Consider the following 114,379-nt stretch of genomic DNA (forward strand, 5'->3'; position numbering starts at 1 on the left):
CCCAGCCGCGCGCACGGTCGACGGCGGCGGCGCCGCGCATGCGTTCGAAGGCGTCGACGGCGGCCTCCAGCACGGTGGCCGAGCCGTCGGCCACGGCCGCTTCGATCAGGTCGAGGGCGGCGGGGTCGTCACCGTCGGCGAGATAGCGCAGGGCCGCGCAGCGGGCCGCGTCGGTGCCCTCCCGGGCGGCGCGGAGGATCTGGGGCCGGTCCTCGGGGCCGGCGACGGCGGCGAGGCACCGGGCGGCCGGGACATGGAGGGCGGTGCCGCGTTCGGCGCCCTGCTGGGCCCACTCGAACACCGCCTGCACGCTCCATCCGGGGCGTGGCCCGGTGGGGCGCAGCTGCCGCTCCCAGCGGGCGAAGCAGCCGGCCTCGCGGGCGGCACGCACGCGTGCGGCGATCGATGCGCGCGGGTCGTCGGCCCACAGCCGCCATGGCCGGGGTTCGAAGGCGTCGCGTACGGCCGCGGCCAGCGCGGCCTCGCCCTCGGCGTCGGTGGGGAAACGGGCGAGAACGGGGGCGGCGAGGGCGCGCAGCCCGGCGTCGTCGTCCCTGAGGGCCAGTTCGTCCAGGGCCCAGGCCCAGTTGGTGCCCGTGGCCGCGTACCCGCGCAGCAGGACCAGGGCGTCCCGTCTGCCGTAGGAGGCGAGGTGTCCGAGGACGGCGAGGGCGAGGCCGGTGCGTGACTCGTCGGTGTCGAGGGCGTCCTCGGGGCCGAAGAGGTGGGCCTCGATCTCGTCCAGTCCGCCGTTCAGGTCGAGGAAGAGCCGGGCGTAGTACAGGGAGCGGTTCTCCACCTGCCAGTCGTGGCGGGGATCGTGCAGCACACAGTGGTTCAGTGCCGCGAGCGCTTCGGCACGCGGGGCGGTGAGTGCGTGCAGCGTGCCGTCGCCGCGGCCCCGCTGCAGCAGGCCGAGCAGCGTACCGCTGGGCGCTATGACCGGATCGAACATGGGAAACAGCCTCACATCAAGCGTCGACGCAACCGGGGACCACGCACTACCTGGCCGCGCGACAACACGTCGGGGCGCCCGCCGTCCGCTGCTTGCTGTAGACCATCTTCCTCTGCCTCTCGTCGGTGGCCCGTGCGGGCCGCATCACGGTCCGCGTGGTGCGGCAACACCTGCCCAGCCGTCGCGTCCGTGAATCACGACGTCATGATGACCCGGTGTCCGCGCCGCCGCGACCGAAATTTCGGGCGGCCCCGTACCGCATCCCTCGTTGTCCCTCGTTTTCGTCCCGGTGTCCGGCCGGTCGTCGTCCCGGCGCCCGGCCGGAGGGGACGGGCGCCGGCTCCCGGCCCGGGAGTTCACTGCTCGCCGAACAGCTCCAGCAGCTCGGTCCTGCCGAACATCCGGGCCGTGTCGACGGCCGACGGCAGACCGGCAAACGGGTCGGCGCCGCCCTCCAGAAGGGCTCTGATCACTTCCTCCTCGCCCTTGAAGACCGCTCCGGCGAGGGGGGTCTGGCCCCGGTCGTTGACGCGGTCGGCGTCGGCGCCACGGGCCAGCAGCGCACGGACCGTGCCGGCATGGCCGTGGTAGGCGGCGAGCATCACCAGGGAGTCGCCGCGGTCGTTGGTGAGGTCGGCCGGGACACCCGCGTCGACATACGCCGCGAGCGCCTCGGTCTGCCCCTGCCGGGCCAGATCGAAGATCTTTGTCGCCAGCTCCACGACCTTGGGGTCGGGGGCTTCGCTCATCGGCCGGACCGCCTCTCGCTGCACACGTCGGTTACTGCGGGGAGCACCCGTACGGCGGCACGCACGGGCCAGGGCCGTACGGGTGAATCGCCAGCGTACTGGCTCGCACGGCACATGAGCCGGATGCTCCCGAGGCAAAGATCACCACAGAGGCCGTCGAGTGCAACAGTGCTGCTCGACCGGCTCATCCGCCTCCGCTGAGCGCATGAAACAACGAAAATTCCACCCGTTTGCACCTTTTGTCATATAGACACATGCTGTGATCCTGGAAGAACTCAGGGTGACTGTCCCCTCGACACCAGGAGTGACCTCACATGATCCTCTCCATCTCAGGCGTCGTTCTGTTCGGCATCATCGTCTTCGTGTTCTTCCGCAAGGACGGTCTGAAGCCCTCCCACGCGTGCGTATCGGCCCTGTTCGGCTTCTACCTGGCGAGCACGGCCATCGCCCCGAGCATCAAGGCCGGCGGCGAGAGCCTGGCGAGCCTGCTCGGCGGGGTGAGGTTCTGACGCCGCTCCCGCCCGTTCGCACTTCCAGGAGGCAGCAGTGGCCCGGCGCCCCCTCCCCCGCATTCTGAGCACAGGCAGTGCGCAGCTCGCCCGGAGCCGGGAGCTGGCCCGGACGGCGGCGGACAGCGCCGCCGACGTCCTCCACCCGCTGATCATCGTCACCCGTGGTCTGCGCCGGCTGGCCGGGGCCGCATGGCGCACCTGGTCGAAGACCCCGAAGGACCGGCGCGGACCCCTGCTGTTCCTGGCGGCCTCCGTGCTCCTGGTGGTGGTGACGGTGCCGTACGGTCCGCTGCTCGCCGCCGTCCTGCTGATGGCGGCGGCGGCCTGGCAGGGCCGCGACCGCACCCCGCGGCAGCCCGAGGAGCCCGACGCCTCCCGCGTCCAGCGCCTGGCCTCGCTGTACGAGGCCCTGGTCCCGTACTTCTCGGCGGCCAAGGACCCCGAGCCGCTCTACTCCCACGGCGGCGCGTGGGAGAAGGCCTTCCCCGCCTACGAGTTCGACGACTCCGGCCGCCTGCGTCACCTGGTGATCCGCTATCCCGCGTACTTCACCGACGGCGAGCCCGAGTCCCGCACGCGCATCGAGCACCTGCTGGCCGCCAAGGCCGGACGCGGTCGCGAGTACCTCTTCACCTGGGACGAGGAGAGCAACCAGCTGACGGTCACCGCGCTCGCACCGCTGCCCACCGGCATCGCCGCCCAGCGTTTCGTCACCGCCCCGGGCGAGACCGTGCTCGGCTTCACCGACCCCGGTGAGGTCCCGCGCACCCTTCCCCTCACCTGGGATGAGGAGAAGCACGACGTGCCGCCGGTCGTCTGGCGCACGGGCCCGCGCTCCACCGAGCCGCACCTGCTGGCCCTGGGGCAGCCCGGCAGCGGCACGTCGACCCTGCTGCGGTCCATCGCGCTGCAGGCCCTCCAGCACGGCGACGTGCTGATCGCCGACGGCGGCAGCACCGGCGAGTACGCCTGTCTGGTCGGCCGGGACGGGGTGCTCGCGGTCGAGTGCGGGCTGCCCGGGGTGCTGGCGAGCCTGGAGTGGGCGGCCACTGAGACCGAGCGCCGGCTGATCGCCGTGGGCCGTGCGCGGCAGGCGGGACAGCCGCCGCCGAAGGACACCAGGAGGCCGCTGTGGCTGCTGCTCGACCGGCCGGCCACGTTCACGCACCTGGCCGCCGCGGAGGGGCGCACGAACCCGCAGGATCTGCTGCAGGTGCCGCTGCGGCACGGGCGTGCGGTGGGGGTGACGGTCGTCGTGGCGGAGCAGTTCGACACCGCCGAGGCACTGAGCGATGCGGTGCGGCAGCACACACGCGCGCGCGTGGTGCTCGGGGCGGCGACGGCGGAGCAGATCGAGGAGGTGCTGGGGGCGCCGCCGCACACGACGCCGCCGGCGGTCGTGCCCCCCGGGCGGGGGTATGCGCGGCTGGGGACGAAGGCGGTGCACCGGTTGCAGGTACCCGCGACACCGGACCCCTACGACGACGCGGTGAGCGAGGCGTGGCGGCAGGCCGTGCTCGACCTGCTGCCGCCGAGGACGACGCCGGCCGACGGGCAGACCGTCCCGGAGAGCGCGGCTGCCGGCACCAGGACCTCCCTGGTCAAGCCTTCTTGAGTTCCTGAGCGGTCCCCGCGGCGGTGCGGCGGCTACGCCACGAATGTCCTCGGGGTCCCGTTGCCCGCCGGTGTCCCCGTCTCCACCAGGCGGGCCGCCGCTGCCAGGCGGGCGGCTGCCTCCTCCGCCACCGCCCCGCCGACCGTGAACGGCAGCCGGACATAGCCCTCGAAGGCACCGTCCACGCCGAAGCGGGGGCCGGAGGGGACACGGACGCCGACGCGTTCACCGGCCTCGGCGATGCGGGACCCGGAGAGGCCGCCGGTGCGCACCCACAGGGTGAGGCCGCCGTCGGGGACCTGGAACTCCCAGGTGGGCAGCTCCCGTCGGACCGCCGCGACCAGGGCGTCGCGGTTGCCGCGGGCCTGGCCGCGCCGCATCTCCACGGCCTTCTCCCAGCCGCCGGTGGTGAACAGCCAGTTCAGGGCCAGCTGTTCCAGCACCGGCGTGCCCAGGTCGGCATAGGCCCGGGCGGCGACCAGGCTGCGGATCACGTCGGGGGCGGCCCGCACCCAGCCGATGCGCAGCCCGGCCCAGAAGGCCTTGCTGGCCGAGCCGACGGTGATCACCGTGGAGCCCGCGGGGTCGAATCCGCACATCCGCCGCGGCATCTCCAGGTCCGGCTCCAGGCACAGCTCGCTCATCGTCTCGTCGACGACGAGCACCGTCCCCGCCGAGCGCGCCGCCTCCACCAGCCGGCGCCGCTGGTCCTCGTCGGCGAGCGCGCCGGTCGGGTTGTGGAAGTCGGCGACGACATAGGCGATCCGGGGCGCCGCCTCGCGCAGCACCTGGCGCCAGCGGTCCAGGTCCCATCCGGCCAGCCCCTCGGCCATGGCCACGGGCACCAGCCGGGCCCCCGCCTCCCGCATCAGCTGCAGGATGTTGGCGTAGGAGGGCGACTCCACGGCGATGCGCTCACCGCGGCCCCCGAAGAGATGGCAGATGGCGTCGATGGCGCCCATGGCACCCGTCGTCACCATGATCTGTTCCGGCATGGTGGGGATCCCGCGAGCGGTGTACCGCTCGGCGATCATCGACCGCAGCGCGGGCAGCCCGGCCGGGTAGTCGCCGTGCGTGTGGGCGTAGGGCGGCAGTTCCTCCAGCGCGCCCTGCACGGCCCGGGTGAGCCAGGGTTCCGGGGCCGGCAGAGCGGCGGTGCCCAGATCGATCATCGAGCCCAGCGCCTCCGGCGGCAGGGGCTCGAGTCCGCGCGCGGGCAGCGGGTTGCCGGCCGGCACCACGGTCCAGCTGCCCGCGCCGCGCCGGGACTCCAGGAAGCCCTCCGTGCGCAGGGCCTCGTAGGCGGCGGCGACCGTGGTGCGGCTGACGGCGAGGGCCAGGGCCAGCTCGCGCTCGGCGGGCAGCCGGGCGGCCACCGGGACACGGCCTTCGAGCACCAGCAGCCGGATGCCGTCGGCGAGCGCCCGGTAGACGGGCGGGCGGCGGCCGTCGGGACCCGCCGGGCGGGGCTGCTGGGACTTGAGCAGCCGGGCGAGCTGTGCGGCGCCCATCACCGAGGTCCACTGCGCCATCGAAACCAGTCCACCTTCCCCGTATTGGCCATGGAGGGGGTGTCTCCTCCCGCCACAAAGTGTCATGCAGCCAGGCCACTTCCACCACCAGGGGGGACATTGTGCCAACACGGACAACACAGATGAGACAGACCCGTCTCGGACGACGGCTGATCCAGCTCTACGCGGGACTCACGCTGTACGGCGTGAGCTCCGCGTTTCTCGTCCGGGCGGACCTGGGGCTGGAGCCCTGGAACGTGCTGCACCAGGGTCTGGCCGAGCTCACCGGCCTGACGATCGGCGTGGTGACGGTCGTCGTCGGCGCGGTGGTGCTGCTGCTGTGGGTCCCGCTGCGTCAGCGCCCCGGACTCGGCACGGTCTCCAATGTCGTCGTGGTGGGTCTCGCCATGGACGGCACCCTCGCCCTGCTGCCCGGCGTCCACTCCCTGACCGTACGCGTCCTTCTGCTCGTGGCGGGTGTCGTCCTCAACGGCATGGCCACCGGTCTCTACATCGCCGCCCGCTTCGGGCCCGGCCCGCGGGACGGGCTGATGACCGGGCTGCACCGGCGCACCGGCCGTTCGATCCGTCTGATGCGCACCGTCCTGGAGGTGACGGTCGTGGTCACCGGCTTCGCCCTCGGCGGGACGATCGGCGTCGGTACGGTCCTGTACGCGCTGGCCATCGGCCCGCTGGCCCAGCTGTTCCTGCGCCTGTTCGCCGTCCCGGCGGCACCCGCCGGCACCCCGGCCGATGCCGCGACACCACCCGAACGGGCGATACTGCATCCGTGACCACGCTCGTACGCCACCCGTACCTCGACCACCCGGGGCCCATCCCCTTCGCGCACCGCGGCGGGGCGGCCGGCGGTCTGGAGAACACCGTGGCGCAGTTCCGGCGCGCGGCCGGTCTCGGTTACCGCTACATGGAGACCGATGTCCACGCCACGGCGGACGGCCGGCTCGTCGCCTTCCACGACGCGACCCTGGACCGGGTGACCGACGGCACGGGCCGGATCGCGGACCTGCCGTGGCAGGACGTCCGGCAGGCGCGCGTGGCGGGCCTGGAGCCGGTGCCGCTGTTCGAGGAGCTGCTGGAGACCTTCCCCGAGGTCCGCTGGAACGTCGACGTCAAGGCGGAGTCCGCCCTGCTCCCCCTGCTGGACCTGATCGAGCGGGCGAACGCGTGGGAGCGCGTCTGTGTCGGCTCGTTCTCCGAGGCACGTGCGGCCAGGGCCCAGCGGCTGGCCGGGCCGCGCCTTGCGACGTCGTACGGCACGCGCGGGGTCCTGGGGCTGCGCCTGCGGTCCTGGGGCCTGCCGGCCGTGCTGCGCCGGTCCGCGGTGGCCGCGCAGGTGCCGGTCTCCCACTCGGGCATTCCGGTGGTCGATCCGCTGTTCGTCCGCGCCGCGCACGCGCGCGGGCTGCAGGTGCACGTGTGGACCGTCAACGACCCCGCGCAGATGCACCGGCTCCTGGACCTGGGGGTCGATGGCATCATGACCGATCACATCGGCACGCTGCGGAAGGTCATGGAGGACCGGGGCGTCTGGGTCTGAAGGCCCCGGCCGTCCCCGGCCCGTCGTCGCGGACCGGCACCAGCGGCACCACGGGGAAGCGAGGACACGGATGGGCGGCGACACCGTGCGGGCACGGCAGGCGGCCGGCGAGACGGCCGAGCGACGGCGCGAACAGCGCGGCTGGTACTTCTACGACTGGGCGTGCTCCGTCTACTCGACCAGCGTGCTCACCGTGTTCCTCGGCCCCTATCTCACCGCGGTCGCCGAGTCCGCGGCGGACGCGGACGGGTTCGTGCACCCGCTGGGGATCCCGGTGCGGGCCGGGTCGTTCTTCGCGTACTGCGTCTCGGCGTCCGTCGTCGTGGCGATCGTGCTGATGCCGCTCGCGGGCGCGGCGGCCGACCGCACCGGCCGCAGGAAACCGCTGCTGGCGACCGCCGCCTATGTGGGCGCCGGCGCCACCACGGGACTGTTCTTCCTGGACGGCCACCGCTATCTGCTGGGCGGTCTTCTGCTGGTCGTCGCCAATGCGGCGGTGGCCGTCTCGATGGTCCTCTACAACTCCTACCTTCCGCAGATCGCCCCGCCCGAGGAGCGCGACGCGGTGTCCTCGCGCGGCTGGGCCTTCGGCTACGCGGCCGGCGCCCTGGTCCTGCTGGCGAACCTGGCGCTGTTCACCGCCCACGACTCCTTCGGGGTCTCGGAGGCGATGGCCGTGCGCATCTGCCTGGCCTCGGCCGGTCTGTGGTGGGGGCTCTTCGCGCTCATACCGCTGAAGCGGCTGCGCGACCGCCGTGCGGCGGGAACCCCCGCGGCGCCGTCCGCGCACGGCTGGCGGCAGCTGGCGTCGACCGTGCGGGACATGCGGAGCAAACCGCTCACCCTGGCCTTTCTGCTCGCCTACCTCGTCTACAACGACGGCATCCAGACGGTGATCTCGCAGGCCTCGGTGTACGGCTCCCGGGAGCTCGGGCTGAGTCAGTCGACGCTCATCACGGCGGTGCTGATGGTGCAGGTGCTGGCGGTCGCGGGAGCGCTCGGCATGGGATGGCTGGCCCGGATCCACGGAACCAAGCGCACGATCCTGGGGTCACTGGCCGCGTGGACGGCGACGCTGGCGGCCGGGTACTTCCTGCCGGCCGGGGCGCCGGTGTGGTTCTTCGTCCTGGCCGCCGGGATCGGGCTGGTCCTCGGAGGCAGCCAGGCGCTGTCCCGGTCGCTGTTCTCGCATCTGATCCCGCCCGGCAAGGAGGCCGAGTACTTCTCGGCGTACGAGATGAGCGACCGCGGCATGAGCTGGCTGGGACCGCTGCTGTTCGGGCTCACCTATCAGCTGACCGGCAGCTACCGGGACGCGGTCCTCTCGCTGGTGGCGTTCTTCGTGATCGGGTTCGTGCTGCTGGCCCGGATCCCGATGCGGCGCGCGATCGCCGATGCGGGCAATCCGGTTCCTGGCCGGATTTAGCGCTCGAGGCGAAAAAGCGCTAGTGTGCGCATTTGGCTTGCCAGGCGTACCGTTACTGCGCGCCAGAGGATGCAAAACGCGGGGTGACATCTCCCGACAGATGTGACAAACCGGGCGTCGGTGGGTACTGCACTGGTTGACAAGGCTGCGGCTACGACGGCGACGCATGACCCGGAACGGGACCTCGGAACGGGAATCTTTACCGCCGACCGGACGTTGACCGGATGACGACGACAGCGACACCTGTCCTGTGGGCGACAAGCCCGGGAGGCACGATTCATGAGTGAGCGAGCTCTTCGCGGCACGCGCCTCGTGGTGACCAGCTACGAGACGGACCGCGGTATCGACCTGGCTCCGCGCCAGGCCGTGGAGTACGCATGCGAGAAGGGGCACCGTTTCGAGATGCCCTTCTCGGTCGAGGCGGAGATCCCGCCGGAGTGGGAGTGCAGGGTCTGCGGAGGCCAGGCACTCCTGGTGAACGGCGACGGTCCCGAGGAGAAGAAGGCCAAGCCTGCGCGCACGCACTGGGACATGCTGATGGAACGGCGCACCCGGGAGGAGCTCGAGGAGGTCCTCGAGGAGCGCCTGGCCGTTCTGCGCAGCGGTGCGATGAACATCGCCGTCCACCCGCGGGACAGCCGCAAGAGCGCGTAGTCCCCGCGAGGCCTGGGCCGCGTCACAGTGCACATGAGTGGTCGCGGGCACCGCACTCCGGCGTGCGGTGCCCGCGGTTTGGTGTGCCCGCGGCCCGGTCCTGCGGTGCCCGCGGGGCCGTTGTTCCCGGGGCCACGCCCCCGCCCCGGGTCCCGTTCGTCCTTGAGCGCCGGACGGGCCGCGTCATGCCCGGTCGTCCTTCCTCATCGGGCCTCATCGGGGCGGAGCGGCCGCTCTCACCGGGTCAGCCGCTCTCAGCGGGTCAGAGGGGGACGCTGCTCCTGCGAGCCGTCGTCCGTCGGCTCCTTCCTGATGACCTCGCCCTGGACCACCTTGCCGTCGGGGTGGTGGATGCGGACCTGCTGGAAGACGTCGCCCAGGGTGCCGGGAGCGGAGACGCGGAGCCTGCGCCCGGCGTAGCCGCTCACCGCCCGCTGGACCGGCGGGAGGAGCAGCAGAAGCCCCATCGCGTCCGAGACCAGGCCGGGGATCATCAGCAGCAGGCCGCCCAGCATCGTCAGGCCGTTGCTGCCACGGCCTGCGGAAGGGACACCGCCCCGCTGCAGGGCCTCGTTGAGGTCCTGGAAGGCGCGCCGTCCGGCCCGCTTGATCACCGCCGCGCCGAGGACGAGGCCGGCCACCAGCAGAAGCAGGACCGTGAACCCGTTCGTCGCGCCCGCGACCAGGGTCAGCAGCCAGATCTCCAGGACCAGCCACGCCGCGACGCCCAGGGGCAGATACCTGCGCAGCCGGGAGTGCCGGGGCCGGGAGGAGCGCGGAGGGGTCGGAGCGCCTGTTGTCATACCCCCAGTGTGCCTGGCGCCGGCTCAGTGCCGGATAAGCACTACCGCCGGCCCTTGCCCTTGCCGCCCTGTCCGGTGATCTTGGTCACACGCTCCTTCACACCCCACGCGGTGACCCGCCACAGCGCCTCCACGAGGATGTCACGGCTCATCTTGGAGTCGCCGTGCTCCCGCTCGACGAAGGTGATGGGGACCTCGACGACGTGGTAGCCCGCCTTGACGGCACGGCGGGCCAGGTCGACCTGGAAGCAGTAGCCCTGTGAGGCGACGTCGTCCAGCCCCAGGCCCTCGAGCGTCTCCCGGCGGAAGGCCCGGTAGCCGCCGGTGACGTCCCGCAGGGGCAGGTCGAGGGCGAGACGGGAGTACATGCTGCCGCCGCGGGAGATGAACTCGCGGGTTCGGGGCCAGTTCACCACGCGTCCGCCCGGCACCCAGCGGGAGCCCAGCACCAGATCGGCGCCCTTGAGCGCGGTCAGCAGCCGGGGCAGCTCCTCGGGCTGGTGGGAGCCGTCGGCGTCCATCTCGATCAGGACGCCGTAGTCGCGCTCCAGCCCCCAGCGGAAGCCCGCGAGGTAGGCGGCGCCCAGGCCCTCCTTGCCCTTGCGGTGCAGCACGTGCACATGGTCGTCCCCGGCCGCCAGTTCGTCGGCGAGCTTGCCGGTGCCGTCGGGGCTGTTGTCGTCGGCCACGAGGACGTGTGCCTCGGGAACGGCCTTGCGTACCCGGCCCACGATCGGCTTGATGTTCTCCGCCTCGTTGTAGGTCGGAATGATCACCAAGGCCGTGCCGAGCGGCCCGAGCCGCCTGTCCTGGGCCCCAGCCGCGAGGGTGCCGTCGCCGTGGTTCACTGCTGCCCTTTCATGTCCGTACGCGGAGGACCACCTTAGTGGGCCCGACCTGCGGGAGCGTGACACGACGCCCGTCCAGGGGTGTTGAGCGGGCGGCAACGGGGTAGAGATGACCGTTTTGAGCGTGTGGCGGCTCTTTGTCCGGCGGATGGGGGCCGGGTGCCCTTCGGGCCGACCTGGGACCCGCTGGCTGCGGATCGACCGAAGGCCGTTGTCTACTGAGCGCCCGGGCCCCACCCGGGTCACACCCGGATCACACCTTGCCGGCCGTCCGGACCGCTCCGCCGCCGCGGGCGCTGGGCCTGGCTCCCGGTGGCGGTGCCGCCGTGCGGCGCACCGCCCCTGACCCAGCGACGCCGTGACGCGGGTACGAAGGTCCCCCGGCCGGGCGTCCGGTGATGGACCCGGCAGAACCTACCCGTCCCCCGCCGTCGTCTGTCAACCGGACGGCCACCCCGGGCGAACGTTCCTCCGCGCCCGGCCGACGCCCAGGATGCTCAGGTCGCGCGACGGAACGGCGGCCGGTGACCGGCGATCCCGCACCGCCTCCGGAGATCACTCGCCCGGCCGTACGAACACGGTCCGTCCGCCCACCACGGTCCGCAGACAGACGGGCAGGTCACGGCCGGGGGTGAGGTCGGGCAGCCCGGGGGTGCCGGAGCGCGGGTCGGTCGACCAGCGCGCGACCCGGTCGTCGGGAGCCTGGACGACGAGGTCGCCGGCGCGCCACACCGCGTAGTCCGCGGGGGCACCCGGCACCAGGACTCCGGCGTCGTCCCGTCCGACCGCCCGCCAGCCGCCCCGGGTGTGCGCGGTGAACGCGGCGCGCACCGAGACGCGGTGCTCGGGGGTGCGGTGGAAGGCCGCCGCGCGGACCGTGCCCCACGGGTCCAGCGGGGTGACGGGGCTGTCGGAGCCGAAGGCGAGCGGGACGCCGGCGCGCAGCAGGGCCGCGAAGGGGTTCAGCGTCCGGGCCCGCCCGGCGCCCAGACGCCGGGCGTACATGCCGTCCTCGCCGCCCCACAGGGCGTCGAAGGCGGGCTGCACGGACGCGGTCAGGCCGAGTTCGGCGAAGGCGGCGATGGTCTCAGGCGTGAGCATCTCGGCGTGCTCGACACGGTGCCGGGCGGCGCGGATCCGGGCGAGGCCGACCTTCTCGGCGGCGGCGCGCGTGCCGTCGACGACGGCGGTGACGGCGGCGTCGCCGATGGCGTGGAAGCCCGCCTGGAGGCCCGCCTCGGTGCAGGCGACGACATGGGCGGCGACGGCGGCCGCGTCGAGGTGGGCGGTTCCGGTGTGGGGTGCGTCGGCGTACGGCGCGTGCAGGCAGGCGGTGTGCGAGCCGAGGGAGCCGTCGACGAAGAGGTCGCCGGCGGCGCCGAACGCTTTGAGCTCCCGCGCCTTGTCGACGTCCTCCTCCGCCCAGTAGCCGACGACCCGGGGGCCCGGTTCCTCGGCGGCGAGCGCCAGCAGGCCCGTGAAGTCCTCCTCGGAGGAGATGCGCGGACCGCCGCACTCGTGCACGGTCCCGATGCCCCGGGAGGCGGCGTGGGCGAGCGCGGCGCGCTGTGCCTCGGTGCGCTGGGCGGGGGTGATCGCGCCGAGCGCGGCGGCGCGGACGGCGTGGTGGGCCTCGCCGGTCAGCGGGCCGTCCACGGTGCCCAGGTCCTCGGGCACCAGGTCGAGCAGGGCCGTGGTGACGACGGCGGAGTGGACGTCGATCCGGCTCAGGTAGAGGGGACGGCCACCGGTGGCCTCGTCGAGCTCCGCGCGCGTGGGGGGACGGCCGCCGGGCCAGCGGGCCGCGTCCCAGCCGTGCCCGAGCAGCACGCGGTCGTCGGGGCGGGCGGCGGCGAAGTCCCGCACCCGGGCCAGTGCCGCCTCCAGGGAGGGGGCGTCGGACAGGTCCAGGCCGATGAGCGCAAGACCGGTCGCGGTGGTGTGCACATGGGCATCGGTGAACGCCGGGGTGACGAGTGCGCCGTCCAGGTCGATCACCTCGTCGACGCCGTCCGCGAACGCGTCCGCCGCGCCCTCCGAGCCGACCCACGCCACCTGTCCCCTCTCGACGACCATCGCGGTCGCGAACGGGTCGGCGGGGCTGTGGATCTGGCCCCGGCGAAGAAGAACGGTCCGGTCGTCAACACTGCGCTCACTCATGGGCACCAGTCTCCCGCCCCTTCGGGGCACCGCCGCACGCACCCCGGCGGACGGGGGACGGCGGGTGACGCCCGCGGGCGGGCACGGACCGAACGAACCGAACGGGCCGAACGGGCCGGACGCGGGTGCGGCCCGCAGTCCCGCCCGGCGGCGCTCAGATGCGAGGAGGCCGGGACTCGTACGGGGTCGACAGGACCACCGTCGTGCGGGTGGAGACGCCCGCCAGCGTGCGGACCCGTGCCAGGAGCTCCTCCAGTTCGTGGGGGGTGGCCACACGGACCTTGAGGATGTAGTTCTCGTCGCCGGCGACGCTGTGGCAGGCCTCGATCTCCGGGACGCAGGCCAGGCGGTCGGCGATGTCGTCGGGGGCGCTGGGGTCGAAGGGTTTGACCGAGATGAAGGCGGTCAGGGGCAGCCCCACGGCCTCGGGGTCGACGACCGCGGCGTATCCGCGGATGACGCCGCGCTGCTCCAGCCGCCGCACCCGCTGGTGCACGGCCGACGTGGACAGGCCCGTGGCCTTGCCCAGGTCGGTGTAGCTCATCCGCCCGTCCTTGACGAGCAGCTGCACGATCTGTCGGTCCAGCTCCTCCATGGCGCAAGAACCTACCGGCAGCCCGTTCCCCCGGACAGCTCAGCGCCCCCGTTCATGCGCCCGTTCGTGATGCCGCGGAGGTCTCTGCGGCGGGCATCTGCGGGCGGCATGTGACGAATGCCACACACCCTGGAGGCCTTCCGTGATGTTCTCGTGATTATCGCCAGGACCGGACGGGAAGTGCTTGCTGTGGTCGAGGCCGCAGCGCCTTCACCGCCCAGTTTTAGGGGGAGAATCCCATGCAGAGTGTCAAGCGCCCTGGTCGTTCCATGTCCAAGCGACGGCAGCCGACGGCCGGACTCCCGCCTCAGTGGAGGGAGTCCGACGCCGACGACGCCCTGGACGACGAGGAGCCCGATCCCTACGACACCTTCGAGATGTACCGGGTGATCTGCCCGGAGTGCGCGCAGCCCATCGCCCTGTTCCCGGACGAGGAGGTTCTGCCGGAGCACGCGCTGTGCGCCTCTCCGTGGGACCCGTTCGGGCTCACGGTCTGCTCCGGTACGGGCCGCCCGGCGTCCGAAGCCCGCCCCGCGGACGAGTCCTTCGCACCCCAGGAGCAGGACACCGCGCTGCTGTTGACGCTCCCTCAGGGGCTCGACTGGCGCACACAGCCCTTCTCGCACGTCGGCGGCCCGGGCTCACGCCCGATGCGCGTACCGGCGATGCGCCGTCACGCCGCCTGAGCGACGTCGCCGGTTCCCGCGGGGCCCGCTCCCGCGCCCCGCTCCGGCCCGCGTCCTAGTGCGGGCCCACCGCAGGGCTCCGGCCGGGCCGTCGTGGAGCCGGGTCCGTGTGCGGGTCCGGGGCGTCGTGACCCGGACCGGCCCGCACCGCCGCCGGCCCCGGACGCCCCTGAACTCACTCTCGATTCCCCACAGGGGTGACCTGTCCGCCGTGCAGTGCGTTGGTACGGGTATGACCACCACCCAGACGGCAGTCGCGCGTCGGCGCCGCGTGTTCGTACCACCGCCGCCCGTGGAATCGCTCCCGCCTGCTCCGGTGCAGGCCCAGGACCCGCCGATCTACCGCGAGCTGGTACGTGCCTGGGCCGACCGGGGCCGTACCCTCCCGGGACGTCATGACCCGGAGTGGGCGCGGCTGGTGGCGCCCCCGGCCGGCCTCGGGCTGTTCAGCGGGTCTCGGGTCCCGCGACGTGACGGGCGATGACCATCCGCTGGATCTGATTGGTGCCCTCGACGATCTGCAGGACCTTGGCCTCGCGCATGTAGCGCTCGACCGGGAAGTCCGCGGTGTAGCCGTACCCGCCGAGCATCTGGACGGCGTCGGTGGTCACCCTCATCGCCGTGTCCGTGCAGAACAGCTTGGCCATGGCCGCCTGCTTCGCGAACGGCCGGCCGGCGTCCCTCAGCCGCGCCGCCGCCAGGTACATCGCGCGGCCCGCCTCGATCTGTGTCGCCATGTCGGCGATCATGAAGCGCAGTCCCTGGAAGTCCGCTATCGGCCGTCCGAACTGCTTCCGCTCGGTGGCGTAGGCGACCGCCTCGTCCAGGGCGGCCTGGGCGAGCCCGATGGCGCAGGCCGCGATGCCGAGCCGGCCCGAGTCGAGCGCGGACAGGGCGATGGAGAAGCCCTGCCCCTCCTCCCCCAGACGCCGGCTGTCGGGGACCCGTACTCCGTCCAGGTGAATCTGGGCGGTGGGCGACCCCTTCAGGCCCATCTTCTTCTCCGGGGCCGCGGCGGTCAGGCCCTCGGCGTCACCGGGCACCAGGAAGGCCGTGACGCCGCGCGGGCCCTCCCCTCCGGTGCGGGCCATGACCGTGTAGAAGTCGGCGATCCCGCCGTGGGTGATCCAGGCCTTGGTCCCGGTGATCACCCAGTCGTCGCCGTCCCGGACCGCCTTGGTGCGCAGCGAGGCCGCGTCGGAGCCGGAGGCGGGCTCGGAGAGGGCGTACGCGCCGAGCAGGCCGCCGCCGAGCATGGCGGGCAGGTGCTCGACCTGCTGTTCCTTGGTGCCGTAGGTGGCGAGCCCGTACGAGGCGAGGGTGTGCACGCTCAGGCCCAGACCGACGGTGAGACGGGCCGCGGCCAGCTCCTCGACCACCTGGAGGTACACCTCGTAGGGCTGGTCGCCGCCGCCGTACTCGGAGTCGTAGGGCAGGCCGAGCAGTCCCGAGCGGGACAGCAGGGTGAAGATCTCGCGCGGGAAGCGTCCCGCTTCCTCCTCCTCGGCCGCCTTGGGGGCGATCTCGTTCTGTGCGATGTCACGGACGAGCGAGATCAGGTCCCGGGCCTCGTCCGTGGGCAGTTGCCGGTCCACCGGCTGCAGGGCGCGGTCGGGCATGGCGACGCTCTCCTCCCTTTTCGGGCACATCGGCGGACGTGCCCTTGGGTGAGGCCACTCCGCCGGGTCTTTCTCGGGCTCAGCCGCAAGGCCGGTGTCCGGGTCACGGAAGCTGCTGACCTGCGGCTGTGCGCTGTGAGTATGCCCGATCGCAAAGATCCCGTCACCGGTTAACGATTGCTCACTTCAAGAAATCTTCAGGGTGGCGGGCGGCCCGCCGCGCCCGGCGTTCATCCGTGAGAGCGTGCCGGGGCTCGGCGGTCTGCGCGGTAGAGCTCGATGGCCAGGGCGACGGCGGCGCGGGTGGCGGGGTGAGGGTCCTGCCTGCGCCAGATGAGGTGGACGGGGACGGGCTCCGCGTCGCGCAGGGGACGGTAGGTGATGCCGGAGGGGCGGTACTGGGCCGCGGTGGCCTCGGGGGTGACACCGACGCAGCGGCCGGAGGCGATGGCGGCGAGCCAGTCGTCGATGTCGTGGACGTACTCGGCGGCGGGCCGCTCGGTCTCGGGCCACAGGTTCAAGGTGGTGGTGCCGGTGCGGCGGTCGAGGGCGAGGGTGCGGGTGGCGACTTCGGCCAGGCGGATGCTGCGGCGGCGGGCCCAGGGGTCGTCGGAGGCGAGGGCCAGACAGCGGTCCTCGTGACCGACGAAGGCATGCGACCAGGGTGTGAGGTCGAGAGCGCCGCGGATGACCGCGAGGTCGCACAGCCCTTCGGCAAGCCCTCCGGTGGCGGAGTTGTGGCGAACGAGCCGGAGCTCGACGTCGGGGTGGTCGTGGCGCCAGCGGCGCTGGAACTCGGTGGTGTGACGCCCGAAGGCCGACCAGGCGTGACCGATGTGCAGGCGGCTGTGTCCGGAGGCGGCCTCGGCGACGAGTTCGTCCGCGCCGGCCAGCAGCAGACGGGCTCGGGCCAGGACCTGTGCACCCGCCTTGGTGAGCTCGACCGTGCGGCTGGTGCGGTGCAGCAGCCGCACCCCCAAGGTCTTCTCCAGGGCGAGCAGGGTGCGGGAGACCGTGGCCTGGGAGACGCCCAGCTCCAGGGCCGCGTCCGTGAAGCTGCCGGTGTCGACGATGGCGACCAGGCAGCGCAGATGCTTCAGCTCCAGCCCCGCATGGTTTCCTCCGCGCACATCCATACGTCCAGCGTATCGATGGTGGACTGGATGCATTTTGTGCATCGTGCGCGGCGGCGCACGGTGAGGAGATGAAGACCTCACAGGACCTCACCGTCGACGCGGAGGCGCCGGGCCGGGGCGGGAACCGCTCGACCGGCTCGCTCCCGGTACGGCGCGGCTTCGCCTTCCTCGCCTTTGCCGGAATCGCCTGGGGAACCACCGGCGCGGCCGTGGAAGTCATCTACCGGACCAGCGATCTGGGGCCCCTGGCCATCTCGTTCTGGCGCTTCCTGGCCGGAGCGGTGCTGCTGCTGCCCGCCCGGGCGCCGCGCCCGTCCCGCGGGGGACCCCGCGCGCCGCAGCCTGCCGGGCGACGTGTGCTGCTGGTGGGCACCGGAGTCGGGCTGGCCGTCTTCCAGACCGCCTACTTCGCCGCCGTGGAGGACACCGGCCTGGCGGTGGGCACCATCGTCACGCTCGGCGCCGCACCCGTGTTCACGGCCGTCGGCGGGCGCCTGTTCCTGGGCGAGCGCATCGGCCGCGCCGGAGTGCAGGCCGTCGCCGGCGCGCCGGCCGGACTGACCGTGCTCGTGCTGGGCAATCAGCCCGGCGTCGTCCATCCCGTGGGCGTGGCGATGGCGCTGCTGTCCGCCACCGGTTATGCCGTCTCCAACCTGTTGGGCCGATGGGCCGGACGGCACGGCACCGGCGAGGACGCCTTCACCCTCACCCTGTGGTCCTTCCTCATCGGCGCGGCCGTGATGCTGCCGCCGGCCTTTCACGAGGGCCTTCTTCCGCAAGGCGGAAACCTCACCGAGGCGGCGCTGCCGATGCTGTACATCGCCGTCGTCACCACGGCGCTCGCCTACCCGCTGTACTTCGCCGGCGTCGCCGTCCTCAGGGCCGCCACCGCCTCGGTGACGATGCTCCTCGAACCGGTCAGCGCTACCGGCCTGGCCGTGCTGTTCCTTGACGAACGGCTCACCGCGGCCACCGTCGTGGGCACGGTGATCCTGCTCGGGGCCATCACCGCCCTCGCCCTCGCCGAGTCCCGGCCGCAGGCCCGGCCCGGGATTTTGTGACGTGAGGTGACGCACGGCCCGTGGGGTACCGGTCCTCGCCGTCGCCGTCAGCGGACCTCCCGTATGCCGCAGCCTGCTCGTCCGTCGGAAACTCCACCGGCGCGAAGCGGACCGCAGCCGGCACCGACACCCGCCCAAGGGTCTTTCCACGCACCCCGGCGGGGCCTCCGGCCGCTGGGCTGCCCGACCATGATCGTCCTCAGCATCAACGGCCGTACCGATGTTCTCCGGGGCCGGGTCCGTCGGGAGCCGAGCCGGGGCACGGGGCGAGGGCACAGGTCCGCTCAGTCGTCACGGCGGGCGGGTGCGGGGGCCGGGTTGGGCCTGATCCAGCTCCTCGATGGCACGCAGGGTGCCGCCAAGGGTCTTCACCAGCAGTTCGCGCGGGTGCCGCGGGACAGCTCGGGCCGGTCGATCCGGTCCACGGTGGCGCCCTCGGCACCGCACACCCGGACGAGCGGGCCCGTACGGGCCGGCGAGGTGATCGCGGCACGGCCGCAGGCGCCCTGCGAGACGGCCGCGACAACGGTCTCGCGCCCACCGTCCCGGAGGGCGTGGTCCTCGGCGTCGAAGCCGCCGCCGCTGACGACGGCGCGGTGGGCGGCCTGGTCGTGCCGCACGTGGCGGAGGCGGCCGTCGAGGGTGCGGTGCGCCCGCTCCACGGCCGGGAGCTCCGGGCCGCTCGACGCCGAGTGTCCGTCTCAGTGAACGGGCCGCACAGCCACAACGAGCAGATGACCGAATTCCTTGACGTCCGTCATGTCGGCCGGATTGAACTGCTCGACCAGTTCCTCCCCGTAGTCGGCGGCCAGTTGCTGCGCGGACCTGCTGATCCGCGCGGACAGCTCGAGGAAAGTACGGCGCAGGGTGGGTTCACTGATGTCGGTCATCTCCTCGAACCACAGCCCGGCCCGGCGCAGCAGGGGCGGGTAGTCCTCCGCCTGGACCATCGTCATCATGAACTCGCGCAGATACCGCTCGACGGCGGGCCGCCCCGTGTCGGGGATCGGTGCGCGTTCGAAGAAATCGGTGAGCACCAGCCGGCCGCCCGGCCGCAGCACCCGGGCCACCTGACGCAGGACGTGGGCGCGGTCGGGCATGTGGATGATGGACTCCAGGGCGATGACGGCGTCGAAGGAGGCCTCGGCGAACGGCAGATCCATCGCATCGGCCCGTTCGAAGCGGACCCGGTCCGCCAGATCGTGCCCGGCGACCGCCGCCGTGGCCCGCTCGATCTGCTTGTGGCTGACGGAGATGCCGGTGACGTCCGCCCCGGTGCGGGCGGCGATCCGGAGGGCGGGCCGGCCCGTGCCGCAGCCGAGGTCCAGCACCCGGGAGCCGGGGCCGATGCGCAGGCGGTCCGTCAGCAGGTCGGTCAGCCGGTCGGTCGCCTCCTCCAGCGAGGCGGTGCTGTCCGGGGTGTCCCAGTATCCGAAGTGCAGGTTCTCGCCCAGTGTGGCGCTGCCGAGGTCGGTGTAGCGGTCGTAGAGCCGGCCGACCTCGTCGGGGACGGGAAGAGCGGGCGGAGCGGGCTGTTGTGCCATCGGACGCCTTTCCGGGGTGTGGGATGCCAAAGCTGTCGACGGGTTGCTGCGGTCTCAGGTGAGCCCGAGGTCCTGGTAGACGGCGTCGGCGATCCGCAGGATGCGTTCGCGGTGCCGCTCGTGCTCCACCTTGCCGTTGAGATGGACGGCCACGGTGAGACGGGCCTCCGGGTCGGCGAAGACGACGGCGGTCCACAGCCCGTCGTGGCCGAAGGAGCGCGGGGAGGCATGGCGCGAGAAGCTTGTGTACTCGGCTCCGAGCGAGCGGGACTCGAGACGGAGACCGAAGCCCCAGTCGGCGTTTCCGTACCGGTCCGTCAGCCCGGTGCGATGACGGGCGGTGAGGGCGGCCACGGTCGTCGGCGCCAGGACACGCCCGCCGGGGGCGGTCCCGTTGTCCAGCAGCATCTCGAACAGGCGGCCGAGGTCGCTGAGGGGACCTCGGGTGTTCACTCCGGGAACGCAGCGGGTGGTGGCGCCGCGCGTCGACCAGAAGTAGGTCGGTTGTGGTATGTCGCCCAGGTTGGACACATGGATGAGCGGGAGCCGGTCGCCGTACGCGGCGTAGTCCTGGGGGGTCAGGCACACCCGGGTGCGCTCCATGCCGCAGGGGCGCAGAATCTGCTGTTCGACGTAGGAGACGTAGTCGCGGCCGTCGATGGCGGGCAGCAGACGGGCCAGCACGAACCAGGCCCACCACTGGCTGTAGTTGATGCCCGGCCGGTCCTCGGGGGACTTGAGCGGGACCCGCATGCCGAAAGCGCGCCGCAGCCGTTCCGCGTCCGGGCCCGTCACCACTCCGTGCAGCGGGTCCAGGCCCGTGGGCACCGGTCCGGTGTGGCAGAGCAACTCCATCGAGGTGATGCGGGACTTGCCCCTGGTACCGAACTCGGGCAGGTAGTGGGCGACCGGACGGTAGGGGTCGAAGTCCCCGGCCTCCCACAGCTGGCCGAGCGCGACCGACAGCAGCGGTTTGGCGCAGCAGTACCACAGGGGTGCGGACTGCGCGGTCATGGCGACGCCGGGCCGGGCCAGGCCGAGGCCGACGTCGGCCAGGACCTTCCCGTCCCAGGAGGCGTAGAACTGCGCTCCCGGGGTGGATGTGCCCACCTCGCGGCGCAGCTCCCGCAGGGTGCCGGGCAAGGTGTCGGCGGCCCGGGCAAGGCTCTCACGGTCGCTCTGGCCGCACTCGGCCCGGGCCTGCGTCCCCTCGGTCCTCGGTTCCTCCCGCGGCACGTGCCCCGGGGGTACGGCGGTGGCGGCACGCAGAGCGGCGACATGGCCGCTGCGGTCGCGTTGCAGCGCCGCGTCGATGAAGAACAGCAGACTGAAGTTGCCGGTGATGGTGACATCACCGCTCTCCAGCAGTTCCGCGCGGGGCCGTGCGGCGCCGAGCAGAAGGGTGTACGCGGCGGTGTACGGGAGGGTGATCAGCAGTCCGGGCGGATCGCCGGCCGCCGGGGCGACCGCGAGCCGGCCGTGCTCGAGGTCGACACGCACGTCGACCGTGGCGTGGACTTCGGGGGGAGGGTCGGTGACCGTCAGGCGGAGGGCGACGGTGCTGCGCCGGCCGGGGTCGGGTGCGGGGTGCAGCCCGGCGGCCAGGGACAGCCAGGCATCCGACAGATAGCCGACGGTCGCGGTGGACGCCGGCACGCCTACACCTCCTCGGTGTCCGTGCCGTGGGCCGGCGCCGGCAGCCGCGGTGCGACTTCCTCGGCGACCCGGCGCAGGCTCTCGGTCTTCGGATAATCGCGGAACCACAGGACGAACTCCGTCACCCCGGCGGCGGCATAACGCTCGGCGCGTTCGAGGACCTGCTCGACGGTCCCGTACAGACTGCGCAGGGCCAGCAGGTCGGGGTGGTGGCTCCAGAACGCCACCACGTGCGGGGAGGCGAGCCACCGGTCCCGGCTCACCTGGTCGTCGAAGACCCGGCACTCGGCCAGCAGCGCATGCCGCGTTCCGGCGGGATCCAGGCCGAGTTTCTCCCGTCGCAGCCCGAACTCCGTCACGGCGCGCGCCACTTCATCGGGTTCTCCCTGCCACTGCACGGCGGCGCACTGGCGGACCGCTGCCTCCGGCAGCAGGCCTGGGGCGTCGGGGTGGGCCGCGTCCACCCGGACCACCAGGGGCAGCCGGGACTGGACCGGGACGGGCACCGCGTGGGCTCCCGCGAGCGTGAAGGCGGTGCCGTCGACGCTGGTGCGGATGCCGGACCACAGGGACCGCAGTGCCTCGATCGTCTCGGCGAGGGCGGGCCCGGTCCCGGTCCCGGGGCGGACCGTGCCCGCGGCGACGTGCTCCGGCAGGTGCGGGGCCATGGACAGTCCCAGGGTGAAGCGGCCGCCGGAGATGATGTCGACGCCTGCCGCCTGCTTGGCGAGCAGGAGGGCGTTGCGGTGCGGCGGAGCCGCGCTGAGCAGACCCAGTCCGATGTCCGGGACGGTCGCCGCGAGGGCGCCGAGCGCGGTCCAGCACTCGGTCACCGGCTGCAGTTCCCGGCGCGGCAGGGTGTCCGTGCGGTCCTCCAGCCACAGCGTGTCGTAACCGCAGGTGCGGGCCAGCGCCGCGGTGTCGGCCAGGGTCCGCCAGGCGGCTGCTCCGTCGAACCCGGCCAGTTCGAGGTTGGTGCCCTGCGGGGCAACGATGCTGAAGCGCAAACGTGGGGCCTTGGTGCTCATCGGACCACCCCGCCGGAGACGAGCGCCAGCAGATCGGTGGGACGCTCCAGGACGAAGTCGGGGCGCTCCGCGCGCAGGGGCTCCGGAGCGGTCTCCCCCCACAACGCCGCCGCGGTGGCCGTTCCGGCGGCCCGGCCGCTCTGGATGTCGATGACGGCGTCCCCCACCATCACGGCGTCCTCGGGCCCGGCGCCGAGCCGGCGCAACACCTCGTGGACGATGTCGGGCGCGGGCTTGGAGTGCGGGACCTCGTCGCTGCCGACGACCGTGTCCAGCAGCGGGAACAGGCCCACCGCCTCGAGGACGGTGCGCGCCCGGGCGCCGGACTTCCCGGTGGCGATGCCGGTGCGGATGTCGCACTCGCGCAGCCGTTTCAGCAGCAGGGGTACGTCCGGGTACACCTCGACCTCGGCGATGAGCCGGTGGCTGGCCTCGACGAAGGGCTGCTCCATCTGCGGGGGCAGGCCCATCAGACGCATGATGTCCGGGAAGTAACGCCCTTGGTGGGTGCAGTACTCCTCGAAGGGCGGCTCTCCCTCGCCCACGACTTCCCGGTAGGCGATGGCGAACGCCTGGCGCATGACCGCGAAGCTGTCGATGAGCACCCCGTCCAGGTCGAAGACCACTGTGCCGAACTCGCGCTGAGCCGTCATCTGCTCCCCGTTCCGTGATAGGCCTGACACAAGCGCCCCCTGTGCGCGGGGGGACCGGGTCGCCACGTCTCAGGTGCGGGCCACGACCTCGGCGAGTACCTCGGCGAGCCGGTCCACGGTGGCGGCGTCGGCGAGCAGCACCCGGTGGTGCAGCCACACGCAGTCGCCGCCGATCTCCTCGGCCACCGGGCAGCGCTTGGCGATCTCCTCGACGTCGCCGGAGTGCGGGCCCTGCCAGTAGCCGGCGGTGCGGTAGACCGGGGGGAAACCGACGAACGCCGGGATGCCGTGCGCGTTCAGTGCGTCCACCACGGCAGTGCGACGCCCGGGCGTCACCCCGGGGAGCCGCATCATGGCCATGTAGTGCGACTTCACGTCGCACCGGTCGTCCCGGCCCTGCGGCACCAGACCGGGAATCCGTGAGAGTGCCGCCGTCAGCTGGCGGGAGCGCTGCTCACGCACGGCGATCTGCGCTTCCAGACGTGTCAGTTGCGCCCGCAGGACGGCCGCCGAGAACTCGTTCATGCGGTAGTTGGAGCCCTGGGTGAGGTGGGCGTAGACCCGGTCGCCCGGCGGACGACCGCAGCCGTGCCGCAGATACGCCTGCCGGTGGCTCTCCTCGTCCGGCAGCAGCAGGGCGCCGCCCTCGCCGGCCGTCATCAGCTTGCCGTTCTGGAAGCTGAACGCCGCCATCCAGCCGAACTCGCCCAAGCGGCGGCCGTGCCAGCGGGCCGCGTGTGCGTGCGCCGCGTCCTGGAGCACGGTGACTCCGGTCGCCTCGGCGAGTTGTGCCAGCGCGTCGAGATCCGCGACCTGGCCCGCCATGTGCACCGGCATGACGACCTTGGTGCGCGGGGTGATGAGCCGTGCCGTGGCCTCGATGTCGAGGCAGTAGGTGTCGGGGCGGACGTCGGCCGGCACCGGGACCGCGCCGACCCGCTGGACGGCGAGCGAGGAGGATATGAACGTGAAGGCGGGCACGATGACCTCGTCGCCGGGGCCCACGCCGAGGACGGACAGCGCCAGCTCGAGGGCGTGGGTGCCGTTGGTGGTGGCGATGGCGTACGGAGCCCCGTGCACCTCGGCGAACTCGCTCTCGAAACTGTCCACTTCGCTGCCGCCATTGCGCCACCAGCCCTCCTGGTTCAGGGCACGCAGCAGCCCCTCGCGTTCCTCGGCACCGGCTTGCGGCCAGGCGGGGAACGTCAGGACGGGCTGGGCCGGATCGGATGACATGGGCGTGCCTCTCGTCGTCTCGGTCGGTGTGCGGCGCACGGTACGGCGACGACTCCCCGGCGGCGTCCGGTCCGGCGGTGGACAGTGGACATGGGTCCCGGGCCGGGGGCGAGCCGGTCGTTCACTGCGCCGAGGCGGAGCCTCTTGGGACGTTGTTCTGACGAAGAAGTCCGGGTCGGACCCGACCCGGTCGAGCTGCGCTGACGGAAACGGGCAGACGGTGGGGGCGATCGGGGTCGCCCGACGGTCCAAATCCTGCAAGCTCCACTGAACGGCGTCAACACCGAGGCGGAAAAGGCGAGTTTCCCGCGGTCCGCACGGTTGCCTTTCTGCCACCCCCATGGCCGCCGGATTCCGGACGGAAGACCGCTGCATGCCACACCTGGACCGGTGTTCTCCGCCGTCGTGCTCGTGCCGGAGAAATGGCCGGATGCGCACCTGAACCGAAATGCGAATCCCCCTATCGTGGTGCCCCGCCAGGAAAGCCGACGATGCCCCGGTCACATTCCCCTGCCGCCTGTTCACGGTTTCCCGCAGGTCGGCGACTGTTCTGGGCCGGTCGACAGTTCGCGCCGAGGGCGGTGCCCGCACGGACACCGCTGCCGCTTCCCCCTGCCCGCCGTCCCCCGCACTCCGCTCGTCCGGTTCGCGTTTCCTCCGAAAGGACGCTCCGCCGTGGAAGAGACAAAGGCTCGGTTACGCAAAGTGCTCGTGGACTCCCTGGAACTGTCCGTCGAGCCGTCCGACGTCCCCGACCACGGGCTCGTGCAAGCGCTGGGACTGGATTCGATCAACACGATCGAGTTCCTGATCTGGGTCGAAAGTGAATTCGACGTGGAGATCGCCGACGAGGATCTCTCGATCAAGCTGATCGACGACCTCGATCTGCTCGCCGCCTACGTCAAGGACCGTATGGACCGCAGCGGCACGCCCACCGCCTGACGAACGGAGAGACAGCAGAGATGGCTGAGCGCGCCCTGGTCATCGGGCTCGACGGAATGCCGCGCACCCTGCTGACCGAGCTCGCGGCGGAGGGAACCCTGCCCCGCATCGGAGAGCTGCTGGGCGAGGGCCACTGTGCCGAGCTGCGGGCTCCGGTGCCGGAGATCAGCTCCACTTCCTGGGCCAGCTTCCTCACCGGGACCAACCCGGGCCGGCACGGCATCTTCGGCTTCACCGATCTCGTGCCCGACGAGGGCTACCGGGTCCGTTTCTCGAATCTGCTGCAGCTGCGTCAGCCCCCGCTGTGGGCGCTGACCGCTGCCGCGGGCGGCCGCACGGTGTGTCTCAATGTGCCGGGCACCTATCCCGCGCCGGTCGCCGACTGCGTCGTGGTCTCCGGATTCGTGGCACCCCGGCTGGAGAAAGCGGTCACCCCTGCCCGGCTGCTTCCGGTGCTGCGCGGCTTCGGTTACGAGCTGGACGTCGAAGTCGGCGATGCGGCCAAGGATCCCGAGGGGTTCCTCGGCCGGGCGGTACGGGCGCTGCGGGCGCGCACCGACGCCATGGAGCACCTGCTCACCCGGGAGCCCTGGAACCTGGGGGTGGCGGTCATCACCGAGACCGACCGGGTGCACCACTTCCTGTGGCGGGCTGTGACCGACCCCGCCGACCCGCTGCACGGGGCCGTACGGGACTTCTACCGGCTGGTCGACTCCTGCGTCGGCCGGCTCGTCGACCTGTGCCGGGACGAGGACGAGCTGTTCCTCGTCAGCGACCACGGCTTCGGCCCCGTCGACCGGCAGTTCTACGTCAACTCCTGGCTGCGGGAGGCCGGTCATCTGGCACCGCTGAGCGTCGCGCCCGGCCTCGCGGACGGACTCGACGCCCGCACCAGGGCCTTCGCCCTCGACCCCGCGCGGATCTACCTGCACCGCAAGAGGCGGTTTCCGGGCGGCGGGCTCACCGACTCCGAGGCGGAGGAACTGGCCGAGGAGATCGCCGATGAACTGACCGCGCTGCGCTGCGACGGGGAGCGGGTCGGCACCGATGTGGACGGGCCCCCGCTGATCTCCGCGGTGTACCGGTCCAAGGAGCTGTACCACGGTCCGCTGGCCGGCCACGCACCGGATCTGCTGGCGCTGCCCGCACCGGGCGTGCAGCTGCGCGGCGGCTGGGAGGGCACGGCCCAGGTGCGCTCCGACGCACTGACCGGCACCCACACCCGCGAGAACGCGGTGTTCTACCGGCGTGGTGCCCGTGCCCCGCAGGCGGCCGTCGGTGTGCCGCAGAAGCCGTTCGACATGGTGGACGTGGCGCCGACCGTGCTCGCCTCGATCGGTATCCGTCCGCTGGGACTCGACGGCACGGTTGTCCTCGACGTCGACGAGGAGGAACGGAAATGAGCCATGTGCTGTTGCTCAACGGCCCCAACCTCGGCACGCTCGGCACCCGCCAACCGGAGATCTACGGCACGACCACGCTGGCCCGGATCGAGGCCGAGGTGGCCCATGAGATCTCCGTCCGCGGCTGGAAGCTGGTCGCCGAACAGCGCAACGGCGAAGGAGAGTTGATCGACCTGCTCCAGCAGCACGGCGACGCGGTCGGCGCCCTGGTCAACCCCGGGGCGCTCATGATCGCCGGCTGGGGCCTGCGGGATGCGCTGGCCGACTTCGCACCGCCCTGGATCGAGGTGCACCTGTCCAACGTCTGGGCGCGCGAGAGCTTCCGCCACATGTCCGTCACGGCCCCGCTCGCCGCGGGCGTGGTCATGGGCATGGGCGCACTCGGCTATCGCGTCGCCGCCCAGGCCCTCACCCGGCTCGTGCCCTCGGCGGACGCACCGGACTGATCCGCCGCGCCCCGCCCCGACGTCCGTCCCCCAGCGAGGGAGGAATCGATGCCCCAGCCCAGCAGGGTGGCCGTGATCGGACTCGACTCGGCGACGCCGCAGCTCGTGTTCGACCGGTTCGCCGAGGACATGCCCATCCTCAGTGCCTTGCGGCAGCGCTCGCTGTGGGGCCCGATGCGCAGTGTCGACCCGCCCATCACCATGCCCGCCTGGTCGTGCATGATGTCCGGCCGCACGCCGGGCGAACTCGGGGTGTACGGCTTCCGCGACCGCGCCGCCCACGACTACGGGCCGCTCGCCTTCGCCACCTCGCACAGCATCACGGCGCCCCGGATCTGGGACGAGATGACGGCCGCGGGCCGGGACAGCGTGGTGCTGGGCGTGCCCGGCACCTACCCGCCGACCCCGATCCGCGGCGCGATGGTCTCCTGTTTCCTGGCTCCCTCGACCCGCGCCGAGTACACCTCGCCGCCCGCGCTGCGTGACGAGCTGGAGAAGCTGACCGGCGGCTACATGCTCGACGTGGAGAACTTCCGCTCGCCCGAGCTGGAACGGGTCTCCCAGCAGATCTTCGACATGAGCGAACAGCGCTTCCGGGTGGCCCGGCACCTGGCCACCCGTCAGGACTGGGAGTTCCTGTCCTTCGTCGACATGGGCCCGGACCGGCTGCACCACGGCTTCTGGAAGTACTGCGACCCGGAGCACCCCCGCCATGAGCCGGGCAACCCCTACGAGAACATGTTCCGCGACTACTACCGTGCGCTGGACCGGCACATCGGCGACTTCCTGGAGTGCCTGCCGGAGAACACCTCCGTCCTGGTGGTCTCCGATCACGGGGCCCAGCCCATGGTCGGCGGGCTGTTCATCAACGAGTGGCTGCGGCGCATGGGGCTGCTCGTCCTGGCGAAGGAACCGGACGGGCCGACGCCGATGGCCAAGGCGCACGTCGACTGGAAACGGACCACGGCATGGGCGGAGGGCGGCTACTACGGCCGGATCTTCCTCAATGTGGAGGGCCGTGAGCCGGAAGGCGTGGTACCGGCACGGGAGTACGACGACACCCTGGACCACATCGCGAGAGCGCTGGAGCAGCTGCCCGACGACCAGGGCAATCCCATGGGCACCCGGGCCCTGCGCCCCCAGCAGCTCTATCCGGAGGTCAACGGCATCGCCCCCGACCTGCTGGTCTACGTGGGCAATCTGCGCTGGCGCGCGCTGGCCACCCTGGGCATGGGGAAGGGGCTGTACACCACCGAGAACGACACCGGTCCCGACCACGCCAACCACGGCGACACCGGGATCTTCGTCCTCCACTCCCCCGGCGTCGATCCGGGCCGGGTGGACGGTCTGTCGCTGTACGACGTGGCTCCCGCGCTGCGGGAGCTGCTGGGCCTGCCGGGAGGCGGACGGCTGCCCGGGTGAGGCGGAGGGAAGGGCCCGGGCCGCCCGTCAGGGTGACGGCCGGCCGACACGGGAGCCGGCCCGTCGCATCGTCCCTCCGGTGCGGGCCAGCAGGACGGCTCCGTACAGGGAGGCATCGGCGCCGTGGGCGGCGCGGCGGATCTCGGGAGGGGCGACACCGGTGCGGGTCAGCCGCCGGACCTCCGCGCGCATGCGACCGAGCAGGCCCGGTGTGCCGTGGCCGAAGCCGCCGCCTATGCGGACCTGGCGGCACTGGAGGAGTTCGCCGAGGTTGACGGCGGCGACCGCCAGCGCCGCCGCCGTCTGCCGCAGCGGGCCAGTGGCCCAGGGATGTCCCTCGGCGAGCCCGGTGCGAAAGGACGCCGCGTCCACAGGGGCGCCGCGCAGGGCGGCGGCCCGGGCAAGGGTCGCAGTGCCGGAGGCCACGGCCTGGAGGCAGCCGGCCCGCCCGCAGACGCAGGCGGCGCCACCCGGATCGATCACCATGTGCCCGATCTCGGCGGCGCCGCCGAACGGTCCGGTGTGCAGCCGCCCGCCGAGGACGATGCCGCCGCCCACTCCGGTGCCCAGCCCCAGATAGGCCAGGTCGGGCACGCCGGTGCGAGCGGCCTCCGCCAGGGCGGCCAGGTTTCCGTCGTCCTCGTGGAGCACGGGGACTCCCGGCAGCACCCGCCGCAGCAGCGCATCGAGGCGCAGCCCGGTCCAGCTCGGCCGGGAGGGCCAGGCGGTGATCCTGCCCTCCCGCACGGTGGCCGGCAGCGCGAGACCGGCCGCCCGTATCCCGGCGATCCCCCCGCAGCCGGCCTCGGCCGCGATCCGGGACACCGCCGAGGCGAGCGCGTCCAGATCGTCGTCGGCGCCGCCGTGCCGGGGCCAGGTGAACCTGAGCCGTACCGGAGGCGCGGAGCCGGACCGCTCCAGAAGCAGCGCGACCTTCGTGCCGCCGATGTCGATCCCGAGGTAGGACATCGCCCGGCTCCCACGGTGGCGGACGGTCAGCCGGCCAGCGGTGCGAACAGGTCGACCGCGGTGCCGTCGGGGTCGAGGACAACGGCGTAGCGCTGGCCCCAGACGGCGTCCCAGGGCGCGATGTGCCCGACGTAGCCCGCGTCGACCAGTTCGGCGTACTTCGCGTCGACAGCCTGCGCGTCGGGGAACTCGAAGGCGACCGCGAACCGGTGGCCGCCGGTGGGCGCCTTCCACTCGGGGTCGTAGCTGCGGACCGTCTCCACGGTGTCCCAGGCAAGCCGCACTCCGCCGGGCAGCACCGTCTCGACGTGCGGCTGCGTGTCGGCCTCGGCGGGGATGTCCAGCCCGAGGCGGCGGTAGAACGCCAGGGCCTTGGACATGTCGTCGACGACGATTCCGAAGAGGGACAGCTTGGGGGCAGGAACTGCCATGAGTGGTGCTCTTTCCTTTGCGCTTGGGTGTGCTCGGGTGAATCGGGTGGGCGCGGGCCGTCCCGGCGGTCAGCCGCGCTGAAGCCGCAGGCGCTCACGCACCGCCTTCGGCAGGCCGGACACCACACGGTCGTAGGAGTGCTCCACCATCTCCTTGATCTCGGGCGCCGGGACGGTGGAGTCGAGCAGGACCGTGTTCCAGTGCCGCTTGTTGACGTGGTAGCCGGGCCTCACCGCGGAGTACTGGTCGCGCAGGTGCAGCGCGAGGTCGGGCTCGCACTTCAGAGTGACCTGCGCGGGCCTTTCGTCCGTGGCGTCCTGAAGGATGGCGAACACCTTGCCCTCGACCTTGAACACCGTGGCGCCGGGGCCGAAGGCCTCGTCATCCGTGGCGCTCGGCAGCTCCAGGGCGAAGTCCGACAGTTCTTCAGGGGTCATGCCCGTCCTCTCGTCACGGAGCAGGTCGGTGGCGTACCGGGACACACGCGGCCGGCGGAGTCCGGCACTCCGGTGGCGTTCGCCAGCCTAGGTCTTCTCCGCGGCCATCGCGCCCAACGCGCCCGTGGTCCGGGCACGATGGCCGAAAAATGCCGATACGGCGCCGGGAGTGCCGCGATCCGCCCCTCGGGACGCCGCCGCACCCGGTGGCTCCGCTCAGCCGGCTCGTTCCGTCGGCAGTGACACCTGCGCCCAGATGCCGCCGTGGCTCACCACCTTGGTGAAGCGGTCGGTGAGCCGGTGGAAGAGGGCGCCGGGGGTCTCGTCGGGAGGGAAGGCGTCCGGGTCCAGTCCGCCCCACTGGTTCAGCGCCCGGACGAGGAGCGGGTCGACCGGCATCCAGACCCCGTCGACGCGGAACTCCGCCCAGCAGTGCGGGGTGGAGTACGGGGGGGCCACCAGCAGGCCGAAGGAGAACCGGCTCTCCAGACCACGCCGGCCGCCCTCGTGGACCAGCCAGGCCGCGGCGCCCCCGCAGTCCGACATGCGGGTGCGCCACATGAACTCCAGGTCCCAGCGCACCGCCTCGGGCAAGAGGAAGAACCCGATGTCCGCCACCTCCTGGAGCAGCTCCTTCAAAGCGGGTGGAAATCGGGGCCAGTCCCGGAGGGCGGGGGCCACCTGGAGGTCCCCGAGCCGGGCCTCTGCCGCGGGTCCCACGACCTGACGCCGCCGGCCGCCGAGCAGGACGCCGTAGCGGCAGGGGCCGGGGTGGCCCGGAGCCGGGCAGGAGGAGATCACCTGGACACGATGGCCCGGCGCCTGGTCGAGCGCGGTGCGCCAGGCCTTGGCCCACGCGCGCATGGACCGCCTCTGCACCGAGAGCCTGCCCAGGTGCAGGGCCGCGTTGCCGAGGTCGTAGGCGTCGTAGAGCCGTTCGTCGCCCGCGCCGACGTGCGGGACGCCGGCGGCGGTGAGTGCGGCCAGTAGCTCGGGGCGGATGCCGTGCACACGGCGGGCCTGCGCGGGCGTGACCGAAAAGCGCCGCTGCCGGTCGGGAACCTGGCGCAGGCGCCGCACCAGCTCCTCGACGCGCTCGGGTTCGGGGAGCTGCCGCCGGCGCGGCTCGCTGCTGACGGACGTCACCATGAGGCGCCCTCGGTCAGTCGATGTAGCCGAGGGCTTCGAGACGGCGGGCCACCTCGTCCTCCTCGTCGGGGCTGTAGGGAGCCGCGGGTGCCGGCGGCAGTCCGTGCCGCTCCAGCTCCCGCAGAAGGCGGTCCAGCGGATCGGGCTCGCCGGGCGGAACGACGATCGGCTCGGCGTCGCGCGGTCCGCCGGTCACCTCGACGACGAGGCCGGCGGCGTCCGGGCCGAGGGCGGCGCGCAGCGCGGCGGGCACCGCCGGGCCGGTCAGGACGGTCGCCCGGGCGCCGCGCTGCGCGACGACGTCGGTGAGGCGCCGGGCGAGCGCCCGGCAGGCGGCGGTGTCGCCGTCGGCGAATCCGATCAGGACACCGTCGCGTTCGGTCATGGAGGTCAAAGCTGGTCCCTGGGGTCAGGAGACGGCGACGCTCGGCTCGGCCGTCTCAAGGGGCTGGTACGGGGAGAACGCGGCCAGTCGCGGCATGACGCCTCGGGCGAACAGCTCCATGGAGCCGATCGCCTCGTCGCCGGTGATGTCACCGAAGACGAACTCGCCGAAGAGGGTGTTGAAATGCCCCTCGCGGGCGGCTTCGGCGAGGCGGTCGGCGACGGTGCGCGGAGAGCCGACGAAGATCAGGTTGTGGTCCATCAGAAAGCGGAAGTCGCGGCAGCCGGCAAGGATGTCGGCGGTGCTCAGGCCGCTCGCCGGGGCAGGCCGGTCGGTCGAGCGGCGCACCGCGCCGTAGCGCAGGGTCTCGACGAAGGTGCGGGTCGCCTGCCCGGCCGCCCGGGCCTCGGCCTCGGCATCCGTCTCGGCCACGTGCACCAGGCTCCAGTAGCCGATGTTCGGCACACCCGGTTGCCCCTCCTTGCGCCACCAGTCGACGTAGTGGCGGTAGACGACGCCCAGGGCCGCCCGCGGCACGATCATGGTCGAGCAGGTGTGGCCTCCAGTCCTCGCCAGGTAGCGCAGGGTCGCGCGGTCCGTGGTGGGGATCCACAGGGGCGGGTGGGGACTCTGCTCGGAGCCGAACGACAGGGTGACGTCGCGCAGTCGGTGCACCGGCCCGTCGAAGTCGAATGCGCCCTTGCTCGTGAACGCGGTGCGCAGCAGGTCGGCGCACTCCCGGGTGCGCTCCTTGCGGTCGGCGAAGTCGGCGCCGAAAGGCCTGAACGGCTGATCGCTGACTCCGGAGGCCAGCCCCACCTCGAGCCGGCCGCCGAGCAGCTGGTCGAGGGTGGCGGCCTGCTCCACGATGTGCAGCGGATGCTGCAGCGGCGGCACCCAGCCCATCGGACCCACCCGGATGCGCTCGGTGCGCAACGCCGCGCCGGTGCAGAACACCGTGGGCGAGGGCATCCAGCTCTCCTCGGGGGTGCAGTGGTGCTCGACGGAGAAGGCGTAGTCGAAGCCGAGCCGGTCCGCCGCCTCGAGCTCCTTCCACAGCTCCTCGTACCGCTGACGGACGGTGAGGTTCTCCCGTCCCCATACGTGGGTGAAGTACGCGAATCTCATGGGGCACTCCAGGTTTCCGGGGTCGCCGGGGAAGGGCCGGTGCGGCCGGCCGCCGCGTAGAGCCGTTCGATGCAGTGGGCGAGTACGCCGATCTCGGCGAGCGAGCCGCCGTCCGTCCCGGTCGTGGAGGGCGCGGGGCGGGTCAGCCGCCGGGCGAGGTCGTCGACGAGGCGTGCGTATTCGATGCCGACGGGCTCGTCGGGCAGCGGTACCACGGTGCGTTCGCCGCGTCGCAGCACGGTCAGCGAGGAGCGCGGGACGCGGTGCGGGCTGAAGCCGAAGGTGCCGCGCAGGACGGCGACGCCCTTGGTGCCCTCGACGGTGAGGGTGGTGCTGTCGACCGCCTGGTGCGAGGCCCAGCGCGCCTGGATGGAGACGGCCACGCCGGTGTCGGTGAGCAGGAACCCGCGCGCGGTGTCCTCCACGGGGTCGCCCGCCGTGTGGGCCGGAGTGCCGCGGTTCCGGCCGCGTGGGCTCCAGTCGGCGGTGGCATCGGCGTCCCCGATCCAGTCGCCGGAGACGGCCCCCAGAGCGTCCGTCACCCCGGGCCGGCCGAGCAGGTCGAGACCGACGTCCAGCAGATGCCAGCCGAGGTCGAGCAGGGCGCCGCCGCCGGCCAGCCGGCGGTCGGTGAACCAGCCGTCGCGCTGCGGGATCCCGGACGCCCGGGTCCAGTCGAGGCCGAGGGCGCGCAGGTCGCCGAGCGAGGGCAGCAGCGCCGCGAGCGCCTGGACGTCGGCGCGATGGCGGGCCGCGCTCCCGGCGTACACGCCCGCACCGCCCCGGGCGGCAGCGGCCAGGGCCCGGGCCTCGGCGGTGGTGCGGCAGACCGGTTTCTCCACGAACACCGGAACACCGCGGCCGAGCAGGGTGCGGGCGACGGGCACATGGAGGTGGTTGGGCAGGGCGACGACGGCGAAGTCCAGGGGCAGGCCGAGGAGGTCGTCCGGGTCGGTGCCGACGACGATGTCGCGTCCGGGCGGTACCAGGGCGCGGGCCACGGCCGGGTCGGCGTCCACGAGCGCCGTCACCTCGAACGCGGGGTGCGCCTCGAGCAGCGGCACCCAGACCGTGCGCGAAACCCAGCCCGCGCCGAGGACGGCCGTGCGCAGACGCGGCGCACCGGCCGCGCGCGGCCGGGAACGCCCGGCGTCCACGGCGGGGCCGGAGGGTGCGTGGGCCGTGCCGGACATCGAACCGGACATCAAAAGCGTGCACCGCCGTCCACGACGAGGGTGGCGCCGTTCACGTACGAGGCCGCCGGGGAGAGCAGGAACGAGACCGCCGCGGCGACCTCGTCCGGTTCACCGAGCCGCCCGGCGCCGATGAACCTCAGGACGAGGTCGCGCTCCTCGGGCGAGAAGTCCATGACCTCGGCCCGGATGGCGCCCGGTGCCACCACGTTGACCGTGATGCCGTGCTTTCCGACCTCGCCGGCGAGCGAGGCGGCCCACGGCTGCAGGGCACCCTTGGTCGCCGCGTACGCGCTGTGCCCGGGCAGGCCGCTGGTGCCGGCCCGGGAGCCGAAGAGGACGATACGGCCGTAGCGGGCGCGCATCATCGGCTTCAGACAGGCCTTGGCGAGGTTGACCGAGCCGGCCAGGTTGACGTCGAGCAGTCCGGCCAGGGTGCCGCTGTCGGTGGCCATGGCGAGGCGCCGGGTGCGCAGTCCGGCGGCGGCGACGAGGCCGTCGATCCGGCCGAACCGGTCGAGGGCGACCGAGACAAGCCGGGCCGGGCCGCCCGGCGCCGACAGGTCGGCCCGGACGGGCACGAGCGTGCCCCCGGCCTCCTCGACCTGGGCGGCGAGCTTGCCCACCCGGTCCTCGCCGCTGTGGTAGCCGGCCACCACGGCGGCGCCGAGCCCGGCAAGATGGCGGGCGCAAGCGCTGCCGATGGTCCCGGACGCTCCGGAGATCACGACGACTCGGCCGCGCTGTCCCATGGTTTCGGCGATACGGACGAGGGGATCGCCCATCAGTCGGCCTCCTTGGCTAGGACGAGATGGCAGGGGGAGCCTTCGAAGTGCAGATCGCGGACGAGGTCCGCGCCCGCATCGGCCAGGGCGGCGGTGAACGCCGCGAGGGTGGGCCAGCGGATGCCGCCGTGCGTGAGCCAGTCCAGCGCCAGTTCGGCACCCTCACCCGGCTCGCCGTCGGGGGTGCCGGAGGGCAGGAAGACGTCGTCGACCAGGAGCAGACCGCCGGGCTTCAGGGTCCGCAGCAGCGGCACGAGGCGGGCGCCGCCGGCGGGGTCGTGGACGCTGTTGGCGATGACGCAGACGTCGGCGTCGCCGTGCGGCAGCTCGGGCCCGGTCGTGACCCGGCCCTCGGCGACGGCCGCGCGCACCGCTTCGCACACCGGGCCCGCGAGCCGACCGGTCTGCCACAGGTGACCGGTGGCCGTGGGATCGGCGGTGAGCAGCCGCTCCAGGTAACGGCCGGGTCCGGCGCTGACCTCCACCAGGCGGGCGCCGGGGCGCGGCCGGACCAGCCGCAGCCCGACGGCGGTGCGGGCGCGGGCGGAGGGACCGCTCATGGCCCCCTGGTAGACACGTACCAACTCGGCGTCGTGCGGGCGCTGTTCGAACGGCCGGTGGTGCACCCCCGTCCGTGCCACGGCGGCCAGCGCCTCCCGGCTCACCAGATCGCGGGAGAGTCTTTTCTCCAGCTCCACGAAGGCGGCGAGTTCGCCGGCGGGAACCGCGGGGCCGTCGGGTTCGGGGGCGGTGGAGAGCAGGCCGAGGGCCGCAGCGGTGTCCAGCAGCAGCTCCAGCGCTCTCGAGTCGCAGCCGAGTTCGGTGCTGAGGTCGGCGAGTTCGGCGCCCCGGGCCAGGGCGTCCAGGGCACCGAGATCGTGGAGCGCGAAGAGCAGCTCGGACGCCTTGTAGGCACGGGCGGCCCGCAGTGCGCGCGGGGTGAAGCGGTAGCGGACGGGGGCGGCGGCCTTGCCGGTGGCGGTCCTCGGCAGGGCGGTGCGCAGCACGAAGGTGTCGGGAACCTTGTAGGGGGCGAGGTGCCGGGCCGCGTGGTCGCGCAGTTCCTCCTCGCCGGTCGTGTCGTCGGTCACGACGACCTCGGCGACCAGTCCGTCCTCGCCCTCGTGGGACCGGCGCCGGGCGGCGACCCGTACGTCCTGCACGCCGCTGTGGGCGCGCAGCACCGACTCGACCTCCAGCGGAGCCACCCAGCGGGCGCCGCGCCGGACGGCGGTGCCCTCGCGGCCGAGGATGCGCCAGTGGCCCTGCTCGGGCACGGCCAGGTCGCCGGTGTCGTGCCAGTCGGGCAGCACGTCGGTGCGGATCTGGAGGATTCCGGGACCGTCCGCTGTCACGGCACGGGTGGTGCGGTCCAGGAGACGGACGTCGACCCCGGGCAGGGGGGCACCCACGCACAGCGGCGGCAGCCCGGCCGGGCCGGAGAGGACCGCGCCGAGTTCGGTGGAACCGTAGTTGCGGGAGAGCCCCACGCCATAGGCCTCGCGGAACAGCGCGTCGAGCGGACCGTCGACCGGTCCCGCGCCCACCATGGCGATCCGCAGCCGGGGGGCCGGCGGGGCCGCTTCGGGTCCGGCGCGGCGGGCGCGCAGCCGCTGCCGGGTGGCCAGCAGCCGTGCGGTGGCGGGCACCAGGGCGACGACGGTGGCCCCGGCGGCGAGTGCGCGCATCGTCTCGCCGAGTCCGGTGGGCGGTACGGGCCTCAGGCCGGCCCCGGTGAGCAGCGCGCCGCACATCCAGCCGAGGGCGTATGCGTGCGCCAGCGGTACGGGCAGCAGCAGGACATCCTCTGCGGTGAGGCCGACGCCGTCGCGGTAGCGGCGGGCCTCGGACAGCCAGCTCGCCTCGGGGCGCCAGACCAGCTTGGGGGCGCCCGTGGAGCCCGAGGTGGGCAGCAGGTCGCCGGGGCCGTCGTCGGCAGGAGTGCCCGGGGTGCCGTCGAGCCGGGGCGGCCGGCCGGGCCCGTCGGCGGGCGACAGCACCCGGCCGCCGCCGGCCAGCTCCAGCAGTCTGCGGACCTCGGGGCCGGGGGTGTCGGGCGCCACGGGCAGCGGCCGGGCGCCCGCGGCGAGCAGGCCGAGGAAGTGCACCACCCAGCCGGGTCCGTTGGGCAGCCGGAGCGCCACCGCCTCGCCCTCGGCCCCCTGGGCCTTGAGGGCGTCGGCGATCCGCTGCGCCTCGGCCGGCAGTTCGGCCGCGGTGCACCCGGGCAGGATCTCGGTGTCCGGGGCGAGGCGCCCGACGGCGTCCAGGAGGGTGTCCGGAAGCGCCTTCGGGCCCCGCTCGCTGCCCTCAGTCATGGCGGCTCGCCAGGTAGTCGGCCTTGGCGCGCTCGATCATGCCTCGGATCCGGGGCGGGGCGTACGTGGGGGCGGCACACAGTTCGTCGAGGGTGATCTCGTCCTCGAAGTACATGGAGAGCGTGTCCCAGGGGGTGAAGCAGCCATGGCAGGCCCCCAGCCTCGGCCTGGGCGCCAGGAGGGCCTGGTAGAGGCCGCTGGAGCCGAGCCGGTCGAGCAGCTGCTCGGCCTCGTCCCCGAGGATGTTGCCCATGTCCGAGAACCAGATGTTGGGGCAGGGGGTGACGACGCCGTCGCTGAAGCTGGAGACGACCAGCCGGGGCAGATGGCACCGGAAGGTGCGCCTGCCCTCGCGGTAGAAGCTGAGCAGCCGGTCGAAGTAGGCGCGTGGCGGCAGGACCCGGCTGAACTCGTCGTAGCGCTCGGCGAGTTCCTCGACGTGGTGGATCTGGTCGCGGCGGACCGCGAACCTCTTGGCGTCGGGGCCGCGGACCGGGAAGGGGAAAAAGGTGGGCGCGGTGTCGAAGGAGGCGAGCCAGCCGGCGAAGTCGGACAGCTCGCCGACGCTGCGGTCGTTGAGGACGCCGTAGATCTCCACCGGCAGGCCGGATTCGAGGATCCGGCTGACGGCCCGGATCACCTTGGCGTGCAGCGACTCCGACTGCACGCGGTAGCTGTTGCCCGGATAGAGGTGGCTGTCCAGGGAGACCTGGAGGACGACGTTGCCCCAGGACCTCATGCGTGCGAGGTGTTCGTCGGTGACGAGCACGCCGTTGGTCTGGACGACGAGGACCTCGTACCGGGAGGACTGCTTCTGAAGGAAGTCCATGATGCCGCGGACCAGGAAGATCTCACCGCCGGTGACCTTCAGCAGCGGCAGGTCGAAGCGGTCGCCGAGCCGGTCGGCGACGGTGTCGAGGCGTCGGCCGAGGCCCGAGTCCGGGGAGTAGTCGTCGCGCCTGGGCGGGTCGAAGATGAGCTTGAGGGAGTGGCCCTCCTTGAGGTTGCTCTGCCCGGTCAGGCAGTAGGTGCAACTGAGGTTGCAGGAGTCCTCGTTGATGACCAGGTCGTTGCCGATCAGCGGCAGCGGGGCGAGGGGCGGCATCTGCGGGTCCTTTCACGGTCGTCCGACGGAGCACGTGCGCGCGGTCGTGCGCGGGGCCGGGCACCGGACCGGCGGACCGCTAGGGGCCGCCCGGCTCGGCGCCCAGCCAGTGACGGTCGGCGTACGGCGTCCCCGCCTGCGCTCCATGGGCGCGGGCCCGGGCCAGCAGGGCCCGGCGCAGCCCGTCCGCCCCTCCGAACAAGGCCTCGGCCTGGCTGGTGTAGCGCAGGGCGGCGGCCAGCCAGCGCTCGACCTCGGCGTCGGTGAGGGGCTGGCACCGGGCTGCGAGGCCGTTGTGGTCCCGGCTGCGCAGGAGGTAGGGGAAGTCCTCGTACCAGGCGGTGCCGGGCACGGCGAGGAGCTCCACGGCGGCCCGGGACACCACGTGGTCGACATGCCGGCCGGCGGCCAAGGGGCCGTGCACCCGGGTGCCGGGCGGGCACAGTGGACGCAGGGAGTCCCGGATCGCGCCAGGCAGATCGTCGTCGTCCGGGTGGCGCGCGGCGAAGACCCGGGGTGCCGAGCGGTAGCGGTACCGGCCGTTCGTGGTGCGCAGCGCGGCGTCGGTGAAGCCGAGCGAGACGTGCTCGACACCGAGTTCGCCGAGCGCGGCACGGTCCTCATGGCGCCGGACCGCGGGCCGGGCGACGTACCGCCAGGCGTCGGGGTCGTCGGGCGGGGGCGAGCCGGGGGCCGAAGGGTGGCGGCGCAGCAGGGGGCGGGCCTGCCGCCGGGTTCCGTACGGGCCGGCCGCGTCCGGTGCCTCCTCCGGACCGGAGCCGGATGCCGGCGCGGCCCCCGGCTCCGGTCCGTCGAAGACCGTGACCACCGTGACCGGGATCCCCCGCGCGACCCAGCGGGCGAGCCGGCCGCCGAGGGACCACACCGCGTCGTCCGGGTGCGGGGAGACCACCAGATGGGCGCGGGCCTCGCGCTGCGCGCTCATCGGGCGCCGGCCGGCCGGACCCCGGCCGCCTCGGCCCGGACGGCGGCCACATAGCGCTCCGGATCCCCGTCGGGGCCGAGCAGGGCGGTCAGGGCGCGTACTCCGGGCAGGGGATGCAGCATCGCGAATCGCTCCATGTTTCGTCCGTGCTGGTGCCAGCGGCCCGGCCGGGCGTGGCTGAGATGGATGCCGTACGCCTCGGGCACCAGGGCACGCCGCAGTCCCTCGGCGTGCAGCCGCACCCCGAACTCGATGTCCTCGCACCCCCAGTTGTGCCCGAACTCTTCGTCGAACCCGCCCACGGAACGCCAGATCTCGCGTTCGACGGCCGAGTTGGCGCCGACGAAGCCGAGCCAGGCGGCGACGTCCGGCAGGGTTCCCGCGTCCATCGCCTCGACGGCACGTTCCAGGGCGTTCGCCATCGTGCGGCGCAGGGGATCCCGGCCACGGGCGTCCGGAGCGGATCCGGTCAGTTCGGCGGCGGTCCGCTGGATCTCGGGCCAGGGTGCGTCCGCCAGTTCCGTCAGCAGCCTTTCTGCCGTGGGGAGTTCGCGCATCCGGCCGTGCAGGAACACCCCGGGCCGGGCGGCGTCGGCGTACGCCCGCAGGAAGTGAGGGCCGACGACGACATCGGCATCGAGGAAGACCAGCCAGGCGGCCTCGGTCGCGTCGGCACCGGTGTTGCGGACGGCCGCCCGCCCCCGTCCGGGACCGGGCACCACGCGCAGCGGCAGCCGGTCATGTGCCTCGGCGAAGACATCGGCGAGCGCCGCACGCCCCTCGGGCGCACTGTCGTCGACCACGATCACCTCATGGGCGGGTGCGTCGGTCTGGGCTGCGAGACAGGCGAGCGTCAGGCGCAGCCGCCGGTGGTCGCCCCGGGTGGGGACCACCACCGCCAGGGTGAGCGGAGCGGATGGCAGGGGCGGGGGCATGATCGGCCTTTCCGTCGGCAGGAAATCAGCGCCGTTCGGGAAAACCCGAAGCGCAGGAAATCAGGCGGGTGCGCTGCGGAGATCTGCGTCAACGACAGAGGAAGGCACGGGATGGCACCGGGCCGTCCGCGAAGAGCCCTCCCGGGAAGGCTCCATCGACGATGCCGGGGAAGTCAACCGGGCATGTGCACTTTCGGAAAGGCTGCCTGATCAAAAACGTGTACGGACGCCGGATAGATCATCTCGGGAGATTTGTTTTGGCCATAACGGCACGGAAGCCGATCCCTGTCCGGCACGTACAGAAGGGGCTGTTCATGCGCGCCGTCGGCCGCCCCGCACCGAACGGCGGAAGACGGGCTGAACGGCGCCCGATCCTTGGTTTTCGGTCAAGGTGTCCCGGACAAAGGGCTTTCGCAGAATGCCGGACTGCTTCAGTGTTACGGTCAGGCCCGTTCGCCGGCGACACCGCTGGAGGCAATCACGTGCCACCTTCGCCGCTCGCCCTCGTCATCGGAATCGACGGGGGTACATTCGATCTCATCGACCCCCTGGTGGGACGGGGGCTGCTCCCGAACATCGAAAGTCTCCTGACCGCCTCGGCCAGCAGCAGGACCACCTGCACCTGGCCGGCCCACACCGCTCCCGGCTGGTCCACCTTCGTCAGCGCGGCGGCCCCCGGCAACCACGGCATCTACCAGTTCTACGACACCCAGGACTCCGGCTACGGCGCCCGGATCACCCAGTCCGGCGACCTGGGGCGGTCCTCGGCATGGGACTGGCTCGCGGCACAGTCGTACACGCTCGGGCTCATCAACATCCCGATGTCACACCCGCCGGCCGACCTGCCCGGTTACCAGATCACCTGGCCCCTGGAGCGTACCCTGCGGCACTGCCGCCCCGACTCGCTGCTGCGCGAACTCGCCAGGGCCCGGGCGCACTTCCAGTCCGACCTCGCCACGATGTTCCGCGGGGACATGGGCTATCTGGACCAGGCCGAGCGCAATGTCGAGGCCCGGATCCGGTCCGTGCGGCATCTGATGACCACCCGTCCCACGGACGTCGTCATGGTCGTCCTGACCGAAGCCGACCGGGTCGGACACCACTACTGGCACTACGAGGACACGGGGCATCCCCGGCATGAGAACGCCCCGGCGGACAGCGGCTGGGAGCGGGCCCTCACCCGGATCCACCAGGCACTGGACACCGCGGTGGGCGAACTGCTGGCGCTGGTGGACGAGGACACCGTGGTGACGCTCGTCTCCGACCACGGTCTGGGCCGGGGCCGGTACGCGTTCGCCGTGCACCAGGTGCTCGAGGAAGCGGGCCTGCTCGCCACCGAGCCCGGCGAGGGGCCTGCCGAGGGCGCCGCGAGCTGGTTCGCCGACGGCGGACGACGGGTGGACTTCTCCCGGACGGCCGTCTACATGCCGGTCCCCGGCTCCTACGGCCTCAACCTCAATCTCAAGGCGCGGCAGCACCGGGGCACCGTCGCCCCCCGGGACCGGGACCGGGTCACCGCGGAGGTGGCCGCCCTGCTCGGCACACTGAAGGGACCCACGGGCGATCCGGTCTTCCAGGCGGTCCTGCCCCGGCAGGAGGCCTATCCGGGGGGCAACAGCGAGCGCGCGCCCGACCTGCTGCTGGTCCCGGCGGACGAGTCCGTGCTTCCGGTCACCTCGCTGACCGGCCCGCTGTGGACTCCCAGTGCCCAGAGCGGGCTCCACCGGCACGAGGGCATCTGGGCGCAGCGCTCACCGCGTGTCCGCCCCGGCCGGCTGCCCGGCACGATCCCGCTGACCGACGCGATGCCCACACTGCTGGCGGACCTCGGGGCCGCCTGGCCGCCGGACGTCGACGGCCGCCCGCGCACCGAGGTGTTCACCGAGGACGTGCCGGTTCCCGCAACGGACCGGTGCCTGGCCCCGCGGGGTACCCCGTCCGCGCCCGGCCCGGCGGACGCGACACAGGAGGCGAGCGAGGACGAGTACACCAGCAGCCGGCTGCGCGAGATGGGCTACCTGTGAGCGACCACCGACACGAAGGGATGCGCGACATGGAACCGGAGGAGACCAAGGCCCGGCTGCGCAAGGTGCTCGTCGACTCCCTCGAACTGTCCCTCGAGCCGTCCGAGGTCCCCGACAAAGGGCTCGTCCGGACGCTGGGACTGGATTCGATCAACACCATCGAGTTCCTGATCTGGGTGGAGAGCGAGTTCGGCGTGGAGATCGCCGACGAGGACCTCTCGATCAAGCTGATCGACGATCTCGACCTGCTCGCCGAGTACGTCAACAGCCGAGCGCAGAAGGGCGAGCCCGCCAACGAACCGGCCTGAGCGCCTGGGCCCCGCCTCCTGGGAGAGCCGATGATTCAGGACGTCACCCTCGAAACTCGCAGTCCCCGGCGGAAACCGGGAGAGTTCGAGCTCTCGCTGGATCCCCGCATCACCGATCCCGCCTCGTTCAAGGTCAGCTTCCTCATCCTGCTGGACGGCGATCTCGTGATGTCGCCGGAGCACCTCGGCGTCGCCTACATGGCCAGTGTGCTGCGGCACGTCGGCTTCACCGCCGAGATCCGGGAAGTGGAGCACGGCGACGAGCACCACGCGGCGGCCGTCGCCCATCTGCGGGAGTACCGGCCGGATCTGGTGTGCTTCACGCTGATGAGCCTGAATGTGACCAGTTGCGTCAGCCTGTGCCGTCGGCTGCGCGAGGCCCTGCCGGACACCCCGATCGTCTGCGGCGGCCCGGCCGGTACGTTCGCCGGCAAGGACGTGCTGCGCAACAACCCGTACGCGGACATCGTCGCCGTCGGCGAGGGCGAGCCCACGATTCTCGACCTCGCCCAGCGGCTCTGCCTCAAGGAGCCGCTGACCGACTGCCCCGGCATCTGCTACCGGGACGAGAAGGGCGACATCCACCAGAACCCGGCCCGGCCCCTCATCCACGACCTGGAGGTGCTGCCCTTCCCGGCCCGGGACCAGCTCAGCCAGCACGGCAACAAACTGGAGTACGTGCGGATCAGCACCAGCCGCGGCTGCGTCGCCAACTGCGCCTTCTGCTCGGCACCCCATCTGAAGAACCGGGTGCAGGCCGGCAAGGCGTGGCGCGGACGCGGGCCCGAGCAGATCGTCGAGGAGATCGCGCAGATCGTCGAGCGGCACAACTTCCGCACTTTCGACTTCGTGGACTCCACCTTCGAGGACCCCGACGGCGGCCGGGTCGGCAAGAAGCGGATCGCCGCCATCGCCCAGGGCATCCTCGACCGCGGGCTGGAGATCTACTACAACGTCTGCATGCGGGCCGAGAACTGGCACGACACTCCCGAGGACCACGCGCTGCTCGACCTGCTCACCGCCTCCGGCCTGGAGAAGGTGAACGTCGGCATCGAGGCGGGCACCGCCGAGGAACTCCGGCTGTGGGAGAAGCGCGCCACGGTCGAGGACAACATCACCATCATCCGGATGCTGCGCGAGCACGGCATCTACCTGGCGATGGGCTTCATCCCGTTCCATCCGTACGCAACCGTCGACACCCTGACGGCCAACGCCCGGTTCCTGCGCGACCACGCCGGGCACAACCTGCGCCGGATGACGGAACGGCTGGAGATCTACCCGGGTACGACGATCGTGCGCCGCCTGGAGGCCGACGACCTGCTCGACCACAGCTACTACGACAACCTCGACCCGTACGGCTACTCCTTCGCGGACGAGAGGGTCGGGCTGCTGGCCAAGCATTTCGCGCGGCTCTACAACAACGAGGACTACCACCAGCGCGGGGTCATCACCGAGCAGTCCGCGGTGTTCGAGTTCGAGACCTACAACGTGGTCCTGCAGACCTTCATCTCCCGGCTGCAGCGCCGCTTCCGCAAGCTGCCCGGCGTGGAGGAGGTGATGGAGGAGTTCAAGGAGCGGGTGCACGCCATCCGCCAGGAGATGGGACAGTTCAACTACGCCTTCTTCATGGCGAACCTCGAAGCGGTGCTGAACGACTCGCTGGACGCCGACAAGCAGGAGCGCCAGGTCGTGGAGGTCGAGCAGTACTTCCGCGCCCGGCTCGACCAACTGCGCTCGGAACAGCTGCGGGTGGGCAAGCGGCTCACCCGGCTCGGGGCCCGGGTGAACGAGATCAGCTCCACGCTGCCACCGGTGCGTCCGGGCGGCCTGCCGCGCACGTACACCGGCGAGGGCACCGGTGCCACGTGGTGAACGGGCCCGGGAGGGCGAGGTCGCGGTCTGCAGTCTGAGCAGCCGGGAGCTGGTGGAACCCCTCTCCGCGCTGCCGGGTGTGGCACTGGCCGGCACGCTGATGACGGCCAACCTCGGAATCGAGGAGCTGCTGCGCACCCTCGCGCGCCGGCCCGCGATCCGGGGGCTGGTCGTCTGCGGCCGGGACTCGCCGTGCTTCCTCCCCGGACAGAGCCTGCTGGCCCTCTTCCGGGACGGAGTCGATCCCGAGCGCCGCAGCATCATCGGGGCAGCGGGCTACATGCCCCTGCTCCGCTCCGTCCCGCTGCACGAGGTGGAGCGGCTGCGCGCCCGGGTGGAGGTCGTGGACGCCCGCGGGGAGTGCGATCCGCTGGTGGTCGGCGACATCGTGCAGAAGCTGCGGGCCCGCCTCTGCTCCGCCCCCCGGCCGGCTCCGGACGGCCGGACGACCGCGGAGGACGGCCCGTGCGCCCCGGCCCCGTGCTTTCGCCGGTTGCGGGCCGGCGGCAGGCGCGTGGGGCTCAGCCGGGTGCTGGACGGGTTCGTGGTGATCAGCCTGGACCGGCGGGCCCGGCGGATCGTCCTGCGGCACTACGACGACGACCTGACGCCTCGGCACGAGATGACCGGTGTCCGGGCGGAGTCCATGCTGCTGGGGCTGCTGCGTGCCGGGGTGATCACCGACCCGGCCCATGCCGGCTACCTCGGCGGCGAACTGACCAAGGCCGAGACCGCCCTGCGCCTCGGTCTCCCCTACGTCCAGGATGTGCCGCTGCGCGCACCGGGCCGTCCCGGGAACGCCGTGCTGCCGGTGCACGAGCGAGAGGAGCCCCAGCCGTGACCGACGCACCGCCCGCCCGACCGAGCATGGCGGAGTTCCTGACCGCCGTCGTGACGGGGCTCGGGCTGGAGGGTACGGAACTCGATCCGGACGTCCCCCTGGGCTCCCAGGTCTCCGCGGAGTCCGTCCGTATGATCGAACTGGCCATCCTCCTGGAGGAGGAACTCGGCCTGGACCTCCCGCCCGACCTGGATCTGCGCATGTGCAGCCCCCGGGAGCTGTACGGGGCCCTGACGGGCTGACGGCCGAAACACCCGGCCCGTAAGCAGCGCGGCCTCGCCGGGTGCCCATCACGCCCGGCGGAGCGCTCACGCCGGCCAGATGCGCAGTTCCTCCTTGACGAGCCGGGCCGTGACCGGCAGACCCCGCGCCGGGCTCCAGGCGTCCGGGCCGAGAAGGCGGACGGTGAAGCCGTCCGGGGACAGCCGCTGCCAGACACCCACGGCACCCGCGTCCGGGTCGGTCAGCAGCAGGGTGACCGGGCACGGGAGCAGGTCGCCCGAAGGAGCCGTCACGCCCTGGGGACCATGGGCCGGCCCCGGGCAGAACAGCACCCGGGCCGGTGGTGTCCCGGCCGCCTGCGCCGCCCGCACCGCCTGGACCACGGCGGCAGCAAAAGCGGCGCCCCCCGGACTTCCGTCCGCTGCGGCGAGCAGCGCCCAGGGCAGGTTCTCGGCCGTTTCGGACGGGGGCGGCAGCGGCTCGTGCACGAGGGCCGGCAGCGTCACGATCTCCGGCCGCAGTGCCTTCTGCACGGCCGGCGCAAGGACGCCGGCCGGATCCAGCACCACCAGCCGCAGCACCGGATCCGGGCCCGGGGCCTGGAGGAACCGGCCGACGTCCGTGGCCGCCGTGCTCATCACAGGCCGTCCGCGAGTCCGAGGGCGAAGTAGTTCTCGAAGCCCAGCAGCCGCCGCATCCGGGCGTCGCTGCGCTCGACGACCTCCGGCTTCAGCCCCATGAAGAAGTTCTGCTGCTGCCGGACGTAACCGCGGCAGTAGTAGTTCAGGATGCCGTGCCGGGGCCGGTCCGTGACGTTGGCGCCGGTCTGGTGCCACAGCCGTCCGTCGAAGATCATGACGCTGCCCGCCGGGGCGCAGACCGGGATCGTCTCCACGTCCCCTTCGCCGCGGTCGTAGTCCGGCTGCCGGCCGAGCAGATGACTGCCCGGGACCAGCCGGGTGGCGCCGTTGTCCTCGGTGAAGTCGTCCAGCATCCACATGCTGTTGGCCACGAGCGCGTACGGCGGCCAGGGCGGCCGCGCGAACGTCTGGTCCGCGTGGATGTTCATGGCGGCGCCGCCGGGACCCGCGATGTTCGCATGGGTGCTGGACAGCAGGAAGTTGAAGCCCAGCACCTCCTCCATCAGGTCCAGCACCAGGGGCACGCGAACGCTGCGCTCGAATTCCTCGCCCTTGTTGAGCAGACTGAACACCCGCTGGTTTCCGCCGTCGTAGAGAAATGCGCTGCCGTCTTCCCGTTCCTTTTTTACCACGTCGAGGAGGCGTTTCCTGAGCTGCTTGAACTCCCGCTCGGAAATCGGGCGTTCAAGAAGGCAGTAACCGTATTCCCGAAGATCCTCCACAGCCTTCCGCTTATTGCTTGTCAGGGTGGCAGACATGAAACCGAATTTATCAGGGGGGCGGGATGCACGGAAGACACGGAAACGGAGTTCAAGACAGCAGAACCTCGGCGAGCCGGTCCACCTGCGTGAGCCGTGCCGCAGTCGGATGAAAGATCACCTCGTCGAATCCGGCGGCGGCGAACCGGTCGACCTGTTCGCGGATGCCTTCCGGTGTGCGCGGAGTTTTCGCGACAAAGGACTCGGCCTCGTCCCCGAGCACCCCGAAGTACTGCCGGACGAATGCGGCGGCCTCCTCGGCCACGTCCTCGCCGAGCCAGAACCGGGAGAGCGCGACGAGCCGGGGCCGTCCGGCGCGGCCCGCGCGGTTCCAGGCGGCACGGACCTTCTCGGCCCAGGGTGCCACCCGCTCCGGCTCCAGACCGGGCGCGGTCCATCCGTCCGCCCAGCGCACCGTCCGCCGTACGGCGGCCCGGCTCACGCCGCCGACCAGCAGCGGCGGCACGGTGCCCGGCAGGTCGTCGGTGGCTCCCTTCGCCCGGAGCCGGGCCAGTTCGGTGAGCTGGGCGTCGAACACCGCGCCCCGGCTCGCGAAGTCCCGCCCGGCCGCCTGGAAGTCATCGGCGCGCACCCCGGGCCCGAGGCCGAGTGTGACCCGGTCCCCGGCGAGGGAGGCAACGGTGGCGGCCTCCTTGGCGAGAACCGCGGCAGTGGTCAGCGGGGCCACGAGAATGTTGGTGGACAGCGCGATGCGCGAGGTGACGGCGGCCGCCGCGGCCAGTACGGCGAGCGGCTCGTGGCCGGGGTAGCACAGCCGATGGGTCGCGGCGGCGGACGAGAAACCGCACTCCTCGGCCCGCACCGCCCATCGGATCTGAAGCGCCCCGGAGGCACCGGGGATCGTGTTGGGGAACGCGATGCCGATCTTCATGGGTTGCTCCGCGGACGGGACACGGCCGGCGGCCGGCCGGAATCGAGCAGGTGGTAGGGGGTCGGGGCAAGGCCGGGCGGCCCGTCGGTGCTGTCGACGACGACCTGACGGCGGCAGTAGGTGTCGAGTTCGTTGGTCACCCGGTCCCAGGCGGTCCCGGCCGGGCCGTTCCCTTCGGGGGGCAGGTCGAGATCGACCAGCCGGTAGTCGTTCACCCACACCCGTTCGGCGTGCAGGGCCTCGGCGACCGCGCGCGCGTGCCCGGCGTCCGCCGACCAGACACCGGCGCTCAGCCCGTATCTGGAGGCGTTGGCGACACGGACGGCGTCGGCGTCGTCCCGGGCCCGCAGGACGGACAGCACGGGACCGAAGATCTCTTCCTGGGCCACTGTGTCCCCGGGCGACACGTCCGCGAGCACCGTCGGCAGGAAGTAGGCGCCCGGGTCGAGTCCTTCGGGCAGTTCTCCGGGCTCGGGCATCCGGCCTCCGCACACCAGCCGGGCGCCCTCCGCGAGACCGCGCTCGGTGAAGTGCCGTGCGGTGCGAGCCTGGTTGCGGGAGACCAGCGGGCCCAGGTCGGTGTCCGGATCGAGCGGGTCGCCGAGGCGCAGGGCCCCGGCCCGTTCCCGGACCCGGTCGACGAACTCGTCGTACACGTCGGTGTGCACCACGGCCCGGGAACCGGCCATGCACACCTGCCCGTTGTGCAGGAAGATGCTCCAGGCCACGCCGGCGGCCGCCCGATCGAGGTCGGCGTCGGCGAGGACCACGTTGGGGGACTTGCCGCCGAGGTCCAGCCGGGTGCTCACCCCGGTGGCGGCGGCACCGCTGCGCACGCTCTCCCCCACGGCGTCCGAACCGGTGAACGCCACCAGGTCGACGCCGGGGGCCCGGACGAGGCTGTCCCCGGTGGTGCCGCCGGGTCCTGTGACGATGTTGACGACGCCGGGCGGCAGGCCGCACTCATGCATCAGCCGGACCAGTTCCAGGGCCGTGAGCGAGGTGAACGACGCCGGTTTGACCACGCAGGTGTTGCCCGCCGCGATGGCCGGGGCGATGCGCCAGGCCGCCAGCAGCAGCGGCAGGTTCCAGGGCACGATCGCGGCGACCACGCCGAGCGGCTGCCAGCGCACGTAGTGCGGCGACCGGTCCCCGGCGCCGGGCGGGCCGATCCGTGCGGGCAGCCGCTCGGCCCACCAGGCGCTCCAGGCGAACGCGGCGCGCGCTCCGGGGACATCGGCACCGAGGGCCTTGCGCAGGGTGGTGCCGTTGTCGCGGACCTCCAGCTCGGCGAGACGGCCGGACTCCGCGGAGAGCCGCTCGGCGACCCGGCGGAGCACCGCGGCGCGTTCACCGGGCGTCATGCGGGGCCAGGGCCCCTGGTCGAAGGCGCGGCGGGCCGCCGCCACCGCCGCCTCGACGTCCTTCGGGCCGCAGCGGGGCACGTCGGCGAGATGCCGGCGGGTGGCCGGCTCGAACGTGCGGAAGGTCGCACCGTCCTGGGCCGGGGCCGGAGCGCCGTCCACGTACCTCGGGAAGTGCTCTGCCATCTGCCTCCTCCTCGTCGGACCGGTCCCGCTCGTCCGGCGCGGTCAGGGTGCCGCCAGGTCGCAGCGCCGGCCCCGCCCGGCGACCGGTCCGCTCTCCAGCAGTTCGCCGGCGGTCATGTGCCGGACCGTCAGTACGCCGGGGCGCGTGCTGCGGGGCAGGGCGACCGCGGCACGGTAGGGAGCGGGTACACAGGCCAGGCTCCACACCCGCCACATCCGCCCGTCCGGGCTCCGCACGGCCGTCGGCCCCGGGTGCGCCGGCTGGACGGAGACCCGCATGCCCTCCCGCAGCCGGCCGCCCCAGGCCTTGACGCAGGCCTCCTTGCGCACCCACAGCCGGAAGAACAGGTCCCAGGCCTCGTGCCCGGACAGGGCCGCGACGGCGGCCGCCTCGTCGGCGGGGAAGTACCGGGCGGCGATCCGCGCGGCGGCGACCTTCCGTACCCGTTCGACGTCGGTGCCGACCGACCCGCCCCAGGTCACCGCCAGCAGGGTCAGGCCCGCCGTGTGCGAGAGGCTGAAGGCCAGGCCCGAGTCCCGTCCCGCGCCGGCCACCTCGGGCTTGCCGTTGTCCTGCCGGGTGAACCGCAGGGCCTTGGGGGCCTCACCGGTGAGAGCGCCCAGGCACCGGCGCAGCACGGCCCGGCTGAGGGCGAACGCGTCCTGGTCCGTCCGGGACTTGAGCCGGGCCATCCGCTCCCGGTCGGCCGCGGGCAGCAGCAGCCGCGCGGTGCGCACCACTCGGTCCGGGGCCCGGGTGGAGACGCACCACAGCAGCACGGGCACGGCCTGCGGGCTCATGACGCCGTGTCGAGCCGTACGGGCAGGGCCGCGACCCCGAGCGGCAGCAGCCGGGAGGTGTGCACCACCTCGTCGGGCGCCACGGCCAGCCCGATACGGGGGTGGGCCTCGAGCAACTTGCCGATCCCGGCGGCGTGCTGGACCAGGACCAGATCGGTGGCGGGGCATCGATGGGGTCCGGCGCCGAAGGCGAGCGTAGGCGTCTGCGGCCGTTCGATGTCGAGTTCGTCGGGCCGGTCGACCACGCGCGGGTCCCGGCAGGCGGCCGAGACCAGGGGCAGCACCGCGGCGCCGGCCGGGATGCGCACCCCGGAGAGTTCGACGTCCTCGGTGGCCATCCGCAGCAGGCCGTCGTTGCTGGAGGGGTAGAACCGCAGCAGCTCGGCCACGGCGCCCGGGATCAGCTCCGGCCGCCGCACCAGCCGGTCCCGGATGCCGGAATCGGCCAGCACACCGTACAGATGACGGGCGAGCAGGTCGCGCACCCCGATGAAGCCGGAGACGACCAGCCCGTGGAGCAGAAGGACCCGCTCCTCGTCGGTGAGTTTCCCGCCCCCGGCGTCCGGGGTGTCCAGCCCCAGCAGAACGCCGGCGACGTCGTCGCCGTCGCGCGCCCGGCGTTCCTCGAGCAGGCCCGTGAACGCCTTCTCCAGCCGGCTCCGGCAGGCCTCCTGCTCCGGCCCGCCGGCACCGCCGGACATCAGCAGGGTCTCGACGTCGCCGGTGATCTCCCGCCACCGGTCGCCGTCGAATCCCAGCAGCTCGCAGACGACCCGGCCGGCGAACGGTGCGGTGTAGGAGCCGACCAGGTCGACGGGCTCCGGGACGTCCCGCAGGGAAGCGGCCACCTGTGCGGCGACCTCCTCGATGCGGGGCCGCCACCGGGCCGTTCGTCCGGCGGAGAAGGCCGCGGCGACCGGGGCGCGGAAGACGGTGTGCCGGGGCGGGTCGAGGTCCACGATCCCGGTGCCCTGACCCCGCCCGAGGCCGGTGCCCGGCAGGGCGGCGGCCCTGGCCCGGCTGAACACCGGGTCGGTCAGGACGGTCCGTACGTCGGCGTCCCGGGTGATGAGCCAGACGACCCCGCCGTCGGCGAGCCGTGCCCGGGACACCGGCTCCTCGGCGAGCAGCCGTGCGTACTGGGGTGGAACGGTGCCGCCGGGGCCCGCGGAATAGGGAAACACCTCGCCCGCGGCGGCGCTCACCGGGCAGCCCCCAGCGGATAGGCGGGGGTGGCGCGCCGTACCGACGGCTCCACCGGCTCGAAGGGGAAGTCCTGGGCGAGCACCTGGTTGTCCAGCTGGTGCTCCACCACGATGGTGCCGGCGCCGTAGTCCTCCGAGATCTGCTCCACGTCCTCCGCCGTGACCAGCCCGTCCGGCCGGCCCAGCAGCCGGGCCACGCCCTGGGCGGGCGCGAGCAGTTCGAGGGCGAAGCCGCGAGCCAGGTGCTGACGGTGGGTGTGCGCGGCGACGATGAGGAAGTCGGGGTCGTTGTCGCAGATGAAGTGGCAGATGGCGCGGGCCTGGAGGAAGCGGCGGGGCCGCTCGGTGTAGCGCCGGCTGGAGACCAGCACCGGCCCCTGGGCGCCCTCGCGGCGGCCGAAGGCGACCAGTCCCCGGTCGACGTACGGCGTCTGCTCGGTGACGTAGGTGAGCAGCGCATCGGTCTCGAACCGCTCGGTGTCCGGCACCCCCGCCCAGGCGCGGACCCGGCGGGCGAGTTCGTAGCCGAGGTGCCAGGGGTTGTCGAGGCGGCCCGGGGCGAAGAAGGTCTCGCGGATGTCGGCGCACGCCTCACGGAGTTCGGCGATGGCGGGATCGGCCGGGCGGCCGGGCGGCGCCGTCCCCGCGACCTCACGGGCACGTTCGAGCCAGGCGAGCTGGTCCATGATGCGTTCGGGGCGCACCCCGTTGAGGAAGTCGAAGGCGAGCGGCTCGGGCAGCTCCCGCACCGCCCGCTGGATGGCGTCGGCGTAGGGTTCGGCCTCCGTGTAGGGGTCCAGACCGAGCCGGGCCGCGGCGCGGCAGAAGGCGGCCTCGTCCTCGCCGGTGGCGCGCAGCGCGGTCCACTCCTGCTGGAGCGGGGTGTCGTCGACGCCCCACTCGGCCAGACGGGCGACGACGGCATCCACGAAACCGCGCAGGGTCTCGGCGAGCGCGTCGGAACCGACGACGAGGTTGCCGCGGGCCAGATAACGGGGGCCGGGCCGGGGGTCGGGGCCGTCGTCCGGCATCCACACGATCCGGGTCTGCCGGCCCTCGGGCACGAACATCACGTCCGGCCAGCGGAATCCGTCGCAGGCGGCCCGCATGATGTGCCGCCGCGACCGCTGCCACCAGGAGCCGCGCTGGTCGCCGACGCCGTTCTTGTAGGCGAAGCGGAGCTGGGAGATCTGGGTGCCGGGGCGGGCATCGGCCGTCAGCGACCACCAGTTGAAGGCGATCCACTCGGCGAGCGGGTACAGCGAGCCGGTCGTGTACGGCCGTACCACGCCGGTGGCCGGGTCCTCCACGGTGGTCAGCGGGGTGCGGGTGCCGATGCTCATCTCCACATCGGCCCAGGTCACGGACCGCTCGTCGCGGACGTCCGTGGGCGGCTCCCGCCATTTCCAGACGAGCGAGAACTCGGGCAGTGCGCTCATGCGAGTCCCTCCGGCCATTCGCTCGGGTGCAGGGTGTAGCCGGTGTAGAGGCCGGGCTCCGCGCCGACCAGCCGGAACTCCTGGACGACGTCTCCGGTGCGGTACCAGGCGTACCGCGGGAAGCCGTGCTCCCAGGGGCCGCCCAGCGCTCCCTCGGTGAGCGCGGCGCACAGCAGCTCCTTCGGAGTGCGGCCGGCCGGCACCGCCGAGGGCAGGGTGTCGGCCGAGCTCGGCTCCCACGCCGTCCAGGCCGCCCGGCGGGCCAGCGCCTCCCGGTCGGCTCCGGCCGGGGGTTCGGTCACGGCCCGGCGCCGCTCGCGCCGCCGTTCGGGTGGTCGTGTGTCGCGCATGCGCTGACCTCCAGGGGAACTCCAAGGGGACGAAACGAGCAGGACGACAGGAAGCCGGCCGGAGACCTGTCGGAGGTTCAGACGGAGGTGCCCAGCGGGCGGCCCGGCCAGTCGGAGGGGACCGGGCGGCCGTGGAGGGCGGCGAGGGTGACCGGGATGTCGACCGGGGCGGCCGGGGTGTCGTCGGTGTGCGCGGGGACGAAGCCGGGGCCGAGCCCGGCCCAGTAGGACTCTCTGCGGTGCCAGCCGCTCTGCCAGGTCCGATGGACGTGACCGGCCCACTGCGGGTCGCCGAGCGGGAGGTAGCGCCAGTCGGCGGGTTCCAGGATCAGGTCGGGCGCCCCCGCGGTCGCCGTACCGGGGTACACCTCCTCGCGGGTCCGCACGGCGGCGAAGTACGGCCGTCCGGTGCGGGGGTTGACCATGTCCAGCAGCAGGCCGCGCACCTCGTCGCGGACCTGCTCGTACTCGCCCTGGCCGACCGTGCCGTACTTGTACCGGTCACGGACGTTGATGTTGATGCCGTGGGTGCCCTGGACGGCCTCGAAGGCGCGGGTGCCGGACCAGTCGATGCGGCCCTCGGCACCTGTGGCGAGGAGGCCGGCCTCGGCCAGGTGGTCGTTGATCGAACAGTAGGCGCGCAGCGGTCCGAAGCCGATCTCGGAGAAGGCCAGCACGTCGGTGTGATCGTCGCAGGCGGCGAGGGCGTCCTGGATCACCTGGTCGCATGTGCGGTACGCGGCGAACACCGCGCTGTCCCGCTCGTGCTCGGGGCCGAGTTCCAGTTCCTGCCAGTAGATGTGCGAAGTGCGGTCGATGCTGGTCAGGTTGACGATGACGACATCGGACTCGGGCAGCAGCGCGAGGGCGGCTCTGCCGCGCTGGCGGTCGGCCTCCAGCAACTGGGGCAGCAGCTGCTCGCGTGGCTGGCCGGTCCAGAAGATGGAGACGTCGTGCACGGGCCGGATGCCCTGCTTCGCCAGCCGGCGCTGCAGATCCCGCGGGTGGCAGGCGTGCAGGGTGGGGTACATGGGGTAGCTGATCAGCGCGCCGTCCATCGGCTCGACGGGATGGGTGCCGAAGAGACCGATACTGGCGAACCTGAGCCCGGCGAACGCCCGGTGGTGCCAGAGCAGCGGGTGGCGGCGGTCCTGGGAGCCGAGGACCTGCGGGGAGTACTCGGGGTCGTGGCAGGTCCAGTACGAGAAGAAGCCGTGGTCGGCGGCTCGCCTGCCGGTGAGCACACTGAGCAGGCCGGGCGGTTCGTAGGGGGTTCCCTCGGCGACGAGGCGGCCGCGCGCGCCCTCGCGGCGCAGCCGGGCGAAGCCGGGAAGAGCGCCCGCCTCGCACCAGCGGTCCAGCAGGACGGGAGCCGCGCCCTCAGTGATGATCACTATCGTCCGATGCTGCTTCGTCACCCAGTACTCCCTCGTCCAGCCGTACAGGGATAGCCGCTTGCGGGGTGGGAACGTTCATGGGCTGCGCTTCGGGCACCCGGCAGGCCAAGGGGGACGGGGCGTGCCGCACGTCCAGATGCCATGCCGACAGCACTGCACAGTACATGCGGATCCGGGCATCGTGTGCCCCGCCGCATGACGATGACCGAAAGGAATGCCTCCCCCGCCGTCGGCGGAAGGCCGCCATCGGGCGGCGACGTCCCGGGTTCCTCCCCCGACCGGCTGCCGGTGATGGGGGTTTCAGTCAACTGTGCCTGAGGGAGGGAACGCCGCCTTGACAGTGTTCGACGCCGGGTGACTACAGTGCGACTGTCCGTTCGCTTTCCCGATTTTCCGTCGGCCGCCGTTCCCGCGGAGCGCTCCTCTCAGCGTCCGCGGGCTTGTACGTCGTTCACGCCCTTCGCGGTCTCGGCCGGGCCGGTGCGCATGTCGCGGACCGGCGGCACGTTCGCCGCCTCCTCGGCACGGGGCCGGATCGTTCGACCACCGTCCGGCCGTCCATGGCGACTTCCCGGCCCGGGCGTCAGCCGTCGCATGTCCCGATCGATGTCCCTCACACCGGAAAGGACACGATATGACCGTGTTGGGCCTGGGTGGATCCGGGCACGACTGGGCCTCCTGCGCCACTGACGGCAGCCAGCTCGTCGCGGTGGACGAGGAACGGCTCATGCGCAGCAAGTACGGTCTGGGCGCGGATCTGCTGGCGGGCGTCAGCCGGCAGGCATGCCTGACGCAACTGGGCACCACCGCGGCCGAGGTGGAGCACGTGGTCGCCTGCGAGCTGGTACCCCGGCCCTTCTACCACTCCTTCCGGCGACGAGTCAGGGTGATCAACCATCATCTGGCCCACGCCTACAGCGCGTTCGGCGCCTCCGGCATGTCCCGTGCCGCGGTGCTGGTGTGCGACAACTCCGGCAGTCTCACGGTCGGCGACAAGTCGGGGACCGCCGCCCGGGAGGCGGAGACCATCAGCTTCTTCGTCGCCGACGAGCAGGGCATACGGCTGCTCGACCGGGTCAGCGGAGCACATGTGGTGGACGCCGGTTCGGAGAGCGCCTACTACCAGCCCGGTGAGACCGACAACTCGCTCGGGCATCTGTACCGCACCGCGAGCCTCGCCGTCGGGCTCGCCTACACCGGCCCCAAGGCCCGCTTCCCGGTCAGTGAGGACGGCAAGACCATGGGCCTCGCGCCGTACGGCGACGAACGGTTCGTCGACGACCTGGCGGAGCTGGTCACCCTGCTGCCCGGTGGCCACGTCAGCATCTCCGCGAGCAAGGTCTCGCATCTGCTGGGGCGGCTGGCGCGGGACGCCGACTTCGACACCCGGGCGGCCATCGCACGCGCCGCCCAGGAGGTGCTGGAGCGAGCCCTGGTGCACTGTGCCCGCGCGCTGCACGAGCGGACCGGGCTGACCGACCTGTGCATCGCGGGTGGCGTCGGCCTCAACAGCGTCGCCAACGGCCGGATCCTGAAGGAGACCCCGTTCGAGCGGCTCTTCGTCGTGCCCGCCGCGGGAGACAACGGCATCAGCCTCGGTTGCGCCTACTACGGGCTGCACGAGTTGGAGGGCGTGCCGATGGCGGAGCTGCCCGCCCTGAGGAACGCCTATCTGGGTCCCGAGTACCCGCGTGCCCGGGCCCGTGAGGCCGTGGCCGCCTCGGGGCTGCCCGCCCGCTTCCCCGAGGACCTCCCCGGTGAGGTCGCCGCGCTGCTGGCCGAGGGCCGGATCGTGGGCTGGTGGGACGGGCGCAGCGAGTTCGGTCCGCGGGCGCTCGGCCACCGCAGCATCTTCGCCGCCCCGTTCCCGGCGTCCGTGCGCGACCACCTCAACGAGAACGTCAAGTTCCGCGAGTGGTTCCGGCCGTACGCGCCGATCATCCGCGCCGAGCGCAGCAAGGAGTTCTTCGACCTCGGGCAGCCCTCGCCGTACATGCTGATAGTCACGGAGGTCACCCGTCCCGACGCCATCCCGGCGGCGACCCATGTGGACGGCACGGCCCGGCACCAGACGCTGGAGGAGCACCAGAACCCGGCGGTGTACCGGCTGTTGGGCGAGTTCGAGCGGCTGACCGGCTGCCCGGTGCTGCTCAACACCTCCTTCAATGTGGCGGGCCAGCCCATCGTGGAGACCCCGGAGGAGGCCGTCGAGGCCTTCGCGGCCATGAACCTCGACCATCTGGTCGTCGGCGACGCGTTGGTGAGCAAGTCCTGACAGGTCCTGAACGGAGGGGCTGCGGCCATGACCGTACTGGTCGTCGGGGGCGGGCCCACGGGACTGGCGACCGCGCTCTTCCTGGCCCGCGCCGGGGTCGCGGTGCGGCTCGTGGAACGCCGGCCCCACACCTCCACCCTGCCCCGAGCCACCCATGTCACGCGGCGAACCGTGGAGTTGCTGCGCGAGGCCGGGCTCCAGGAGGCGATGACGGCAGCCGGGTTCGAGGTGGTCGCCGGCGATGATCCGCGCGTGTTCACCGAGCCGGACCGGGTGCTGCCCCGCACGGTGATCGGCGTTTCCTCGCTGTCCGGTCTCGACGCCGCCGAGGTGCTGGAGACCGGGGAGGAGGAACTCGCCGTGCCGGGGCCGTGTCCCCCGCTCTGGTGCGGACAGGACCGCACGGAACCGCTGCTGCGCGAAGCCGCCGTACGGGCGGGCGCGGACGTCCGGTTCGGTCAGGAACTGAGCGGCCTGTCGGTGCGCGACGACGGTGTGGTGGCGCGGATCCGCCGCGCGGACGACCGTACGGAAACCGTGACCGCGCGGTACCTGGTCGCCGCGGACGGCGCACACGGATGGATACCCGAGGCCGTCGGCATCAGGCGCGGCGGCCTGGGCACGCTCGCGCACCGCACCAGCATTCTGTTCCGGGCCGATCTCACCCCGCTGCTGAAGGGCCGCCGCTTCTTCATGAGCATGATCGAGAACCCGGGGTTCAGCGGTGCGATCATGCAGCTCGACGCGGACCACCGATGGGCGGCGGCCGTGGAGAGCGAGGCCGTCGGCGACCCCGGCCGAAAGCCCGACCCCGGGCGCTGCCTGGAGCTGGTGCGGGCCGCGCTCGGGACCGACGACATCCCGGTGGAGCTGACGGCGACCTTCCACTGGCGGGCCCGGCACCGCATCGCGGAACGCTTTTCCGAAGGGCCCGTCTTCCTCGTCGGCGACGCCGCCCATCTGCATCCGCCCGCCGGCGGCTACGGTTCCAACGCGGGCATCCAGGACGCGCACAACCTGGCCTGGAAACTCGCCGCGGTGCTGCACGGCTGGGCCGGTCCCGCGCTGCTCGACAGCTACGACGCCGAACGCCGCCCGGTCGGCGCCGCGACCGCCGAACAGGCCCTGCTGCTCGACGGTGTCCCGGGCGAGCGGCTCGGCGCCGAGGTGCGCGATCCGCGGACCATCGTCATGGGCTACCACTACCGTTCGGCTGCGGTGATCGGCGGCGCGGCCGGCTCCGACGGCCCCTTTCCCGCCACCTTCGAGCTCTCCGGCGCGCCCGGCACCCGGCTGCCGCACCTGCCGCTCGTCCCCGGGCCGGACGGCGGCCCCGGGCAGGGTTCCGTCCTCGATCTGTGCGCGCCGACCGCCGCCGGCCCCCGGCTGCTCCTGCTCTGCAGCGACGGCAGCTGGCGGCGGACGGCGGCCGAGGTCGCCCGGGAGCTGAGGGTCCCGCTCACCGCCCGGATCCTGCGCCCTCCGGTGCCCTTCGCCCAGGTCTGCGGCACCGGCCCGGGCGGTGCCCTGCTGGTGCGGCCGGACGGCTTCGTGGCCTGGCGCTGCACCGCCGCCGCGCCCCCGGCCGGGGCCCGGCGGCACCATGTGCTGGCCACGGCCGTACGAAGGATCCTCCGCCCGGTCGCGGCCCGCACCGGTACCCGTCCCCTGACGTTGCGGAGCGGCCGATGAGACATCCGACCCCCTATTGCACCTGCTGGCCCGGTGGGACCGTGTGGCTCACCGGGCTGCCGAGTGCCGGCAAGTCGACCATTGCCAGGGAGCTGGCCCGCCTGCTGACGCCCCGGGGCCGCAGGGTGGAGATCCTCGACGGCGACGAGAACCGGGCTCTGCTCACCGCCGACCTGGGGTTCGGCCGGGAGGACCGGTTCGCCAACGTCCAGCGCGTCGGCCTCGTCGCGGAGGTCCTGGCCCGCAACGGCATCCTCGTCCTGGTGCCGGTGATCGCCCCCTACGCCGACGCCCGGGAGGCCGTCCGCAAGCGCCACGAGCAGTCCGGCACCCCCTATCTGGAGGTCCATGTCGCCACCCCGGTCCAGGTGTGCGCCGAGCGGGACGTGAAGGGACTGTACGCGCGTCAGGCGGCGGGCGACCTGACCGGGCTCACCGGCGTGGACGCTCCGTACGAGGCACCCGGCGCACCCGACCTCGCCGTCCCGGCCCACCGGCAGCGCCCGGAGGAGTCCGCCGCTCTGCTGCTCGGCCTGCTGAAGGAGCGGGGGCTCGCATGAACCACACGGACCAACTGGAGGCCGAGGCCGTCCACATCATCCGGGAGGCGGTCGGCGAGTGCGAGCGGCCGGTGCTGCTGTTCTCCGGCGGCAAGGACTCCGCCGTCGTGCTGCATCTCGCGCTGAAGGCCTTCGCCCCCGCGCCTGTGCCGTTTCCCCTGCTGCACGTGGACACCGGGCACAACTTCCCCGAGGTGATCGCCTACCGCGACCGGACGGTGGCCCGGTACGGGCTGCGGCTGCACGTGGCCTCGGTGCAGGAGCACATCGACAGCGGGGAGCTGACGGAACGCGCCGACGGGAGCCGCAACGCCCTGCAGAGCCCGTGCCTGCTGCACGCCATCGAGACCCATCGCTTCGACGCGGTGCTCGGCGGCGCGCGGCGCGACGAGGAGAAGTCCCGTGCGAAGGAACGGGTGTTCAGCCTGCGCGACGAGCTGGGCGGCTGGAATCCGCGGCGGCAGCGTCCCGAGCTGTGGGAGCTGTACAACGGCCGGCACGCCCCGGGCGAGCACATCCGGGTGTTCCCGCTGTCCAACTGGACGGAACTGGACGTCTGGCAGTACATCGGCCGGGAGGGCATCGAGCTGCCGGAGATCTACTTCGCCCACCGCCGCGAGGTGTTCCGGCGCAACGGCATGTGGCTCGCCGCCGGCGACTGGGGCGGGCCCAGGCGCGGTGAGCGCGTGGAGAAACGGCGGGTGCGCTACCGCACGGTCGGGGACATGTCGTGCACCGGGGCCGTCGACTCCGCGGCGACCACGGTGGCGGAGGTCGTCCGGGAAATCATGGCCTCCCCGCTGACCGAACGCGGCGCCTCCCGCGCCGACGACAAGGTCTCCGAGGCCGCCATGGAGGACCGCAAGCGGGAGGGGTACTTCTAGCCGTGCCGACCACCGCGCTTCCCCCTGACGCAGCGCCTCGCTCCACGGACACCGCGCTGCTGCGGTTCGCCCTCGCCGGCAGCGTGGACGACGGCAAGTCCACGCTCGCCGGGCGCCTTCTGTACGACTCCGCGAACGTCCTCGCCGACCAGCTCGCGGCGATCGACCGGGCCTCCGGCGGGGCCGGAGGCCCGGACCTCGCGCTGCTCACCGACGGACTGCGGGCCGAGCGCGAGCAGGGCATCACCATCGACGTGGCGCACCGCTACTTCGCCACGCCCCGGCGTCGGTTCGTCATGGCCGACACCCCGGGACACGCGCAGTACACCCGCAACACGGTCACCGGCGCGTCCACCGCCGACCTCATGGTGATCCTCGTCGACGTCCGCAACGGCGTCGTCGAGCAGACCCGCCGGCACGCCGCCGTGGCCGCGCTGCTGCGGATCCCGCACGTCGTTCTCGCCGTCAACAAGATGGACCTGGTCGGCTACAGGGAGGACGAGTTCCGCGCGGTCTCGCAGGAGTTCACCGGGATCGCGCGCAGACTGGGCATCCCGGAGACGACCGTGATCCCGTTGTCGGCCCTCCACGGCGACCAGGTCGTCACCCCTTCCGAACGGCTGTCCTGGTACGACGGCCCCTCGTTGCTGGACCACCTGGAGACCGTACCGCCGGCCCGGGAACCGGCCGGGGCGCCCGCCCGGTTCCCGGTCCAGTGCGTCATCCGGCCGCGCACCGCCCAGTACCCCGGCTACCGGGGCTACGCGGGCCGGATCGCCGCGGGCACGTTCCGCGTCGGTGACCGGGTGACCGTCCTGCCCGCGCGGTCGGCCACCACCGTCAGCGGCATCGACGCCCTCGGGGTACCGGTGGAGCGGGCCTCGGCGCCGCAGTCGGTCACGCTGCTGCTCGCCGACAGCCTCGACGTGGCGCGCGGCGACCTGATCGTGCCCGCCGGACAGGAACCACCGCTCACTCGCACCGTCGAGGCCACGGTCTGCCATCTGCACGAACACCCGCTGCGCCGGGGCGACCGAGTCCTGGTCAAGCACACCACGAGAACCGTGCGCGCCCTGATCGCCGACATCCCCGCTCGGCTCGCCCCGGGCCTGCTGGACGAGGAGCCGGCACCGGACCGGCTCGACGCGGGCGACATCGGACGCGTGGTGCTGCGCACGGCCGAACCCCTCGCTCCGGACGCCTACCGGGACTCCCGGCGCACTGGCTCATTACTGCTCATCGACCCGACCGATGGCAGTACGCTCGCCGCCTGCATGGCCGGCCCCGGGCCGGTGTGCCGTGCGGACGCCGCCGGCACCCGCACGGCGTGGGACGACGACGAAAAGGAAGGCCAGTGAACGACGCGAACCCGACGCACAGGGCGACTTCGGCCCCTCCGACCCCGGAAGACCTGCGGCGGCTCACCGAGAACGTCAAGGGCCCCGTGTTCCTCCCGGGCGAGCCCGGCTACGCCGAGCACACCGACGGCTTCGACCAGGCGGTCAGGCACCGGCCCGCGCTGGTCGTGGCCGTGGCGAACGCCGACGACGTGGTGACCTCGGTCCGCTTCGCCCGCGACCACGGGCTCGGCATCGCCGTCCAGGCCACCGGGCACGGTGCCAGCCTGCCCGCCGACGAGCACGCGGTGTACCTGTCCACCCGCGCCATGAAGGGCGTCCGGGTGGACCCAGAGCTGCGCACCGCCCGGCTCGAGGCCGGTGTGCTGTGGCAGGACGTCATCCCGCTCGCCGCCGAGCACGGGCTCGCCCCGCTGAACGGCTCGGCCCCCTTCGTCGGTGCCGTCTCCTACGTGCTGGGCGGCGGCATCGGTGTCCTCTCCCGGCGCTACGGCTATGCCGCCGACCACGTCCGGCGCATCGAGGTGGTCACCGCCGACGGCGAACTCCGCGTCGCCGATCAGGACGAGAATCCGGACCTGTTCTGGGCACTGCGCGGCGGCAAGGGCAACTTCGGCGTGGTGACCGCGATCGAGATCGAGCTGATGGACGTGGCCCGGCTGTACGGCGGCGGCCTGTGGTACCCGGCCGAGTCGGTGCGGGACGCGCTCCATCTGTACCGCACCTGGGTCACCGGAATGCCGGAGGAGATGGCCTCCTCCTTCTTCATGATGGACTGGCCGGACGCCGACGGCGTGCCCGAGGAGCTGCGCGGGCGCTTCGCCCTGCACCTGCGGCTGAGCTACATCGGCGACCCGGCGGAGGGAGAGCGCCTGATCCGGCCGCTGCGCGAGGTGGGACCGATCCTGCTGGACACGGTCACCGACATCCCGTACACACAGGTCGGCACCATCCACAACGACCCGCCGGTCGCGGGCTCCTACCACATCAACAACTTCCAGCTCAGCACGCTGGACGAGGAGACGGTCGAAGCGATCCTGGAGCTGGTCGGACCCGGTACGAAGAGCGCGGTCAGCCTGGAGGTCCGCAACCTCGGCGGCGCCCTGGCCCGCCCGCCGCGGGTGCCCAACGCGGTCGCGCACTTCCCCGAGGCCCGCTTCCAGGTGTACTCGGCCGGGGTCCTCGGCATCGGCGAGGACGAGGCGGTGTACGAGGGCCACGACCGGGTCGTGGCGACGCTCGCGCCGTGGGCGACCGGCACCCGCATGCTCAACTTCATGGCGGGCGTCGCCCACACCGACCCCGCCGATGTGCGGCAGGCGTACACGGCCGAGGCGTACGAGCGTCTGGTCGAGCTGAAGACGGCCTGGGACCCGGGCAACATGTTCCGCTTCAACCACAACATCCCGCCGCGGACGGCCAGGAACCAGAGGGTGCCGTCCGAATCGGGCCGGCTCCGGTGAGCAGTGCCCCGCAGCCGGGTCGAGCGGGGCCCGGTTCGTGCAGCTGCACGGCGGAGCAGAGGAGAAGGAGGAGAAAAGGCGGGAGAAGAGGCGGGAGAAGAGGCGGGAGGGAGGGCGGAGGAAGAAAGGGTGAGGAGGAAGCCGACGTGGAGCGTCGGCGCGTGACGACGCGGCGGAGGTACGCACCGAATCCGCGGCACACGGCACGATCCGCACGGCATCCCCCCGGCCTGCCTTTCCTCCGCCCCGCGCGGCCCGCTCCGTCCAGCCGATCACACCGACGAGCGATTGCGGAGATTGCCATGACCGAGCACGTCAGGACCGTGGACCAGAGCGTCAGCCGGCAGATGGTGGAGCTGCTGCAAGGGGCGTGGCGGGCGCGGGCCGTCCATGTCGCCGCCGAACTGGGCATCCCCGATCTGCTGGCCCGGGGCGAGCGTACGGTGGCCGACCTGGCCGAGCGCACCGGCACGCACGCACCGACCCTGGGCCGACTGCTGCGGGTGCTGAGCACGTTCGGAGTGTTCCGGCGGCTGCCGGACGGGCAGACCTATGCCCAGACGCCGCTGTCGGCCGTGCTGGTCACCGACCCGGGCAGTCCGGAGTCGACCGACGCCCGGTTCATGGCGGCGAACTGGCACTGGGCCGCGTGGGGCGACCTGCTGCACACGGTGCGCACCGGCGAGTCGTCCTTCGAAAAGGCGAACGGGATCTCCTTTTGGGAGCTGACCAAGAGCGACCCCGACGCCAAGCAGCGGTTCAACGCCGCGATGAGCGCGGTCTCGGAGGCGGAGAGCACCGGCATAGCCCGCGCCTACGACTTTCCGGCCGGGGCCCATGTGGTCGATGTCGCCGGCGGGCTCGGCAGTCTGCTGGCGGCGATCCTCACCGAGCATCCGACGGTCCGCGGCACCGTCCTGGAGCGTCCGGAGATCGTGCCGCTGGCCGAGGAACTCCTGGCGAAGGCCGGCGTCGACGGGCGGTACGAGACGGTCGCCGGAGACTTCTTCGAGGAGATACCGGCAGGCGCGGACGTGTACACGATCAAGCGCGCGCTGCACGACTGGGACGACGACACCATCGTGCGCATTCTGACCCGGATCCGGGAGGCCATGCGCCCCGGCGTACCGCTGCTGATCATGGAGAGCATGGTGGACGAGACCTCCGACCAGGAGGCGCTGTTACGGGGGCTGTTGCTGACGGTGCTGGTCGGCGGCCAGGACCGGCCCGAGTCGGACTACCGGGAACTGGCCGGGCGGGCGGGTCTCACGGTGCGGCGCAGCATCCCGGTCGGCGGCGATCTGCGGATTCTGGAGGCGGTCCGGGTCTGAGCGCCCGGGAGGCCGGCGCCCCGAACCGGACCTCTCGGTCCCGCAGGGGCGCCCCCGCTCAGCGGCGGGCCGTCTCCCGCGCCATCCTGCGGGGCCCCGGCCGCCGACGCCGCGCCGTGTCGGCGAGCAGCCGCCGCACCGCATGGTTGTCGGCGGGGTTGAGGTCGCTGCCGGGCGGCACGATCTCGTCGATCCGGTCGAGGATCTCGTCGTCCAGGACCGTCCCGGCACCGGCGAGCAGGTCGGTGAGCTGGTCCACGGTCCGGGGTCCGATGATCACCGAGGTCACGGCCGGGTGGGCCTGGACGAAGCCCAGAGCGAGATGGGTGAGCGGCATCCCGGCCTCCGCCGCCAGCGCGCGCAGTCGGCTCACCGCCCGTGCCTTGGCCGCGTTCGCGGGCACGGTGAGGTCGAACCGCTGTGGTTCCAGAACCGTACGGCCCTTCCCGGGTGTGGCGTCGCGGTCCGAGAGCCAGCCCGCGCTCAGCGGACCCCAGGCGAGGACGCCCATGCCGTGCCGCTGTGCGGTCGGCAGGACGTGCATCTCCACGCTCCGGCTGAGGATGGAGTACGCGGACTGCTCGGAGCGGAAGTGGACATGGCCGCGGCGCTCGGCGGTCCAGCGGGCCTCGACAATCTGGTCGGCGGGGAAGTTGGAGGTGCCGATCGTCCGGACTTTTCCCGCCCGCACCAGGTCCGACAGCGCGGAGAGCGTCTCGTCGATGTCGGTGTCGGGGTCGACTCCGTGCACCTGGTAGAGGTCGATGTGGTCGGTGCGGAGCCGGCGCAGGCTGCCCTCGACGGCCCGCATGATCCAACGCCGGGAGTTTCCGCGATGGTTGGGGTCCGGGCCCATGGGGCCGTGGAACTTGGTGGCGAGGACGACATCGTCGCGGCGGCCCCTGAGTGCTTCCCCGACGATCTCCTCGGTGCCGCCCTCGCCGTAGATGTCGGCGGTGTCCACCAGGTTGATCCCCGCGTCCAGGGCCATTCCGATGACCCTGTGTGCCTCCTGCCGGTCGGGGTTGCCCCAGGAACCGAACATCATGGTGCCCAGGGCCAGTTCGCTGACCGAGATCCCGCTGCCACCGAGGATGCGCCGTTCCATGCGTCCGTTCGTCCTCCGGTCGTCTCGACTGCTGATCGGGGCATGCCCGGCTACGGCCGTCCGGCGCGGGGCATGCCGGTGAGCGTGCGGACCACCTCGGCCTCCGGTACGTCCTGCACCAGTTCCACGCCGTCCGGCCCGTCGAGCACGAAACTCAGGCCGTGCGTCGCCTTCTTGTCGAGCCGCATCAGCGGGACGAGGGCCGCGGGGTCGAGGTCCGCGGGCAGGGCGTCGGGCAGTCCGTAGGCGCGCACGACCTCCTCGTGCTCGGCGACCCGGTCGGGGCCGATCCGTCCGAGGGCACCGGCCAGGCGCCCCGCGAACACGGTGCCGATCGCCACGCACTCGCCGTGCCGCAGCGCGTAGCCGGTGGCGCGCTCCAGCGCATGGCCGAGGGTGTGGCCGTAGTTGAGCGTGTGCCGCAGACCCGCGTCCCGTTCGTCCGCGGCCACCACAGAGGCCTTCAGACGGACACTCGCGGCGATCTGCTCGATGAGCGGAAGCCCGCGCAGGTCGCCGGCACCGATGAAGTGGCAGCGGGCGATCTCGCCGTAGCCGTTGCGCCACTCGCGCTCGGACAGGGTGCGCAGATAGTCGGTGTCGCAGAGGACCGCTGCGGGCTGCCAGTAGGCGCCGACGAGGTTCTTGCCCTGGGCGAGGTTCACCGCCGTCTTGCCGCCGACGCTCGCGTCGACCTGGGCGAGCAGGGTGGTGGGCAGATGGATCACGGGAACGCCGCGGTGGTACAGGGCAGCCGCGAGGCCCACGGTGTCGGTGGTGGTGCCGCCGCCGCAGGAGACCACCACATCGGTCCGGGTGAGCCCGAAGTCGGCGAACGCGCCGCACAGCCGTTCCACGGTGGCCAGTGTCTTGTTGTCCTCGCCGTCGGGCAGCGACAACTGCAGTGCCGGAACGCCCGGATCGGGAGCCTCGTCCACGGACCGGGCGGTGACGACGGCGGCCCGGCGTGCCCCGAGGTCCCGGACGAGCGGGGCAAGCAGTCCGCGGCTTCCGGGGCCGATGTGCACAGAGTAGGAGCGCGCTCCCAGTGACACGTCAATGCGCTGTACCTCAGCTGCGTGCCGTGTACGCGTCATGCGCTCTTTATACGCGCCCCGTCCGTCCCGCGCGAGGGTGCCTTCCGGTGCCGCCGGCCCGTCTCAGAGAAGGCCGGTCCGCCCCGCCGCCCAGTGGACCTGGGTCTTCACCGCGTAACGCGGCCAGGCCCGTTCACCGCACAGATGGCGCACCACGGCCCGGCAGGTGGTCGCCTCGCCCGCGACGTAGGCGACGCCCGGCTCGGGCGGCAGCCGCAGCCGCCGTACGGCCTCCAGCAGCACCCGCGACCCCACGGCGGAGGCGCGGCCCCGGTGCACCCAGGGAAGACCACGCAGACCGTGCGGGGCGGTGAACTCGCCGTCCGGACCGGTCGTCTCCAGCACCCCGCAGGCCGCCGCCTCCGCGGGCAGCGCGGCCAGCATGGTCAGCAGCGGTACCGCGCCGGTCTCCTCGCCGATGAAGACGTGGTAGCGGGCCCGGGGCTCCAGCGTGATCCGGTTGCGCGGCACGCCCACACGGGTCCGGTCCCCCGCCGCCGCGGAGAACGCCCACCGGCTGCCCGGGCCCCCCGGCTGGTGCCGTGCGATCCGCAGCGTCAGCGTGGCGCGCGACGGACTGTGCGTCCACACGGAGTACGTCCGCAGCCGCGGTACGCCGTCCGCGTCCGGCACCTCCAGCGGCAGATGCGCGCCCGGTTTGCTGCGCAGGACCGCGAGCGCGGGCCCCATGAGAGTCAGCTCCCGCATGTCCGGGGTGACCTCGCGCACCTCGGCGACCTTCACGTCGAGCATCCGGGTGTCATGGAACCGCCGCCCCTGCCCCGCGCCGCGCCGGGGCGTGCCGAAGAGACTCACCCGTTCCGCCCTCCTTGGTTCCCGCAGCCGGCCGGACCCTGCCGCCGCTCAGTATGCCGCCCGCGCACGAGGCCCCGTTGATTCCCCTGACGGCGCGTGGTTAGGGTTCCCGGGATTCGGGTGCACCGGGACCTGGCCCAAGGATGTCGGAGGGTTCGGTATGGCATCGGAACACCATCTCATCACCGGCAGTACCCGTCTGTTCGCCGTGATCGGGGATCCGGTCGAGCAGGTGCAGGCACCCTCGATGATGAACGCGCTGTTCGTCCGGCTCGGCATCGACGCGGTGCTGGTGCCGGTGCACGCCACACCGGCACGCCTCGCCACCGTGGTCCGGGGGCTGCAGAGCGCCGGGAACGTCGACGGGCTGCTCGTCACCGTGCCGCACAAGGGGGCCGTCCTGGACCTGGCCGACGAGGTGAGTCCCACGGCAGCGCTCAGCAATGGCGCGAATGCGATGCGCCGGGCCCCGGACGGCCGGTGGCAGGCCGACAACTTCGACGGCGAGGGCTTCGTACGGGGGTTGCGCGCGGCCGGGCACGAACCGGCGGGCCGGCATGTCTGGCTCGTCGGCGCGGGCGGGGCGGGCAGCGCCATCGCCGTCTCCCTGTTGTCGGCCGGTGCCGACCTGACGGTCACCGACAGGGACGAGCACCGGGTGCGCGCGCTTGCCGAGCGGTTGTCGCCGCGCTTCCCGGGCCGCCTCCGCGGCGCCGCGGGTCCCGTGACGGCGGATCTGGCGGTGAACGCGACCCCGCTGGGCATGCGCCCCGAGGATCCTCTCCCCTTCGACCCCGCGTTCCTTCCCGGCAGCGCGGTGGTGGCCGACATCGTGATGAAGCCCCGGCGCACGGCACTTCTGCGAACGGCGGAGGAACACGGTCTCGCCGTGCACTACGGTGCGGCGATGCTGACCCACCAACTGGACCTGTACGTGGACTTCTTCGGCCTCGGCAGGCGGCCCGCCCGGCCGGGGCACGAGGTGCGGCGGCAGCGCTCCGGCGCATAACGGCGCTCCTCACCTCCCTCTCTGCGGCGGCGTCCTGCTGGGCGGGACACAGGTCTCCCGGGGCCGCGGCGGAGCGCGGATGCCGCCGCGGCGGGAACGGAGCCGGGTCACAGGATGCCGAGCGAGCGCAGAGCACGGTGCTGCCCCGGTGTCGGCCTGACCGGGAAGTACAGGTAGCAGATGCCGCCGCTGCCGGAGACGACCTTGCCGGACGCGTTGTACCGCTTGGTCCTGAGCCAGATGTTCTCGAACTCCCGGCGCCGGTACACGCGCCGTACCGCCTCGTTGTCCGGTGAGGCCGGGTCGTTGGCCACCACGTCGCCGTCGGCGGTGAAGCCGACGACGGTCATCAGATGCCCGGCGGTGCCGTAACCGGCGCCGGTCAGCTCGCTCGCGAGGAAGGACTGGGAGGTGATGACCGGGATGCCGGCCGCGATCAGCGTCTCGAGGTCGGTGAGCGATCCGAGCCGGGTGACGACCCCCTGCAGGTCCTTGAAGGTGGCCGCGTAGGCGGCGTTGAACGGCCAGTTACCGCAGCCGGCGTACTGGTAGTCGTATGTGTACCGGGCGGCGTGGCAGATCTGCGGGTCGCTGAAGGACGGGTCGACCCAGGACAGTTGCCCGGGGGTGAGCCGGCCGCCCCAGTACTCGATGACCATCTGGGAGGAGGTGGGGCTGCACCAGGCCTCACCGCCGTTGTCGTACTCGGGGTACCGGCCGGCGTGGACCTCCTGCGAGTAGCGCGGGACGGGCAGCTCCCGGGCCGGGCCGGGTGTGGAGGCGGGGACGGTGAAGCGGTCGGGGATGTCCGAGCCCATGGCGCCGATCCGCCACACGGTGGGGGTGAGGGTGGTGCCGGGCCTGCGGTGGAGGGTGAGCCGCAGCCGGTACGAGACGAGGCGCAGCCCGGAGGCCGGGGCGTCCACGGCGAGGGTGTCCGTCCAGACGGTGCTGCGCCCGTCGCCCTGTCCGTCGACGGAGGTCCGCCTGATGTCCTGGTCACCGGCCGCCCAACGGCCCATCACATACCAGGGGGTGTCCGTGCCGTCGGAGTACGTGCCCCGCAGCTCGACCTGGAGCCAGGTCCCGGCCGGGGTGTGCGCGTTCCAGGAGGCGACCGCCTCGGTGGCCGGCACGGCGAGCCGGTGGACCGGTCCCGTCCATGTGGCGTACTCCCAGGTGGCGGTGGTGCCGGTGTGCGGGTCGGTGTAGTCGGTGGTGCCCACCGGCCGCGTCATCCTCAGACCGGGGCGGACGCCCGCGACGGCGTGTGTGCCGCGGGCCGTGCCGCTGAGCCAGTCGGTGTAGGTCGTCCAGGCGTGGTAGTCGACCGGGCGGGCCGGGGTGGTACGGGGACGGCCGCCGGCGGCCGGGGGTGCGGCGGCGGGTGTGTCCGTGGCGGCGACCGCCAAAGCGGCGTCTCCCGCCATCGCCGCGGCGACCGCGGCGGCCAGGACGGATCTGCGGGACGGCTGTTCGGCTCTGCTCATGGCTGGATGACCCCCAGGTGTCCGATGTCGGGGCGGGTCCGTGCACAGCTGTGCGCCCACTATGACCGCGATGCCCCTCTCCGGCCAGCACTCCGGCACGAGCCGTATCCGCCTTCATGGGTCTCCACCATGGGCACGAGCTGCCACGAGCTGCCACGGGCTCGAGGAGCCGTCCCGCCGCGGCTCGGGGGACGTCACCGGAATGCCTCGGAGGCGCATGCCTCCTTTGGGGGTCTTTGCATGGTCCGGTTATGTTCCGGGAGTGGCCGTTCACGCTCTCGCCGATCGTCTTCACCGCCTGCCGCCGTCCTGCGGGACCGTGCGGCTCATCGGCGTCGACGGGCACGCCGGATCCGGGAAGACCACGTTCGCCGGGAAGCTGGCGGCGGCCCTCGGGGAGGCGCCCGTGCTGCACCTGGACGACATCGCCAGTCACCGGGAGCTGTTCTCGTGGGACGGGCGGCTGCTGAGCGAGGTCGTCGAGCCGCTGCGGCGCGGGGTGACGGCGCACTACCGCCCGTACGACTGGCGGGCCCGGCGGTTCGGGCCGGCGCGCCCGCTGCCGCCGGCGCCGGTGGTCCTCGTCGAGGGCGTGGGGGCGGGACGGCGGGTGCTGCGCCCGTATCTGGCGCGGCTGCTGTGGATGGATCTGCCCCGCGAGGAGGCCTGGGCGCGGGGGCGGGCACGGGACGGGGAGGAGCAGAGGGAGTTCTGGTCCGGGTGGGTCGAGGCCGAGCGCCGGCACTTCGCCGAGGACCCCTCGCGTCCCTTCGCCGACCTTCTGGTGCGGCAGTCGGCACAGGGGTACGAGGTGCTTCCGGGGCCTGCCGGGACCGTTGGACCGGACCAGTTCGTCACCGACGGTAACGAATCGGCGTCAATGTGCTGTACCTGTGAAGATCGTCGCGCGTGAACTTCCCCGACTGTCTCAACTCCGCTTGACCCAAGGGCCGTACAGGACTTACGTTCTCACTGTGCGGCCGTCGAGGACCGCCGACAGACACGAAGCCCCCGGTTGTTCCCCCGTGATCGGGGGCTTCGTTCTGCCCTCCTGCCGTTTTCCGGACGCCGTCCGGCGCCATGTGATCACCCTCGGTCACCGCAGGGGACGCCCCCGGTCCGCCCCGCCCCGTCGAACGGCCCGTACGGCACTCTTCGGCGCGTGGCGGCCCCGCGGGTACGATGCCCTCGGTGCGACCTTCGGCCGGCCGCTCAGCACACGGCAACTCCGGTCCGCGGTACAGCAGTTCGACCACAGGAGGCCGTCCGGTGGATGCCGGGCGGGCGACCCTTGGGGGCACGGTTTGTGGGGGACGTGATGGACTTCGGCACACAGGGCCCCGACGCCCCGGCCGACCTCGCGTGGCTGCGAGGCGTGGACGCCTACACCATGGGCGCCTATGCACAGGCGGAGGAGGAGTTCCGCACCGCGGTGCGGCTGGACCCCGGGATGGCCGACGCCTGGCTCGGGCTGCACGCCCTGCGGGTGGACACGACGACCGCGCTGCTGCGGATGTTCCGGCACCGGGACCGTTTCGGCGAGCAGCGCGCCCGGCACCGCCGCACCCTCAACTCCTGGTACTGGCTGGGCTGGTGGGTGCAGCCCGTCCTCGAAAAGCCCCGTGATCTGCTGCTCGCGCACGCCTCGCACTGGCTGGACGGCCGCCATGTCCCCGAGCTGGACCGGGCGCTGGCCTGTCTGCCGCCGGTGGACACCGACCCCCAGGTCCGCTTTCTGCACGCCTGCCGCGCCTATCTCGTCAAGGACTGGGAGCAGCTGATCCGGCACACCGACCCGCTGCTCGACGACCCGCTGCTCGGCATCGAGGCCGGGCTGTTCGGCGGCATGGCCCGGGTCCGGATGGAGATGTACGGGCAGGCCGAGCCGCTGCTCGCGGCCGCGCTGATGCGCTGCCGCAGCGAGCAGCCGCAGCGCAAGGAGTTGCGGTACTGGCTGGCGCGGGCGCACGAGGGCACCGGGCGCAGCGCCGCCGCGCTCCCCCTGTACCGGGCGGTGCACCGGGTCGATCCGGCCTTCATGGACACCTCGGCACGGCTGGCGGCGATCGCCGAGAGCGACGGCTACGACGACGTGTCCGGGCTCTCCGCGGTCACGCTGACCGATGCCGGGCAGGAGGCGGTGGACGGTCCGGACACGCTGGACCCGCTCTTCGGCACGGAAGGGCGCGACCTGAAGCCGTCCGGTTCCGATCTGCTGTCGGCGGCCGATCCGGCGGTGCGCCGGCGGACCACGGGAGGCACGGGGACGCTGCCCTCGGGGCCGACCGATCCCGCGTTGCTCGAGGAAGCGCTTGCCGAACTCGAGCGCATGGTGGGGCTGGAGCCGGTGAAACGCCAGGTCAAGGCCCTGTCCGCGCAGTTGAACATGGCACGGCTGCGGGCCGAGCAGGGGTTGCCGGTGCAGCCGCCCAAACGTCACTTCGTCTTCTCCGGTCCCTCCGGCACCGGGAAGACCACCGTCGCCCGCATCCTCGGTCGTGTCTTCTACGCGCTCGGGCTGCTCGGCGGCGACCATCTGGTGGAGGCCCAGCGGGCCGATCTGGTCGGCGAGTACCTGGGGCAGACCGCCGTCAAGGCCAATGAACTCATCGACTCCGCCCTCGGGGGCGTCCTCTTCGTCGACGAGGCGTACTCGCTGTCCAACTCCGGTTACGGCAAGGGGGACGCCTACGGCGACGAGGCGTTGCAGGTGCTGCTCAAACGGGCCGAGGACAACCGTGATCAGCTGGTGGTGATACTCGCCGGCTACCCCGAGGGCATGGACCGGCTGCTCGCCGCCAACCCCGGGCTGTCGTCCCGCTTCACGACCCGGGTGGACTTCCCGTCGTACCGTCCCTCGGAGCTCACCGAGATCGGCAAGGTGCTCGCCGCGGAGAACGGCGACCTGTGGGACGAGGAGGCCCTGGAGGAACTGCGCTCGATCGCCGAGCACGTGGTCGAACAGGGGTGGATCGACGAACTCGGGAACGGGCGGTTCCTGCGGACGCTGTACGAGAAGAGCTGTGCGTACCGGGATCTGCGGCTGTCGACGTATCCGGGGAAGCTGTCCCGGGAGGACCTGGCGACGCTGCGGCTGCCGGACCTCATGCAGGCGTACGGGGAGGTTCTGTCGGGCCGGGGTCCTCAGGACCCGTCGGCGTTGTGACGGCCGCCGGCCCCGTCGCTCCGGGTGCCCCGGCCGGCTCCTCCGGGTGTCCCCGCAGGCTCCGGCGGGGGCACGGTGCCCCCGCCGGAGCCTGCGGCCGGGCGACTACGGCGCCAGTGCCTCCTTCGGCTCCCCGCTCCTCCCCGGCTCGGCCGGAGGTGTCTCCGCCGGCGTCCGGTGCGCGGGGTCCCGTACCTCGCCCACCAGGAGTTCCAGGACGTCCTCCAGGGCGACCAGGCCCAGCACCCGGCCGGAGGCGTCCGCCACCTGGGCCAGGTGGGTGGCCGCCCGGCGCATGACCGTCAGCGCGTCGTCGAGCGGCAGCTCGGCGCGCAGGGTGGTCATCGGGCGCCAGGTCCGCCGGGGCACGGCCTGGTCGAAGTCCTCCAGGTCCAGCACGTCCTTGACGTGGAGGTAGCCCAGGAAGGCTCCGTCGCCGTCGACGACCGGGAAGCGGGAGTAGCCGGTACGGGCGGTGAGCTCGACGACCTCGCCGGGGGTGACCGACGGGCCGACCGTCACCAGGGACTCGCGTTCCAGCAGGACGTCGGTCACCGGGCGGGAGCCCAGCTCCAGTGCGTCCTCCAGGCGCTCCTGCTCCTCGGGGTCCAGCAGTCCCGCCTGGCGGGAGTCCTCCACCAGCCGGTTGAGCTGCGCCCGGGTGAAGGCGGCCTCGAGCTCGTCCTTGGGCTCGACGCGGAACAGGCGCAGAACCCCCTCGGCGCAGGCGCCGAGCACGGTCGTGACCGGCCCGCACAGACGTGCGAAGGCGACCAGACCGGGGCCGAGCCACAGCGCGGTCCTCTCCGGTGCGGCCAGGGCGAGGTTCTTCGGCACCATCTCGCCGATGACGAGGTGGAGGAAGACCACGGCCACGAGGGCGATGACGAAGCCGAGCGGGTGGACCAGTCCGCCGGGCAGCCGCAGCCAGGTGAACACCGGCTCCAGCAGATGGGCCACCGTCGGTTCGGCGACCGCGCCCAGGGTCAGCGAGCAGACGGTGATGCCGAACTGGGCGGCGGCCATCATCTGCGGCAGCCGCTCCAGGCCGTGCAGCACCTGGCGGGCCCGTGCGGTGCCCAGCGGCTCGATCTGGCTGCGGCGGACGGAGACCAGGGCGAACTCGGCACCGACGAAGAAGCCGTTGGCGAGCACCAGCAGTACGGCGAAGACCAGATGGAGCACGCTCATCGGGCGGCCTCCGCCACGGCCGCGTCCGCGTCCTCCGCGGGGGCGGTACGGACCAGCCGTACCCGCTCCGCGCGATAGTGCCCGACCTGGTGCACGACCAGCTTCCAGCCGGGCAGCTCCGCCTGGTCGCCGGGGGCCGGGATACGGCCGAGCAGGTCGGCGACCAGACCCGCGACGGTCTCGTACGGACCCTCGGGCACATCCAGGCCGATGCGCTCGAGCAGGTCGACGCGGCAGCCGCCGTCGACGTCCCAGGCGGGCCGGCCGTCCTCCGGCGGGGCGGGGGCGAGCTCGGGCACATCCGTGGCGTCGTGCTCGTCGCGGACCTCGCCGACGAGTTCCTCGACGATGTCCTCCAGGGTGACGACGCCCGCCGTGCCGCCGTACTCGTCGACCACGACGGCGATGGGCTGCTCGCTGCGCAGCCGGGTGAGCAGCAGCCGCACCGACAGGGTCTCGGGGACCAGCAGCGCCGGGCGGGCGATACGGCTCACGGGGGTGCGCAGCCGTTCGTGCGCCGGCACCGCGAGGGCGTCCTTGAGGTGGACCATGCCGACGATCTCGTCGATCTTCCCGCGGTGGACGGGGAAGCGGGACAGGCCGGTGGCACGGGTGAGGTTGACCACGTCCTCGGCGGTCGCCGAGGCCTGCAGGGCACTGACCTTCACCCGGGGGGTCATGACGTGCTGTGCGGTCAGTTCGCCCAGGGACAGGGTGCGCACGAAGAGGTCCGCGGTGTCCGGTTCGAGGGCGCCGGCCCGGGCCGAGTGGCGGGCCAGCGAGACCAGCTCGTCGGGGGTGCGGGCGGAGGCCAGTTCCTCGGTGGGCTCGACGCCCAGGGTGCGCACCAGCCGGTTGGCGACCGCGTTCAGCGCGGCGATCACCGGGCGGAACAGACGTGAGAAGACGTACTGCGGGCCGGCCACGAAGCGCGCGACCTGCAGGGGGCGGGAGACCGCCCAGTTCTTGGGCACGAGTTCGCCGATCACCATCTGGACCGCCGAGGCCAGCAGCACACCGACGACCACGGCGGTTCCGGAGACGGCTCCGTCGGGTATGCCGACCGCCGTGAACGGCCCGTGCAGCAGCCGGGCCAGCGCCGGTTCGGCGAGCATGCCGACCACCAGGGAGGTGAGGGTGATGCCGAGCTGGGTGCCGGAGAGATGGAACGACAGTTCCTTGAGGCACGCGACGACCCGGCGGGCCCGCGAGTCGCCTTCGGCGGCGGCCTTCTCGACGTCCGGGCGCTCGACGGTCACCAGGCCGAACTCGGCCGCGACGAAGAAGCCGTTGGCCAGGATCAGCAGGAACGCCGCTGTCAGGAGCAGCAGGGGGATGATCACGATGCCGCCGCCTCCGCGTGTCCGCGCACCGCGGTCGAACGGTGGGCGCTATGTCGGCTGGGGGCGGCGCAGGTACTGCAGGACGATCCGTCCATTGCCGGAGGGAGTCACTCCTCGGGTAGCAGGAGCCCCTGGCACCGGGCGGCACTCAGGGGCGGAGGCACCGTGGACGACGCCTCCGCCCAACAGAATATTCAAGACAGGGCTCCCCGCATCAGAGCGGACGTCTCCCGGCTCGGTCCTGGGACTTCCTCTCAGCCCGGGGATTCCCTCTGAGACCGCTCGGGATCTAGGACCGCTCGGGGTCCGGGATGGACCGGGCCTCGACGAGCGCGCGCAGGGTGCGTGCGTCGGTGAGGGCCCGCTGCCTGGCGATGCCCGGCTGGATGGCGAGCACGGGCAGGCTGGTGCCGTCGCTGAGGTCCAGGAACACCCATGGGTCGCCGGGGCGCAGGTTCACCCGCAGGATCTCCGCCCAGGCCAGCCGGCGCCGGCTGATGATGTTGACGACGGTGACACCGGAGTCGTCGGCGACCGCCTTCGGCCGGGCGAGCAGGACCGGGACCCCGGCGAGCAGGGCCCCGGTGAAGATGAAGCTGAGGCGCTCGGGGGGACTGATCCGCTCCAGCAGCAGGGCGACGGCCGAGATCGCCGCGAACAGGGCGGTTGCGGCGGTGAGCAGGACGGCCCGGGTGCGGCCTGGCCGGAAGGTGACGGGCAGGGCGGGCAGGTCATCGGACAGATCAGACATCGCCGTGTACGCCTTTCATCGCTTTCGCCCTCTTCTGACCCTTCTGCCCCTTTTTGTCTCTTTTTTCTTTTTCGTCCGTCAGAGGCGGCAGGCGTGGATGGCCGTGGTCAGGATGGCGCGGGCGCCGATCCCGTACAGATCGTCCATGATCCGCTGGGCCTCGTCGGCCGGGACCATGGCGCGTACGGCGACCCAGCCCTCGTTGTGCAGCGGGGAGACGGTCGGGGACTCCAGGCCCGGGGTGAGCGCGACGGCCTTCTCCAGCTGCTCGACCCGGCAGTCGTAGTCCATCATCACGTACGTCCGGGCCACCAGGACGCCCTGGAGGCGGCGCAGGAACCTCTGCACCTCGGGCTCCTCGGCGTCCGCGCCGGTACGGCGGACGACGACCGCCTCCGACTTCATGATCGGTTCGCCGACGACCTCCAGGCCGGCGTTGCGCAGCGAGGTCCCGGTCTCGACGACGTCCGCGACGACCTCGGCGACGCCGAGTTCGATGGCGGTCTCGACGGCGCCGTCCAGGTGGACGATGGAGGCGTCGATGCCGGCGTCGGCGAGGTGCTTGGCGACGATGCCCTCGTAGGACGTGGCGACCGTCTTGCCGTTCAGGTCGGTGATGTCGTCGACGGTGCCGGGCTTGGCCGCGTAGCGGAAGGTGGAGCGGGCGAAGCCGAGCGGCAGGATCTCCTCGGCGCCCGCTCCGGAGTCGATGAGCAGGTCACGGCCGGTGATGCCGATGTCGAGACGGCCGGTGGCGACGTAGATCGCGATGTCGCGCGGACGGAGGTAGAAGAACTCGACCTCGTTGGCCGGGTCGACGATCCGCAGTTCCTTGGACTCGCGCCGCTGCCGGTAGCCGGCCTCATGCAGCATCTCCGCCGCAGGGCCGGCGAGTGAACCCTTGTTGGGGACGGCGATGCGCAGCATGAGGTCGGCTTCCTTCGTTCGTCGCGGTGCTTGTGCTGAATTGTGCAGGAGTGCGGGAACCGGTGTGAGACCGGTGCTCAGAGATGAGCGTAGACGTCGTCCAGGGAGATACCGCAGGCGACCATCATCACCTGAACGTGGTACAGCAGCTGCGAGATCTCCTCGGCGGCCGCCTCCTTGCCCTCGTACTCGGCGGCCATCCAGACCTCGGCGGCCTCCTCGACGACCTTCTTGCCGATGGCATGGACCCCCTTGCCGACGAGTTCGGCGGTGCGGGAGGTGGCGGGGTCACCGTGGGCGGCCTTGTGCTGAAGCTCGGCGAAGAGCTCCTCGAACGTCTTCTTGGACATGGTGATGCCCACCCTACGCGCTCCGGGCGGCGGCTCACCGCCAAGGTTCGGATACTGAACGGAGCGTGGCCGCGGTCGCCACCGCCGCGGTGACCGCCTCGTAGCCCTTGTCCTCGCTGGAGCCCTCGAGGCCCGCCCGGTCCAGGGCCTGCTCCTCGGTGTCGCAGGTGAGGACGCCGAAGCCGACGGGCACGCCGGTCTCGACCGCCACCTGGGTCAGCCCCTGGGTGACCCCCTGGCACACATAGTCGAAGTGGGGGGTGCCGCCGCGGATGACGACGCCGAGGGCGACGATCGCGTCGTAGCCGCGGCCGGCCAGCACCTTGGCCACCACCGGGAGCTCGAAGCTGCCGGGGACACGGAGCAGGGTCGGCTCGTCGATCCCCAGTTCGTGCAGGGCGCGCAGGGCGCCGTCCACCAGCCCGTCCATCACCTGCTCGTGCCACTGCGCCGCGATGACGGCGACCCTGAGGTCCCCGACGTTGCGGACGGACAGTTCCGGTGCACCCTTGCCGCTCACGTGTCTCCTCGGTGTTCGTGTGCTTACTGGTTGCCGCAGGTGGACACGGCGGTGGTGTCCAGCCACGGCAGATCGTGGCCCATCCGGTCCCGCTTGGTGCGCAGATAGCGGAGGTTGTGCTCGCCGGCCTGGACGGGCATCGGCTCCCGCCGGGTGACCTTCAGGCCGTGCCGGAGCAGGGCCTCGGTCTTGTCGGGGTTGTTGGTCATCAGGCGGACGCTCCTGACGCCGAGGTCCCGCAGGATCTGTGCGCCGGCGCCGTAGTCGCGGGCGTCGGCGGGCAGGCCGAGTTCGAGGTTGGCGTCGAGGGTGTCCCGGCCGCGTTCCTGGAGCTCGTAGGCGCGGAGCTTGGACATCAGGCCGATGCCGCGTCCCTCGTGGCCGCGCAGGTAGACCACCACTCCCCTGCCCTCGGCCTGGATGCGCCGCAGGGAGGCGTCCAGCTGGGGGCCGCAGTCGCAGCGCTGGGAGGTGAAGACGTCACCGGTCAGGCATTCGGAGTGGACACGGACCAGGACGTCCTCGCCCTCGCCGATCTCGCCGTGGACGAGGGCGACGTGCTCGACGCCGTCGGCGGCGGAGCGGTAGCCGTACGCCGTGAAGGTGCCGTGCGTGGTGGGCAGGTGGACCTCGGCCTCGCGGCGGACGAGGGGCTCGTGCGGGGACTCCTCCCGCTCCCGGGGGTGCCCCTGCTCGAGCGGTGAGGCCGGGAGCGGGGCGGGAGCCGAGAGCTCCCGGGAGCGGCGGTAGGCGATCAGGTCCTCGATGGAGATGATCGTCAGGCCGTGCTTGCGGGCGAAGACGATCAGCTCGGGCAGGCGGAGCATCCGGCCGTCCTCGCCGGCGATCTCCACGATCGCCCCGGCCGGGCGCAGCCCCGCGAGCCGGGCGAGGTCCACGGCGGCCTCGGTGTGGCCGTTGCGGACGAGCACCCCGCCGGGGCGGGCGCGCAGCGGGAAGACATGGCCGGGGCGGACGAAGTCGGCGGGCTCGGCGGTGCCGCTCGCCAGCAGCCGGAGGGTGGTGGCGCGGTCGGCGGCGGAGATGCCGGTGGTGACGCCGTGCTCGGCGGAGGCGTCGACGGAGACCGTGAACGCGGTCTTCATCGACTCGGTGTTCTCCTCCACCATCTGCGGCAGTCCGAGCCGGTCCAGCTCCTCGCCCTCCATGGGGGCGCAGATCAGGCCGCGGCACTCGCTCATCATGAAGGCGACGATCTCGGGGGTCACCTTCTCGGCGGCGACGACGAGGTCGCCCTCGTTCTCCCGGTCCTCGTCGTCGACGACCACGATCGGGCGGCCGGCCGCCATGTCGGCGATCGCCTGCTCGATCGGGTCGAGGGAGAGGTCCTCGACGTTGTCCGTGCTGCAGAGGACGGGTGCCGCGGTCATGCGGGCGCTCCTTCCAGGACCGGCTGCGCCTTCTCGCGGGTGCGCAGCCACCAGTCGCGCATGCCCCACAGGACGAGTGCGCCGTAGACGATGTAGACGAAGCCGGAGAAGGCGAAGCCGTTGGCGAAGTTGAGCGGGACGCCGACGGCGTCGACCAGGAGCCAGGCGAACCAGAACTCGACCATGCCGCGCGCCTGGGCGTACATGGCGATGAGTGTGCCGACGAAGATGTAGGCGTCGGGCCAGGGGTCCCAGGACAGCGACGGGTAGGCGTGGAACAGGCCGGAGACGGCGACGGTGCCGCCGGCGGCGGCGCCGAGCAGGACGGCCCGCTCGCGCCAGGTGGCGAACCGTACGGCGATGTGGCCGTCCTCCGCCCGGTTTCCGCCGCGGTTCCACTGCCACCAGCCGTAGACGGCGACGCTCATGACGATGATCTGCTTGCCGGCGCTGCCGGACAGATGGGCGGTGGCGAACGCGGTGAAGAGGATCAGGCCCGAGAGGAACTGGGTGGGCCAGGTCCAGAGGGAACGCCGCCAGCCGAACGCCAGGGCGATCAGGCCGATGACGTTGCCGATCATGTCCGACCACTTGATGTGCTGGCCGAGGACGGTGAAGGCCTCGGAGTTGAGCCAGTTCACCGTGCGACCCCCCGGGCCCGGTCACCGAGCAGCCGCTCGACGTACTTGGCGACGACGTCCACCTCGAGGTTGACCGGGTCGCCGGGCTGCTTGAAGCCCAGCGTGGTCAGCTCCAGGGTGGTGGGGATGAGGCTGACGGTGAAGTGCTCGTCGCCGGCCTCGACGACGGTGAGACTGATGCCGTCGACGGCGATGGAGCCCTTCTCGACGACATAGCGCGCGAGGTCCGCCGGGAGCGAGATCTTCACGATCTCCCAGTGCTCGGAGGGGGTGCGCTCCAGGATCGTGCCGGTGCCGTCGACGTGTCCCTGCACGATGTGGCCGCCCAGGCGGGCGCCCACCGCGGTGGGGCGTTCGAGGTTGACACGGGAGCCGACGGTGAGGGCCCCGAGGCTGGAGCGCTTGAGGGTCTCCGCCATGACGTCGGCGGTGAACTCGTCGCCCTCGTGCTCGACGACGGTGAGACAGACCCCGTTCACGGCGATGGAGTCGCCGTGCCGCGCACCCTGGGTCACGACGGGGCCGCGGAGCCGGAAACGGGCGGCGTCGCCGAGGTTCTCGACGGCGGTGACCTCGCCCAGCTCTTCGACGATTCCGGTGAACACTTCCCGGGTCCTCCTGCCTCTTCGGGCACGGACTCCGGGGCTGCCGACGACGGCAGACTGTGCGAACGAGAACACCCCAGGTGACACCGGACGGGGCCGCCCAAAAGGGCGAGCCCGGATACGGCGCCACGCACAGGTGCGTGCCCGCTCGCCGCGCACTGCCTCCCATCCGGACTTTGACCGTCGGTCCAGGAATTCCACCTGGTCAACCGTTCGCCGAAGCGACCGGGTCGCGGACTTTAACCGCCGGTTCGGAGTTTCACCGACCCCGGAGTGCGCTGTTACTGGTACAGGCCCAGTGTGCCACGCCTGATCGGCTTCCCCACAGGGGGGCGCTGTGGAGTGGCTCACAGGGCAAGGGAGCGGACGTCGTGCGGGCGTGGAGATCCGGCGGCGGGCAAGGGCCGTCGTCACCGCCGCCGGACCGGCTTGTACGGATGTCAGACACTAAGTGGACTAGACCAAGCAGTCAACTGGTGTGCGGCACAAGGATGTTGCTTCCAGGCGACCGGAACGCCCCATAAATGCTGGGGAGTTGGGGTGCAGGAGGCGGAGCGGGCCGGCTGCTCCTCTTTTCCCCCCGGTCTCTTCGCCTTTCCCCCCGGTCTCTTCGTTCTTCGTCGTCCTTCGTCGCGACAGGCTGCCCTTCGCCTCAACAGGCCGTGGCGAAGGGGACGTTCGAGAAGCACTGGCGACCGACAGGGGTGGGCGCGACGGGGACAGGGGGTTCGGTCCCGCCGGAATCCGGGGCGGACCCCCGGGTGGTCACCTCTTGGCCCGCCGGGGCGGACGGGCGGTCGGGCCGGATGACGCGAGCAGCTCGCTCTGGGCCCGTTCACGGGCCGTCAGCAGTGCTCCGCGCAGCACCGCCCCTCCGCCCAGGGAGCTCGCCCGCACCTTTGTGGGCAGGGGGGACAGTCTTGTGAGCCGCTCCTCCACACGCGTGGCGAGGGCGTCTCCGCCGGCCTGCCCCATCTCGCCGCCCAGGACCACGCACCCCGGGTCCAGGACGGCCACGACCGACGCGACCCCGAGGACGACGCGGTCGGCGAGGGCGTCGAGAAAACGCGCGGCCGGGGCCCCGCCGGTCCGGGACGCCTCCGCGACCACGGCGGCCCGCACCTGCTCCGCGGCGGCCGGCTCCCGGCCGTCCTCCCTCACCGGCAGGCCGTGTTCCGCCGCCAGTTCCGTCACCGCCGCCGCCCCCGCCAGCGAGTGGAATCCGCCCGCGCAGTCCATCGCCGAGGGCAGGCCGCCCGTGCCCGGGACGGGCAGGAAGCCGATCTCGCCCGCACCGCCGGAGGCCCCGCGGCGCAGGGCGCCGTCCAGGACCACGGCCGCGCCCGTGCCCTGGCCGAGCCACAGCAGGGCGAAGGTGTCCCGGTCCCGGGCGGCCCCCTCGCACTGCTCGGCCAGCGCGGCGAGGTTGGTCTCGTTCTCGACGGTGACGCGGGCGTGCGGCAGCCGTTCCTGCAGTGCGGCCACCAGCCGGCGGTGCCACCCGGGCAGGCTCGTGGAGTCCCGCAGCTCGCCCGTGACCGGGTCGACCAGGCCCGGGGCGCCGATGCCGACCGTGTGCAGCCGCCGCGCCCCCGCCTTCTCGGCCACCCGCTCCACCAGCGCGACCGCGTGCTCCACCGCGTCCCCGGTGCCGGTGTCCCCGCCGATCGGCACATGCGCCTCGGCCAGTTCCCGGCCCAGCAGATCGGCCACGGCCACCGTGACGCCCCCGGTGCGTACATCGAGGGCGGCGAGGTGGGCGCGGTCGGCGGCGATGCCGTACAACCGCGCGTTCGGGCCACGCCGTTGCTCCGTGGACTCCCCCACCACGGTGATCAGACCGGAGGCCGTCAGGCGTTCGACCAGATCGGCGACCGTCGGCCGGGACAGACCGGTGAGCTGCTTCAACTGCCCTGCCGTCAACGGCCCTTCCTGCTGCAGCAGCCGCAGGGCGAGCCGGTCGTTGATGGCCCGGGCGGTGCTCGGGGATGCGGGCATGCCGGGAATCCTCTCAGATCGGCGGGCGTCGGACGGCCGTGTGCCGACTTTCTATCAGGAAGGCTTCCTGATAGTTTTCGTCGGCGTGCTTCACGCAAGGGGGCGATGACGTACAACCGGGGAGGGGCCGGACAATGACTGCAGTGGGCCATCAGCAACGCGAAGTCCGGCACGCCCGGTACGCCGTCGCGGCCGTCTTCGCCGTGCACGGCGCCGTCACCGGTTCGTTCGCGACCCGTGTGCCGTGGATCCAGGAGCACGCCTCGGTCGGTCCGGGGCAGCTCGGGCTCGCGCTGGCGTTCCCCGCGGTCGGCGCCTCCTTCGCGATGCCGCTCGCGAGCGGCATCAGCCACCGCTTCGGCGCCCGCAATGCACTGCGCGGACTGATCGCCCTGTGGACGCTCTCCCTCGTCCTGCCCTCCCTGGCCCCGAACCTTCTCGCCCTGTGCCTCGGCCTGTTCGTCTACGGCGCCACGGCGGGCATGGCGGACGTCGCCATGAACGCCCTCGGAGTGGAGGTCGAGGACCGGCTCGGCCGCTCGATCATGTCCGGTCTGCACGGCATGTGGAGCGCGGGTGCCCTGGTCGGCTCGGCGGCCGGCACGCTCGCCGCGCACCTCGGCTCGGACGCCCGGCTGCACCACGCCCTGGCCGCCGCCGTGCTGACCGTCCTGGGGGTGGCCGCCTGCACCTGGGTCCTCGATCCGCGGCCCACCGGGGACGAGGGGCCGCCGCCGCGGTTCGCGCTGCCGCCGAGGTCGGCACTGCCGATCGGCGCGATCGGGTTCTGCGCGGTGTTCGCGGAGGGCGCGAGCCTGGACTGGTCGGCGGTGTACCTGCGGCACCAGCTGGAGACCTCGGCCGGTCTCGCGGCGGCCTGCACCACCGGCTTCGCACTCACCATGGCCGTCGCCCGGATCGCGGGCGACCGGGTGGTGGACCGGTTCGGCTCGGTGCGCACGGTGCGGGCGAGCGGCGTCCTGGCGGTCCTGGGCGGCCTGCTCATCGTCCTGGGGATCCATCCGGCCGTGGCGATGACCGGATTCGCGCTGATGGGCCTCGGCATCGCGGTCGTCGTACCGCTGTGCTTCGCCGCGGCCGGCCGCAGCGGGCCGAACCCCGGCCAGGCCATCGCCGGTGTCGCGACCCTCACCTACACCTCGGGGCTGATCGCTCCGAGCGCGATCGGCGGACTGGCCCAGGTGACCAGCCTCACGGTCTCCTTCGCCCTGGTCACGCTGCTGGCCTGCGGTCTCGCCGCTTTCGCCGGGGTGCTCAGGGCGGGCGACCGCAGCCGGCCGAAGGTCGGTCCCGCGACGGACGCGGCGGTCCCCGGCCCGCGGCCCTGACCTTCCGGCACCAAGGCCGCGCAGCCCGGCCAGGACGCGAGGACGGAGAACTCTCCGGTCACGGGCTCTCCGGCCCCGGGCTCTCCGGCCCCGGACTCTCCGGCACTCCCGGCAGAAGCCCTTCTTCCGGCAGAAGCCCTTAGGGCACCCCCGGCAGAAACCTTTCGGGCACCCCCTGACAATGGTCCGGACAGTCCGCAAAGAGCAAGAAAGCGAAACCCACCATGGATCTCGGCGTGCGCTGGAAGCTGCACGGTGACGGCCGGACACCCGCTCCCGGTGCGGTCGTCCGGCCCGACGAACGGCTCTCCTGGCCCCGCACCGCAGGACTCGGCGCCCAGCACGTCGTGGCCATGTTCGGTGCGTCCTTCGTCGCCCCGGTGCTGATGGGCCTCGACCCCAACCTCGCGATCATGATGTCGGGTGTCGCGACCGTGATCTTCCTGCTCGCCACCCGCGGCCGGATCCCCAGCTATCTGGGCTGCTCGCTGTCGTTCGTGGGCGCCGCCGCGGTCATCCGGGCACAGGGCGGCACGAGTGCGACCGTGACCGGCGCGGTCTTCGTCGTCGGCGTCGCGATGTTCCTGGCGGGTCTTGCCGTGCAGCGCTTCGGGGCGCGGATCATCCACGCCGCGATGCCGCCGATCGTCACGGGCGCGGTCGTCATGCTGATCGGCTTCAACCTGGCTCCGGTGACCGCCACCACCTACTGGCCGCAGGACCAGTGGACGGCCCTGCTGGTGATGCTGTTCACCGGGCTGGCCGTCGTCTGTCTGCGCGGCTTCTGGTCCCGCGTCGCGATCTTCCTCGGGCTGGTCTTCGGCTACGGCATCTCCTGGGCCTTCGACCGGATCTTCGGCAAGATCCACTCGGTGGACGCGAGCGGAAAGGTCACCGACCACTGGCGCCTGGACCTCTCCGGCGTCGGCGAGGCCGACTGGATCGGACTGCCGTCCTTCCACGGCCCCTCCTTCGAGTGGTCGGCGATCCTGGTCGCACTGCCCATCGTCATCGCGCTCATCGCCGAGAACACCGGGCATGTGAAGGCGGTCGGCGAGATGACCGGCGACCCGCTGGACGACAAGCTCGGCACCGCGATCTCGGCGGACGGTGCCGCCTCCATGCTGTCGACGGCCGTGGGCGGTCCGCCCAACACCACGTACTCCGAGAACATCGGCGTCATGGCCGCGACCCGTGTCTACTCCACCGCCGCGTACTGGGCCGCCGCCGGCTTCGCGCTGCTGTTCGGCATCTGTCCCAAGTTCGGGGCGATCGTGGCCGCGATCCCGGGCGGTGTCCTCGGCGGCATCACCGTCATCCTGTACGGCTTGATCGGGCTGCTCGGCGCGCAGATCTGGATCAACGCCAAGGTCGATCTGCGCAATCCGCTGAACCTGGTGCCGGCGGCGGCGGGCATCATCATCGGTGTCGGCAACGTCACCATGAAGTTCACCGACACCTTCTCCCTCAGCGGCATCGCGCTCGGCACCCTGGTGGTCATCATCGGCTACCACACGCTGCGCGTGTTCGCCCCCGCCCACCTCAAGAAGCAGGAGCCGCTGCTGGACGAGGGCACGTCGTCCTACAGCGAAGGCGGCGAAAACAGCGAGGACGGCAAGGACAGCAAGGCGGCCGAGGGGGTGCGGCGCGCCGAGCCGTAGGCGTACGGCGGCGTGCGCGTCCCCCGAACCGCCCCGGGCCGTCCGGCTCCCGGCGGCTCCGCCGACGGAACAGGCCCTCGGTCCGCGCCTTGCCCGGGGCCAGGGCGGCCGAGGGCCAAAGAGGCCGAACAGGCAGGGACCCGGTCCGGTACCGCCCCTGTCCGTCCGGTACCACCCCCTCCCCCCCTGTGGCCCGCCCCCGTACCCGTGCACCCGTCTCGTGCGAAGGGTCCGGTGTTCCCCCGTTCCGGGGAAGCACCGGTCCTGTGGGCACCCGGCTCGGTCTCGTCCTGGGACCCTGCCCTCATGGGGCAATCGGTACAACTCACCCATGACCCGGTCGCCGTGGACACAGTCGTCGCCCGGATGCGCGACCTGGCCGCCACGCTGCCCGAGCGTGACGGGATCGCGGTCTTCAACCGCGTCTACCTCGGTGTCGTCGAGACGGCCGGCCGGCGCCCGACGGCACACCGGGCCGGCGGCCCTCGGTCCCGCGCCGCACTGGAGGTGCACCTCGCCGAGCGGTACCTGACCGCCGTGGACACGGCGGCCGAGGGACGTCGGGCACCGGCCTGCTGGCGACCGCTGCTGGAGTTCCGCCGCCATCCCGGCCTGCGCCCCGCGCAGTTCGCGCTGGCGGGCGTCAACGCCCACATCGGGCACGACCTGGTGCTCGCCGTGGTGGACACCTGCCGTACGCTGCGGTGCGAACCGGCCGACGTGGAAGGCGCGTTCCACCGTGCGGGCGACCTCCTCCTGGCGCTGGAGGAGCGGATTCGCGAGGAGCTGATGCCGGGCCCCGATCTGCTCCGGATCGCCGACCCGCTCACCCATCTGCTCGGTGCGTGGAGCCTGGAACGGGCGCGGGAGGCCGCCTGGTCGGCGGCACGCTCGCTGTGGGCGCTGCGCCGGCTGCCCGACCTGGCCGAGGAGTTCGCCCAGCGGCTGGACGCGGCGGTCGGCCTCGCCGGCCGGATGATGCTCACCCCGCTGCCGGCCTGACCGGGGCATCCTCCCCGGATCTCCCTGAACCCGGACCTCCCCCGAACCCCTTCGTGCGCCCGGCGCGTTGTGCTCCCGGCCGGCTTGTCGCCCCGAGGTACCGGCGATCACAAGGACCGGGGACCCTCGCCGCCCCCGGTGGACGACAAGGCGCGGGCGGCCGGGTCCGGCCGCCCGCGCGGGGCCCTCAGTCCTCGGGGAGCTCGACGGGCGCGATCTCGTCGTAGACGTCGCCCGGGCCGGGGTTGGCCGGGTCGGTGCTGCCGCCGAGGTGGTGCATGACGCCCCAGACCGCGTTCAGCGCGGTCTGGACGGCGCCCTCGGCCCAGCCGGCCGTCCAGGAGATGTCGTCGCCGGCCAGGAAGATGCCCCGCTTGTCCTCGGGCAGCCGGTCCTGCATGAAGTGGGTGAACAGGCGCCGCTGGTAGCGGTAGTGGCCGGGCAGGTTGGCCTTGAACGCGCCCATGAACCAGGGCTCGTTCTCCCAGGAGACGGTCACCGGGTTGCCGATGATGTGCTTCCTGATGTCGACCTTCGGGTAGATCTCCGACAGCGACTTCAGCATCACCTCCATCCGCTCCTCGGCGGACAGCGGCAGCCACTTGAGGCTGTCGTCGCACCAGGTGTACGACAGGCACATCACGGCGGGCCGGTCCGGGCCGTTGTCGAGGAGGTAGGTGCCGCGGGTCATGCGGTCGGTGAGCGTCATCGACATGACGTCCCGTCCGGTCGGGTTCCCCTGGTCGTCGACGGCCTTGTCGAGCCAGAACGGACGGTCGACGGGGACGAAGAGCTTGCTGGACTCCATGTAGTGGGTGCGCTCGATCGCCGTCCAGTGGTCGATCGGGAAGAGATCCTCGTCGCACTGGATCCTGGACAGCAGCAGCCAGGACTGGGCGGTGAAGATCGCCGCCTTGTAGGTGCGGATGTCGCCGCCGGCGTCCGTCACGGTGATCCGGTTGCCCGCGGTGCGGTGCAGCCGGGTGACGGCCGGACGCGGCCGGCCGTCGGGGTGCAGGGACTTCACCGAGGTGCCGTGCGGCCAGTGCACGATCTTCTCCGGCTCGCGTTCCCAGAGCCTGAGCGGCAGTTGCTGGGAGCCGCCGACGATGCTGCGGTGGTGGTTGTCGGCCTCGGTGTAGACCACGCGCAGGATCTCCAGGATGGAGTTGGGGAAGTCGGTGTCCCAGCCGCCGGTGCCGAAGCCGACCTGGCCGAAGATCTCCCGGTGCCGGAAGGACCGGAAGGCCCTGGAGTCGCACAGGAACCCGTAGAAGGTCTGGTTGTCGAGCTTCTCGACCAGCCGGGACCAGATCCGGCGGATGGTCGGCACGTCCCGTTCCCGGATGGCGCGGTTCATCGCGGAGAAGTCGGCGTCCTCCTCCAGGCACCTGTTCCAGGCGTCGGCCACGTCCCGGTAGACCTGCGGCAGGTCGTCGATGGTCTCGGCGTAGTGCGTCTCGCCCTTGAGGTCGATGACGGTCGACGGGGTCGCCTCGGACAGCGGGTTGGGGAAGGGCCGCATCTCAAGGCCCACCAGGTCGATGTAGTGCTGCAGGGCGGTGGAGGACGGCGGGAAGCGCATGGCGCCCATCTCGGCGGTCAGCGACTCGTCGCAGCCCTCGAAGCCGACGGTGCGCAGCCGGCCGCCGATCCGGTCGGCCTCGTAGACGACGGGCTTGAGGCCCATCTTCATCAGCTCGTGGGCGGCGACGATGCCGGACAGACCGCCGCCGATGATCGCGACCTCGGTGCCGTGCTCGGTGGCGGGGATCTGGCCGAGGCCCGCCGGATGGGCGAGGAAGTCGTCGTACGCGTAGGGAAAGTCCGGGCCGAACATGGTGATCGGCGGCTGCTGCTCGTCTGCGTGCTCGACGGCGTTGGGCACCGTGGACGTCATGGGGTACGGACTCCTTGCAGGGAACGTGGGGTGAGGAAAGGTCCGGAAGAGGTAGGGAAAGGAAGGATCCGGAAGGTCAGAGGAGGGACCCGTACAGGCCGGGGCGGCGGCTCTTGAGGTACGGGTTGGTCTCGCGGGAGGCGGCGAGAAGGGCGGGGTCGGCGTCGGCGACGACCAGTTCCTCGGTCCGGCCGGCGCGGGCGCGGGCGACTCCGTCGGGGCCGGCGAGCACGGAGAGTCCGGCGAACTCGAACTCGGCCTCGGTCCCCACCCGGTTGACGTAGGCGATGTACAGCTGGTTCTCGAAGGCGCGCACCGGCACAAGGGCCTCGGCGACGAACTGGAACGGGTGCATCAGCGCCGTCGGGACGACGAGGAGGTCGGTGCCGGCCAGCGCATGGGCACGCACGGTCTCCGGGAACTCCACGTCGTAGCAGACGACCAGACCGACGGTCAGACCGCCCAGCTCCGCCTGGACGACCGGCTGCTCGCCCGGGGTGAACTGCTCGCACTCGAAACCGCCGTACAGGTGGGTCTTGCGGTAGTTGGCGAGACGGGTGCCGTCGGCGGAGATCAGCTGGACGGAGTTGTGGACCGCCTCGCCGTCCCGCTCGGGGTAGCTGTAGGCGATGGCCAGGCCGTGCCGGACGGCCGTCTGTGCGACGGTGTGCGCCCAGTCGCCGTCGGCGGGCTGGGCCAGGCGGCCGATGTCGTCGCCGATCGCGTACCCGGTCACGAACATCTCCGAGGTCGCCAGCAGCCCGGCGCCCGCGGCGGCGGCGCGGCCGGCGGCGGCGTCGAGGACCTCGAGGTTCTCGGCGGCGCGGCCGGGCAGGCCGGAGCTCTGGAGCAGGGCGGTACGCATGGGCGATCCTCACCGGTACGGGGGGTTTCGGGGGGTTGACTAGACTGTATGATCAGCGGCTTCAGGCGGACAAGCCTGAGCCGTTGCGCACCGATGAGCGGTTCATTGCGTGAATTCAGGGATGTGCGGCGATTCGTTGCACAGCAGCGGTACGGCGCCTTCGAGGTCACAGTTCCCGCAGGCGTTCCACGATCTCCTGGAGCAGTACGGGGTCGGTCTCCGGGACGTCCGGCCGAAGCCGCCGGGGCGCGTCGATGCGGACGAGTCCGGCCTCGGCGAGATCGCCGAGCAGCACCCGTACGACCGTCAGCGGCAGGTCGGCGTCGGCGGCCAGTTCCACGACGGGCCGGGGGCCGTGGCGCAGGAGGCCGAGCAGGCGGGCGCGGGCATGGTCGACACCCGGCCCGCCCCCGTCCGGGTGCACGGCGGTGACCTGGGACATCAGGTCGATGGTGTGCCGGTCCGAGGGGCGGGTGCGGCCCCCTGTGACGGTGTAGGGGCGCACCATGGCCCCGGTCTCGTCCTCGTACCAGTGGTCGTCGCTCACGGCCGCATCAGGGGTCGCCGACGTCCCCGGCCGAGCGTGCGGCGGCGTTCATGTGACGGCCGACGCGGCGCACCAGCAGGGCCATCTCGTGGGCCAGCTGTCCGACGTCGGTCTGTGCGTCGCTGAGCACGGCCAGGCGGCTGCCGTCGCCCGCCGGGGTGATGAAGAGGTAGCCGTCGTCGAGCATCACCATGGTCTGCCGCACCTCTCCGGCCTTGAACCGCTCCCCCACCGAGCGGGCCAGGCCGTGGAAGCCGGAGCAGACCGCGGCGAGGTGTTCGATGTCCCGCCGGCGCATGCCCTCCGAGCAGCTCAGCAAAAGGCCGTCCGCGGTCAGCAGCACGGCCTGGCGTACGTGGTCGGTCCTGGCCACCAGGTCGTCGAGGAGCCAGTCGAGACCGGTGCCGGGCTGCTGGGGGTCCTCGGCGGGGGCCTGCGGGTTCTCGTCAGGGTGCATGGTCGGTCTCCGTCCCTTCCTCGGTGTGCTGTGCGGGGGCGGCGTCCACGGGAAGGCCCCTGCGGCCGCGGTCGAGTCCGCGCTGGAAGGCCCCGAAGACGGCCCGTATCTCCTCGGCGCTGATCTCGCGGCCGGCGGGCTCGTCGGCGGCGGGGGCTTTTGCGGGCGGCTCGGGTGCGGGGGGCTTGCGGCGGACGCGGGTGGGCAGCGGGGCCAGGGCGGCGGGGTCGTCCGGCCGGGGTGCGTCCTTCTCGAGCGTGGCCGCGGTCGCCGTCTTCCGGGAGGGCAGGGACTGCACCGGTTCCGTACGGGTCTGCTCGGCGGGCTGTGGCCGTGGGGGCGGCCCGGGTTCCGGCTCCACCTCGGCCAGCACCGTCTGCGGCAGGAGCACCACGGCCGTCGTGCCGCCGTACGGGGAGCGGGTGAGGGTGACCTGGATGCCGTGCCGGGCGGCGAGCCGGCCCACGACGTACAGGCCGAGCCGTTCGTGCCGGGTGGGGTCGAAGTCGTCGGGGCGGGTGAGGGTGAGGTGGGCGTCCTGGAGCTGGTCGTCGTCCAGGCCGAGGCCCCGGTCGTCGATCTCCAGCACGAATCCGCCGGGCGCCCGGCCGGTGCGCAGGGTGACGTGCGTGTGCGGCGGCGAGAACACCGTGGCGTTCTCCAGGAGTTCGGCGATCAGGTGCACCACGTCGGCGACGGCGTCCGCGGTGATGCCCACCGGGGGCATCGGCGAGATCTCCACGCGCGCGTAGTCCTCGATCTCGCTCACCGCGGAGGACACCACGTCGGCGATCGGCACGGGCCGGCGCCATGTGCGGCCGGGGGCGGCTCCGGAGAGGATGATCAGGCTCTCCGCGTGGCGCCGCATCCGGGTGGTCAGATGGTCGATCCGGAACAGCGCCTCGAGGGCGTCCGGGTCGTCGGTGCGCCGTTCCAGGGTGTCGACGAGTTTGAGCTGACGGTGCACCAGCGCCTGGTTGCGGCGCGCGATGTTGAGCAGGACGGCGAACTGGCCGCGGCGCAGACCGGCCTGCTTGACGGCGGCCTCGATCGCGGCGAGCCGGGCGGTGTTGAAGGAGCGGGCGACCTGGCCGATCTCGTCGGGCCGTGATTCGAGGTCGGTGAGCGGCGGTGCCTCGGCGGCCGCGTCCACCTTCTCGCCCGCGCTCAACCGGGCCATCACATCGGGCAGTTGGCTGGTGGTCAGCAGGTCGGCGGCGTCCCGCAGCGTCTCCAGGCGGCGCGAGATCCGCCGGGCGCCGCGCACCGTGAGCCACAGCGACAGTCCCACGGCGGCGAGTCCGAGCACGCCGACCACGGTGGCCCTGATCAGCTCCTGGTAGGCGAATACGCGCCCGCGCGCGGCGGCGTTCTTGGCCGACTGGGTGCACAGCTCCATGTAGCGCTTGACGGCCCGGTCGGTGGTGGTCCGCCAGGAGTCCGCGGCGACGGCCCGGCCCGCGCCCGACGCTCCGGCCCGCAGCAGGGCGTCCTCGCCCCGGATGAGGGCCCGGTGCACGTCCCCGCGCCGGAACTCCTCGAACAGGGCCCGTGAGTCACCGGGCAGTGCGGGCACATACGTCCGCTCGAAGACCCGGCGGTCCTCGATGGTGGCGGTGAGCATGTCGTACTGTGCATCGGTCAGGGTGCCGGCGGCCCGTGCCCCGGCGACGATCGCGTCCTCGCGGGAGACGAACTCCCTGACCCGCACCAGTTCGATGATGACCTGGGCCTCCCGCGCGAGCTGGCCGGCCTGCAGGGCGGTGAGCGAGGACTGGACCGAGAAGCCGGGCTCGATCAGGGTGTCGTACTCGGTCACGGCCCGGTCCCAGGTCAGACGCCGGGCCAGGACGCGGTCGCGCAGGTTCTCCAGCCGGTCGGTGACGGTCAGCATGTCGTCGAGGACCTGCCGCTGCCGGGCGGTGAGCCGGCTGCGGTCACCGCCGCGGATCGCGTCGCGCATCGCCGTCACGGCCCGGTCGGTGCGCCGCTGCTGCCGGAGCAGGTCGACGGTGGCTCCCGTGCGCGCACTGCCGCCCAAGTAGGCGGCGGTGAGCCGTCGTTCGATCTGGATCTGTCCGATCGCCGTATCCACGGGGGTGCCGAAGTCCTCGTACACTCCTTGGAGTCGGATCAGCGCGCGCAGGTCACCGGTGACCGACACCATGGCGAAGCTCCACAGCGCCATCATCGCGACCGCCGGGGCGAGCGCGAGCGCCACGATCCTGGCACGGATGGTGATGAGACGACTGATGGGCCAGCGCATGGCCTCCCCAGGACGACGGGACGGTCGCACGGCGGGACGGCACGCGGTGGCCGTCACCGGCACCGCCCTCGCGTGTTACCGCCGGGTAAATGAGTGCCGGAGACCTTACCGATCGCTTGCCGGTACCGCAATGGTTACCTGAAGTAACTCGCAGCACAGCAGGCTTTGTTCGCGCGGGGACACGCGCCGCGCGACCGGTCGGGAGGGTGCCGTGCGGCCCGGGACGCCGGGGTGCGGTGCGGCCGTACGGGCCCTGCTCCGTCCGAGGAGCGGCCCCGGCTGCCCTGCCGCGCCAAAGGGCCAAAGGGGCGCAGGGCCTCCCCGGCGTCTTCGTCCGCTCCCGCCGGCCGGGGTACCGGGTGTGCGCACCGGCGGCCTCCGGCCGCGGGCGCTCGTGAGAACGGCGGGGCGGATCATCTGGGCGCGCCGGAGGAGAACCGGCGCAGCAGCGGGGAGAGCACCAGAACGGACTTGGTCCGCTCCACGAACGGCTCACCGGCGATCCGCTCCAGGACTCGTTCGAAGTGCCGCATGTCGGCGGCGAAGACCTGGGCGATCGCGTCCGCCTCCCCGGTGACGGTGGAGGCGGACACGACCTCCGGGTAGCGCTCCAGGCCGCGCTGGATGGTCTCCGGCGAGGTGTTGCCGCGGCAGTAGATCTCCACAAACCCCTCCGTCTGCCAGCCGAGCGCCGCCGGGTCGACCCGGACGGTGAAGCCGGTGATGGCTCCGGTCGCTCGCAGCCGGTCCACGCGCCGCTTGACGGCGGGCGCGGACAGGCCGACCAGTTGCCCGATGTCCGCATAGGAGCGTCGGGCGTCCTCGGCGAGGGCGTGCACGATGCGTTCGTCGAGATCGTTCAGCACGGGTTGTCGGTCACTTCTTCGGGCCGGGTCGGTTCTCTGCCGTCGCGGGGCTCGCAGGAGCCGCGAGACGGGAACGGCGGAAGCCGTACAGGAAGTAGAACACGAGCCCGACGGCCATCCAGATTCCGAAGACCGCCCAGGTGACGGCGGACAGGCTGCCCATCATCCACACGCAGAAGCCGAAGCCCAGCGCGGGCAGCACCGGCGACAGCGGCACCCGGAAGGTGCGGTGCATGGCCGGGCGGGTCCGGCGCAGCACCACGACGGCCACATTGACCAGCGCGAAGGCGAACAGGGTGCCGATGCTGGTGGCGTCGGCGAGCTGGCCCAGCGGGACGGCGGCGGCCAGGACACCGCAGAACAGGGCGACGACCAGGGTGTTGTCGCGGGGCGCGCCGGTCCTCGGGTGGACCCGGGAGAACACCTTCGGCACCAGGCCGTCGCGGGACATCGCGAACAGGATGCGGGTCTGGCCGTACAGCACGGTCAGGACCACGCTGGCGATGGCGACGACCGCGCAGAACGCGAGCAGGGTGCCCCAGAAGGTCTGTCCGGTGACCTCGCGCATGATCTGGGCGAGCGCCGCCTCGGAGCCGGTGAAGTCCTGCCAGGGCCTGGCCCCCACGGCGACGGCCGCGACCAGGACGTAGAGCACGGTGACGATGAACAGCGACAGCATGATGGCGCGGGGCAGGTCGCGCTGGGCGTCCCTGGCCTCCTCACCGGCCGTGCTGGCGGCGTCGAAGCCGATGTACGAGAAGAACAGCGTCGCGCCGGCCGCGCTGACCCCGGCCATGCCGAGCGGCATGAAGTTCTCGTAGTTGCCGGAGCGGAAGCCCTGGACGCCGACGGCGCAGAACAGCACCAGCGCGCCGATCTTCACGACGACCATGACGGTGTTGGCACGCGCGGACTCCCGGGCACCGCCCAGCAGGAACACCGTCGCGAGCAGGACGACGACGAGCGCCGGCAGGTTGAAGACGCCTCCGTCGCCGGGTGGCGCCGCGAGGGCGGCCGGGATGGTGACGCCGATGGTCCCCCGGAGCAGCTCGTTGAGGTACTCGCCCCAGCCGACGGCGACGGCGGCCACCGACACGCCGTACTCCAGGACGAGACACCAGCCGCACACCCAGGCGATCAGCTCGCCCATCGTCGCGTACGCGTACGAGTAGGAGGACCCGGAGACGGGGATCGTGCCGGCCAGTTCGGCGTACGACAGGGCCGAGAAGAGCGCCGTCAGACCGGCGATCACGAAGGAGAGCGTGACGGCCGGACCGGCCTTGGGCACGGCCTCGCCGAGGACCACGAAGATGCCGGTGCCCAGGGTGGCACCGATGCTGATCATGGTGAGCTGCCACAGTCCCAGAGACCGCCGCAGCCTCCCGCCCTCGCCCTGTCCGCCTTCCGCGACCAGACGTTCCACGGGCTTGCGGCGCATCAGTCGGGCACCCAGGGGCGCAGAGGAAACGGTTCCGCTGTTGTGCGGGGGAACACCTTGATCGAGCACGCGCGGCTCCTTGTCGCTGCGGGTCACGGATGGCGGGACAGAGGGCGGGGCCAGTGATGCCCCGTCCCGTGGTGACCCACCGAGCGGGGTCGTCACCACGCCGTTCGTCGCGCAGAACCCTATGGGGCGCGGTTCACGGGCGTAATGCAGCAACCTTGCGCATCGGAGCAAGATCGTTGCGTTCCTCGCGACCGGACCGGGCATTCGTTGCACGGACGGAACGATCATTGCACGGGGCGGCTGTGACATGCGCACGAGGCCGCCCGGATGGTGTGCGGCCCCCGCTTCCCGGGAGGCGAGAGAGCGGGGGCCTGGGACGCTCAGTTCCAGCTGGCGTGCAGCGGCTTGCCCTCGGCGTAGCCGGCCGCGCTCTGGACGCCCACGATGGCCTTCTCCGCGAACTCCTCCAGGGTGGCGGCGCCGGCGTAGGTGCACGCGGAGCGGACGCCCGCGACGATCGAGTCGATCAGGTCCTCGACTCCCGGGCGCTCCGGGTCGAGGAACATGCGGGAGGTGGAGATGCCCTCCTCGAACAGCGCCTTGCGGGCGCGGTCGTACGCCGACTCCTCCGCGGTGCGGTAGCGCACCGCGCGGGCGGAGGCCATGCCGAACGACTCCTTGTAGGGACGGCCGTCCGCGTCGTGCTGGAGGTCGCCGGGCGACTCGTAGGTGCCGGCGAACCAGGAGCCGATCATCACATTGGACGCGCCGGCCGCGAGCGCCATCGCCACGTCGCGCGGGTGGCGGATGCCGCCGTCGGCCCACACGTGCTTGCCGTGCTTCCTCGCCTCCGCCGCGCACTCCAGGACGGCGGAGAACTGCGGGCGGCCGACGCCGGTCATCATGCGGGTGGTGCACATGGCGCCCGGTCCCACACCGACCTTGACGATGTCCGCGCCCGCCTCGACCAGGTCCCTGACTCCTTCGGCGGAGACGACGTTGCCGGCCACGACCGGCACCCGCGGATCGAGGTCGCGGACCAGCTTGATGGCGTTGATCATCGACTCCTGGTGGCCGTGCGCGGTGTCGATGACCAGGGTGTCGACGCCCGCCTCGAGCAGCTGCCGGGCCTTGCCGGCCACATCGCGGTTGATGCCCACGGCGGCGGCGATGCGCAGCCTGCCGTTCGCGTCGGTGGCCGGGGTGTAGAGGGTGGCGCGCAGGGCGCCCTTGCGGGTGAGGATGCCGGCGAGCCTGCCGTCCTTGTCGACGGCCGGGGCGTAGCGGCGGTTGGCGGCGTCGAGGGTGTTGAAGGCCTCGCGCGGGTCGATGTCCGCGTCGAGCAGCAGCAGGTCCTTGCTCATCACCACTTCGAGCTGGGTGAAGCGGTCGACGCCGGTCAGGTCCCGGTCGGTGACCACGCCGACGGGCCGGTGGTGCTCGTCGACGACCACACCGGCGTTGTGCGCGCGCTTGGGCAGCAGGGCGAGAGCGTCGGCGACCGTCTGGTGCGGTGCCAGCACGATGGGGGTGTCCAGGACGAGGTGGCGGCTCTTGACCCAGGAGATCACGTCGGTGACGACATCGATCGGGATGTCCTGGGGGATGACCACCAGCCCGCCGCGACGGGCCACGGTCTCGGCCATGCGGCGGCCGGCGACCGCGGTCATGTTGGCGACGACGAGCGGGATGGTGGTGCCCGTGCCGTCCTGGGAGCTGAGGTCCACGTCCTGACGGGAGCCGACCGCGCTGCGGCGCGGCACCATGAAGACGTCGTCGTACGTCAGGTCGTAGGCGGGCTTGATGTCGTTGAGGAAACGCACGTGCTGCACATCCCAGTCGGTCTCATGGCGGCCCCCGGGCAGGTCAGCCGGGGGGAGGAGCACGTACTTCATTGTCCCATGACGCCCGGAAGGGATCTCCTGGCCGGATTCTCCGGGTCGCCCGGCGTGTTCTCCGGGGCACGTCGCACAACGGGCTCAGGGCGCCACGGGTTCGGCCGGCATGCGGAGTTCCGGGGTGCGTTTCCCGGCCTCGGCGAGCACCTCACGCACGGTACGCCACTCCTCGGGCCGTGCGAGCGCGCAGGCCTGCCGGCCCCGGACGACGAGCAGCAGCCCCGTGCCCGCGGCGTCCCGGGGCCACAGCGAGGGATCGGCGAGACTGCCGGCGAGCGACGGCAACGGCGCTGGGGGTGCCCCCACGCCCGTCCAGGGCAGTGAGGGAGCGCGTGCCGAACCCCGCGGCCCGCGGCGCGATCCACACGGCACCCCCTGGACGGGGTGGCGGGATCGGAGGCCGTCGTCGTGGAGGACGAGCAGCCGGCCGGCAGGACGGCGAAGGTGACGAGAAGGTGACGAGGAGCCCCGCGAACACGCGGGGACGAACCGCGACAGCATGCCGTGCGCTCCCCCGGCCGTCCCGCGCGGGCTCGTCAGATGCCGTCCGGGTCCGTCCGGTCGAGGGCGGGCCTCGGGGCGGGCCCCGCCGTCATCAGGTAGTCCGCGGCCGAGGTGTCCGTCACCAGGCTGGTGACCAGGCCGGAGCGCAGCACCGCGTCGATCGCCGCCGCCTTGCGCTGCCCGCCCGCGATCGCGACGACCTCGGGGACACGGCGCAGCTGCTCGGCCTTGACCGTGATGCACCGCTCCCCCAGGTCCCGTCCGATCCGGCGGCCCTCGGCGTCGAAGAGGTGGGCGGCCATCTCGGCGGCGACGCCGAGCGAGGCGTAGTGGGCGCGCTCCTCCTCGCTGAGCATGTCGTGCACCGTGGAGATGCCCGGCTCCCAGGAGCCGATGGACACACAGGCGACGGTGACCTTGTCGAAGTACTCGAACGCGCGCGCGATCCCGGTCTGGTTGCGCAGCGCCGCCGCGGTGGCCGCGTCCGGCAGGAGCATCGGCGCGTAGATGGGGTGGGCGTCGCCGCCGGAGACCTGGGCGGCGCGGCGCACGGCCTCCACCGAGCCGCGCTCGGAGGTTCCGGCGTCGTACACGCCCGTCAGCTGCACCACCGTGCACGGCGGCAGCCGGTCCAGGGCCGCCGCCATGTGGATGGTGGAGCGACCCCAGGCCAGGCCGAGGACGTCCCCCTCGTTGACGAGTTCGCCGAGCAGGTCGGCGGCCACCTCGCCGAGGTTCTCCGGATCCGGCGTCTCCTCCGCGTCCGCCGGGGATTCGACGACAACGGCGTGCCTGAGGCCGTAGCGGGCGCGAAGCGCATCGGAGCGCTCGGCGTCCAGCTCGGCCGGCACCCGGATCTCGATGCGGACAAGATCCCGTTCGAGAGCGGTCTCCAGGACCCGGGCCACCTTGAAACGGCTGACGCCGAACTCCTCGGCGATCTGGATCTTGGACTTGCCCTCGAGGTAGAAGCGACGGGCCATGGCCGCCGCCTGCACCAGCTCAGCGGGTCCCATCCTCATTGCCGATCGGCCCGCTGACATACCCGCCACGGCGCTCTCCTCACTGCTGTTCCCACTCTGGCCTCGCCGTTCATCCTTGCAGATCCGACGCGTTCGATCAGTCCTGACGGGAGCCGTTCACGCACCTCGTCCGCTCGGTGACGCCGCGTCACCCGTTCAGTGACCGCACGCCCAGGACGCCTTCGCGGTCGCCGCCTCCGCCCGGGCGCGCAGCGCACGGACCGCCTCGGCCGGGTCCTTCTCCCCGTACACCGCCGAGCCGGCCACAAAGACATCGGCGCCGGCGTCCGCGCACTGCTCGATCGTGGCGGCCGACACCCCGCCGTCGACCTGGAGCCACAGCTGCAGGCCGTGCTTGCTGATCAGCTCCCTGGTGCGACGGATCTTGGGCAGCATGATGTCGAGGAACGCCTGCCCGCCGAAACCCGGCTCCACCGTCATGATCAGGATCATGTCGAGCTCGGGGAGCAGGTCCTCGTACGGCTCGATGGGGGTGGCGGGCTTGAGGGCCATCGAGGCCCGGGCGCCCTTGGCACGGATCTCACGGGCCAGCCGGACGGGGGCGGAGGCCGCCTCCACATGGAAGGTCACCGAGGAGGCACCCGCTTCGACGTACTGCGGCGCCCAGCGATCGGCCTGCTCGATCATCAGATGGCAGTCCAGCGGGATGTCCGTCGCCCGGGCCAGCGACTCCACCACCGGGACTCCGAGCGTCAGGTTCGGCACGAAATGGTTGTCCATCACGTCGACATGGAGCCAGTCGGCTCCCTCGACCGCCTTCGCCTCCTCGGCGAGACGGGCGAAGTCGGCGGACAGGATACTGGGGTTGATCTGCACGGCCATGCCCCAAGCGTGCCATGCCCCGGCCCGGTTGTTCGCGCCGGTCCCCGGCGGGCGTCCGGGTGCGGTCCCAGCCGGTGCGGCGGATGGGTCTCAGCCGGTGCGCCGGATCAGGGCCAGATACATCGCGTCGGTCCCGTGCCGGTGCGGCCACAGCTGGACGTCGGGGCCGTCGCCGAGGTCCGGGACGCCCGGGAGAAGGGGGCGGGCGTCGATCAGGCCGGCCCCGGGGAACTGCTTGAGCAGGTCGGCGACGACCGCGCGGGTCTCGGCCGGATGGGGCGAGCAGGTGGCGTAGCCGACCACACCGCCGACGCGCACGGACTCGAGGGCCGTGCGCAGCAGACCGCGCTGGAGCGGGGCGAAGACCTCCAGGTCCTCGGGGCGGCGCCGCCAGCGTGCCTCGGGACGGCGGCGCAGGGCGCCGAGGCCGGTGCAGGGGACGTCGACGAGAACGCGGTCGAAGCTGCCGGGACGCCACGCCGGGCGGGTGCCGTCGGCGGTGATCACCTGGTACGGGCCGGGGTTGCCGGCGAGCGCTCTGGCCACCAGACCGGCCCGGTGGTGCTGCTTCTCGGCGGCGACCAGGACGGCTCCGCGTTCGGCGGCGAGCGCCGCGAGCAGGGCCGCCTTGCCGCCGGGGCCGGCGCAGCCGTCGAGCCACTTCTTGTCGGGGCCGTCGAGGGGGGCGTTCGCCAGGGCGAGGGCGACGAGCTGGCTGCCCTCGTCCTGGACACCGGCCCGGCCCTCCCGTACGGCGGCCACGGCGCCCGGCTCGCCGCCCTCGGCGAGCCGTACGGCGTACGGCGACCAGCGGCCCGGGACGGCGGCCTCCTCGCGCAGCAGCTCCTCGGTGCCGGCGCGGCCCGGCCGGGCGACCAGGGTCACCTCGGGCCGCTCGTTGTCGGCCCGCAGCAGGTCCTCGATGTCCGTGCGTCCGCCGCCGAGGGAGTCCCACAGGGCGGAGACGATCCAGCGGGGGTGGGAGTGGACGACGGCGAGGTGCTCCTCGGGGTCCTCGTCCCAGGGCGGGGCGACCTTCTCCAGCCAGCCGTCGAGGTCGTCGCGCGCGACCTTGCGCAGCACGGCGTTGACGAACCTGGCCCGGCCGTCGCCGAGCACGACCCGTGCGAGCTCGACGGTGGCGGACACGGCGGCGTGGCTCGGGATGCGGGTGCCGAGCAGCTGGTGGACGCCGAGGCTCAGCACGTCCAGGACCGGCGGGTCGACGTCCTTCAGCGGCCGGTCGACACAGGCGGCGAGGACCGCGTCGTACGTCCCCCGGCGGCGCAGCGTGCCGTACACCAGCTCGGTGGCCAGCGCGGCGTCCCGCCCGTCGAACTTCTCGGGCCCCTCCTTCCCGCGGGCCTTGCGCAGCAGGGGCGGCAGGACGAGGTTGGCGTAGGCGTCCCGCTCGTCCACGGCGCGCAGCGCCTCGAAGGCGAGGATGCGGACGGGGTCCTTCCTGGGACGGCGGTAGGGCTTGGCGGGCCTGCGGGGCCGACGGGGGGTGTCGCTCACGAAAAGGTGCTCCGGAGGTCTGGGGATGCCGCGCCCGGGTGTGCGGCGTCCCCCAGCCTACGTCCCGGGCCGGGCCGGCCGGTCAGCCCCCGAGGGTCTCGTTCCCAAAGATGCGCACACCGCGCGCCCAGTCCGCGGCCGCCATCGGCTTCTTGCCCTGGGCCTGCACCCACAGCAGCTCCACGGCGTACGACCCGGTGCCGACGTGCACGCTCCTCTTGCCGGCGGCGATGACGCCCGGGGCCAGGTCGGTGCGGTCGGGCACGGGCGCGACCTGGATCAGCTTGAGCCGCTCGCCGCGGAACGTGGTCCAGGCACCGGGGGCCGGGGTGCAGGCGCGCACCACACGGTCCACGCGCAGAGCGGGGGCGGTCCAGTCGATCCTGGCGTCCTCGACGGTGATCTTGGGGGCGAAGGAGACGCCCTCGGACGGCTGCGGTACGGGCTTCAGGGTGCCGTCCTCGATGCCGTCCATGGTGGCGGCGAGCAGCCCGGCGCCGGCGAGGGCGAGCCGGGTGAGCAGGTCGCCGCTGGTGTCGGTGGGCCGGATCGCCTCCGTGACGGTGCCGTAGACCGGACCGGAGTCCAGCCCCTCCTCGATGAGGAAGGTGGACGCGCCGGTGATCTCGTCCCCCGCCATGAGGGCGTGCTGCACGGGGGCGGCGCCGCGCCAGGCGGGCAGCAGGGAGAAGTGCAGGTTGACCCAGCCGTGGACGGGGATGTCCAGGGCGGCCCTGGGCAGCAGGGCGCCGTAGGCGACGACGGGACAGCAGTCCGGGCCGATCTCCCTGAGCCGCTCCAGGAACTCCGGCTCCCCCGGCTTGAGCGGCTTGAGCACCTCGATGCCGGCCTCCTCCGCCCGCTCGGCGACCGGACTGGCGACCATCCGGCGCCCGCGTCCGGCCGGCGCGTCGGGCCGGGTGACCACGGCGGCCACCTCGTGCCGCCCGGAGGCGAGCAGAGCGTCCAGGGCGGGAATGGCGACCTCTGGGGTACCGGCGAAGACGAGCTTCATGGAACGGCTTGGCCCTCTCAGGCGGAACGGACGACGACCGGCGCACCAGTCTATGACCACGGCCACAGGGCCGTCGCCGGACAAGGCCGGGGCCACGGGACACGCCGGTCCGCCGGAGGTGTGCGGCCGGCGGGCCCGGACAAGGGCCGGGGCGCGGGACGCGCCCGGGTCCCTTCGGGCCGGGGCTCCCGTCGCCCCGGTGGCCGCCGGGCGGCGGGCGGCGCCGGCCGATGGCGATGGCGGGACAGGGCAGCGGACAGGGCGGTGGACGGGACGGCGGGCGCCAGGGGGCGCAGCGCAGGGCATGCACGGGGCGTGCATATATGCCGCCACGCCCCCCGCAGCGTGACCAGCGGGGCGAAGGAGCGTTGGTCAAGAAAGAGTTGACCCAACGGGCCGTCCGCACGGCCCGGTTCCTTTCAACGCCGGTTCGAGAGGCTTGTTCATGGCCGACCACGCAACTCACGACGCCCAGGCCCGGGCCAGTCTGCACCTGCTGGTGCGGGACATCGAGCGGGTCCGCCGGCAGGTGGACGCACTGCGCACGCTCACCGCCCAGCTGGGCAACGTCTACCGTCCGCGCCGCTCCGGCCCCTCCACGGGCTTCGTCGTCTACGGACGCGCCCCCGCCCCGACGGTCCGTCTCGCGCAGGAGCTGCGGGACAGTGTCGAGAGCCTGGTCACGGCCGCCGTGGACTTCGACCGCTCGCTGGGCTTCTCGTGGGACGCCGTGGGCTCCGCCCTCGGTGTCACCAAGCAGGCCGTCCACCGCCGTTACGGCACCCGCCGCGCCGCCGCGCAGGCAGCGGCCGAGGCCGAGCGGACCCCTGAGCCCTCGGGCACCCGTACGGTCAACGTCGGCACCGGCATCCCCGCGGCCCGCTCCATGCCGGCCCAGCCCACCGCCGGCAGCTCCGCCCTTCGCGACGAGGTCCGCACCACGGTCTTCCCGGCCCCCCGCAACGGCTGACCCCCGCCGTCTCCCCGGCCCGGCCGGGAAGACGGACCCCGGCGTCCGCCGGCGGCGGCGCCCCGCGCGGCAGCCGCCCGCGGAGTCCCTCCCCGGGCGGCCCGGCACGGCACGGCCGGGGCCCGGCGGACGCCCGTCAGCCGATGTCCGGCGGGTCGATGCGCACCCGGACCGTCTCGCCGCCTCCCTTGGCCATCCGGATCGCCTGGGCGGACTTCAGGGCGGCGGCGAGGGCGGCTCCACGGCCGGGCGGGACGCGGACCAGGGCACGGACCCAGTGCTCTCCCGGCGGGGGCGCGCCCGGGCGCCGCGGACGGCCGGGAGGCGTGACCGGAAGCGGGACGGGACCCAGCACCTCGGCCTCACGCGGAAGGCCGACGGTGGAGAGGAAGCCGGTGACCGCCTCCTCCGGGCCGGACACGGCCGCCATGCGGGACACCGGCGGGAAGCCCAGCTCCGCGCGTTCGGCCAGCTCCCGCAGCGCATGGCCGACGGGATCCCACCGCACCAGGGCCTGCACCGGCCGCAGGGCCGGCTCGGCGACGACGACCACGGTGCCGCCCGCCTCCTGCGGCCGCACCAGCGCGGCGGCCGCGATCCAGCGCCGCAGCGCGTCCTCGCCCGCCCGCAGGTCGGGCCGCGCGAGCATGGCCCAGCCGTCCAGCAGCAGCGCGGCCGCGTACCCGCCTTCGGCGACCGGCTCGGCACCCGGGGTGCTCACCACGAGCGCGGGGGTGCCCGGCACCGTGTCCAGCACATGCTCGCGCCCCGAGGTCCGCACCGGCACGGCGGGAAAGGCCCGCCCCAGCTCCTCGGCGGTCCGCCGGGCCCCGACGACCTGGGCGCGCAGCCGGGAGGCGCCGCACTCCGGGCAGTGCCAGGCGGTCTCCTCACGCCCGCACCATCCGCACCGCAGCGCCCGGTCGTCCTGCGCCTGCAGGGGCCCGGCGCAGGGCCGGCACCGCGCGGGCGTCCGGCACCGTGTGCAGGCCAGCCGCGGCACATAGCCCCGGCGGGGCACCTGCACCAGGACGGGCCCGTGCCGCAGCCCCTCCCTGGCCGTCTGCCAGGCGAGCGACGGCAGCCGGGCGGCCCGGGCGGCCTCGTCGCGTGCGAGCTCGCCGTCGCTCACGGTGCGCACGAGCGGAGCCGCCCCGCGCACCTGCTGCCGCGTTGCGACCAGCGGCCGGGCCCAGCCGCTCTCGACGAGCTGTGCCGCCTCCACCGTGCAGCTCCAGCCCCCCAGCAGAAAGGCGCACTTGCTCTGCACGGTGCGCAGCAGCAGCACCTCGCGGGCGTGCGGCTGCGGTGCGTGCTGCTCGCTGTGACTGTCGTCCCCGTCGTCCCAGAGCGCCACCAGCCCGAGGTTGTGCACCGGTGCGAACATGGCCGCCCGCGTTCCCACCACGGCCCGCACGGAGCCCCTGCGCACCGCGAGCCACTGCCGGTACCGCTTCTCGGGTCCCGCGTCGGCGGTGAGCAGCACATGCCGTCCCTCGCCCAGAAGGGCGGTCAGCGCGGCGTCCACCCGGGCGGCGGTCCTCCCGTCGGGTACGACGACGAGCGCGCCCCGTCCCGAGGCGAGCGTGGCGGCGACCGCGCGGGCCAGCTCCTCGCTCCACGCGGGTCCGGGGAGCGCGTTCCACACGGCACGTGGCGAGGCGCCCCCGGCCAGCGCCGCCAGAAAGGCCGGTCCCCGCTCGTACCGGCCCCAGGAGCCGGCCTCGGGGGCGGGCGGGGGCGGCAGCGGTGCCGGGGAGGGCTGCTGCTCGGCCCGGGCGTTGCGCGGCGGCACGGCGAGCTGGAGCACATCGGCGACGCTGCCCGCGTACCGGTCGGCGACGGCTCGTGCGAGGCCCAGCAGTTCCTCGCTGAGCACGGGCTCGGGCGACACGACCTGGGCGAGCGCGGCCAGCGGCCCGGAGTAGTCCGTCTCGGCCCGTCGCTCGATCAGATATCCGTCGATGAGCCCGCCGCCCTCGCGCCGTCCCTCCCGCACCCGGTGCCGTCCGGCCCCGAACCGCACCCGCACCCGCACCCCGGGCTGTGCGTCGGCGTCCAGCTCGGCCGGCACGGCGTAGTCGAAGTACCGGTCGAGGTGCAGCACGCCCTTGTCGACCAGCACCCGGGCCACCGGCAGGTTCTCGGCGAGCGCGGCGCCCCGCCAGGTCCGCGGCTTGGCCCGGGGTTCCTTGGCCTTGCGCACGCTCTCCCGGATGAGCGCGAGCTGCTCCGGCGGCGCCCCCGCGGCGTCGCCGTGCCCCGTACCGTTCTCGCTGCTCACGCTTGCATTCCTACCAAACGGGGCCGACAACCGGCGGCGCCTGGAGCGTTGCCCCCGCTCGGCGGTCCCGGCGTGCGCCGAGGCCCGGACCCCGTGGGGTCCGGGCCTCGGTCCGGCTCGGTGCGGGCCGTGCCCTACAGCCCCGCCGCCGCGCGCAGGGCGTCCACGCGGTCGGTGCGCTCCCAGGTGAAGTCGGGCAGCTCGCGGCCGAAGTGGCCGTAGGCGGCCGTCTGGGCGTAGATCGGGCGCAGCAGGTCCAGATCGCGGATGATGGCGGCCGGACGCAGGTCGAAGACCTCGTCGATCGCCTTCTCGATCTTCTCCAGCTCCACCTTGTGCGTGCCGAAGGTCTCCACGAACAGACCCACCGGCTCGGCCTTGCCGATCGCGTACGCCACCTGCACCTCGCACCGCGAGGCCAGGCCCGCCGCCACCACGTTCTTGGCCACCCAGCGCATCGCGTACGCCGCCGAGCGGTCCACCTTCGACGGGTCCTTGCCGGAGAACGCGCCGCCGCCGTGGCGGGCCATGCCGCCGTAGGTGTCGATGATGATCTTGCGGCCGGTCAGGCCCGCGTCCCCCATCGGGCCGCCGATCTCGAACCGGCCGGTGGGGTTGACCAGCAGGCGGTAGTTCTCGGTGTCCAGCTTGATGCCGTCGTCCAGCAGCGCCTTCAGCTCCGGCTCCACGACGAACTCGCGGATGTCGGGAGCGAGCAGCGAGTCCAGGTCGATGTCGCTGGCGTGCTGCGAGGAGACCACCACGGTGTCCAGGCGCACCGCCTTGTCGCCGTCGTACTCGATGGTGACCTGGGTCTTGCCGTCGGGGCGCAGGTAGGGGATCGTGCCGTTCTTGCGCACGTCCGCCAGCCGCTTGGCCAGCCGGTGCGCCAGGAAGATCGGCAGCGGCATCAGCGTCGGCGTCTCGTCCGTCGCGTAGCCGAACATCAGGCCCTGGTCGCCCGCGCCCTGCCGGTCCAGCTCGTCGTCGTCGCCCTCCACCCGGGCCTCGTACGCCGCGTCCACGCCCTGGGCGATGTCCGGGGACTGCGCCCCGATCGACACCGACACCCCGCAGGAGGCGCCGTCGAAGCCCTTCTTGGAGGAGTCGTAGCCGATCTCGAGAATCTTGTTGCGGACCAGCGTGGCGATGTCCGCGTAGGCCTTGGTGGTGACCTCGCCGGCCACATGCACCAGACCGGTGGTGATCATCGTCTCCACGGCGACCCGGGAGGCCGGGTCCTCGCGCAGCAGCGCGTCGAGAATGGAGTCACTGATCTGGTCAGCGATCTTGTCGGGGTGACCCTCGGTGACGGACTCCGAGGTGAACAGGCGACGGGACACAGCGCTCCCTGGGTTTGCAGCGGCTGCTGGCTGATCATTGATGGACGACACGGGGACCGCGCCCGGCGTCGTCCGCGAACAGTTTATCGGTCGCGCCCGGTCACCGCCCCACCTGTCTCGCCTCGCGGAAGCGCTGTGACCTGCGGCACGGGCATTCTGCCCAATGCCCGGTGAACTTGACCAGAGCCGCCACGCGGCAAAGCGGAAAGCACCGGGGAAAGGCTGAAAACGGACGGTGGTCAGCCCAGCCGGGCGGCCACGAGGTCCCACACGGTTTCGGCCAGGGCCTCCTTCGGCCCGTGCGGCACCGGGGTTTCGCCGCCGTCGGCGGCCAGCACCACGGCCTCGTTCTCCTCCGCGCCGAAGGTCCTGCGCTCCCCCACCTCATTGACCACCAGCAGGTCGCAGCCCTTGCGGGCGAGTTTCCTGCGGCCGTTGGCGAGGACGTCGTCGGTCTCGGCGGCGAAGCCCACGATCACCTGTCCGGGCCGCGCTCGATCGGCCGATATCTCCGCGAGGATGTCCGGATTGCGCACCAGGGCGAGGGGCTCGGGCTCCTGGTCGTCCTTCTTCTTGATCTTTCCGGTCGCGTAGCTCGCGGGGCGGAAGTCGGCGACGGCGGCGGCCATGACCACCGCGTCGGCGTCCGCGGCCGCCTTCAGCACGGCCTCCCGCAGCTGCAGGGCCGTCTCGACCCGGACGACGTCCGCACCCGCCGGGTCCGGCAGGGCGGTGTTCGCGGCGATCAGTGTGACCCGGGCGCCCCGGGCCACCGCCGTGCGCGCGAGGGCGTAGCCCTGCTTGCCGGAGGAGCGGTTGCCGAGGAAGCGGACGGGGTCCAGGGGCTCGCGGGTGCCGCCGGCGCTGACGACGACGTGCCGGCCGGTGAGGTCGGGCTCGCGCACCCCCCGGGCGAGGACACGGCGGCAGACCTCGAAGATCTCCACCGGCTCGGGCAGCCGGCCCTTGCCGGTGTCGGCGCCGGTCAGCCGGCCGACCGCCGGTTCGAGGACGACCGCGCCGCGGCGGCGCAGCGTGGCCACGTTCTCCTGGGTGGCCGGGTGCTCCCACATCTCCGTGTGCATGGCGGGGGCGAAGACCACCGGGCAGCGGGCGGTGAGCAGGGTGTTCGTCAGAAGGTCGTCGGCGAGGCCGTGGGCGGCCCTGGCCAGGACGTCCGCCGTGGCCGGGGCCACGACGACCAGGTCGGCCTGCTGGCCGATGCGCACGTGCGGGACCTCGTGCACGTCGTCCCAGACCTCGGTGGAGACGGGGTTGCCGGACAGGGCGGACCAGGTGGCGGCCCCGACGAAGTGCAGGGCGGAGGCCGTGGGGACGACCCGCACGTCGTGCCCCGACTCCGTCAGCCTGCGCAGCAGCTCGCACGCCTTGTACGCGGCGATGCCGCCGCTGACCCCCAGAACGACCCTCGGCTTGTCCACCGTCTCTCCCCGGCTCGGAAACGTACGACCTCATGCTGCCTCACCGTCCGGGGGACGCTCCCCGTCCCCCGGACGGACCACAGGCCCGGCAGTCTCGCTGCCGGGCCTGTGGAAAAGCTGCTGCGATCCGCGAAGCCGCGGACACGGCTTACCGGCCGGGGCCCTCGACGGTCTCGGCCGTCAGCAGACCCGCGTTGATCTCCCGCAGGGCGATGGAGAGCGGCTTCTCGTGGACGTGGGTGTCGACGAGCGGACCGACGTACTCGAGGAGGCCCTCACCGAGCTGCGAGTAGTACGCGTTGATCTGGCGGGCCCGCTTGGCCGCGTAGATCACGAGGCTGTACTTCGAGTCGGTGGCCTCGAGGAGCTCGTCGATCGGCGGGTTGATGATGCCCTCGGGCGCGGAGATGGAAGAGGACACGCTCTACCTTCCGATGGGTGGGAAAGAATCAGTCGGCGCGACCGTCACGGCGGCTGTCACCGCTGTGGCCACGATCACAGCCTCTGTCACGATCGCTCGACATCCATCAAGGCTAGCAGCTCGCGCGCCACGTCCTCGACGGAGGTGTTGACCAGGGTCACGTCGAACTCCGGTTCGGCCGCGAGCTCGACCTTGGCCGCCTGCAGCCGGCGCTCGATCACCTCGGGGGGTTCGGTCCCCCGGCCGGTGAGCCGGCGCACGAGCTCCTCCCAGGAGGGAGGCGCCAGAAACACCAGCCGGCTTTCGGGCATGGTCTCACGGACCTGCCGTGCCCCCTGGAGGTCGATCTCCAGCAGGACCGGTACACCGGCCTCCAGGCGCTCCATCACGGGAGCGCGCGGCGTGCCGTAGCGGTTGCCCGCGAACTCGGCCCACTCCAGCAGTTCGCCGTTGGCGATCAGCTTGTCCATCTCCTCGTCGCTGACGAAGAAGTAGTGGACGCCGTGCTGCTCACCGGGGCGGGGCTTGCGGGTCGTCGCGGACACCGACAGCCAGACCTCGGGATGCTTCTTGCGCATATGAGCGACGACCGTGCTCTTGCCGACCCCCGAGGGGCCGGAGAGCACGGTCAGCCGCGGACGTGCGTCCGGGGGTACGGGGGTTGTCCCCCGGGTTGTTCCAGCCATGGGGCGATTATCCAGCAATCCCGGAGTGCCCGGGACTCCCTCCCCCGGGCTCGGATCAGGAACCGCCGCCGCCGAATTCACGCTCCAGGGATGCGATCTGGTTGGAGCCGAGACCCCGCACTCGGCGGCTCTCGGAGATGCCGAGTCGTTCCATGATCTGCCTGGCGCGGACCTTGCCGACGCCCGGCAGCGACTCGAGCAGGGCGGACACCTTCATCTTGCCGATGACGTCGTTCTCCTGGCCCTGCTTGATGACCTCGTGCAGGGAGGCGCCGGAGTGCTTGAGTCGATTCTTGATCTCGGCCCGCTCCCGGCGAGCCGCGGCGGCCTTTTCGAGCGCGGCTGCGCGCTGTTCAGGGGTAAGGGGCGGAAGAGCCACGCCTACGTCACCTCGGATGTCGAACTGTCGGATACGGACCGGTGAGGAACCTAGTCGCCCCACACCTGGGGAGCCATGAGCAACACACTTGCCCCTTCTCGCCCACTGCCTTGAGGGCGTGGGAGGTGCCCCCACTCGACGGAGACTAGCGGTCGAGGGCGCCTGAGTCAGCGAGAACAGCGGAAAAGTCCTGGTCAGCCTCCGCCGGATCAGACATTTAGAACATACTGCCCCTGATCCGAGGGCGCATCCAGACCCGAATCCGTCTCGACCGCTCATCCGGCCCTCAACGTGCGGCCACCGCGGCCCGGACCTCCTCCACAAAACGTTCAGAAACATCACGCAGAGCGCCCACATCGGGACCGTGACGCAGAACACTCCGGCTGACGTTCGGGAGCACATCGCGCACCACGGGCCCGAAGACCCGGGGGAGGTCGGCCGGAGTCGCCCCCTGGGCCCCGATGCCCGGGGCGAGCAGCGGGCCGCCCATCCGGAGGTCGTACGACGACAGGTCGCCGAGTGTGGCGCCCACCACCGCGCCGAAGGAGCCCAGCGGGGTCTGCCCGGCGTTCTCCTCGGCGAGGTGCGCGAGCACGGTCGCGCCCACGGTGCGGCCGTCGGGCCGTACGGCGTGCTGGACCTCCGCGCCCTCCGGATTGGAGGTCAGCGCCAGGACGAACAGGCCCGCGCCGTTCTCCCGCGCCAGGTCGACCGCGGGCTTCAGCGAGCCGTAGCCGAGGTAGGGCGAGACGGTCAGCGCGTCCGAGAACAGCGGCGCGTCCCTGCGCAGGAACGACTCGGCGTAGGCGGCCATCGTCGAGCCGATGTCGCCGCGCTTGGCATCCATGATCACCAGCGCGCCCGCCGCCCGCGCCTCCTCGACCGTCCTCTCCAGGACGGCGACGCCCCGCGAGCCGAAGCGTTCGAAGAAGGCGCTCTGCGGCTTCAGGGCGGCGACCCGGTCGGCGACCGCCTCCACCACCGTGCGGCTGAACCGCTCCAGACCGGCCACGTCGTCGTTCAGGCCCCACTGAAGGAGCAGGGACGCGTGCGGGTCGATGCCCACGCAGAGCGGGCCGCGCTCGTCCATCGCACGGCGCAGCCGCGCGCCGAAGGGTTCGATCGCGCTCATGCCGTCGTGCCCGCCTTCCTCACATCGGCGCCGACTGCCTCGGCGAGCGTGGCGTACGGGCTGGTGCGCAGCCGCGCGGCGAGCCCCTTGTGGAGGGTGCGGGCCCAGAAGGGCCCCTGGTAGATGAGGGCGCTGTAGCCCTGGACCAGCGTGGCGCCGGCCAGGATGCGCTGCCAGGCGTCCTCGGCGCTCTCGATGCCGCCCACGCCGATCAGCGTCACGCGGTCGCCCACGCGCGCGTAGAGGCGGCGCAGCACCTGGAGGGAGCGCTCCTTCAGGGGCGCGCCCGAGAGCCCGCCGGTCTCCTTGACCAGCGCGGGCTCGGAGGTCAGGCCGAGCCCCTCGCGGGCGATGGTGGTGTTGGTGGCGATGATCCCGTCCAGGCCGAGCTCCACGGCCAGGTCGGCGACGGCGTCGATGTCCTCGTCGGCGAGGTCCGGCGCGATCTTCACCAGCAGCGGCACCCGGCGGCCCGGCACGGCCCGGTCGGCGGCCTCGCGCACGGCGCTCAGCAGCGGGCGCAGCGCCTCGGTGGCCTGCAGATCGCGCAGGCCGGGGGTGTTCGGCGAGGAGACGTTGACGACCAGGTAGTCGGCGTACGGGGCCAGCCGTTCGGCGGACTTGACGTAGTCGCCGACGGCCTCCTCCTCGGGGACGACCTTGGTCTTGCCGATGTTGACGCCCACGACGGTCCTGAACACGGGCGTCCGGGAGGCCAGGCGCGCCGCGACGACGAGCGAGCCCTCGTTGTTGAAGCCCATGCGGTTGATGAGCGCGCGGTCGGCGACCAGCCGGAACAGCCGTTTTTTCGGGTTGCCGGGCTGCGGCTGCCCCGTCACCGTGCCGATCTCCACATGGTCGAAGCCCAGCATCGCCATCCCGTCGATCGCGACGGCGTTCTTGTCGAAGCCGGCGGCGAGCCCGAACGGACCGTGCATCCGCAGTCCGAGGGCCTCGGTGCGCAGCTCCTTGCAGCGGGGGGCGAGCACGGCCGCGACGAAGGTGCGCAGCACCGGGACGCGGGCGACGAACCGGATCCAGCGGACGGCCAGGTGGTGCGCCCGCTCGGGGTCCATCCGCTGGAAGACCAGCCGGAAGAAAAGCTTGTACATGACTGAGTTCTCTGGCTCCTCGTGGGTCCGTGGGAAGCGGGTCCGTGTGCGGCCGGGGTCCCGGGAGGCGGGTCCCGGTGAAGCCCGGTGAAGCCCGGTGAAGAGGGCGTTCTCGTGAAGAGGGGGACACCGTTCCCGGTGTCCCCCTCGGGGCCGTCACCTGCGTGTCGCGTTCAGGATGCCCGCGTGTTCCTGCAGGGAGCGGACGCCCACGTCGCCGTGCTGGAGGGCGTCGATGCCCTGGACCGCCGCGGCCAGGGCCTGGACGGTGGTCAGGCAGGGCACGGAGCGGGCCACGGCCGCGGTACGGATCTCGTAGCCGTCGAGGCGGCCGCCGGTGCCGTAGGGGGTGTTGACGATGAGGTCGACCTCGCCGTCGTGGATGAGCTGGACGATGGTCTTCTCGCCGTTGGGGCCGGGGCCCTCGGACTGCTTGCGCACCACGGTGGCGTGGATGCCGTTGCGCTTGAGCACCTCGGCGGTGCCGGAGGTGGCCAGCAGTTCGAAGCCGTGGGCGACCAGCTCACGGGCCGGGAAGATCATCGAGCGCTTGTCCCGGTTGGCGACCGAGATGAAGGCGCGGCCCTTGGTCGGCAGCGGGCCGTAGGCGCCGACCTGCGACTTGGCGTACGCCGTGCCGAAGACGGAGTCGATGCCCATGACCTCGCCGGTGGAGCGCATCTCCGGGCCGAGGACGGTGTCGACGCCGCGCCCGGAGGTGTCCCGGAAGCGGCTCCAGGGCAGCACGGCCTCCTTGACGGAGATCGGCGCGTCCAGCGGCAGTGTGCCGCCGTCGCCCTTCCTCGGCAGCAGGCCCTCCTCGCGCAGCTCGGCGATGGTCGCGCCCAGCGAGATCCGGGCGGCGGCCTTGGCCAGCGGCACGGCGGTCGCCTTGGAGGTGAAGGGCACGGTGCGGGAGGCGCGCGGGTTGGCCTCCAGCACGTAGAGGATGTCGCCGGCCATCGCGAACTGGATGTTGATCAGGCCGCGCACCCCGACACCGCGTGCGATGGCCTCGGTGGAGGCCCGCAGCCGCTTGATGTCGTGCCCGCCGAGGGTGATCGGGGGCAGCGCGCACGCCGAGTCGCCGGAGTGGATGCCGGCCTCCTCGATGTGCTCCATGACGCCGCCGAGGTACAGCTCCTCGCCGTCGTAGAGGGCGTCGACGTCGATCTCTATGGCGTCGTCCAGGAACCGGTCGACGAGCACCGGCCGGGAGGGGCTGATCTCGGTCGACTCGGCGATGTACGCCTCCAGCCGCGCCTCGTCGTACACGATCTCCATGCCGCGTCCGCCCAGCACGTAGGAGGGGCGGACCAGGACCGGGTAGCCGATCTCGTCGGCGATGGCCTTGGCCTCGGCGAACGTGGTGGCGGTGCCGTGCTTCGGCGCCGGCAGGCCCGCCTCCTTGAGGACCCGGCCGAAGGCGCCGCGGTCCTCGGCCAGGTGGATGGCCTCCGGCGAGGTGCCCACGATCGGCACCCCATTGTCCTTCAGCGCCTGCGCCAGGCCCAGCGGGGTCTGCCCGCCCAGCTGGACGATCACCCCGGCGACCGGGCCGGCCTGCTGCTCGGCGTGGACGACCTCCAGCACGTCCTCCAGGGTGAGCGGCTCGAAGTACAGCCGGTCGGAGGTGTCGTAGTCGGTGGAGACGGTCTCCGGGTTGCAGTTGACCATCACGGTCTCGTACCCGGCGTCGGACAGCGCGAAGGAGGCGTGCACGCAGGAGTAGTCGAACTCGATGCCCTGGCCGATGCGGTTGGGGCCGGAGCCCAGGATGATCACCGCGGGCTTCTCGCGCGGGGCGACCTCGCTCTCCTCGTCGTAGGCGGAGTAGAAGTACGGCGTCCTCGCGGCGAACTCGGCGGCGCAGGTGTCGACCGTCTTGTAGACCGGGCGGATGCCGAGGGCGTGCCGCACCTCGCGCACCACGTCCTCGCGCAGGCCGCGGATCTCGCCGATCTGCTGGTCGGAGAATCCGTGCCGCTTGGCGTCGGCGAGCAGCTCCGCCGTCAGCTCGGGCGCCTCGGCGAGCTCGTCGGCGACCTCCTTGATCAGGAACAGCTGGTCGACGAACCAGGGGTCGATCCTGGTGGCCTCGAAGATCTCCTGCGGCGTGGCGCCCGCGCGGATGGCCTGCATGACGGTGTTGATCCGCCCGTCGGTCGGGCGGGCGGCCGCCCGCAGCAGCTCGTCCTTGTCGCCGGGATCGCCGACGAAGGTGAACTGGCTGCCCTTCTTCTCCAGCGAGCGCAGGGCCTTCTGGAAGGCCTCGGTGAAGTTGCGGCCGATGGCCATGGCCTCGCCGACCGACTTCATGGTGGTGGTCAGCGTGGGGTCGGCGCTGGGGAACTTCTCGAAGGCGAACCGGGGCGCCTTGACGACCACGTAGTCCAGGGTCGGCTCGAAGGACGCCGGGGTCTGCTGGGTGATGTCGTTGGGGATCTCGTCGAGGGTGTAGCCGATGGCGAGCTTGGCGGCGATCTTGGCGATCGGGAAGCCGGTCGCCTTGGAGGCGAGCGCCGAGGAGCGCGACACGCGCGGGTTCATCTCGATGACGATGACGCGGCCGTTCTCCGGGTTGACCGCGAACTGGATGTTGCAGCCGCCGGTGTCGACGCCGACCTCGCGGATCACGGCGATGCCGATGTCGCGCAGGATCTGGTACTCGCGGTCGGTGAGGGTCATCGCCGGGGCGACGGTGATGGAGTCGCCGGTGTGCACGCCCATCGGGTCGAAGTTCTCGATGGAGCAGACGACCACCACGTTGTCGTTCTTGTCGCGCATCAGCTCCAGCTCGTACTCCTTCCAGCCGAGGACGGACTCCTCCAGGAGCACCTCGGTGGTCGGGGAGAGCTCGAGACCGGTGCCGGCGATGCGGCGCAGCTCTTCCTCGTTGTGGGCGAAGCCCGAGCCGGCGCCGCCCATGGTGAAGGAGGGGCGCACCACGACCGGGTAGCCGCCGAGCTCCTCGACGCCGGCCAGCACCTCGTCCATGGAGTGGCAGATCACCGAGCGGGCGGACTCGCCGTGCCCGGTCTTCCGCCGGACGGCCTCCACGACCTCCTTGAACTGGTCGCGGTCCTCACCCCGGTGGATGGCCTCGACATTGGCGCCGATCAGCTCCACGCCGTACTTGGCCAGGACACCGTTCTTGTGCAGCGCGACGGCGGTGTTGAGGGCC

102 protein-coding genes, 1 pseudogene and 1 riboswitch (1 of these 104 cut by a window edge) are annotated in these 114,379 nt (G+C 72.4%); of the genes and pseudogenes, 31 read left to right on the top strand and 72 right to left on the bottom strand.

Going from position 1 to position 114,379, the window contains the following annotated elements; all coding sequences use genetic code 11:
- Window positions 1-955: HEAT repeat domain-containing protein (locus ABD224_RS11045; RefSeq protein WP_344049247.1), on the bottom strand; the 955-nt coding region annotated here is incomplete at its 3' end.
- Between the two features lie 356 nt (window positions 956-1,311).
- Window positions 1,312-1,704, bottom strand: coding sequence for an ankyrin repeat domain-containing protein (locus ABD224_RS11050; RefSeq protein WP_344049249.1), 393 nt, complete (start codon window positions 1,702-1,704; stop codon window positions 1,312-1,314).
- A gap of 314 nt (window positions 1,705-2,018) precedes the next feature.
- Between ABD224_RS11050 and ABD224_RS11055 the strand changes: the two genes are divergently transcribed.
- Both ABD224_RS11055 and ABD224_RS11060 read left to right on the top strand, forming a co-directional pair.
- Window positions 2,019-2,213 carry a hypothetical protein gene (locus ABD224_RS11055; RefSeq protein WP_067398097.1) on the top strand — a complete coding sequence of 65 codons (195 nt, stop codon included), beginning with the start codon at window positions 2,019-2,021 and terminating at the stop codon, window positions 2,211-2,213.
- A 37-nt stretch (window positions 2,214-2,250) separates the two neighbouring features.
- The gene (locus ABD224_RS11060; protein ID WP_344049250.1) at window positions 2,251-3,831 is read left to right on the top strand and encodes a hypothetical protein; all 1,581 of its coding nucleotides are present in this window, start codon (window positions 2,251-2,253) and stop codon (window positions 3,829-3,831) included.
- Window positions 3,832-3,863: 32 nt separating this feature from the next.
- Here the strand turns inward: ABD224_RS11060 and ABD224_RS11065 are convergent, their stop codons facing one another.
- A complete protein-coding gene (locus ABD224_RS11065; protein WP_344049251.1) occupies window positions 3,864-5,363 on the bottom strand; it encodes an SCO1417 family PLP biosynthesis transcription factor in 1,500 nt (499 codons plus the stop codon).
- 122 nt (window positions 5,364-5,485) lie between these two features.
- Here ABD224_RS11065 and yczE point away from each other — a divergent pair, with 122 nt between their 5' ends.
- From yczE to ABD224_RS11085, 4 genes are all read left to right on the top strand, one after another.
- A complete protein-coding gene (gene yczE / locus ABD224_RS11070) occupies window positions 5,486-6,136 on the top strand; it encodes a membrane protein YczE (RefSeq protein WP_344049252.1) in 651 nt (216 codons plus the stop codon).
- Entirely contained in the window at window positions 6,133-6,900 is a 768-nt protein-coding gene (locus ABD224_RS11075; protein ID WP_344049253.1) for a glycerophosphodiester phosphodiesterase family protein, read from the top strand. Before yczE ends, ABD224_RS11075 begins: the two co-directional genes overlap by 4 nt.
- 70 nt (window positions 6,901-6,970) lie before the next feature.
- Complete coding sequence (locus tag ABD224_RS11080; protein WP_344049254.1) at window positions 6,971-8,326, top strand: MFS transporter; 1,356 nt, start codon at window positions 6,971-6,973, stop codon at window positions 8,324-8,326.
- A gap of 279 nt (window positions 8,327-8,605) precedes the next feature.
- The gene (locus ABD224_RS11085; protein ID WP_344049255.1) at window positions 8,606-8,980 is read left to right on the top strand and encodes an RNA polymerase-binding protein RbpA; all 375 of its coding nucleotides are present in this window, start codon (window positions 8,606-8,608) and stop codon (window positions 8,978-8,980) included.
- Between the two features lie 254 nt (window positions 8,981-9,234).
- Here ABD224_RS11085 and fxsA read toward each other — a convergent pair whose 3' ends face one another.
- The 4 genes from fxsA to ABD224_RS11105 all read right to left on the bottom strand — a co-directional run bounded on the left by fxsA (window position 9,235) and on the right by ABD224_RS11105 (window position 13,386).
- Complete coding sequence (gene fxsA / locus ABD224_RS11090) at window positions 9,235-9,783, bottom strand: FxsA family membrane protein (protein ID WP_344049256.1); 549 nt, start codon at window positions 9,781-9,783, stop codon at window positions 9,235-9,237.
- A 41-nt stretch (window positions 9,784-9,824) separates the two neighbouring features.
- Window positions 9,825-10,631: a polyprenol monophosphomannose synthase gene (locus tag ABD224_RS11095; RefSeq protein WP_344049257.1), complete on the bottom strand. Its 807-nt coding sequence runs from the start codon at window positions 10,629-10,631 to the stop codon at window positions 9,825-9,827.
- A gap of 555 nt (window positions 10,632-11,186) precedes the next feature.
- Window positions 11,187-12,791 (bottom strand): amidohydrolase, encoded by a 1,605-nt coding sequence (locus ABD224_RS11100; RefSeq protein ID WP_344049258.1) that lies wholly within the window; start codon window positions 12,789-12,791, stop codon window positions 11,187-11,189.
- A 154-nt stretch (window positions 12,792-12,945) separates the two neighbouring features.
- Entirely contained in the window at window positions 12,946-13,386 is a 441-nt protein-coding gene (locus ABD224_RS11105) for an Lrp/AsnC family transcriptional regulator (protein ID WP_344049259.1), read from the bottom strand.
- Between the two features lie 239 nt (window positions 13,387-13,625).
- On the opposite strand from ABD224_RS11105, the gene ABD224_RS11110 reads away from it, so the two are divergent.
- Window positions 13,626-14,072 carry a hypothetical protein gene (locus ABD224_RS11110; RefSeq protein WP_344049260.1) on the top strand — a complete coding sequence of 149 codons (447 nt, stop codon included), beginning with the start codon at window positions 13,626-13,628 and terminating at the stop codon, window positions 14,070-14,072.
- A gap of 446 nt (window positions 14,073-14,518) precedes the next feature.
- On the opposite strand, the gene ABD224_RS11115 is transcribed toward ABD224_RS11110, so the two are convergent.
- Both ABD224_RS11115 and ABD224_RS11120 read right to left on the bottom strand, forming a co-directional pair.
- A complete protein-coding gene (locus ABD224_RS11115; RefSeq protein ID WP_344049261.1) occupies window positions 14,519-15,691 on the bottom strand; it encodes an acyl-CoA dehydrogenase family protein in 1,173 nt (390 codons plus the stop codon).
- 230 nt (window positions 15,692-15,921) lie between these two features.
- Window positions 15,922-16,827: a LysR family transcriptional regulator gene (locus ABD224_RS11120; RefSeq protein WP_344049262.1), complete on the bottom strand. Its 906-nt coding sequence runs from the start codon at window positions 16,825-16,827 to the stop codon at window positions 15,922-15,924.
- Window positions 16,828-16,895: 68 nt separating this feature from the next.
- Here ABD224_RS11120 and ABD224_RS11125 point away from each other — a divergent pair, with 68 nt between their 5' ends.
- Window positions 16,896-17,888: a DMT family transporter gene (locus ABD224_RS11125; protein WP_344049263.1), complete on the top strand. Its 993-nt coding sequence runs from the start codon at window positions 16,896-16,898 to the stop codon at window positions 17,886-17,888.
- A 284-nt stretch (window positions 17,889-18,172) separates the two neighbouring features.
- Here the strand turns inward: ABD224_RS11125 and ABD224_RS11130 are convergent.
- The 6 genes and pseudogenes from ABD224_RS11130 to ABD224_RS11155 form a co-directional block, all read right to left on the bottom strand.
- Window positions 18,173-18,577, bottom strand: a pseudogene (locus ABD224_RS11130) (TetR family transcriptional regulator); the annotation flags it as partial.
- A 12-nt stretch (window positions 18,578-18,589) separates the two neighbouring features.
- Complete coding sequence (locus ABD224_RS11135; RefSeq protein ID WP_344049265.1) at window positions 18,590-19,432, bottom strand: SAM-dependent methyltransferase; 843 nt, start codon at window positions 19,430-19,432, stop codon at window positions 18,590-18,592.
- A gap of 54 nt (window positions 19,433-19,486) precedes the next feature.
- Window positions 19,487-21,088 (bottom strand): serine hydrolase domain-containing protein, encoded by a 1,602-nt coding sequence (locus tag ABD224_RS11140; protein ID WP_344049266.1) that lies wholly within the window; start codon window positions 21,086-21,088, stop codon window positions 19,487-19,489.
- 2 nt (window positions 21,089-21,090) lie between these two features.
- Window positions 21,091-22,116 (bottom strand): LLM class flavin-dependent oxidoreductase, encoded by a 1,026-nt coding sequence (locus ABD224_RS11145; protein ID WP_344049267.1) that lies wholly within the window; start codon window positions 22,114-22,116, stop codon window positions 21,091-21,093.
- Entirely contained in the window at window positions 22,113-22,769 is a 657-nt protein-coding gene (locus ABD224_RS11150; protein ID WP_344049268.1) for an HAD-IA family hydrolase, read from the bottom strand. Before ABD224_RS11150 ends, ABD224_RS11145 begins: the two co-directional genes overlap by 4 nt.
- 69 nt (window positions 22,770-22,838) lie before the next feature.
- Window positions 22,839-24,005, bottom strand: coding sequence for a DegT/DnrJ/EryC1/StrS aminotransferase family protein (locus ABD224_RS11155; RefSeq protein ID WP_344049269.1), 1,167 nt, complete (start codon window positions 24,003-24,005; stop codon window positions 22,839-22,841).
- 675 nt (window positions 24,006-24,680) lie between these two features.
- Here ABD224_RS11155 and ABD224_RS11160 point away from each other — a divergent pair.
- From ABD224_RS11160 to ABD224_RS11175, 4 genes are read left to right on the top strand one after another with little or no spacing between them, the layout of a single operon-like run.
- Window positions 24,681-24,947 (top strand): phosphopantetheine-binding protein, encoded by a 267-nt coding sequence (locus tag ABD224_RS11160; protein WP_344049270.1) that lies wholly within the window; start codon window positions 24,681-24,683, stop codon window positions 24,945-24,947.
- Window positions 24,948-24,967: 20 nt separating this feature from the next.
- On the top strand, window positions 24,968-26,350 hold the full coding sequence (locus ABD224_RS11165) for an alkaline phosphatase family protein (protein WP_344049271.1): 1,383 nt from the start codon (window positions 24,968-24,970) through the stop codon (window positions 26,348-26,350).
- Window positions 26,347-26,796 (top strand): type II 3-dehydroquinate dehydratase, encoded by a 450-nt coding sequence (locus ABD224_RS11170; protein ID WP_344049272.1) that lies wholly within the window; start codon window positions 26,347-26,349, stop codon window positions 26,794-26,796. Before ABD224_RS11165 ends, ABD224_RS11170 begins: the two co-directional genes overlap by 4 nt.
- A 48-nt stretch (window positions 26,797-26,844) precedes the next feature.
- The gene (locus ABD224_RS11175; RefSeq protein WP_344049273.1) at window positions 26,845-28,218 is read left to right on the top strand and encodes an alkaline phosphatase family protein; all 1,374 of its coding nucleotides are present in this window, start codon (window positions 26,845-26,847) and stop codon (window positions 28,216-28,218) included.
- A gap of 27 nt (window positions 28,219-28,245) precedes the next feature.
- On the opposite strand, the gene ABD224_RS11180 is transcribed toward ABD224_RS11175, so the two are convergent.
- From ABD224_RS11180 to ABD224_RS11235, 12 genes are all read right to left on the bottom strand, one after another.
- Complete coding sequence (locus ABD224_RS11180) at window positions 28,246-29,187, bottom strand: ROK family protein (RefSeq protein WP_344049274.1); 942 nt, start codon at window positions 29,185-29,187, stop codon at window positions 28,246-28,248.
- Between the two features lie 26 nt (window positions 29,188-29,213).
- Window positions 29,214-29,618 (bottom strand): VOC family protein, encoded by a 405-nt coding sequence (locus tag ABD224_RS11185; RefSeq protein WP_344049275.1) that lies wholly within the window; start codon window positions 29,616-29,618, stop codon window positions 29,214-29,216.
- 69 nt (window positions 29,619-29,687) lie between these two features.
- Entirely contained in the window at window positions 29,688-30,056 is a 369-nt protein-coding gene (locus ABD224_RS11190) for an MmcQ/YjbR family DNA-binding protein (RefSeq protein WP_344049276.1), read from the bottom strand.
- Window positions 30,057-30,272: 216 nt separating this feature from the next.
- The gene (locus ABD224_RS11195; protein WP_344049277.1) at window positions 30,273-31,205 is read right to left on the bottom strand and encodes a transglutaminase-like domain-containing protein; all 933 of its coding nucleotides are present in this window, start codon (window positions 31,203-31,205) and stop codon (window positions 30,273-30,275) included.
- Window positions 31,206-31,218: 13 nt separating this feature from the next.
- Entirely contained in the window at window positions 31,219-31,590 is a 372-nt protein-coding gene (locus ABD224_RS11200) for a hypothetical protein (RefSeq protein WP_344049278.1), read from the bottom strand.
- Window positions 31,591-31,614: 24 nt separating this feature from the next.
- Entirely contained in the window at window positions 31,615-32,718 is a 1,104-nt protein-coding gene (locus tag ABD224_RS11205; RefSeq protein ID WP_344049279.1) for an LLM class flavin-dependent oxidoreductase, read from the bottom strand.
- Window positions 32,715-33,923: a Gfo/Idh/MocA family protein gene (locus ABD224_RS11210; RefSeq protein WP_344049280.1), complete on the bottom strand. Its 1,209-nt coding sequence runs from the start codon at window positions 33,921-33,923 to the stop codon at window positions 32,715-32,717. Before ABD224_RS11210 ends, ABD224_RS11205 begins: the two co-directional genes overlap by 4 nt.
- On the bottom strand, window positions 33,923-34,696 hold the full coding sequence (locus ABD224_RS11215) for an SDR family NAD(P)-dependent oxidoreductase (protein WP_344049281.1): 774 nt from the start codon (window positions 34,694-34,696) through the stop codon (window positions 33,923-33,925). Before ABD224_RS11215 ends, ABD224_RS11210 begins: the two co-directional genes overlap by 1 nt.
- Window positions 34,696-37,014, bottom strand: a complete 2,319-nt coding sequence (locus tag ABD224_RS11220) for an AMP-binding protein (RefSeq protein ID WP_344049282.1) — start codon at window positions 37,012-37,014, stop codon at window positions 34,696-34,698. The genes ABD224_RS11215 and ABD224_RS11220 overlap by 1 nt, the downstream gene beginning before the upstream one ends.
- Entirely contained in the window at window positions 37,007-38,119 is a 1,113-nt protein-coding gene (locus tag ABD224_RS11225) for a radical SAM protein (RefSeq protein WP_344049283.1), read from the bottom strand. The genes ABD224_RS11220 and ABD224_RS11225 overlap by 8 nt, the downstream gene beginning before the upstream one ends.
- Window positions 38,120-38,198: 79 nt before the next feature.
- Entirely contained in the window at window positions 38,199-39,065 is an 867-nt protein-coding gene (locus tag ABD224_RS11230) for a PIG-L deacetylase family protein (protein WP_344049284.1), read from the bottom strand.
- Window positions 39,062-40,000 (bottom strand): glycosyltransferase family 2 protein, encoded by a 939-nt coding sequence (locus ABD224_RS11235; RefSeq protein ID WP_344049285.1) that lies wholly within the window; start codon window positions 39,998-40,000, stop codon window positions 39,062-39,064. The genes ABD224_RS11230 and ABD224_RS11235 overlap by 4 nt, the downstream gene beginning before the upstream one ends.
- A gap of 482 nt (window positions 40,001-40,482) precedes the next feature.
- Between ABD224_RS11235 and ABD224_RS11240 the strand changes: the two genes are divergently transcribed.
- From ABD224_RS11240 to ABD224_RS11260, 5 genes are read left to right on the top strand one after another with little or no spacing between them, the layout of a single operon-like run.
- Window positions 40,483-42,024 carry an alkaline phosphatase family protein gene (locus tag ABD224_RS11240; protein ID WP_344049286.1) on the top strand — a complete coding sequence of 514 codons (1,542 nt, stop codon included), beginning with the start codon at window positions 40,483-40,485 and terminating at the stop codon, window positions 42,022-42,024.
- A 29-nt stretch (window positions 42,025-42,053) separates the two neighbouring features.
- Complete coding sequence (locus ABD224_RS11245; RefSeq protein WP_344049287.1) at window positions 42,054-42,332, top strand: acyl carrier protein; 279 nt, start codon at window positions 42,054-42,056, stop codon at window positions 42,330-42,332.
- Window positions 42,333-42,362: 30 nt separating this feature from the next.
- On the top strand, window positions 42,363-44,204 hold the full coding sequence (locus ABD224_RS11250; protein WP_344049288.1) for a B12-binding domain-containing radical SAM protein: 1,842 nt from the start codon (window positions 42,363-42,365) through the stop codon (window positions 44,202-44,204).
- Window positions 44,191-45,045, top strand: coding sequence for a DUF4346 domain-containing protein (locus ABD224_RS11255; protein ID WP_344049289.1), 855 nt, complete (start codon window positions 44,191-44,193; stop codon window positions 45,043-45,045). The genes ABD224_RS11250 and ABD224_RS11255 overlap by 14 nt, the downstream gene beginning before the upstream one ends.
- The gene (locus ABD224_RS11260) at window positions 45,042-45,287 is read left to right on the top strand and encodes a phosphopantetheine-binding protein (RefSeq protein WP_344049290.1); all 246 of its coding nucleotides are present in this window, start codon (window positions 45,042-45,044) and stop codon (window positions 45,285-45,287) included. Before ABD224_RS11255 ends, ABD224_RS11260 begins: the two co-directional genes overlap by 4 nt.
- Window positions 45,288-45,353: 66 nt before the next feature.
- Here the strand turns inward: ABD224_RS11260 and ABD224_RS11265 are convergent, their stop codons facing one another.
- The 9 genes from ABD224_RS11265 to ABD224_RS11305 form a co-directional block, all read right to left on the bottom strand.
- Window positions 45,354-45,905 (bottom strand): hypothetical protein, encoded by a 552-nt coding sequence (locus ABD224_RS11265; protein WP_344049291.1) that lies wholly within the window; start codon window positions 45,903-45,905, stop codon window positions 45,354-45,356.
- Window positions 45,905-46,666: a phytanoyl-CoA dioxygenase family protein gene (locus ABD224_RS11270; RefSeq protein ID WP_344049292.1), complete on the bottom strand. Its 762-nt coding sequence runs from the start codon at window positions 46,664-46,666 to the stop codon at window positions 45,905-45,907. Before ABD224_RS11270 ends, ABD224_RS11265 begins: the two co-directional genes overlap by 1 nt.
- Window positions 46,667-46,718: 52 nt before the next feature.
- Window positions 46,719-47,558, bottom strand: a complete 840-nt coding sequence (locus tag ABD224_RS11275) for an LLM class flavin-dependent oxidoreductase (RefSeq protein ID WP_344049293.1) — start codon at window positions 47,556-47,558, stop codon at window positions 46,719-46,721.
- Window positions 47,555-49,108 carry an aldehyde dehydrogenase family protein gene (locus tag ABD224_RS11280; RefSeq protein WP_344049294.1) on the bottom strand — a complete coding sequence of 518 codons (1,554 nt, stop codon included), beginning with the start codon at window positions 49,106-49,108 and terminating at the stop codon, window positions 47,555-47,557. Before ABD224_RS11280 ends, ABD224_RS11275 begins: the two co-directional genes overlap by 4 nt.
- Window positions 49,109-49,150: 42 nt before the next feature.
- A complete protein-coding gene (locus tag ABD224_RS11285; protein ID WP_344049295.1) occupies window positions 49,151-49,909 on the bottom strand; it encodes a 4'-phosphopantetheinyl transferase family protein in 759 nt (252 codons plus the stop codon).
- Window positions 49,906-51,114 carry a cytochrome P450 gene (locus ABD224_RS11290; RefSeq protein ID WP_344049296.1) on the bottom strand — a complete coding sequence of 403 codons (1,209 nt, stop codon included), beginning with the start codon at window positions 51,112-51,114 and terminating at the stop codon, window positions 49,906-49,908. Before ABD224_RS11290 ends, ABD224_RS11285 begins: the two co-directional genes overlap by 4 nt.
- The gene (locus ABD224_RS11295; RefSeq protein WP_344049297.1) at window positions 51,111-52,553 is read right to left on the bottom strand and encodes a M78 family metallopeptidase domain-containing protein; all 1,443 of its coding nucleotides are present in this window, start codon (window positions 52,551-52,553) and stop codon (window positions 51,111-51,113) included. The genes ABD224_RS11290 and ABD224_RS11295 overlap by 4 nt, the downstream gene beginning before the upstream one ends.
- On the bottom strand, window positions 52,550-52,903 hold the full coding sequence (locus tag ABD224_RS11300; RefSeq protein WP_344049299.1) for a hypothetical protein: 354 nt from the start codon (window positions 52,901-52,903) through the stop codon (window positions 52,550-52,552). The genes ABD224_RS11295 and ABD224_RS11300 overlap by 4 nt, the downstream gene beginning before the upstream one ends.
- A 77-nt stretch (window positions 52,904-52,980) precedes the next feature.
- Window positions 52,981-54,321, bottom strand: coding sequence for an alkaline phosphatase family protein (locus ABD224_RS11305; protein ID WP_344049300.1), 1,341 nt, complete (start codon window positions 54,319-54,321; stop codon window positions 52,981-52,983).
- Window positions 54,322-54,934: 613 nt separating this feature from the next.
- Here ABD224_RS11305 and ABD224_RS11310 point away from each other — a divergent pair.
- The 7 genes from ABD224_RS11310 to ABD224_RS11340 all read left to right on the top strand — a co-directional run bounded on the left by ABD224_RS11310 (window position 54,935) and on the right by ABD224_RS11340 (window position 63,863).
- Entirely contained in the window at window positions 54,935-56,575 is a 1,641-nt protein-coding gene (locus ABD224_RS11310; RefSeq protein WP_344049302.1) for a carbamoyltransferase family protein, read from the top strand.
- Between the two features lie 27 nt (window positions 56,576-56,602).
- On the top strand, window positions 56,603-58,267 hold the full coding sequence (locus tag ABD224_RS11315; protein WP_344049303.1) for an FAD-dependent oxidoreductase: 1,665 nt from the start codon (window positions 56,603-56,605) through the stop codon (window positions 58,265-58,267).
- The gene (gene cysC / locus ABD224_RS11320; RefSeq protein ID WP_344049304.1) at window positions 58,264-58,827 is read left to right on the top strand and encodes an adenylyl-sulfate kinase; all 564 of its coding nucleotides are present in this window, start codon (window positions 58,264-58,266) and stop codon (window positions 58,825-58,827) included. Before ABD224_RS11315 ends, cysC begins: the two co-directional genes overlap by 4 nt.
- Window positions 58,824-59,711 carry a sulfate adenylyltransferase subunit CysD gene (gene cysD, locus ABD224_RS11325; protein WP_344049305.1) on the top strand — a complete coding sequence of 296 codons (888 nt, stop codon included), beginning with the start codon at window positions 58,824-58,826 and terminating at the stop codon, window positions 59,709-59,711. Before cysC ends, cysD begins: the two co-directional genes overlap by 4 nt.
- Before the next feature lie 2 nt (window positions 59,712-59,713).
- Window positions 59,714-61,069 carry a sulfate adenylyltransferase subunit 1 gene (locus ABD224_RS11330; protein ID WP_344049306.1) on the top strand — a complete coding sequence of 452 codons (1,356 nt, stop codon included), beginning with the start codon at window positions 59,714-59,716 and terminating at the stop codon, window positions 61,067-61,069.
- Window positions 61,066-62,532, top strand: a complete 1,467-nt coding sequence (locus ABD224_RS11335) for an FAD-binding oxidoreductase (RefSeq protein ID WP_344049307.1) — start codon at window positions 61,066-61,068, stop codon at window positions 62,530-62,532. Before ABD224_RS11330 ends, ABD224_RS11335 begins: the two co-directional genes overlap by 4 nt.
- Window positions 62,533-62,834: 302 nt before the next feature.
- Window positions 62,835-63,863: a methyltransferase gene (locus ABD224_RS11340; RefSeq protein WP_344049308.1), complete on the top strand. Its 1,029-nt coding sequence runs from the start codon at window positions 62,835-62,837 to the stop codon at window positions 63,861-63,863.
- A gap of 58 nt (window positions 63,864-63,921) precedes the next feature.
- Here the strand turns inward: ABD224_RS11340 and ABD224_RS11345 are convergent, their stop codons facing one another.
- The 3 genes from ABD224_RS11345 to ABD224_RS11355 form a co-directional block, all read right to left on the bottom strand.
- Window positions 63,922-64,971: an aldo/keto reductase gene (locus ABD224_RS11345; RefSeq protein WP_344049309.1), complete on the bottom strand. Its 1,050-nt coding sequence runs from the start codon at window positions 64,969-64,971 to the stop codon at window positions 63,922-63,924.
- 50 nt (window positions 64,972-65,021) lie between these two features.
- Window positions 65,022-66,068 carry a 3-dehydroquinate synthase family protein gene (locus ABD224_RS11350; protein ID WP_344049311.1) on the bottom strand — a complete coding sequence of 349 codons (1,047 nt, stop codon included), beginning with the start codon at window positions 66,066-66,068 and terminating at the stop codon, window positions 65,022-65,024.
- 63 nt (window positions 66,069-66,131) lie between these two features.
- Entirely contained in the window at window positions 66,132-66,884 is a 753-nt protein-coding gene (locus ABD224_RS11355; protein WP_344049312.1) for a siderophore-interacting protein, read from the bottom strand.
- Window positions 66,885-67,044: 160 nt separating this feature from the next.
- On the opposite strand from ABD224_RS11355, the gene ABD224_RS11360 reads away from it, so the two are divergent.
- Complete coding sequence (locus ABD224_RS11360) at window positions 67,045-67,893, top strand: shikimate dehydrogenase family protein (protein ID WP_344049313.1); 849 nt, start codon at window positions 67,045-67,047, stop codon at window positions 67,891-67,893.
- Between the two features lie 107 nt (window positions 67,894-68,000).
- Here the strand turns inward: ABD224_RS11360 and ABD224_RS11365 are convergent, their stop codons facing one another.
- The gene (locus ABD224_RS11365; RefSeq protein ID WP_344049314.1) at window positions 68,001-69,383 is read right to left on the bottom strand and encodes a peptidase C39 family protein; all 1,383 of its coding nucleotides are present in this window, start codon (window positions 69,381-69,383) and stop codon (window positions 68,001-68,003) included.
- A gap of 217 nt (window positions 69,384-69,600) precedes the next feature.
- Between ABD224_RS11365 and ABD224_RS11370 the strand changes: the two genes are divergently transcribed.
- Together ABD224_RS11370 and ABD224_RS11375 are read left to right on the top strand one after the other, a co-directional pair.
- Window positions 69,601-70,296: a uridine kinase family protein gene (locus ABD224_RS11370; protein WP_344049315.1), complete on the top strand. Its 696-nt coding sequence runs from the start codon at window positions 69,601-69,603 to the stop codon at window positions 70,294-70,296.
- Window positions 70,297-70,701: 405 nt separating this feature from the next.
- On the top strand, window positions 70,702-72,549 hold the full coding sequence (locus ABD224_RS11375) for an AAA family ATPase (protein ID WP_344049317.1): 1,848 nt from the start codon (window positions 70,702-70,704) through the stop codon (window positions 72,547-72,549).
- 105 nt (window positions 72,550-72,654) lie between these two features.
- Here ABD224_RS11375 and ABD224_RS11380 read toward each other — a convergent pair whose 3' ends face one another.
- The 10 genes from ABD224_RS11380 to ABD224_RS11425 form a co-directional block, all read right to left on the bottom strand.
- Window positions 72,655-73,740 (bottom strand): hemolysin family protein, encoded by a 1,086-nt coding sequence (locus ABD224_RS11380; RefSeq protein WP_344049319.1) that lies wholly within the window; start codon window positions 73,738-73,740, stop codon window positions 72,655-72,657.
- Entirely contained in the window at window positions 73,737-75,083 is a 1,347-nt protein-coding gene (locus ABD224_RS11385; protein ID WP_344049321.1) for a hemolysin family protein, read from the bottom strand. Before ABD224_RS11385 ends, ABD224_RS11380 begins: the two co-directional genes overlap by 4 nt.
- A 289-nt stretch (window positions 75,084-75,372) precedes the next feature.
- Window positions 75,373-75,834: a PH domain-containing protein gene (locus tag ABD224_RS11390; RefSeq protein ID WP_344049322.1), complete on the bottom strand. Its 462-nt coding sequence runs from the start codon at window positions 75,832-75,834 to the stop codon at window positions 75,373-75,375.
- 78 nt (window positions 75,835-75,912) lie between these two features.
- Window positions 75,913-76,761: an ATP phosphoribosyltransferase gene (hisG, locus tag ABD224_RS11395; RefSeq protein ID WP_344049323.1), complete on the bottom strand. Its 849-nt coding sequence runs from the start codon at window positions 76,759-76,761 to the stop codon at window positions 75,913-75,915.
- A gap of 77 nt (window positions 76,762-76,838) precedes the next feature.
- Entirely contained in the window at window positions 76,839-77,111 is a 273-nt protein-coding gene (locus ABD224_RS11400; RefSeq protein ID WP_344049324.1) for a phosphoribosyl-ATP diphosphatase, read from the bottom strand.
- 34 nt (window positions 77,112-77,145) lie between these two features.
- Window positions 77,146-77,631: a 6,7-dimethyl-8-ribityllumazine synthase gene (ribH, locus tag ABD224_RS11405; RefSeq protein WP_344049325.1), complete on the bottom strand. Its 486-nt coding sequence runs from the start codon at window positions 77,629-77,631 to the stop codon at window positions 77,146-77,148.
- Between the two features lie 23 nt (window positions 77,632-77,654).
- Window positions 77,655-79,022, bottom strand: a complete 1,368-nt coding sequence (gene ribA, locus ABD224_RS11410) for a GTP cyclohydrolase II (protein ID WP_344049326.1) — start codon at window positions 79,020-79,022, stop codon at window positions 77,655-77,657.
- The gene (locus ABD224_RS11415; RefSeq protein WP_344049327.1) at window positions 79,019-79,663 is read right to left on the bottom strand and encodes a nicotinamide mononucleotide transporter family protein; all 645 of its coding nucleotides are present in this window, start codon (window positions 79,661-79,663) and stop codon (window positions 79,019-79,021) included. The genes ribA and ABD224_RS11415 overlap by 4 nt, the downstream gene beginning before the upstream one ends.
- Window positions 79,660-80,268, bottom strand: coding sequence for a riboflavin synthase (locus ABD224_RS11420; RefSeq protein WP_344049328.1), 609 nt, complete (start codon window positions 80,266-80,268; stop codon window positions 79,660-79,662). The genes ABD224_RS11415 and ABD224_RS11420 overlap by 4 nt, the downstream gene beginning before the upstream one ends.
- Before the next feature lie 151 nt (window positions 80,269-80,419).
- A riboswitch (FMN riboswitch) is annotated at window positions 80,420-80,549 on the bottom strand.
- 484 nt (window positions 80,550-81,033) lie between these two features.
- Window positions 81,034-82,266 carry an ROK family transcriptional regulator gene (locus tag ABD224_RS11425; protein ID WP_344049329.1) on the bottom strand — a complete coding sequence of 411 codons (1,233 nt, stop codon included), beginning with the start codon at window positions 82,264-82,266 and terminating at the stop codon, window positions 81,034-81,036.
- A 134-nt stretch (window positions 82,267-82,400) separates the two neighbouring features.
- On the opposite strand from ABD224_RS11425, the gene ABD224_RS11430 reads away from it, so the two are divergent.
- The 3 genes from ABD224_RS11430 to ABD224_RS11440 all read left to right on the top strand — a co-directional run bounded on the left by ABD224_RS11430 (window position 82,401) and on the right by ABD224_RS11440 (window position 86,278).
- Window positions 82,401-83,615, top strand: a complete 1,215-nt coding sequence (locus tag ABD224_RS11430) for an MFS transporter (protein WP_344049330.1) — start codon at window positions 82,401-82,403, stop codon at window positions 83,613-83,615.
- Window positions 83,616-83,839: 224 nt separating this feature from the next.
- Window positions 83,840-85,276 (top strand): uracil-xanthine permease family protein, encoded by a 1,437-nt coding sequence (locus ABD224_RS11435; protein WP_344049331.1) that lies wholly within the window; start codon window positions 83,840-83,842, stop codon window positions 85,274-85,276.
- A gap of 306 nt (window positions 85,277-85,582) precedes the next feature.
- Entirely contained in the window at window positions 85,583-86,278 is a 696-nt protein-coding gene (locus ABD224_RS11440; protein ID WP_344049332.1) for a DUF5995 family protein, read from the top strand.
- A gap of 187 nt (window positions 86,279-86,465) precedes the next feature.
- Here ABD224_RS11440 and ABD224_RS11445 read toward each other — a convergent pair whose 3' ends face one another.
- The 13 genes from ABD224_RS11445 to fmt form a co-directional block, all read right to left on the bottom strand.
- A complete protein-coding gene (locus tag ABD224_RS11445) occupies window positions 86,466-88,178 on the bottom strand; it encodes a flavin monoamine oxidase family protein (RefSeq protein ID WP_344049333.1) in 1,713 nt (570 codons plus the stop codon).
- A gap of 76 nt (window positions 88,179-88,254) precedes the next feature.
- Window positions 88,255-89,043, bottom strand: coding sequence for a carbon-nitrogen hydrolase family protein (locus ABD224_RS11450; RefSeq protein WP_344049334.1), 789 nt, complete (start codon window positions 89,041-89,043; stop codon window positions 88,255-88,257).
- 166 nt (window positions 89,044-89,209) lie between these two features.
- Entirely contained in the window at window positions 89,210-89,590 is a 381-nt protein-coding gene (locus ABD224_RS11455) for a DUF742 domain-containing protein (protein ID WP_344049335.1), read from the bottom strand.
- A gap of 7 nt (window positions 89,591-89,597) precedes the next feature.
- Window positions 89,598-90,047 carry a roadblock/LC7 domain-containing protein gene (locus tag ABD224_RS11460; RefSeq protein WP_344049336.1) on the bottom strand — a complete coding sequence of 150 codons (450 nt, stop codon included), beginning with the start codon at window positions 90,045-90,047 and terminating at the stop codon, window positions 89,598-89,600.
- Window positions 90,037-92,313, bottom strand: a complete 2,277-nt coding sequence (locus tag ABD224_RS11465; protein WP_344049337.1) for a sensor histidine kinase — start codon at window positions 92,311-92,313, stop codon at window positions 90,037-90,039. Before ABD224_RS11465 ends, ABD224_RS11460 begins: the two co-directional genes overlap by 11 nt.
- Before the next feature lie 413 nt (window positions 92,314-92,726).
- Window positions 92,727-93,179: an Lrp/AsnC family transcriptional regulator gene (locus tag ABD224_RS11470; RefSeq protein WP_344049338.1), complete on the bottom strand. Its 453-nt coding sequence runs from the start codon at window positions 93,177-93,179 to the stop codon at window positions 92,727-92,729.
- Window positions 93,180-93,189: 10 nt separating this feature from the next.
- Window positions 93,190-94,686, bottom strand: a complete 1,497-nt coding sequence (locus ABD224_RS11475; RefSeq protein ID WP_344049339.1) for an amino acid permease — start codon at window positions 94,684-94,686, stop codon at window positions 93,190-93,192.
- 320 nt (window positions 94,687-95,006) lie between these two features.
- Window positions 95,007-96,449 (bottom strand): GuaB1 family IMP dehydrogenase-related protein, encoded by a 1,443-nt coding sequence (locus tag ABD224_RS11480; protein WP_344049366.1) that lies wholly within the window; start codon window positions 96,447-96,449, stop codon window positions 95,007-95,009.
- Between the two features lie 156 nt (window positions 96,450-96,605).
- Window positions 96,606-96,830: a hypothetical protein gene (locus ABD224_RS11485; RefSeq protein WP_344049340.1), complete on the bottom strand. Its 225-nt coding sequence runs from the start codon at window positions 96,828-96,830 to the stop codon at window positions 96,606-96,608.
- A gap of 230 nt (window positions 96,831-97,060) precedes the next feature.
- Entirely contained in the window at window positions 97,061-98,050 is a 990-nt protein-coding gene (locus tag ABD224_RS11490) for a sugar-binding transcriptional regulator (RefSeq protein ID WP_344049341.1), read from the bottom strand.
- Between the two features lie 156 nt (window positions 98,051-98,206).
- Entirely contained in the window at window positions 98,207-98,893 is a 687-nt protein-coding gene (rpe, locus tag ABD224_RS11495) for a ribulose-phosphate 3-epimerase (protein ID WP_344049342.1), read from the bottom strand.
- A 90-nt stretch (window positions 98,894-98,983) separates the two neighbouring features.
- Window positions 98,984-100,411, bottom strand: coding sequence for an RsmB/NOP family class I SAM-dependent RNA methyltransferase (locus ABD224_RS11500; RefSeq protein ID WP_344049343.1), 1,428 nt, complete (start codon window positions 100,409-100,411; stop codon window positions 98,984-98,986).
- A gap of 82 nt (window positions 100,412-100,493) precedes the next feature.
- On the bottom strand, window positions 100,494-101,426 hold the full coding sequence (gene fmt / locus ABD224_RS11505) for a methionyl-tRNA formyltransferase (protein ID WP_344049344.1): 933 nt from the start codon (window positions 101,424-101,426) through the stop codon (window positions 100,494-100,496).
- 445 nt (window positions 101,427-101,871) lie between these two features.
- Here fmt and ABD224_RS11510 point away from each other — a divergent pair, with 445 nt between their 5' ends.
- Complete coding sequence (locus ABD224_RS11510) at window positions 101,872-102,396, top strand: hypothetical protein (protein ID WP_344049345.1); 525 nt, start codon at window positions 101,872-101,874, stop codon at window positions 102,394-102,396.
- Window positions 102,397-102,532: 136 nt separating this feature from the next.
- Here ABD224_RS11510 and ABD224_RS11515 read toward each other — a convergent pair whose 3' ends face one another.
- The 9 genes from ABD224_RS11515 to carB all read right to left on the bottom strand — a co-directional run.
- Window positions 102,533-104,680 (bottom strand): primosomal protein N', encoded by a 2,148-nt coding sequence (locus ABD224_RS11515; protein WP_344049346.1) that lies wholly within the window; start codon window positions 104,678-104,680, stop codon window positions 102,533-102,535.
- Between the two features lie 134 nt (window positions 104,681-104,814).
- Complete coding sequence (metK, locus tag ABD224_RS11520) at window positions 104,815-106,023, bottom strand: methionine adenosyltransferase (RefSeq protein ID WP_344049348.1); 1,209 nt, start codon at window positions 106,021-106,023, stop codon at window positions 104,815-104,817.
- A 239-nt stretch (window positions 106,024-106,262) separates the two neighbouring features.
- Window positions 106,263-107,465: a bifunctional phosphopantothenoylcysteine decarboxylase/phosphopantothenate--cysteine ligase CoaBC gene (coaBC, locus tag ABD224_RS11525; protein WP_344049349.1), complete on the bottom strand. Its 1,203-nt coding sequence runs from the start codon at window positions 107,463-107,465 to the stop codon at window positions 106,263-106,265.
- A gap of 148 nt (window positions 107,466-107,613) precedes the next feature.
- Entirely contained in the window at window positions 107,614-107,886 is a 273-nt protein-coding gene (rpoZ, locus tag ABD224_RS11530; RefSeq protein WP_344049350.1) for a DNA-directed RNA polymerase subunit omega, read from the bottom strand.
- 86 nt (window positions 107,887-107,972) lie between these two features.
- Window positions 107,973-108,572: a guanylate kinase gene (gmk, locus tag ABD224_RS11535; RefSeq protein ID WP_344049351.1), complete on the bottom strand. Its 600-nt coding sequence runs from the start codon at window positions 108,570-108,572 to the stop codon at window positions 107,973-107,975.
- Between the two features lie 55 nt (window positions 108,573-108,627).
- Window positions 108,628-108,951, bottom strand: a complete 324-nt coding sequence (locus ABD224_RS11540) for an integration host factor (protein ID WP_344049352.1) — start codon at window positions 108,949-108,951, stop codon at window positions 108,628-108,630.
- Between the two features lie 286 nt (window positions 108,952-109,237).
- A complete protein-coding gene (gene pyrF, locus ABD224_RS11545; RefSeq protein ID WP_344049353.1) occupies window positions 109,238-110,083 on the bottom strand; it encodes an orotidine-5'-phosphate decarboxylase in 846 nt (281 codons plus the stop codon).
- Window positions 110,080-111,195, bottom strand: coding sequence for a quinone-dependent dihydroorotate dehydrogenase (locus ABD224_RS11550; protein WP_344049354.1), 1,116 nt, complete (start codon window positions 111,193-111,195; stop codon window positions 110,080-110,082). The genes pyrF and ABD224_RS11550 overlap by 4 nt, the downstream gene beginning before the upstream one ends.
- A 156-nt stretch (window positions 111,196-111,351) precedes the next feature.
- Window positions 111,352-114,379: the 3' portion of a carbamoyl-phosphate synthase large subunit gene (carB, locus tag ABD224_RS11555; protein ID WP_344049356.1), read on the bottom strand. It continues 281 nt past the right edge of the window; only the last 3,028 of its 3,309 coding nucleotides appear in the window; the start codon falls outside the window, past its right edge; its stop codon occupies window positions 111,352-111,354.

The sequence above is a fragment of the Streptomyces thermoalcalitolerans genome (genome assembly GCF_039525155.1).
Taxonomy (GTDB): domain Bacteria; phylum Actinomycetota; class Actinomycetes; order Streptomycetales; family Streptomycetaceae; genus Streptomyces; species Streptomyces thermovulgaris.

Coding starts and splice junctions, on each gene's coding strand:
- ABD224_RS11100 (WP_344049258.1), bottom strand. CDS start 12,791: ATGAGTGAGCGCAGTGTTGACGACCGGACCGTTCTTCTTCGCCGGGGC.
- rpe (WP_344049342.1), bottom strand. CDS start 98,893: ATGGCCGTGCAGATCAACCCCAGTATCCTGTCCGCCGACTTCGCCCGT.
- ABD224_RS11175 (WP_344049273.1), top strand. CDS start 26,845: ATGCCCCAGCCCAGCAGGGTGGCCGTGATCGGACTCGACTCGGCGACG.
- ABD224_RS11450 (WP_344049334.1), bottom strand. CDS start 89,043: ATGCGTACCGCCCTGCTCCAGAGCTCCGGCCTGCCCGGCCGCGCCGCC.
- ABD224_RS11165 (WP_344049271.1), top strand. CDS start 24,968: ATGGCTGAGCGCGCCCTGGTCATCGGGCTCGACGGAATGCCGCGCACC.
- ABD224_RS11215 (WP_344049281.1), bottom strand. CDS start 34,696: ATGGGCGATCCCCTCGTCCGTATCGCCGAAACCATGGGACAGCGCGGC.
- ABD224_RS11105 (WP_344049259.1), bottom strand. CDS start 13,386: ATGGAGGAGCTGGACCGACAGATCGTGCAGCTGCTCGTCAAGGACGGG.
- ABD224_RS11155 (WP_344049269.1), bottom strand. CDS start 24,005: ATGTCATCCGATCCGGCCCAGCCCGTCCTGACGTTCCCCGCCTGGCCG.
- ABD224_RS11145 (WP_344049267.1), bottom strand. CDS start 22,116: ATGAGCACCAAGGCCCCACGTTTGCGCTTCAGCATCGTTGCCCCGCAG.
- ABD224_RS11180 (WP_344049274.1), bottom strand. CDS start 29,187: ATGTCCTACCTCGGGATCGACATCGGCGGCACGAAGGTCGCGCTGCTT.
- ABD224_RS11185 (WP_344049275.1), bottom strand. CDS start 29,618: ATGGCAGTTCCTGCCCCCAAGCTGTCCCTCTTCGGAATCGTCGTCGAC.
- ABD224_RS11190 (WP_344049276.1), bottom strand. CDS start 30,056: ATGACCCCTGAAGAACTGTCGGACTTCGCCCTGGAGCTGCCGAGCGCC.
- ABD224_RS11340 (WP_344049308.1), top strand. CDS start 62,835: ATGACCGAGCACGTCAGGACCGTGGACCAGAGCGTCAGCCGGCAGATG.
- ABD224_RS11375 (WP_344049317.1), top strand. CDS start 70,702: ATGGACTTCGGCACACAGGGCCCCGACGCCCCGGCCGACCTCGCGTGG.
- ABD224_RS11250 (WP_344049288.1), top strand. CDS start 42,363: ATGATTCAGGACGTCACCCTCGAAACTCGCAGTCCCCGGCGGAAACCG.
- ABD224_RS11055 (WP_067398097.1), top strand. CDS start 2,019: ATGATCCTCTCCATCTCAGGCGTCGTTCTGTTCGGCATCATCGTCTTC.
- ABD224_RS11200 (WP_344049278.1), bottom strand. CDS start 31,590: ATGACCGAACGCGACGGTGTCCTGATCGGATTCGCCGACGGCGACACC.
- ABD224_RS11300 (WP_344049299.1), bottom strand. CDS start 52,903: ATGCGCGACACACGACCACCCGAACGGCGGCGCGAGCGGCGCCGGGCC.
- ABD224_RS11115 (WP_344049261.1), bottom strand. CDS start 15,691: ATGCCCGACCGCGCCCTGCAGCCGGTGGACCGGCAACTGCCCACGGAC.
- ABD224_RS11345 (WP_344049309.1), bottom strand. CDS start 64,971: ATGGAACGGCGCATCCTCGGTGGCAGCGGGATCTCGGTCAGCGAACTG.
- ABD224_RS11295 (WP_344049297.1), bottom strand. CDS start 52,553: ATGAGCGCACTGCCCGAGTTCTCGCTCGTCTGGAAATGGCGGGAGCCG.
- ribA (WP_344049326.1), bottom strand. CDS start 79,022: ATGACCGCGGCACCCGTCCTCTGCAGCACGGACAACGTCGAGGACCTC.
- ABD224_RS11490 (WP_344049341.1), bottom strand. CDS start 98,050: ATGAGGATGGGACCCGCTGAGCTGGTGCAGGCGGCGGCCATGGCCCGT.
- ABD224_RS11550 (WP_344049354.1), bottom strand. CDS start 111,195: ATGTACAAGCTTTTCTTCCGGCTGGTCTTCCAGCGGATGGACCCCGAG.
- ABD224_RS11400 (WP_344049324.1), bottom strand. CDS start 77,111: ATGTCCAAGAAGACGTTCGAGGAGCTCTTCGCCGAGCTTCAGCACAAG.
- ABD224_RS11245 (WP_344049287.1), top strand. CDS start 42,054: ATGGAACCGGAGGAGACCAAGGCCCGGCTGCGCAAGGTGCTCGTCGAC.
- yczE (WP_344049252.1), top strand. CDS start 5,486: ATGAGACAGACCCGTCTCGGACGACGGCTGATCCAGCTCTACGCGGGA.
- hisG (WP_344049323.1), bottom strand. CDS start 76,761: ATGCTGCGCATCGCCGTCCCCAACAAGGGTTCACTCGCCGGCCCTGCG.
- ABD224_RS11120 (WP_344049262.1), bottom strand. CDS start 16,827: ATGGATGTGCGCGGAGGAAACCATGCGGGGCTGGAGCTGAAGCATCTG.
- ABD224_RS11150 (WP_344049268.1), bottom strand. CDS start 22,769: ATGACGGCTCAGCGCGAGTTCGGCACAGTGGTCTTCGACCTGGACGGG.
- ABD224_RS11085 (WP_344049255.1), top strand. CDS start 8,606: ATGAGTGAGCGAGCTCTTCGCGGCACGCGCCTCGTGGTGACCAGCTAC.
- ABD224_RS11110 (WP_344049260.1), top strand. CDS start 13,626: ATGCAGAGTGTCAAGCGCCCTGGTCGTTCCATGTCCAAGCGACGGCAG.
- ABD224_RS11310 (WP_344049302.1), top strand. CDS start 54,935: ATGACCGTGTTGGGCCTGGGTGGATCCGGGCACGACTGGGCCTCCTGC.
- fxsA (WP_344049256.1), bottom strand. CDS start 9,783: ATGACAACAGGCGCTCCGACCCCTCCGCGCTCCTCCCGGCCCCGGCAC.
- ABD224_RS11270 (WP_344049292.1), bottom strand. CDS start 46,666: ATGTCTGCCACCCTGACAAGCAATAAGCGGAAGGCTGTGGAGGATCTT.
- ABD224_RS11365 (WP_344049314.1), bottom strand. CDS start 69,383: ATGAGCAGAGCCGAACAGCCGTCCCGCAGATCCGTCCTGGCCGCCGCG.
- ABD224_RS11360 (WP_344049313.1), top strand. CDS start 67,045: ATGGCATCGGAACACCATCTCATCACCGGCAGTACCCGTCTGTTCGCC.
- ABD224_RS11430 (WP_344049330.1), top strand. CDS start 82,401: ATGACTGCAGTGGGCCATCAGCAACGCGAAGTCCGGCACGCCCGGTAC.
- ABD224_RS11195 (WP_344049277.1), bottom strand. CDS start 31,205: ATGGTGACGTCCGTCAGCAGCGAGCCGCGCCGGCGGCAGCTCCCCGAA.
- pyrF (WP_344049353.1), bottom strand. CDS start 110,083: ATGAGCGCGATCGAACCCTTCGGCGCGCGGCTGCGCCGTGCGATGGAC.
- ABD224_RS11465 (WP_344049337.1), bottom strand. CDS start 92,313: ATGCGCTGGCCCATCAGTCGTCTCATCACCATCCGTGCCAGGATCGTG.
- ABD224_RS11225 (WP_344049283.1), bottom strand. CDS start 38,119: ATGCCGCCCCTCGCCCCGCTGCCGCTGATCGGCAACGACCTGGTCATC.
- ABD224_RS11425 (WP_344049329.1), bottom strand. CDS start 82,266: ATGCCCGCATCCCCGAGCACCGCCCGGGCCATCAACGACCGGCTCGCC.
- gmk (WP_344049351.1), bottom strand. CDS start 108,572: ATGGCTGGAACAACCCGGGGGACAACCCCCGTACCCCCGGACGCACGT.
- ABD224_RS11510 (WP_344049345.1), top strand. CDS start 101,872: ATGGCCGACCACGCAACTCACGACGCCCAGGCCCGGGCCAGTCTGCAC.
- ABD224_RS11280 (WP_344049294.1), bottom strand. CDS start 49,108: ATGGCAGAGCACTTCCCGAGGTACGTGGACGGCGCTCCGGCCCCGGCC.
- ABD224_RS11285 (WP_344049295.1), bottom strand. CDS start 49,909: ATGAGCCCGCAGGCCGTGCCCGTGCTGCTGTGGTGCGTCTCCACCCGG.
- cysC (WP_344049304.1), top strand. CDS start 58,264: ATGAGACATCCGACCCCCTATTGCACCTGCTGGCCCGGTGGGACCGTG.
- ABD224_RS11230 (WP_344049284.1), bottom strand. CDS start 39,065: ATGAGCGCGCAGCGCGAGGCCCGCGCCCATCTGGTGGTCTCCCCGCAC.
- ABD224_RS11205 (WP_344049279.1), bottom strand. CDS start 32,718: ATGAGATTCGCGTACTTCACCCACGTATGGGGACGGGAGAACCTCACC.
- ABD224_RS11315 (WP_344049303.1), top strand. CDS start 56,603: ATGACCGTACTGGTCGTCGGGGGCGGGCCCACGGGACTGGCGACCGCG.
- ABD224_RS11065 (WP_344049251.1), bottom strand. CDS start 5,363: ATGGCGCAGTGGACCTCGGTGATGGGCGCCGCACAGCTCGCCCGGCTG.
- fmt (WP_344049344.1), bottom strand. CDS start 101,426: ATGAAGCTCGTCTTCGCCGGTACCCCAGAGGTCGCCATTCCCGCCCTG.
- ABD224_RS11435 (WP_344049331.1), top strand. CDS start 83,840: ATGGATCTCGGCGTGCGCTGGAAGCTGCACGGTGACGGCCGGACACCC.
- ABD224_RS11445 (WP_344049333.1), bottom strand. CDS start 88,178: ATGACGTCCACGGTGCCCAACGCCGTCGAGCACGCAGACGAGCAGCAG.
- ABD224_RS11210 (WP_344049280.1), bottom strand. CDS start 33,923: ATGTCCGGTTCGATGTCCGGCACGGCCCACGCACCCTCCGGCCCCGCC.
- ABD224_RS11370 (WP_344049315.1), top strand. CDS start 69,601: ATGCCTCCTTTGGGGGTCTTTGCATGGTCCGGTTATGTTCCGGGAGTG.
- ABD224_RS11440 (WP_344049332.1), top strand. CDS start 85,583: ATGGGGCAATCGGTACAACTCACCCATGACCCGGTCGCCGTGGACACA.
- ABD224_RS11460 (WP_344049336.1), bottom strand. CDS start 90,047: ATGCACCCTGACGAGAACCCGCAGGCCCCCGCCGAGGACCCCCAGCAG.
- ABD224_RS11380 (WP_344049319.1), bottom strand. CDS start 73,740: ATGAGCGTGCTCCATCTGGTCTTCGCCGTACTGCTGGTGCTCGCCAAC.
- ABD224_RS11390 (WP_344049322.1), bottom strand. CDS start 75,834: ATGTCTGATCTGTCCGATGACCTGCCCGCCCTGCCCGTCACCTTCCGG.
- ABD224_RS11275 (WP_344049293.1), bottom strand. CDS start 47,558: ATGAAGATCGGCATCGCGTTCCCCAACACGATCCCCGGTGCCTCCGGG.
- ABD224_RS11265 (WP_344049291.1), bottom strand. CDS start 45,905: ATGAGCACGGCGGCCACGGACGTCGGCCGGTTCCTCCAGGCCCCGGGC.
- cysD (WP_344049305.1), top strand. CDS start 58,824: ATGAACCACACGGACCAACTGGAGGCCGAGGCCGTCCACATCATCCGG.
- ABD224_RS11350 (WP_344049311.1), bottom strand. CDS start 66,068: ATGACGCGTACACGGCACGCAGCTGAGGTACAGCGCATTGACGTGTCA.
- ABD224_RS11125 (WP_344049263.1), top strand. CDS start 16,896: ATGAAGACCTCACAGGACCTCACCGTCGACGCGGAGGCGCCGGGCCGG.
- ABD224_RS11050 (WP_344049249.1), bottom strand. CDS start 1,704: ATGAGCGAAGCCCCCGACCCCAAGGTCGTGGAGCTGGCGACAAAGATC.
- ABD224_RS11170 (WP_344049272.1), top strand. CDS start 26,347: ATGAGCCATGTGCTGTTGCTCAACGGCCCCAACCTCGGCACGCTCGGC.
- ABD224_RS11235 (WP_344049285.1), bottom strand. CDS start 40,000: ATGCCCCCGCCCCTGCCATCCGCTCCGCTCACCCTGGCGGTGGTGGTC.
- ABD224_RS11135 (WP_344049265.1), bottom strand. CDS start 19,432: ATGGCACAACAGCCCGCTCCGCCCGCTCTTCCCGTCCCCGACGAGGTC.
- ABD224_RS11220 (WP_344049282.1), bottom strand. CDS start 37,014: ATGACTGAGGGCAGCGAGCGGGGCCCGAAGGCGCTTCCGGACACCCTC.
- ABD224_RS11080 (WP_344049254.1), top strand. CDS start 6,971: ATGGGCGGCGACACCGTGCGGGCACGGCAGGCGGCCGGCGAGACGGCC.